Origin of the sequence: Mesorhizobium sp. M0410, from assembly GCF_040321435.1 — a bacterium.
Taxonomy (GTDB): Bacteria; Pseudomonadota; Alphaproteobacteria; order Rhizobiales; family Rhizobiaceae; genus Mesorhizobium.
The window spans coordinates 54412-169019 of record NZ_JAMYRN010000004.1; the positions used below are offsets into that span (position 1 = coordinate 54412).

General features: G+C 62.6%; 107 protein-coding genes, 2 tRNA genes and 2 pseudogenes (2 of these 111 only partly in view). 64 read left to right on the top strand and 47 right to left on the bottom strand.

Translation table 11 applies throughout. The features are described 5' to 3' along the window. Together aztB and aztA are read right to left on the bottom strand one after the other, a co-directional pair. Positions 1–636: the 5' portion of a zinc ABC transporter permease AztB gene (gene aztB, locus NKI63_RS06300; RefSeq protein ID WP_254817491.1), read on the bottom strand. It extends 240 nt beyond the left edge of the window; only the first 636 of its 876 coding nucleotides appear in the window; its start codon is at positions 634–636; its stop codon lies off the left edge, out of view. Further along, positions 636–1448, bottom strand: a complete 813-nt coding sequence (aztA, locus tag NKI63_RS06305) for a zinc ABC transporter ATP-binding protein AztA (RefSeq protein ID WP_352509901.1) — start codon at positions 1446–1448, stop codon at positions 636–638. The genes aztB and aztA overlap by 1 nt, the downstream gene beginning before the upstream one ends. A gap of 212 nt (positions 1449–1660) precedes the next feature. Between aztA and NKI63_RS06310 the strand changes: the two genes are divergently transcribed. Continuing rightward, complete coding sequence (locus NKI63_RS06310) at positions 1661–2005, top strand: RidA family protein (RefSeq protein WP_023674415.1); 345 nt, start codon at positions 1661–1663, stop codon at positions 2003–2005. A 176-nt stretch (positions 2006–2181) separates the two neighbouring features. Here NKI63_RS06310 and hutC read toward each other — a convergent pair whose 3' ends face one another. Then, on the bottom strand, positions 2182–2943 hold the full coding sequence (hutC, locus tag NKI63_RS06315) for a histidine utilization transcriptional repressor HutC (RefSeq protein WP_352506564.1): 762 nt from the start codon (positions 2941–2943) through the stop codon (positions 2182–2184). Next, complete coding sequence (locus NKI63_RS06320) at positions 2940–4292, bottom strand: formimidoylglutamate deiminase (protein ID WP_352689432.1); 1353 nt, start codon at positions 4290–4292, stop codon at positions 2940–2942. The genes hutC and NKI63_RS06320 overlap by 4 nt, the downstream gene beginning before the upstream one ends. A gap of 98 nt (positions 4293–4390) precedes the next feature. On the opposite strand from NKI63_RS06320, the gene hutI reads away from it, so the two are divergent. The 8 genes from hutI to NKI63_RS06360 all read left to right on the top strand — a co-directional run bounded on the left by hutI (position 4391) and on the right by NKI63_RS06360 (position 22688). Further along, positions 4391–5626, top strand: a complete 1236-nt coding sequence (hutI, locus tag NKI63_RS06325) for an imidazolonepropionase (protein WP_352820756.1) — start codon at positions 4391–4393, stop codon at positions 5624–5626. Next, a complete protein-coding gene (hutH, locus tag NKI63_RS06330) occupies positions 5623–7158 on the top strand; it encodes a histidine ammonia-lyase (protein ID WP_352689430.1) in 1536 nt (511 codons plus the stop codon). Before hutI ends, hutH begins: the two co-directional genes overlap by 4 nt. A gap of 421 nt (positions 7159–7579) precedes the next feature. Further along, a complete protein-coding gene (hutG, locus tag NKI63_RS06335; protein WP_352689429.1) occupies positions 7580–8398 on the top strand; it encodes an N-formylglutamate deformylase in 819 nt (272 codons plus the stop codon). A gap of 32 nt (positions 8399–8430) precedes the next feature. Beyond that, positions 8431–10101 (top strand): urocanate hydratase, encoded by a 1671-nt coding sequence (hutU, locus tag NKI63_RS06340; protein ID WP_352820758.1) that lies wholly within the window; start codon positions 8431–8433, stop codon positions 10099–10101. Between the two features lie 8 nt (positions 10102–10109). Further along, positions 10110–10697, top strand: coding sequence for a HutD/Ves family protein (locus tag NKI63_RS06345; RefSeq protein WP_352689427.1), 588 nt, complete (start codon positions 10110–10112; stop codon positions 10695–10697). Positions 10698–10964: 267 nt separating this feature from the next. Next, a complete protein-coding gene (locus NKI63_RS06350; RefSeq protein WP_352820760.1) occupies positions 10965–19535 on the top strand; it encodes a glycoside hydrolase family 94 protein in 8571 nt (2856 codons plus the stop codon). A 364-nt stretch (positions 19536–19899) separates the two neighbouring features. Then, a complete protein-coding gene (locus NKI63_RS06355) occupies positions 19900–21669 on the top strand; it encodes a glucan ABC transporter ATP-binding protein/ permease (RefSeq protein WP_254817502.1) in 1770 nt (589 codons plus the stop codon). A 263-nt stretch (positions 21670–21932) separates the two neighbouring features. Further along, positions 21933–22688 carry a heme ABC transporter permease gene (locus tag NKI63_RS06360; protein ID WP_254817503.1) on the top strand — a complete coding sequence of 252 codons (756 nt, stop codon included), beginning with the start codon at positions 21933–21935 and terminating at the stop codon, positions 22686–22688. A gap of 13 nt (positions 22689–22701) precedes the next feature. Here the strand turns inward: NKI63_RS06360 and NKI63_RS06365 are convergent, their stop codons facing one another. Continuing rightward, complete coding sequence (locus NKI63_RS06365; protein WP_352506556.1) at positions 22702–23760, bottom strand: D-TA family PLP-dependent enzyme; 1059 nt, start codon at positions 23758–23760, stop codon at positions 22702–22704. A 141-nt stretch (positions 23761–23901) separates the two neighbouring features. Between NKI63_RS06365 and NKI63_RS06370 the strand changes: the two genes are divergently transcribed. After that, the gene (locus NKI63_RS06370) at positions 23902–24588 is read left to right on the top strand and encodes a D-lyxose/D-mannose family sugar isomerase (protein ID WP_352506555.1); all 687 of its coding nucleotides are present in this window, start codon (positions 23902–23904) and stop codon (positions 24586–24588) included. Positions 24589–24628: 40 nt separating this feature from the next. Here NKI63_RS06370 and NKI63_RS06375 read toward each other — a convergent pair whose 3' ends face one another. The 7 genes from NKI63_RS06375 to NKI63_RS06405 are packed head-to-tail and all read right to left on the bottom strand — an operon-like array spanning position 24629 to position 30953. Next, the gene (locus NKI63_RS06375; RefSeq protein WP_352506554.1) at positions 24629–24979 is read right to left on the bottom strand and encodes a hypothetical protein; all 351 of its coding nucleotides are present in this window, start codon (positions 24977–24979) and stop codon (positions 24629–24631) included. Between the two features lie 17 nt (positions 24980–24996). Then, positions 24997–25863: an RDD family protein gene (locus NKI63_RS06380; RefSeq protein WP_352506553.1), complete on the bottom strand. Its 867-nt coding sequence runs from the start codon at positions 25861–25863 to the stop codon at positions 24997–24999. Beyond that, positions 25850–26881 carry a stage II sporulation protein M gene (locus NKI63_RS06385; protein WP_352820763.1) on the bottom strand — a complete coding sequence of 344 codons (1032 nt, stop codon included), beginning with the start codon at positions 26879–26881 and terminating at the stop codon, positions 25850–25852. Before NKI63_RS06385 ends, NKI63_RS06380 begins: the two co-directional genes overlap by 14 nt. Continuing rightward, positions 26878–28185 carry a DUF58 domain-containing protein gene (locus tag NKI63_RS06390; RefSeq protein ID WP_352820765.1) on the bottom strand — a complete coding sequence of 436 codons (1308 nt, stop codon included), beginning with the start codon at positions 28183–28185 and terminating at the stop codon, positions 26878–26880. Before NKI63_RS06390 ends, NKI63_RS06385 begins: the two co-directional genes overlap by 4 nt. After that, on the bottom strand, positions 28182–29138 hold the full coding sequence (locus NKI63_RS06395) for an AAA family ATPase (RefSeq protein WP_352506550.1): 957 nt from the start codon (positions 29136–29138) through the stop codon (positions 28182–28184). Before NKI63_RS06395 ends, NKI63_RS06390 begins: the two co-directional genes overlap by 4 nt. Next, the gene (locus NKI63_RS06400) at positions 29125–30324 is read right to left on the bottom strand and encodes a DUF4350 domain-containing protein (RefSeq protein WP_352820767.1); all 1200 of its coding nucleotides are present in this window, start codon (positions 30322–30324) and stop codon (positions 29125–29127) included. The genes NKI63_RS06395 and NKI63_RS06400 overlap by 14 nt, the downstream gene beginning before the upstream one ends. Beyond that, the gene (locus NKI63_RS06405) at positions 30321–30953 is read right to left on the bottom strand and encodes a DUF4129 domain-containing protein (RefSeq protein ID WP_352506548.1); all 633 of its coding nucleotides are present in this window, start codon (positions 30951–30953) and stop codon (positions 30321–30323) included. Before NKI63_RS06405 ends, NKI63_RS06400 begins: the two co-directional genes overlap by 4 nt. A 144-nt stretch (positions 30954–31097) precedes the next feature. Between NKI63_RS06405 and NKI63_RS06410 the strand changes: the two genes are divergently transcribed. Then, positions 31098–31880 carry a hypothetical protein gene (locus NKI63_RS06410; protein ID WP_352820769.1) on the top strand — a complete coding sequence of 261 codons (783 nt, stop codon included), beginning with the start codon at positions 31098–31100 and terminating at the stop codon, positions 31878–31880. Between the two features lie 201 nt (positions 31881–32081). Here the strand turns inward: NKI63_RS06410 and NKI63_RS06415 are convergent. Further along, a pseudogene (locus NKI63_RS06415) lies at positions 32082–32417 on the bottom strand (N-formylglutamate amidohydrolase); the annotation flags it as partial. Between the two features lie 23 nt (positions 32418–32440). Beyond that, positions 32441–32695: pseudogene (locus tag NKI63_RS06420) on the bottom strand (isochorismatase family protein); the annotation flags it as partial. Between the two features lie 152 nt (positions 32696–32847). On the opposite strand from NKI63_RS06420, the gene NKI63_RS06425 reads away from it, so the two are divergent. From NKI63_RS06425 to NKI63_RS06445, 5 genes are all read left to right on the top strand, one after another. Next, positions 32848–33570, top strand: a complete 723-nt coding sequence (locus NKI63_RS06425) for a LuxR family transcriptional regulator (protein ID WP_352506546.1) — start codon at positions 32848–32850, stop codon at positions 33568–33570. An 83-nt stretch (positions 33571–33653) separates the two neighbouring features. Further along, positions 33654–34313 carry an acyl-homoserine-lactone synthase gene (locus tag NKI63_RS06430; RefSeq protein ID WP_352689416.1) on the top strand — a complete coding sequence of 220 codons (660 nt, stop codon included), beginning with the start codon at positions 33654–33656 and terminating at the stop codon, positions 34311–34313. A gap of 37 nt (positions 34314–34350) precedes the next feature. Next, the gene (locus NKI63_RS06435; protein WP_352506544.1) at positions 34351–35385 is read left to right on the top strand and encodes a hypothetical protein; all 1035 of its coding nucleotides are present in this window, start codon (positions 34351–34353) and stop codon (positions 35383–35385) included. Positions 35386–35857: 472 nt separating this feature from the next. Next, positions 35858–36289, top strand: coding sequence for a YybH family protein (locus NKI63_RS06440; RefSeq protein ID WP_023674442.1), 432 nt, complete (start codon positions 35858–35860; stop codon positions 36287–36289). Positions 36290–36652: 363 nt separating this feature from the next. After that, positions 36653–37132 (top strand): YybH family protein, encoded by a 480-nt coding sequence (locus tag NKI63_RS06445; protein ID WP_352506543.1) that lies wholly within the window; start codon positions 36653–36655, stop codon positions 37130–37132. Between the two features lie 301 nt (positions 37133–37433). On the opposite strand, the gene NKI63_RS06450 is transcribed toward NKI63_RS06445, so the two are convergent. The 4 genes from NKI63_RS06450 to NKI63_RS06465 all read right to left on the bottom strand — a co-directional run bounded on the left by NKI63_RS06450 (position 37434) and on the right by NKI63_RS06465 (position 40345). Beyond that, a complete protein-coding gene (locus tag NKI63_RS06450; RefSeq protein ID WP_352506542.1) occupies positions 37434–38132 on the bottom strand; it encodes an NYN domain-containing protein in 699 nt (232 codons plus the stop codon). A gap of 456 nt (positions 38133–38588) precedes the next feature. Next, a complete protein-coding gene (locus NKI63_RS06455; protein ID WP_352820772.1) occupies positions 38589–39026 on the bottom strand; it encodes a hypothetical protein in 438 nt (145 codons plus the stop codon). Between the two features lie 193 nt (positions 39027–39219). Further along, a tRNA-Gln gene (locus tag NKI63_RS06460) sits at positions 39220–39293 on the bottom strand. A 119-nt stretch (positions 39294–39412) separates the two neighbouring features. Further along, on the bottom strand, positions 39413–40345 hold the full coding sequence (locus tag NKI63_RS06465) for a lysylphosphatidylglycerol synthase domain-containing protein (protein ID WP_352506572.1): 933 nt from the start codon (positions 40343–40345) through the stop codon (positions 39413–39415). A gap of 290 nt (positions 40346–40635) precedes the next feature. Here NKI63_RS06465 and NKI63_RS06470 point away from each other — a divergent pair, with 290 nt between their 5' ends. Next, entirely contained in the window at positions 40636–42066 is a 1431-nt protein-coding gene (locus NKI63_RS06470) for a Ppx/GppA phosphatase family protein (protein WP_352506540.1), read from the top strand. Positions 42067–42124: 58 nt separating this feature from the next. Then, positions 42125–42835, top strand: a complete 711-nt coding sequence (locus NKI63_RS06475) for an RlmE family RNA methyltransferase (protein WP_352506539.1) — start codon at positions 42125–42127, stop codon at positions 42833–42835. A gap of 212 nt (positions 42836–43047) precedes the next feature. Here the strand turns inward: NKI63_RS06475 and NKI63_RS06480 are convergent, their stop codons facing one another. Continuing rightward, on the bottom strand, positions 43048–44469 hold the full coding sequence (locus NKI63_RS06480) for an MFS transporter (protein ID WP_352506538.1): 1422 nt from the start codon (positions 44467–44469) through the stop codon (positions 43048–43050). 294 nt (positions 44470–44763) lie between these two features. On the opposite strand from NKI63_RS06480, the gene guaB reads away from it, so the two are divergent. The 3 genes from guaB to NKI63_RS06495 are packed head-to-tail and all read left to right on the top strand — an operon-like array spanning position 44764 to position 47285. After that, positions 44764–46266, top strand: coding sequence for an IMP dehydrogenase (gene guaB, locus NKI63_RS06485; RefSeq protein ID WP_352820775.1), 1503 nt, complete (start codon positions 44764–44766; stop codon positions 46264–46266). Between the two features lie 31 nt (positions 46267–46297). Next, positions 46298–46837 carry a hypothetical protein gene (locus tag NKI63_RS06490; protein ID WP_352506536.1) on the top strand — a complete coding sequence of 180 codons (540 nt, stop codon included), beginning with the start codon at positions 46298–46300 and terminating at the stop codon, positions 46835–46837. Positions 46838–46865: 28 nt separating this feature from the next. Continuing rightward, a complete protein-coding gene (locus NKI63_RS06495; RefSeq protein ID WP_352649936.1) occupies positions 46866–47285 on the top strand; it encodes an MAPEG family protein in 420 nt (139 codons plus the stop codon). Positions 47286–47297: 12 nt separating this feature from the next. Here NKI63_RS06495 and rnd read toward each other — a convergent pair whose 3' ends face one another. Then, on the bottom strand, positions 47298–48449 hold the full coding sequence (gene rnd, locus NKI63_RS06500; protein WP_254817521.1) for a ribonuclease D: 1152 nt from the start codon (positions 48447–48449) through the stop codon (positions 47298–47300). Positions 48450–48522: 73 nt separating this feature from the next. Next, positions 48523–49770 (bottom strand): MFS transporter, encoded by a 1248-nt coding sequence (locus tag NKI63_RS06505; RefSeq protein ID WP_352649937.1) that lies wholly within the window; start codon positions 49768–49770, stop codon positions 48523–48525. A 255-nt stretch (positions 49771–50025) separates the two neighbouring features. Between NKI63_RS06505 and NKI63_RS06510 the strand changes: the two genes are divergently transcribed. The 4 genes from NKI63_RS06510 to aspS all read left to right on the top strand — a co-directional run bounded on the left by NKI63_RS06510 (position 50026) and on the right by aspS (position 55084). Next, positions 50026–51294: an ABC transporter substrate-binding protein gene (locus NKI63_RS06510; RefSeq protein WP_352820777.1), complete on the top strand. Its 1269-nt coding sequence runs from the start codon at positions 50026–50028 to the stop codon at positions 51292–51294. Positions 51295–51362: 68 nt separating this feature from the next. Beyond that, on the top strand, positions 51363–52235 hold the full coding sequence (locus tag NKI63_RS06515; protein ID WP_352820969.1) for a carbohydrate ABC transporter permease: 873 nt from the start codon (positions 51363–51365) through the stop codon (positions 52233–52235). 19 nt (positions 52236–52254) lie between these two features. Further along, positions 52255–53079 (top strand): carbohydrate ABC transporter permease, encoded by an 825-nt coding sequence (locus NKI63_RS06520; protein ID WP_352820779.1) that lies wholly within the window; start codon positions 52255–52257, stop codon positions 53077–53079. 214 nt (positions 53080–53293) lie between these two features. Beyond that, entirely contained in the window at positions 53294–55084 is a 1791-nt protein-coding gene (gene aspS, locus NKI63_RS06525) for an aspartate--tRNA ligase (RefSeq protein ID WP_352820971.1), read from the top strand. 80 nt (positions 55085–55164) lie between these two features. Here the strand turns inward: aspS and NKI63_RS06530 are convergent, their stop codons facing one another. Beyond that, positions 55165–56358, bottom strand: coding sequence for an aq_1923 C-terminal domain (locus tag NKI63_RS06530; RefSeq protein ID WP_352820780.1), 1194 nt, complete (start codon positions 56356–56358; stop codon positions 55165–55167). 369 nt (positions 56359–56727) lie between these two features. Here NKI63_RS06530 and parC point away from each other — a divergent pair, with 369 nt between their 5' ends. Both parC and NKI63_RS06540 read left to right on the top strand, forming a co-directional pair. Beyond that, complete coding sequence (parC, locus tag NKI63_RS06535; protein ID WP_352506530.1) at positions 56728–58980, top strand: DNA topoisomerase IV subunit A; 2253 nt, start codon at positions 56728–56730, stop codon at positions 58978–58980. Between the two features lie 279 nt (positions 58981–59259). Further along, positions 59260–60480, top strand: a complete 1221-nt coding sequence (locus NKI63_RS06540) for an AI-2E family transporter (protein ID WP_352506529.1) — start codon at positions 59260–59262, stop codon at positions 60478–60480. On the opposite strand, the gene NKI63_RS06545 is transcribed toward NKI63_RS06540, so the two are convergent. The 3 genes from NKI63_RS06545 to NKI63_RS06555 form a co-directional block, all read right to left on the bottom strand. Further along, entirely contained in the window at positions 60468–61364 is an 897-nt protein-coding gene (locus tag NKI63_RS06545) for a DMT family transporter (protein WP_352506528.1), read from the bottom strand. The two genes, NKI63_RS06540 and NKI63_RS06545, sit on opposite strands and share 13 nt — an antisense overlap. 122 nt (positions 61365–61486) lie before the next feature. After that, positions 61487–62251, bottom strand: a complete 765-nt coding sequence (locus tag NKI63_RS06550; protein WP_023717252.1) for an arginyltransferase — start codon at positions 62249–62251, stop codon at positions 61487–61489. Positions 62252–62389: 138 nt separating this feature from the next. Then, positions 62390–62860, bottom strand: a complete 471-nt coding sequence (locus tag NKI63_RS06555) for an RDD family protein (RefSeq protein ID WP_352506527.1) — start codon at positions 62858–62860, stop codon at positions 62390–62392. 210 nt (positions 62861–63070) lie between these two features. Here NKI63_RS06555 and sthA point away from each other — a divergent pair, with 210 nt between their 5' ends. Continuing rightward, a complete protein-coding gene (gene sthA, locus NKI63_RS06560) occupies positions 63071–64459 on the top strand; it encodes a Si-specific NAD(P)(+) transhydrogenase (protein ID WP_352506526.1) in 1389 nt (462 codons plus the stop codon). Positions 64460–64468: 9 nt separating this feature from the next. Here sthA and NKI63_RS06565 read toward each other — a convergent pair whose 3' ends face one another. Further along, the gene (locus tag NKI63_RS06565; RefSeq protein ID WP_352689395.1) at positions 64469–65143 is read right to left on the bottom strand and encodes an alpha/beta hydrolase; all 675 of its coding nucleotides are present in this window, start codon (positions 65141–65143) and stop codon (positions 64469–64471) included. A 216-nt stretch (positions 65144–65359) separates the two neighbouring features. Here NKI63_RS06565 and NKI63_RS06570 point away from each other — a divergent pair, with 216 nt between their 5' ends. After that, entirely contained in the window at positions 65360–66535 is a 1176-nt protein-coding gene (locus NKI63_RS06570; RefSeq protein ID WP_352506524.1) for an OpgC family protein, read from the top strand. A 23-nt stretch (positions 66536–66558) separates the two neighbouring features. On the opposite strand, the gene NKI63_RS06575 is transcribed toward NKI63_RS06570, so the two are convergent. Continuing rightward, entirely contained in the window at positions 66559–67641 is a 1083-nt protein-coding gene (locus NKI63_RS06575) for a LacI family DNA-binding transcriptional regulator (RefSeq protein ID WP_352506523.1), read from the bottom strand. A 164-nt stretch (positions 67642–67805) separates the two neighbouring features. Between NKI63_RS06575 and NKI63_RS06580 the strand changes: the two genes are divergently transcribed. Both NKI63_RS06580 and NKI63_RS06585 read left to right on the top strand, forming a co-directional pair. Beyond that, entirely contained in the window at positions 67806–67949 is a 144-nt protein-coding gene (locus NKI63_RS06580; RefSeq protein WP_352506522.1) for a hypothetical protein, read from the top strand. A 63-nt stretch (positions 67950–68012) separates the two neighbouring features. Continuing rightward, positions 68013–68156: a hypothetical protein gene (locus tag NKI63_RS06585; RefSeq protein ID WP_352477145.1), complete on the top strand. Its 144-nt coding sequence runs from the start codon at positions 68013–68015 to the stop codon at positions 68154–68156. Positions 68157–68226: 70 nt separating this feature from the next. Here NKI63_RS06585 and NKI63_RS06590 read toward each other — a convergent pair whose 3' ends face one another. Together NKI63_RS06590 and NKI63_RS06595 are read right to left on the bottom strand one after the other, a co-directional pair. After that, positions 68227–68598, bottom strand: a complete 372-nt coding sequence (locus NKI63_RS06590) for a DUF423 domain-containing protein (RefSeq protein WP_352506521.1) — start codon at positions 68596–68598, stop codon at positions 68227–68229. 53 nt (positions 68599–68651) lie between these two features. Then, positions 68652–69911, bottom strand: a complete 1260-nt coding sequence (locus NKI63_RS06595) for a multidrug efflux MFS transporter (RefSeq protein WP_352506520.1) — start codon at positions 69909–69911, stop codon at positions 68652–68654. Positions 69912–70092: 181 nt separating this feature from the next. Here NKI63_RS06595 and NKI63_RS06600 point away from each other — a divergent pair, with 181 nt between their 5' ends. Together NKI63_RS06600 and NKI63_RS06605 are read left to right on the top strand one after the other, a co-directional pair. Continuing rightward, positions 70093–70755: a GntR family transcriptional regulator gene (locus NKI63_RS06600; RefSeq protein WP_352506519.1), complete on the top strand. Its 663-nt coding sequence runs from the start codon at positions 70093–70095 to the stop codon at positions 70753–70755. A 97-nt stretch (positions 70756–70852) separates the two neighbouring features. Continuing rightward, positions 70853–71110, top strand: a complete 258-nt coding sequence (locus NKI63_RS06605; RefSeq protein ID WP_023674477.1) for a DUF982 domain-containing protein — start codon at positions 70853–70855, stop codon at positions 71108–71110. A gap of 51 nt (positions 71111–71161) precedes the next feature. On the opposite strand, the gene NKI63_RS06610 is transcribed toward NKI63_RS06605, so the two are convergent. Next, positions 71162–71320, bottom strand: a complete 159-nt coding sequence (locus NKI63_RS06610) for a hypothetical protein (RefSeq protein ID WP_254817539.1) — start codon at positions 71318–71320, stop codon at positions 71162–71164. Between the two features lie 120 nt (positions 71321–71440). Then, entirely contained in the window at positions 71441–72484 is a 1044-nt protein-coding gene (locus NKI63_RS06615) for an aldo/keto reductase (RefSeq protein WP_352689393.1), read from the bottom strand. A gap of 279 nt (positions 72485–72763) precedes the next feature. Here NKI63_RS06615 and NKI63_RS06620 point away from each other — a divergent pair, with 279 nt between their 5' ends. After that, on the top strand, positions 72764–73237 hold the full coding sequence (locus NKI63_RS06620; protein ID WP_352506518.1) for a polyphosphate kinase 2 family protein: 474 nt from the start codon (positions 72764–72766) through the stop codon (positions 73235–73237). Between the two features lie 45 nt (positions 73238–73282). Here NKI63_RS06620 and NKI63_RS06625 read toward each other — a convergent pair whose 3' ends face one another. The 3 genes from NKI63_RS06625 to NKI63_RS06635 form a co-directional block, all read right to left on the bottom strand. Further along, positions 73283–73930, bottom strand: a complete 648-nt coding sequence (locus tag NKI63_RS06625; protein WP_352506517.1) for a dihydrofolate reductase family protein — start codon at positions 73928–73930, stop codon at positions 73283–73285. A 515-nt stretch (positions 73931–74445) separates the two neighbouring features. Next, on the bottom strand, positions 74446–75477 hold the full coding sequence (hemB, locus tag NKI63_RS06630; RefSeq protein ID WP_352506516.1) for a porphobilinogen synthase: 1032 nt from the start codon (positions 75475–75477) through the stop codon (positions 74446–74448). An 86-nt stretch (positions 75478–75563) separates the two neighbouring features. Beyond that, positions 75564–76388 (bottom strand): DUF8605 domain-containing protein, encoded by an 825-nt coding sequence (locus tag NKI63_RS06635; RefSeq protein WP_352820785.1) that lies wholly within the window; start codon positions 76386–76388, stop codon positions 75564–75566. A gap of 144 nt (positions 76389–76532) precedes the next feature. Between NKI63_RS06635 and NKI63_RS06640 the strand changes: the two genes are divergently transcribed. The 16 genes from NKI63_RS06640 to NKI63_RS06715 all read left to right on the top strand — a co-directional run bounded on the left by NKI63_RS06640 (position 76533) and on the right by NKI63_RS06715 (position 91485). Beyond that, positions 76533–77576: an enoyl-CoA hydratase/isomerase family protein gene (locus NKI63_RS06640; RefSeq protein ID WP_352506513.1), complete on the top strand. Its 1044-nt coding sequence runs from the start codon at positions 76533–76535 to the stop codon at positions 77574–77576. Then, on the top strand, positions 77573–77995 hold the full coding sequence (locus NKI63_RS06645; RefSeq protein ID WP_352506512.1) for a DUF6163 family protein: 423 nt from the start codon (positions 77573–77575) through the stop codon (positions 77993–77995). Before NKI63_RS06640 ends, NKI63_RS06645 begins: the two co-directional genes overlap by 4 nt. A gap of 203 nt (positions 77996–78198) precedes the next feature. Continuing rightward, positions 78199–78714 (top strand): transcriptional regulator LdtR, encoded by a 516-nt coding sequence (ldtR, locus tag NKI63_RS06650; RefSeq protein ID WP_023674486.1) that lies wholly within the window; start codon positions 78199–78201, stop codon positions 78712–78714. 352 nt (positions 78715–79066) lie between these two features. Beyond that, a complete protein-coding gene (locus NKI63_RS06655) occupies positions 79067–80320 on the top strand; it encodes a L,D-transpeptidase family protein (protein WP_352689388.1) in 1254 nt (417 codons plus the stop codon). Positions 80321–80758: 438 nt separating this feature from the next. Beyond that, complete coding sequence (gene glyA / locus NKI63_RS06660) at positions 80759–82072, top strand: serine hydroxymethyltransferase (protein ID WP_254817549.1); 1314 nt, start codon at positions 80759–80761, stop codon at positions 82070–82072. Positions 82073–82141: 69 nt separating this feature from the next. Further along, positions 82142–82720 (top strand): hypothetical protein, encoded by a 579-nt coding sequence (locus tag NKI63_RS06665; RefSeq protein WP_352506510.1) that lies wholly within the window; start codon positions 82142–82144, stop codon positions 82718–82720. 153 nt (positions 82721–82873) lie between these two features. Next, on the top strand, positions 82874–83383 hold the full coding sequence (gene nrdR / locus NKI63_RS06670) for a transcriptional regulator NrdR (RefSeq protein ID WP_352506509.1): 510 nt from the start codon (positions 82874–82876) through the stop codon (positions 83381–83383). A gap of 2 nt (positions 83384–83385) precedes the next feature. Then, positions 83386–84516 carry a bifunctional diaminohydroxyphosphoribosylaminopyrimidine deaminase/5-amino-6-(5-phosphoribosylamino)uracil reductase RibD gene (gene ribD, locus NKI63_RS06675; RefSeq protein WP_352506508.1) on the top strand — a complete coding sequence of 377 codons (1131 nt, stop codon included), beginning with the start codon at positions 83386–83388 and terminating at the stop codon, positions 84514–84516. Between the two features lie 30 nt (positions 84517–84546). Continuing rightward, positions 84547–85164, top strand: a complete 618-nt coding sequence (locus NKI63_RS06680) for a riboflavin synthase (protein ID WP_352820786.1) — start codon at positions 84547–84549, stop codon at positions 85162–85164. A gap of 130 nt (positions 85165–85294) precedes the next feature. Then, on the top strand, positions 85295–85789 hold the full coding sequence (gene ribH, locus NKI63_RS06685; RefSeq protein WP_352506506.1) for a 6,7-dimethyl-8-ribityllumazine synthase: 495 nt from the start codon (positions 85295–85297) through the stop codon (positions 85787–85789). Further along, positions 85786–86286, top strand: a complete 501-nt coding sequence (nusB, locus tag NKI63_RS06690; RefSeq protein ID WP_352506505.1) for a transcription antitermination factor NusB — start codon at positions 85786–85788, stop codon at positions 86284–86286. Before ribH ends, nusB begins: the two co-directional genes overlap by 4 nt. Beyond that, positions 86283–87500 (top strand): MFS transporter, encoded by a 1218-nt coding sequence (locus NKI63_RS06695; protein ID WP_352820788.1) that lies wholly within the window; start codon positions 86283–86285, stop codon positions 87498–87500. The genes nusB and NKI63_RS06695 overlap by 4 nt, the downstream gene beginning before the upstream one ends. Positions 87501–87659: 159 nt before the next feature. Further along, positions 87660–88571, top strand: a complete 912-nt coding sequence (gene osmF / locus NKI63_RS06700) for a glycine betaine ABC transporter substrate-binding protein OsmF (RefSeq protein ID WP_352506504.1) — start codon at positions 87660–87662, stop codon at positions 88569–88571. Between the two features lie 42 nt (positions 88572–88613). Beyond that, positions 88614–89789, top strand: a complete 1176-nt coding sequence (locus NKI63_RS06705) for an ABC transporter permease (RefSeq protein WP_352820790.1) — start codon at positions 88614–88616, stop codon at positions 89787–89789. After that, the gene (locus NKI63_RS06710; RefSeq protein ID WP_352703141.1) at positions 89786–90724 is read left to right on the top strand and encodes an ABC transporter ATP-binding protein; all 939 of its coding nucleotides are present in this window, start codon (positions 89786–89788) and stop codon (positions 90722–90724) included. Before NKI63_RS06705 ends, NKI63_RS06710 begins: the two co-directional genes overlap by 4 nt. Beyond that, entirely contained in the window at positions 90721–91485 is a 765-nt protein-coding gene (locus NKI63_RS06715) for an ABC transporter permease (protein ID WP_352820792.1), read from the top strand. The genes NKI63_RS06710 and NKI63_RS06715 overlap by 4 nt, the downstream gene beginning before the upstream one ends. 26 nt (positions 91486–91511) lie before the next feature. Here the strand turns inward: NKI63_RS06715 and NKI63_RS06720 are convergent, their stop codons facing one another. Continuing rightward, positions 91512–91745, bottom strand: a complete 234-nt coding sequence (locus NKI63_RS06720; protein ID WP_254817560.1) for a hypothetical protein — start codon at positions 91743–91745, stop codon at positions 91512–91514. A gap of 79 nt (positions 91746–91824) precedes the next feature. Between NKI63_RS06720 and NKI63_RS06725 the strand changes: the two genes are divergently transcribed. Together NKI63_RS06725 and NKI63_RS06730 are read left to right on the top strand one after the other, a co-directional pair. Beyond that, a complete protein-coding gene (locus tag NKI63_RS06725; RefSeq protein WP_352477170.1) occupies positions 91825–92325 on the top strand; it encodes a DUF2165 family protein in 501 nt (166 codons plus the stop codon). 252 nt (positions 92326–92577) lie between these two features. After that, positions 92578–94719: a sodium-translocating pyrophosphatase gene (locus NKI63_RS06730; protein ID WP_352820794.1), complete on the top strand. Its 2142-nt coding sequence runs from the start codon at positions 92578–92580 to the stop codon at positions 94717–94719. Positions 94720–94847: 128 nt separating this feature from the next. Here the strand turns inward: NKI63_RS06730 and NKI63_RS06735 are convergent, their stop codons facing one another. Continuing rightward, the gene (locus NKI63_RS06735; protein WP_352820796.1) at positions 94848–95378 is read right to left on the bottom strand and encodes an outer membrane protein assembly factor BamE; all 531 of its coding nucleotides are present in this window, start codon (positions 95376–95378) and stop codon (positions 94848–94850) included. Between the two features lie 114 nt (positions 95379–95492). Between NKI63_RS06735 and NKI63_RS06740 the strand changes: the two genes are divergently transcribed. The 7 genes from NKI63_RS06740 (at position 95493) to NKI63_RS06770 (ending at position 100427) form a co-directional block, all read left to right on the top strand. After that, complete coding sequence (locus tag NKI63_RS06740; RefSeq protein ID WP_254817564.1) at positions 95493–96032, top strand: ubiquinol-cytochrome C chaperone family protein; 540 nt, start codon at positions 95493–95495, stop codon at positions 96030–96032. Between the two features lie 41 nt (positions 96033–96073). Next, entirely contained in the window at positions 96074–96622 is a 549-nt protein-coding gene (locus NKI63_RS06745; protein ID WP_352477174.1) for a YceD family protein, read from the top strand. 123 nt (positions 96623–96745) lie between these two features. Further along, positions 96746–97816 carry a phosphate acyltransferase PlsX gene (plsX, locus tag NKI63_RS06750; protein WP_352477175.1) on the top strand — a complete coding sequence of 357 codons (1071 nt, stop codon included), beginning with the start codon at positions 96746–96748 and terminating at the stop codon, positions 97814–97816. A 9-nt stretch (positions 97817–97825) separates the two neighbouring features. After that, on the top strand, positions 97826–98797 hold the full coding sequence (locus NKI63_RS06755; RefSeq protein WP_254817567.1) for a beta-ketoacyl-ACP synthase III: 972 nt from the start codon (positions 97826–97828) through the stop codon (positions 98795–98797). A gap of 104 nt (positions 98798–98901) precedes the next feature. Continuing rightward, positions 98902–99225, top strand: a complete 324-nt coding sequence (locus tag NKI63_RS06760; RefSeq protein ID WP_023717292.1) for an integration host factor subunit alpha — start codon at positions 98902–98904, stop codon at positions 99223–99225. 243 nt (positions 99226–99468) lie between these two features. Next, positions 99469–100011, top strand: a complete 543-nt coding sequence (locus NKI63_RS06765) for a MerR family transcriptional regulator (protein ID WP_352820798.1) — start codon at positions 99469–99471, stop codon at positions 100009–100011. 74 nt (positions 100012–100085) lie between these two features. After that, positions 100086–100427, top strand: coding sequence for a hypothetical protein (locus NKI63_RS06770; RefSeq protein ID WP_254817569.1), 342 nt, complete (start codon positions 100086–100088; stop codon positions 100425–100427). Between the two features lie 126 nt (positions 100428–100553). Here the strand turns inward: NKI63_RS06770 and NKI63_RS06775 are convergent, their stop codons facing one another. Further along, complete coding sequence (locus NKI63_RS06775) at positions 100554–100745, bottom strand: hypothetical protein (RefSeq protein WP_023674514.1); 192 nt, start codon at positions 100743–100745, stop codon at positions 100554–100556. A gap of 316 nt (positions 100746–101061) precedes the next feature. Between NKI63_RS06775 and NKI63_RS06780 the strand changes: the two genes are divergently transcribed. Next, positions 101062–101340 (top strand): helix-turn-helix domain-containing protein, encoded by a 279-nt coding sequence (locus NKI63_RS06780; RefSeq protein WP_352820800.1) that lies wholly within the window; start codon positions 101062–101064, stop codon positions 101338–101340. Between the two features lie 119 nt (positions 101341–101459). Next, the gene (locus tag NKI63_RS06785) at positions 101460–101918 is read left to right on the top strand and encodes a YbaK/EbsC family protein (RefSeq protein ID WP_352820802.1); all 459 of its coding nucleotides are present in this window, start codon (positions 101460–101462) and stop codon (positions 101916–101918) included. A 38-nt stretch (positions 101919–101956) separates the two neighbouring features. Here NKI63_RS06785 and NKI63_RS06790 read toward each other — a convergent pair whose 3' ends face one another. The 7 genes from NKI63_RS06790 to NKI63_RS06820 form a co-directional block, all read right to left on the bottom strand. After that, positions 101957–102148 carry a hypothetical protein gene (locus tag NKI63_RS06790; protein WP_352506491.1) on the bottom strand — a complete coding sequence of 64 codons (192 nt, stop codon included), beginning with the start codon at positions 102146–102148 and terminating at the stop codon, positions 101957–101959. A gap of 121 nt (positions 102149–102269) precedes the next feature. Next, positions 102270–102503, bottom strand: coding sequence for a hypothetical protein (locus tag NKI63_RS06795; RefSeq protein WP_352820803.1), 234 nt, complete (start codon positions 102501–102503; stop codon positions 102270–102272). A 793-nt stretch (positions 102504–103296) separates the two neighbouring features. Continuing rightward, positions 103297–103373, bottom strand: a tRNA-Pro gene (locus NKI63_RS06800). A gap of 36 nt (positions 103374–103409) precedes the next feature. After that, a complete protein-coding gene (locus tag NKI63_RS06805) occupies positions 103410–104699 on the bottom strand; it encodes an O-antigen ligase family protein (protein WP_352703124.1) in 1290 nt (429 codons plus the stop codon). Then, on the bottom strand, positions 104696–106231 hold the full coding sequence (locus NKI63_RS06810; RefSeq protein WP_352703122.1) for an undecaprenyl-phosphate glucose phosphotransferase: 1536 nt from the start codon (positions 106229–106231) through the stop codon (positions 104696–104698). The genes NKI63_RS06805 and NKI63_RS06810 overlap by 4 nt, the downstream gene beginning before the upstream one ends. A gap of 115 nt (positions 106232–106346) precedes the next feature. Next, on the bottom strand, positions 106347–107471 hold the full coding sequence (locus tag NKI63_RS06815; protein WP_352650001.1) for a glycosyltransferase family 4 protein: 1125 nt from the start codon (positions 107469–107471) through the stop codon (positions 106347–106349). A gap of 12 nt (positions 107472–107483) precedes the next feature. After that, positions 107484–108047 carry a polysaccharide biosynthesis/export family protein gene (locus tag NKI63_RS06820; RefSeq protein ID WP_352689375.1) on the bottom strand — a complete coding sequence of 188 codons (564 nt, stop codon included), beginning with the start codon at positions 108045–108047 and terminating at the stop codon, positions 107484–107486. Between the two features lie 255 nt (positions 108048–108302). Between NKI63_RS06820 and NKI63_RS06825 the strand changes: the two genes are divergently transcribed. Then, positions 108303–110543, top strand: a complete 2241-nt coding sequence (locus NKI63_RS06825; protein WP_352689373.1) for a GumC family protein — start codon at positions 108303–108305, stop codon at positions 110541–110543. A gap of 21 nt (positions 110544–110564) precedes the next feature. On the opposite strand, the gene NKI63_RS06830 is transcribed toward NKI63_RS06825, so the two are convergent. Beyond that, positions 110565–111794 carry a GNAT family N-acetyltransferase gene (locus NKI63_RS06830; RefSeq protein WP_352777999.1) on the bottom strand — a complete coding sequence of 410 codons (1230 nt, stop codon included), beginning with the start codon at positions 111792–111794 and terminating at the stop codon, positions 110565–110567. Between the two features lie 89 nt (positions 111795–111883). On the opposite strand from NKI63_RS06830, the gene NKI63_RS06835 reads away from it, so the two are divergent. Continuing rightward, complete coding sequence (locus NKI63_RS06835) at positions 111884–112942, top strand: polysaccharide deacetylase family protein (protein ID WP_352689370.1); 1059 nt, start codon at positions 111884–111886, stop codon at positions 112940–112942. On the opposite strand, the gene NKI63_RS06840 is transcribed toward NKI63_RS06835, so the two are convergent. Further along, positions 112939–113166 (bottom strand): DUF2842 domain-containing protein, encoded by a 228-nt coding sequence (locus NKI63_RS06840; RefSeq protein WP_254817582.1) that lies wholly within the window; start codon positions 113164–113166, stop codon positions 112939–112941. The two genes, NKI63_RS06835 and NKI63_RS06840, sit on opposite strands and share 4 nt — an antisense overlap. Before the next feature lie 151 nt (positions 113167–113317). Here NKI63_RS06840 and NKI63_RS06845 point away from each other — a divergent pair, with 151 nt between their 5' ends. After that, positions 113318–114412, top strand: a complete 1095-nt coding sequence (locus tag NKI63_RS06845; protein ID WP_352689369.1) for a COX15/CtaA family protein — start codon at positions 113318–113320, stop codon at positions 114410–114412. Here the strand turns inward: NKI63_RS06845 and NKI63_RS06850 are convergent. Then, a protein-coding gene (locus NKI63_RS06850; protein ID WP_352506482.1) for an aminoglycoside phosphotransferase family protein crosses the window boundary here: on the bottom strand, positions 114402–114608 show its 3' end. It continues 633 nt past the right edge of the window; the window shows 207 of its 840 coding nt (coding positions 634–840); the start codon falls outside the window, past its right edge; the stop codon is at positions 114402–114404. The two genes, NKI63_RS06845 and NKI63_RS06850, sit on opposite strands and share 11 nt — an antisense overlap.

Sequence of the window (114608 nt, forward strand, 5' to 3'; positions counted from 1 at the left end):
CATCAGCCCGACCGACAGCAAGGTGCCGAGCGCCTGGAAACCACCCACGAGATTGAGCACGACGAGGCCGAGAAAGATGAAATGCACCGGGCTGCCCATCCGGCTGACCGAGCGCAGGAACAAAGGGTCGAGGCATTCGGCGACCAGCGCCCGCCAGAAGATGGCGAGGCTGGCCAGCGTCACCACGACGATGCCGCCGATCAGCGTCAGCGCCTCGTTGTTGAGCGCCAATACGGTGCCGAACAGCACATGCATGAGATCGACGCTGGAACCGCGGATCGACACCATAAGCACGCCGATGGCCAGCGAAATCAGATAGAAGGCCGCCATCGAGGCATCCTCGCGCTGGATGGTGAAGCGCGAGACGGCGCCGGCGCCGAGCGCCACGATGATGCCGGCGATCAGTCCGCCGATAGTCATCGGCAGGATTTCCAGGCCATAGAACAGGAAGCCTGCGGCAGCACCCGGCAGGATGGCATGCGCCATGGCGTCGCCGGACAGGCTCATGCGCCGCAGCATCAGGAAAACGCCGACCGGGCAGGCGCCGAGCGACAGCATCATCGAACCGGCGAGCGCCCGCTGCATGAAGGCGTAGTCGGCGAACGGAGCGACGAACAGACCGTAGAGCACGTCCATCACGCCGCCGTCGGCCCGGGGCCGTGATGATGGTCATGGTCATGGCCGTGTTCGTGGCCACTGTGCTGGTGATCATGCTCGCTGGGCTCACACCATGGCGCGTTATCCTCCCAGGCCTCGTGGAAGCGACGCGCACGCAACAAATTCTCCGGCCGCAGCGTCTCCCTGGTCTCTCCCCAAGCGATCGGCTGGCGCGCCAGCAGCAGTGTTTCGGGGAAATTCTGCCGCACCAGATCGAGATCGTGGACCACAACCATGATCGTGCGCTCCTCGCCGTGCCAGCGCTTGATCAGCGCGATCAGGTCACCGACCGTCTTGGCATCGACGGCGTTGAACGGCTCGTCGAGCAGGATGAGCTCGGCATCCTGCAACAGCACGCGGGCAAACAGCGTGCGCTGCAGCTGGCCGCCCGACAACGTGTCGATCGGGCGCTTCTCGAAACCGCCGAGGCCGACGGCCATCAGCGCCTCGCTGACCGAGTCGCGATCTTCCCTTGTATAACGGCCGAGCATGCCGCGCCGCGGCCATAGGCCAAGTGAAACCAGGTCGACGACACGGGCCGGAAAGGAACGGTCGAGCTCCGATTGCTGCGGCAGATAGGCGGCGCGCACGCCGGGCGCCCGGATCACCGCACCGGCCATCGGCTTCAGGACGCCGACAATGCCCTTCATCAGCGTCGACTTGCCGGAGCCGTTGGCGCCGACGACCGCCGTCAACGACCCCTTGCGGATCGTACCATCGAGGTGGTGGATCGCTGGGTGGCTGTTGTAGCCCAGCGTCAGGTCGCGGAAGGTCAGGCAGGTTTGGCTCATGTGACGATCCATGGGGCGACGATCGGTGGTGCAGGGGCGGATTCGATATGTGATGTTATTACATTAGTCAACAAGCCAATCGGGCGGAATTGCGGCCGGGCCGTCATGTTGTGTGCATTGGCTTGGCTCAAGAAGTTCCGCTCGAGCGGCCTTGCTCCCGGCGAACCCGGCCCCTAAACAGGCGCAGCTGACAAGAGGAGAAGGAATATCCAATGAGCATTCGTCGCATCGATGTAGGCCCACGCATGAGCCAGATCGTCATCCACGGCAACACCGTCTATCTGGCCGGTCAGGTCGGCAAGCCGGGCGGAAACGTCGGTGCCCAGACCAGGGACATTCTGGCGGCGATCGACGAATTGCTGGCCAAGGCCGGCACCGACAAAACCAAGATCCTGCAGGCGATCATCTGGCTGGCCGACATGAGCACCTTTGCCGAGATGAACGCGGAATGGGACAAATGGGTGCCGCAGGGCAACACGCCGGCCCGCGCCACGGGCGAAGCGAAACTTGCCGGACCGGAATATCTGGTCGAGATCATTGTTACCGCGGCGATTTGAGAATGCGGCTCTAACCCTCCCCCTCGAGGGGAGGGTCGGCGAGTAGTCGAAGCGAAGCGGAGACTGCGAGACGGGGTGGGGTCGGCGAGGTTGCTCCGACCCCACCCCGCGTCACAAAATGCCGCCGCGCGGCAATTTGCTCCGCGACCCTCCCCTCAAGGGGGAGGGTTAGGAGCTCACCCCTGCGATGGCGTGAACCTTGCCACGAGAGTGTGGTTCTCTGCCGCATAGGTGAACCGGACATGGGTGACGGGGTGCTCGGCGCTCCATGTCCGCCGCTCGATCACCAGGCAGGGCGCGCCGGTCTCGATGTCGAGCGCCGCCGCGATGTGCTTTTCGGCGGCAACCGCGCGAATGCGATGCTCGGCGGCACTCCACGGCACGCGCCCGATCAGCCACGGACCGGGAGCGGTCTCGAAAAACGCCTCTTCGGCGGCTTCCGGCACGGCAGCCAGGTTGATCAGCCGCTGCTCGTGGGCAAACGGCCGCTTGCCGGCGAAATGCAGGCATTCCAGCGCCAGCACCGGCCCGGCGACGTCGAGTTCCAGCAGGGCTCGGTCGTCGGCGCTGCTGCGCCTTCCGCTTCGCGCCATGCGCTCATAGCGGTAGGGCAAGCCAAGTGCCTCGACCTCGATCCGGATGTCGTGGATTTCGAGAACGGCCGCCTGCGATTGCGGCCGGCGGACAAAGCTGCCCGAACGACGCCGGCGCTCGATCAGCCCGGCCTTGGCCAGTTGCGACAGCGCCTTGTTCACTGTCATGCGCGAACAATTGTATTCGGCCGTCAGTTCATGCTCGAACGGAATGCGGTGGCCGGGCGCCCAGGCACCCGACAGGATCCGTTCGCTGATGTCCGACAGGATGCGCTGGTGCAGCGAAAGAACCTCGCCGCCGTCCGCGCTTCCAGAATCCGCGCTTATTGTCGCGATCATACTCATGCCGAAAGCGCCGTCATCACCTTGCGGAACCGCTCGGCGATAGCATCGCGCCTGGCATGCATGCCGCCGCTGACCAGTTTCTTGCCATGCACCCAGACGCAATCGATCTTGGTGCCGTTGGCAAAAATCCAGGCGTCAAGGATTGTATCGCCCGTCTTGCCGGCCAGCGATGGATGCTTGCCGTCGAGCGAGACGAAATCGGCCGGGGCACCTGCTGCGATCTGCGAGGGGCCGGCGCCCAACGCGGCACTGCCACCATCGAGCGCTGCATCGAACAAAGCACGGCCGGTCGAGCCACCGGCCACCGCCAGCACGTTGCGGGCGCGGTGGGCGAGGCGCTGCGAATATTCGAGCTGCCGCAACTCGTCCGGCAGGCCGATCAGGACGTTTGAATCCGAGCCGATGCCAAAGCGGCCGCCATGCTGCATGAACAAGGACGCGGCAAACGTGCCGTCGCCGAGATTGGCCTCGGTGATCGGACAAAGGCCGGCAACGGCGCCGCTTTTCGCCATTTGCACCGTCTCTGTGTCGGTCATGTGGGTGGCGTGGATGAGACACCAGCGCCGGTCGACCTTGGCATTGGCAAGCAGCCACTCGACCGGCCGCGCCCCGGACCAGGCAAGGCAGTCCTCGACCTCCTTCATCTGCTCGGCGACGTGGATGTGGATGGGCCCCTCCGGCGCCATCACCGTGATGTTTTCCAGTTCCTCCGGTGTCACGGCACGCAGGCTGTGCGGGGCGACGCCGACAACGCCTTGATTCAAGCTGCGAACGGATTCGCGGCATTTCTCAACAAGCCGCGAGAACTGGTTCACATTGTTGATGAACCGCCGCTGGCCTTCATTTGGCGCAGCGCCGCCGAAAGAGGAATGCGCGTAGAACACCGGCAACAGCGTCAGCCCGATGCCGGTCTCGGACGCTGCGGCAATGATGCGCTCCGCCATCTCGGCGATGTTGGCATAGGGCCGGCCGTCGCGGTCGTGGTGTAAATAGTGAAACTCGCCGACACGCGAGAACCCGGCCTCCAGCATCTCGACATAGAGCTGGGCCGCGACCGCCTCGACCTGGTCCGGCGTCATCGACAGCGCGAAACGGTACATCACCTCGCGCCAGCTCCAGAAACTGTCGGCGGAAGGCCCGCGCAATTCGGCAAGCCCGGCCATGCCGCGCTGGAAGGCGTGGCTGTGCAGGTTCGGCATGCCGGATAGAAGGATGGCCTGGCGCTCGTCGCCAGGCAGGAGCGAGGTATTCGCCTCGACCGTGGCGATCCTGCCGTCGGAGATGACGATCCGTACATTGCTGTGCCAGCCGTCGGGCAGAAGTGCCTGTTCCGCAAAGATTGCCGTCACGTTTTTCTCCAAATCCCGGCCTGCCATGCGATGATAGCGCTTGCAGTGCTTTTTGATATGTATATACATAATGACTCCCGATTGAAACGGAAAAGATGATGGCTGCAGAGAACAAAAGCCGGGCAGGGGAGGTTCGCCTCTGGCGCAATGCGCGCCTCGCGACCATGGCCGATAGCAGCGCCGGGTCAGGCGTCGTCGAGCACGGTGCAATCGCCGTGCGCAATGGCCGGATTGTCTATGCCGGGCCAGAAGCCGACATGCCGGCAGCGCTCCGCGAAAACGCCGAGGCGATCGACTGCGACGGTCGCTGGATAACGCCTGGCCTGATCGACTGCCACACTCATCTGGTCCATGCCGGCAACCGTGCCAATGAATTCGAGATGCGGCTGGCCGGCGCCACCTATGAGGAGGTTGCCAAGGCCGGCGGCGGCATCGTTTCCTCGGTTAAGGCACTGCGCGCGGCCAGCGAGGACGAGCTGGTCGCCCAGTCGCTGCCGCGCCTCGATGCGCTGATCGCCGAAGGCGTCACCACAGTCGAGATCAAATCCGGCTACGGTCTCGACCTCGAAAACGAGAAGAAGTCGTTGCGCGCCGCGCGACGGCTGGGCGGTGAGCGGCCGGTGACGGTCAGGACCACTTTCCTCGGCGCCCATGCGCTGCCGCCCGAAGCAAAAGGCGACAAGGATGCCTTTATCGATCTTGTCGCCAACGAGATTTTGCCGGCCATCGCTGCCGAGGGCCTGGCCGATGCCGTCGACGGTTTTTGCGAAGGCATTGCATTGTGGCCGGAGCAGATCGCCCGCGTGTTCGATGCCGCGAAGACGGCGGGCCTGCCGGTCAAGCTCCATGCGGACCAGCTATCCAATCTGCACGGCGCGGAACTTGCGGCGCGCTATGGTGCGCTGTCGGCCGACCACCTCGAATATACCGACGAGGCCGGTGCGGCGGCGATGGCGAAGGCAGGATCCGTGGCGACCATCCTGCCCGGCGCCTACTACTTCATCCGCGAGACCAAGAAGCCGCCGATCGTCCTGTTTCGCCAGCATGGCGTCAGGATGGCCGTTGCCACCGATAACAATCCCGGCACGTCGCCGCTGACCTCGCTGCTGCTGACCATGAACATGGCGGCGACGTTGTTCGGCCTGACGGTCGATGAATGCCTTGCCGGCGTCACGCGCGAGGCTGCCCGCGCGCTCGGGCTGCTTGGACAGACCGGTACGCTGGAGGCCGGAAAATCCGCCGATCTGGCGATCTGGGACGTCGAACGCCCGGCCGAACTCGTCTACCGCATGGGCTTCAACCCGCTGCATGCCCGCATCTGGAGGGGACAATGACCGAACTCAAGCTAAGGCCAGGCAATGCCACGCTGGCCGATTGGCGCGCCATCTATCGCGGCGCCGCACTGAGGCTCGACGATGCCTGCCGGCCGAAGATCAAGGCCAGCGCCGAGGCCGTCGCCAGGATCGTTGCCAAAGGCGAGCCGGTCTATGGCATCAACACCGGCTTCGGCAAGCTGGCCAGTGTTCGCATCCCCGCCGCCGACCTCGAGACGCTGCAGCGAAACATCGTATTGTCGCATGCCGCCGGCGTCGGCGAGCCGATGCCCATCGCAATTTGCCGGCTGATGATGGCGCTGAAGCTGGCCAGCCTGGCACAGGGCGCCTCCGGCGTGCGGCCGCGAACCATCGAACTGCTTGAGGCGATGCTGGCCAACGATGTTATTCCCGTGGTGCCGGCGCAAGGCTCGGTTGGCGCTTCCGGCGACCTTGCGCCGCTATCGCACATGACCGCGGTGATGATCGGCGTCGGCGAGTGCTTTACCCCGCATGGCCGCTTTCCCGCCAAGGTCGCCTTCGTTTCGCACGGCCTGGAGCCGGTGATACTGGGCGCCAAGGAAGGCCTGGCGCTGCTCAACGGCACCCAGTTCTCGACCGCGTATGCGCTTGCCGCTTTGTTCGAAGCGGAGGTGCTCTACCAGTCGGCACTGGTCGCCGGCGCGCTGTCGACCGATGCCGCCAAAGGCTCCGACGCTCCGTTCGATCCACGCATCCATCTGCTCCGGAAACATCGCGGCCAGATCGAGACGGCCGAGGCGTTGCGCAATTTGATGGCCGGCAGCGCCATCCGTGAATCGCACCGCGTCGGCGACGAGCGCGTGCAGGATCCGTATTGCCTGCGCTGCCAGCCGCAGGTGATGGGCGCAGCACTCGACGTGCTCCGCAAGGCCGCGGACACGCTCGCCACCGAGGCCAACGGCGTCACCGACAATCCGCTGATCTTTGCCGAGGACGACTCCGCACTTTCGGGTGGCAATTTCCACGCCGAGCCCGTGGCCTTCGCCGCCGACATGATCGCGCTCGCCGTCTGCGAAATCGGCTCGCTGTCGGAGCGGCGCATCGCCATGCTGGTCGACCCGGCGCTGTCGGGCATGCCGGCTTTTCTCACGCCCAAGCCGGGTTTGAATTCCGGTTTCATGATCCCTCAGGTCACCGCCGCGGCACTGGTTTCTGAAAACAAGCAAAAAGCCTATCCGGCCAGCGTCGATTCGATCCCGACCTCGGCCAATCAGGAAGACCATGTCTCGATGGCGGCGCATGGGGCGCGCCGGCTCATCGGCATGGTCGAGAATGCGACGGCCGTCATCGGCATCGAATTGCTGGCCGCCGCACAGGGCTGCGATTTCCATGCGCCTCTGGCCTCGAGCGCGGCACTGGAGGCGGTGCGCCGGCTGGTCAGGGCAGAGGTGCCGCATCTCGACAACGACCGCCATTTCCACCCGGACATGGAGAAGGCCATCGCCATGGTACGCAGCGGCGCGGCGGTGGAAGCGGCAAGCGCGGTGAAGCTGCCGGGCGTGACGTCGTGAAGCCGTCGTCGCTGCGTTACGCCGGCATGGGTCGTGTTCCGTCGCGCCCCCCTCTGTCCTGCCGGACATCTCCCCCTCCAGGGGGGAGATTGGCAGCTTCGGGGACTGCGCCCTTTCTGCACCCTACGAGATTGGCGAAAGTAGAGATGATAGCCAATCTCCCCCCTGGAGGGGGAGATGTCCGGCAGGACAGAGGGGGGCGCTGTCCCGCCAACCTCAGCCCGGCAACACCGAAACTTTCAAGGCCAGAAACAAAAAACCCGCCTCGAGGGCGGGTCGTCGGGCTGAATCAGCACCATAGGCAAATTAGTAGCATAGCTGCCGGCACAAAGCAAGAACAAAATACGTCGCAACCGACAAAAAGCGAGATCGGTGTTCAAAGACGGTCGCAAAGTTGCGTTCTGTCGCGTGGAGACTTCCGATGACTTCACCCTCCTGGCTCACGGTCACCCAAGGCACGGCACCCTTGCTGGTTTCGATCCCGCATACCGGCATCGATCTCGCCGGCCTCGACAGCCGGCTAATCTCGCCCTGGCTCGGCCGCCGTGACGCCGACTGGTGGATCGACAAGCTTTATGACTTCGCAGAAGACCTCGGCGCGACCGTTGTGCATACGGCGATTTCTCGCACCGTCATCGACGTCAACCGCGATCCGTCCGGCGCCTCGCTCTATCCCGGCCAGACGACGACTGGGCTCTGTCCGACCGAGACCTTTGACGGCGATCCACTCTACCGCAAAGGTGAAGAGCCGGGACCGTCTGAGATCGACGGTCGCCGCGAGAAGTTCTTCCTGCCCTATCATGCCGCGCTGCAGGCCGAGGTCGACAGGCTGCACGCTTTGCATGGGAAGATCGTCGTCTATGACTGCCATTCGATCCGTTCGGTGCTGCCGCGCCTATTCGAAGGCAAATTACCGGTCTTCAATCTCGGCACCAACGACGGCAAGAGCGCCGATCCGACGCTGCAGGAGAAAGTCAGGCAGATTCTGGGCGAAACCGGCGAGAGCTTCGTCGTCAATGGCCGCTTCAAGGGCGGCTGGATCACGCGCCATTTCGGCCAGCCGCAAAACGGCGTCCACGCGCTGCAGATGGAGCTGTCCAACCGCGGCTATCTGCGCGAGCCCGAAGGCAAGGGCATGCCCGGCAATTGGCCGGTGCCTTACGATGCCGAATTCGCGGCGCCAATCCGCGTCACGCTGAGAAAGATCCTGGAAACCGCGATCGCCTGGGCCGAGCGCTGACGCGCGGCGCGCTTCATTCGAAAGGGACAATCATGACCGATCCTCGCCACAACATCCGTGAAGTGCGCAGCCCGCGCGGCAGCGAGCTCAACGCCCGCACCTGGCTGACGGAAGCGCCGTTGCGCATGCTGATGAACAATCTCGACCCAGAGGTCGCCGAAAACCCCAACGAGTTGGTCGTCTATGGCGGCATCGGCCGGGCGGCGCGCACCTGGAACGATTTCGACCGCATCGTTGCCTCGCTGAAGACGCTCGGCGACGACGAGACGCTGTTGGTGCAATCCGGCAAGCCGGTCGGCGTGTTCCGCACTCATCCTGACGCCCCGCGCGTGCTGATCGCCAATTCCAACCTGGTGCCGCACTGGGCGACATGGGAGAAATTCAACGAGCTCGATAGAAAGGGCCTGATGATGTACGGCCAGATGACGGCCGGCTCGTGGATCTACATCGGCACGCAGGGCATCGTGCAGGGCACCTATGAGACCTTCGTCGAGGCCGGCCGCCAGCACTATGGCGGCAATCTCAGGGGCAAGTGGATACTGACCGGCGGCCTTGGCGGCATGGGCGGTGCCCAGCCGCTCGCCGCGGTCATGGCCGGCGCCTGCTGCCTGGCCGTCGAATGCGATCCCGACCGCATCGATTTCCGGCTGCGCACCCGTTACGTCGACGAACGCGCCGACACGCTCGACGAGGCTCTGGAAAAGATCGAGCGCTGGACCAAAGCCGGTGAGGCGAAATCGGTCGGCCTCGTCGGCAACACCGCCGACATCCTGCCGGAACTGGTGCGGCGCGGCGTGCGCCCCGACATCGTCACCGACCAGACCTCGGCGCATGACCCGCTCAACGGCTATCTGCCCAAGGGCTGGTCGCTGGCCGAGTGGCGCGAGAAGCGCAGCAGCGACCCGAAGGCCGTCGAAAGAGCTGCCCGCGCGTCGATGCGCGAGCACGTCGAGGCGATGGTGGCGTTCTGGAACGCCGGCGTGCCGACGCTCGATTACGGCAACAACATCCGCCAGGTGGCGAAGGAGGAGGGCTTCGAGAATGCTTTTGCCTTCCCAGGTTTCGTGCCGGCCTATATCCGTCCGCTGTTTTGCCGCGGCATCGGCCCGTTCCGCTGGGCAGCGCTTTCCGGCGACCCCGCGGATATCTACAAGACCGACGCCAAAGTGCGCGAACTCACGCCCGGCAACACCCATCTGCACAATTGGCTCGACATGGCGCGCGAGCGCATCGCCTTCCAGGGCCTGCCGGCGCGCATTTGCTGGGTTGGGCTCGGCGATCGCCATCGGCTCGGCCTCGCCTTCAACGAGATGGTCGCCAGGGGCGAACTGAAGGCACCGGTGGTCATCGGCCGCGATCACCTCGATTCCGGCTCGGTCGCCTCGCCGAACCGCGAGACGGAGGCAATGAAGGACGGCTCGGATGCCGTCTCCGACTGGCCGCTGCTCAACGCCCTGCTCAACACCGCGTCCGGCGCCACCTGGGTGTCGCTGCACCATGGCGGCGGCGTCGGCATGGGCTTTTCGCAGCATGCCGGCATGGTCATCGTCGCCGATGGCACGCCCGAGGCGGCGAAGCGCCTGGAGCGGGTTCTGTGGAACGACCCGGCGACCGGCGTGATGCGCCACGCCGATGCCGGCTATGACATCGCGATCGAGTGCGCCAGGGAGAACCAGCTCAACCTGCCCGGCATTTTGGACTGAGCCGCGCCTTGCGCATCCTTCGGGCAGCCGAATACCGGTCGATGCCGTGGAAGAACGGCGGCGGGGTGACGACGGAGATTGTCGTGTCGCCGCCAGGTGCCGGGCTCGACGATTTCGACTGGCGTGTCTCGATGGCGCTGGTCGAGGGCAGCGGCCCGTTCTCCGGCTTCGATGGCGTCGACCGGACCTTGGCCTTGCTGGAAGGCGAGGGCATGGTCCTCGATATCGCCGGCCGGCCGCCGGTCGAAATCACCAAGGCTTCCGCACCGCTTGCCTTTCCGGGCGACGTGCCGACGCAAGCTACGCTGATCGCCGGCCCGATCATCGACCTCAACGTCATGACCCGCCGCGCCTGGGCGACCCACACGGTCGAGCGCCTGCTGATTTCGGCTCCGACGGAGATCCAGGCCGAGGCCGATGAAACACTTATTCTGTGCGTCGACGGCGAACTCAGCGTGGCCGGCGCGGCGCCCATGCAACTTGGGCCGCTCGACGCGCTGTTGCTCGGGGCGCAAGCGCCGGAACTGCGCCTGGATGCGGTCCGGCCGGCGATGCTGTTCGTGATCCGCATCGACCGCACTGCCGGCAACGATTAACGTCTGTTTCCAAACATGATCGTGACGCCGGCCAAATATCGCGTAAGCTGGTCGCTGCATCACGAAAAAGCCTGAATCTTCCGCCGATCAGAAGCCGAAACGATGCTCATAGTGCTCGCCTGGAAGTTGTCGAGAGACGGCATCTTGTCGTGGTGCGGAAACAAACTTTCGGCCAAGTGTTGCGATGCAACCAATTGCATTTGGACCGGTTTTAGGGACATTGCCGTGGCGGTGACGCCGCACCGCGTCCCCAACACGGAACCTTAGATGAATATCCAGACCAATCTCGCACAGATCGAAAAGACGAGCGCCAGCTTCCCGGCTGTCACCGACGAGCCGATACGCTCCCATTTCCTGCCGGAAGATCGGCTCCGAGCGTTGGGCGCAGCCCTTGCCAATGGCGATGCCAAGGATTTGTTCGGTCTGACGCCTTTCGATTTTCAGGCGCGCATCCGCGACAGCGCCAGGAAGATTCTCGATGTCTACCGTTCCACCAACGCTGCCCAGGCGAGGGGCGAAACGATCACGCCCGCGGCGCAGTGGCTGCTCGACAACAACTACCTGGTCGAGGAGACCATTTTTCAGGTCAAGCGCGACCTGCCGCGCCGCTTCTATCGCCAGTTGCCGACGCTGAAACTGTCGGATGGATCCAGCGTGCCGCGCGCCCTGGCGGTCGCGTGGACCTATGTCGCGCATTCCGACAGTTCCGTCTCGTCGGCCATGTTCAAGGCGATCGTCGAAGGCTTCCAGTCCGTCGAGCCGCTGAAGATTGGCGAATTATGGGCGCTGCCGTCGCTGCTGCGCTTCGTCCTGATCGAGAACCTTCGCCGGATCGCGGTCCGCGTCAATCGCACGCGGGAACTGCGCCAGATCGCCAACGAGGTCGCCGACCGTGTGCTGGCGACGGACGACAGCGCCGACCGGCAGGCGATACTTTCCCACTACAGCGCCCATGCGCAGGACACCACCTTCGCCACCCAGTTGCTCTACCGGCTGCGTGACGGCTCGCAAAATGCCGGCAGGGCGCTGGAATGGCTGGAGGGTGAGCTGGAAAGGACCGGCTCCGACGCCGAGGAGATCATCCTCAGCGAGCACCACACGCTGTCCAGCGGCAACGTGACCACCGGCAACATCATCCGCGGCCTGCGCCTGATCAACGACGTCGACTGGACGGTGTGGTTCGAGGGCGTCAGCCGCATCGACACCTTGCTGCGCGAACGCACCGATTTCGCCGCGCTCGATTTCTTTTCGCGCGACCAATACCGGACTGCGATCGAGGAGTTGGCGCGCCGTTCCGATCTCTCCGAATTTCGCGTTGCCGAAAGGGCGATCGAGCTCGCCGGCCATGCTGCCGATGCACCGGGCTCCGAAAGCGGCCCGATCGCTCACACCGACGTCGGCTTCTTTCTGGTCGGCCCGCGCCGGCAGGAGCTCGAGCGGTCGATCGGCTACCGGCCGACCATCGGCAAGACGCTGAACCGGACGTTCCGCAAGACCGGATGGCTGGGCATCGTCGTGCCGGTGTTTGCGCTGACGGTCCTGCTTCTGGTCGTTTCCGGCAATGCGCTTGCCAATCTCGGCCTGTCGGTGCCGTCGATCGTCCTGATGCTGGCCCTGTTCGCGGTGCCGGCCAGCGAAGGCGCGCTCGCATTCTTCAACACCGTCGTCTCGCTGTTTTTGAAACCGACACGTCTCGTCGGCTATGATTTCAGGCACGGTGTGCCGCCCGAGGCGCGCACGCTGGTGGTGGTGCCGTCGCTGATCGGCTCGCGCGACGATGTCGAGGAGAACATCCGCAACATCGAGGTGCATCACCTCGCCAACACGGCGGGTGAGGTCTATTTCGCGCTGCTTTCCGACTGGCCGGACTCGAAGACCGAGATCGATACGGCGGATGTCGAAATCCTCGAATTCGCACGTGCCGAAATCGCCAGGCTGAACGCCCGCTATCCCTCGGAAGGCGCGCCGCGCTTTTATCTGCTGCATCGGCGCCGGCTCTACAACGCATCGCAAGGCGTCTGGATGGGCTGGGAGCGCAAGCGCGGCAAGCTGCACGAATTGAACCTTCTGCTGCGCGGCGACAGCGACACCACCTTCCTGCCGTTGGAAGTGCCATTGCCGGAGAGCGTCGTCCACGTCATGACGCTGGACGCCGACACCCGCACCACCCGCGACGCCGTCGCTGCGCTGGCCGGCAAGCTTTGCCACCCGCTCAACCGTCCGCATTTCGATGTCGCACGGCGCGAGGTTACTGCAGGTTATTCCATCCTGCAGCCGCGCATCACCGCGTCGCTGACCAGCGGCGACGAGGCATCGTTCTTTCAGCGTGTCTTTTCCGCCAATCGCGGGCTCGATCCATACGTCTTTGCGGTGTCGGACCTCTACCAGGACATCTTCGGCGACGGTTCCTTCACCGGCAAGGGTCTTTACCATGTCGACGCCTTCGAGGCGGCGCTGAAGGGCCGCATCGAGGAAAACACCATCCTCAGCCATGATCTGCTCGAAGGCGCCCTGGCGCGCTCGGCCTTGGTCACCGACGTCGAACTGGTCGAGGACTATCCGACCCGCTATTCGGTCGATGCGTCGCGCCACCATCGCTGGGCACGCGGCGACTGGCAGCTTCTGGGCTTCATCCTCGGCCCGCGCTCAAACGTGCCGGCGCTGTCGCGCTGGAAGATGGTGGACAATCTGCGCCGCTCGGTGACGCCGATCTTCTGGGTGATGGCCGCGATCGCCGGCTGGACGCTGCTCCCCTTCACGCAGGCGGCGCAATGGCAGGCGCTGCTGATCCTCACGCTGTTCATGGCGCCCACTTTCGACATCGTCAACGCCATCCTGCCGAAGAGCGGCGATCAGACGCCGCGCGGCCATTTCTCGGCACTGGCACGCGACGTTGCCTTCGGTACCGCCCTGGTGGCTCTGAAGATCGTCCTGATGGCGCACCTTGCGTGGATGATGGGCGACGCAATCATCCGCACGCTCTACCGCCTGTTCGTCAGCCGCCAGAACCTGCTCGAATGGCGCACCGCCTCGCAGGCGCACAAGGGCAGCGACAACGATCTCGGCTCCTACTACAGCATCATGTACGGCGCCGTGATCATCGGCGTCGTCGGCCTCGCCGTCCCGGTGCTGGCCGATTCCACCGGCGCCTTCGTCGCCTTCTTCTTTGCCTTGTTCTGGATCGGCTCGCCCGCCATCGCCTGCTGGATCAGCCGTTCGGCCGAAACCGAGGACCGCCTGCGCATATCGGCCGCCGACATCCACGCGCTGCGCACGGTGGCGCGGCGTACATGGCACTATTTCGAGACCTTCGTGACGGCCGAGCATCACCATCTGCCGCCGGATAATTTCCAGGAAAGCCCGGCCCCCGTGGTGGCGCCCCGCACCTCGCCGACCAATATCGGCGTCTACCTGCTGTCGGTGATTTCGGCACGCGATTTCGGCTGGATCAGCCTCTCCGACGCCGTCAACCGCATCGACGCGACCATGTCGACCATCGAGAGCATGCCGCGCGATCGCGGTCATCTCTTCAACTGGTACGACACCACGACGTTGAAGCCGCTCTATCCGCTTTACATTTCTGCAGTCGACAGCGGCAATCTCGCCGGCCATCTGGTGGCTGTGGCCGCAGCCTGCGCCGAATGGGCCGAAGCGCCGTCGGTGCATGTGCAGGGCGACTTCGAAGGCATACTCGACACCGTCACCATCCTCGACGAAAGCCTTGAGGAACTGCCCGACGACCGGCGTCAATTGCGGCCCTTGCGCCAGCGGCTCGCCGACCGTCTCGATGGCATGCGGCGGGCGGTCGAATTGATCAAGGCGCAGCCGGAGATGGCGTCGATCCGTACCATCAACCTGGCCGTCCTGGCCGGCGAGATACGCAAGCTCGCGACAGCCATCCACACCGAGGCAGCGTCGACCCAGAGCGACACCATCGCCGATTGGGCGGCCAGGCTCGAAGCCACCTGCGAGGCGCATGTGCACGACGCGCACAGCGACGAAAACGCCGTCGCGGCATTGCGGGCCAAGCTTCTGACGTTGCGCGAGCGCACGCGCCGTTTCGCCTTCGAGATGGATTTCTCCTTCCTGATGCGGCCCGAACGCAAGCTCCTGTCGATCGGTTACCGGGTCGAGGAGCATCAGCTCGACGAAAGCTGCTACGATCTTTTGGCCTCCGAGGCGCGGCTGACCAGCCTGTTCGCCATCGCCAAGGGCGATTTGCCGACCGAGCACTGGTTCCGGCTCGGCCGGCCGATCGTCGAGATCGGCTTCCAGGGCGCACTGATGTCCTGGTCCGGCTCGATGTTCGAATATCTGATGCCGCCCCTGGTGATGAAGGAGCCGCAAGGCAGCATTCTCAACCAGACCAGCAAGCTCATCATCAAGCGCCAGATCCAGTATGGCCGTTCGAAGAACGTACCCTGGGGGATTTCGGAAGCGGCCTACAACGCCCGCGACCGTGAACTGACCTATCAGTACACCAATTTCGGCGTGCCCGGGCTCGGCCTGAAGCGCGGCCTTGGCCAAAATACGGTAATTGCGCCTTACGCGACCGTGCTGGCAGCGCAGTTTACGCCGCATGAATCCGTGCAGAACCTGGCCAGGCTGAGGCGGTTGGGCGCGCTGGGCCGGCACGGTTTCTACGACGCGGTGGATTTCACGCCGCAACGCGTCCCCGAGGGCACCGACCACGCCGTCGTGCTCAACTACATGGCCCACCACTCCGGCATGTCGATTGCCGCAGTTGCCGATGCGATCTTCGAAGGGCGCCTGCGCGACCGCTTCCACAGCGATCCGGTGATCGAGTCGGCCGAATTGCTGCTGCAGGAAAGGGCGCCGCGCGACATCCCGACTGCGACCGTTAGGACCGAGGCCGACGAGCGCTCGAAGGACGAGACCGAGCTGGAAAGCCCGGACACCCGCATCGTGCTCGATCCGCTCAAGGCGCTGCGCTCGACCAGTGTCATGTCCAATGGCCGCTACTCGGTCATGGTCACCGCCACCGGCTCCGGCTACAGCCGCTGGGGTGACCTTGCCGTCACGCGCTGGCAGCCGGATCCGACCGAGGACCGCCTTGGTTCCTATATTTTCCTGCGCGACGCCAGCAACGGCGACTGGTGGTCGGCCACCGCCGAGCCGAAGCGTGCCGCCGGCGAGCGGGCGCAGACCCTGTTTTCCGACGACAAGGCGAGCTTCGTCAAATCGGTTGGATCGCTGCGTTCGGAAGTCGAGTGCATCGTCATCTCGGAAGGCAATGGTGAGGGCCGACGGGTGACGCTCCACAATGATGGCCCCGCCGACCGGCATATCGAAGTAACCTCGTTTGCCGAACTGGTGCTGGGCTCCGAGCCCTCCGATAATGCCCATCCGGCTTTTTCGAAGATGTTCGTGGAAACCGAGATCGCGCCGAACAACGGCGCGATCTTCGCCACCAGGCGCAAGCGCGAAAAGGACGAACCCGACGTCACCATGGTGCATTTCGTCACCGACCCGTCTGGATCGGCGCGCGACGCCGAGGCGGAAACCGACAGGCGCGCCTTCATCGGCCGTGGCCGCACTATCACCGAGGCGGTTGCCTTTGATCCCGGCGCCAAGCTTGGCGGCCATTCCGGCTTCACCCTGGATCCGATTGCATCGCTTCGCCGGCAGGTGCGCGTGCCGGCCAACAAGAAGATTTCGCTGACCTTCTGGACCGTCGTCGGTACCCATCGCGCCGAATTGGATGCCGCCATCGCCCGGCTCGACCATCCCGAAAGCTTCGCCCGCCAGGCGATGCTCGCCTGGACGCGCTCGCAGGTGCAGACCCGGCACCTTGGCCTCAGTCTGTCGGACGCCGCCAATGTGCAGAAGCTGGCGCGCTATCTGATCTATCCCGACCCGTTCCTGCGCCTTCCCGGCGAATCCATCGTCTCCGGGCTCGGCAGGCAGTCCAGCCTGTGGCCGACCAGCATATCCGGCGATTTTCCGATTTTCCTGGTCAGGATCGCCGATGTCGCCGATCTGGAGATCGTCGCCCAGGCGCTTCGCTTCCAGGAATACATGCGCGCCCGCGGCATGATGATCGATTTTGTCGTCGTCAACGAGCAGGCGTCATCCTACGTGCAGGACCTGCAGCGCGCGGTGGAGACGCTGTGCGAAAACAGCCGGTTGCGCGGCAAGGAACTCGGACCCCGCCAGCACATCTTCGCGGTGCGACGCGATCTGATGGAGGAAACGACCTACAGGACCTTGCTCGCCGTCGCTCGGGTGGTGCTGCATACGCGCAACGGCACCATCTTCGACCAGATCGAGCGCGCCGAGGCTGCGGCACTGCAGGCGCGGGACGCCGCCCTCCAGCCGGCAGACCTTGCAGCGCTTCGCGAGCCGTCCTTGCCGGTGCCGACGTCGCAAGCATCTGCCGCCCAGGCACTGATCGAGGGCCGCGTCGACGGCAGCGGGCTCGACCAATGGAACGGTTTCGGCGGCTTCGACGGCGACGGACGCCACTACGTCGTGCGTCTTGCCGGCCGGCGCACGACGCCGCAGCCGTGGATCAACGTGATCTCCAACCCATCGTTCGGGTTCCACATTTCGGCTGAAGGCGCTGCCTTCACCTGGAGCCGCAACAGCCGCGACTATCAGTTGACGCCATGGTCGAACGATCCGGTCACCAACCGGCCGGGCGAGGGCATCTATATCTACGATCATGCCAGTGGCAGGGCGTTCTCGCCGATGGCTGCCGTGGTGCGTGACCCGACAATGACCTACGAAACCTGGCACGGGCAGGGTTTTTCGACGTTCCGCTCACAACGCGGGCCGCTGACGATGGACCTGACCCATGTCGTCGATCCCGTCGATCCGGTGAAGATATCGCGGCTGCGCATCCAGAATTCGGGTTCGGTGCCGATGCGGCTGCGCGTCTACGCCTATGCGGAATGGGTTCTTGGCGGCCATCGCTCGCGCACCGCTGCAAGCATCGTTCCGTCGAGGGATGCCGCAACCGGCGCATTGCTGGCGCAAAATCCCTATGGACTCGATTTCGGCGAGCGAATCGCCTTTCTGGCCGCCGACGGTGCGGTGCATTCCGTCACCGCCGACCGCGGCGAATTCATCGGCAGGCAAGGCACGAGCGAGTTTCCGCATGCGGTGCTGAGCGGCGCCGACCTGTCGGGCCGCGTAGAGGCCGGCGACGATCCCTGCGCGGCCATCGCACGCGACATCGACATTGCTGCCGGTGGCGATGTCACGCTGCTCTGGCTGCTCGGCGACGCGGCCTCGCCCAACGAGGCCAGCGCGCTGGTGCAGACCCATCGCTCCAGGGATTTCGATCAGCGGCTGGCCGACAACGAGCGCACATGGCGCGGTTTTCTCGACACCATCCAGGTCGAGACGCCGGACAAAGCCCTCGACGCCATGGTCAATCACTGGCTGCCCTATCAGAGCCTGGCCTGCCGCATCCGTGCCCGCTCTGCGTTCTATCAGGCGAGCGGTGCCTTCGGCTTCCGCGATCAGTTGCAGGACACCTTGGCCTTGCTGGCGCACGACCCCAAGCTGGCGCGCGATCAGATCCTCAACGCGGCGCGGCGGCAATTTCCCGAAGGCGACGTGCAGCATTGGTGGCTGCCGCGCACCGAGGCCGGCGTCCGCACCATGATCTCTGACGACGTGGTCTGGCTGGCCCACGCTACCGCGCGCTACCTGCTGGTGACCGGTGACACCGCGATCCTGAAGGAGCAACTGCCCTTCATCGAGGGGCAGGCGCTGGGCGAAGGCGAGCACGATGCGTTCTTCATCCCGGAAATCTCGAAGAAGACAGCCTCGCTCTACGACCACTGCGCGCGGGCGCTCGATCTTGCTGTCAAGCGCAGCAGCCCGGCCGGGCTGCCGCTGATCCTCGGCGGCGACTGGAACGACGGCATGAACCGCGTCGGCGAGCACGGCAAGGGCGAGAGCGTATGGCTGGGCTGGTTCCTGCTGAAGACGCTGGGCGAATTTGCCGCTGTCGCCAAGGCAGAGCGCGATGCCAAGCGCGTGCAAGCCTGGACGAAGCACGCCGAGGTGCTGAAGCGGGCGCTGGAAAGCACCGCCTGGGATGGCGAGTGGTATCGGCGCGGCAGCTTCGACGACGGCACGCCGCTCGGCTCGCGCAAATCGGACGAGTGCAAGATCGACTCGATCGCCCAGTCCTGGAGCGTGCTTTCGGGCGAGGGCGACCCGGCGCGGTCGACCACGGCAATGGGGCAGGCGATGAAAGCGCTCGTCGACGACGAGCTCAAGATCGTAAAACTGTTCACTCCGCCCTTCTCGAAGACGGAAAAGGACCCGGGCTACATCAAGAGCTATCCGCCGGGGGTCCGTGAAAACGGGGGCCAATACACGCACGCCGCGACATGGTTCGTTATTGCGCTCGCCGAGATGGGTCGCACCGACGATGCCTACCGCTGCCTTTCGATGCTAAATCCGGTCAACCATGCGCGCGATGAAGCCGCGGCAGAGCGCTACCGCGTGGAACCTTATGTCGTCGCGGCCGATGTTTATTCCGGGCAAGACAAGGGCGGCCGCGGCGGCTGGACCTGGTATACCGGGTCGGCGGGCTGGCTTTATCGTGCTGCGGTCGAGAGCATTCTCGGCATAGAGCGCCGCGGACAGCGCATTCAATTCACGCCGAGACTTCCCAGCCATTGGGGCGGCTATTCGGCAACCCTGAAGATGCTGGGCGCCGAGATCAAGGTACGCGTCGTCCGCGACAAAAAGGCCCGGGCCATCTCACTTGAAGTGAATGGCACGAAGACCAAATCTTCGTCCTTCGAGCCAAAAGCCGGCGACAATGCCGAGGTGGTCGTTAGAATACCGACCTAGATTCAAGGACTTGGAGCGTCGCTCAGGGTTCCCCAGGGCACGCGCGGGCGCTCCAAGTGCCTCTACCGGTTATATTTGCGTTTGACCTTGCTGAATGCCTGCACACGACTTTAGACGTCGTGCCTGGGGTCTTGCTGATTAAAAATGTGGCAGTGCTTTCCAGTTGCCATGATTTTGCCGCAACGCTGACATTTCACCTTTTATCTCAAACTGTTAGACGATCACGGCAAATTTCGAAGCGTCGTCATCTTTTGTTCGCGGAATGGGAACGGAAGAGGTAGACGAGCATTGTTTTGCGACGCGTCAACCGATACGAGTCAAAAAATGACGCACTGCACCATAAATAATTGGCGGAGTAGCTGAAGTGTCACTTCTGCAAATCTACTGGCGAGCCCTTGGTTATCTCGCTGCCGACAGGAAACGCGTTGCGTTTATCTGCGGGGCGAATGTCGCGCTTGCCATTATCGCCATTCTCGAGCCGATTATGTTCGGCCGGGTGATCGATGCCATTTCGGACCGCGGCTCGGTATTCGCGACACTCGCAATGTGGGCCGGCCTCGGCGCGTTCAATATCATCGCCTTCGTTCTGGTAGCGCGCGGCGCCGACCGCTTTGCCCACCAGCGGCGCAGCGAGGTTCTCTGCCAGTCGTTCGAGCGCGTGATCACCATGCCGCTTGCCTGGCATCATCAGCGCGGCACCTCCAATTCCCTGCACACGCTCCTGCGCGCGGTCGAGACCCTGTTCAGCCTCTGGCTCGAATTCATGCGGCAGCATCTGTCGACCGCGGTTGCGCTGGTTCTGCTGGTGCCCACCGCGCTCAGCATGGATATCCGCATGTCGATGGTGCTGCTGGCGCTTGGCGCGCTCTATGTCGGCATCGGACGGCTGGTGATGCGGCGCACCAAGGAAGGCCAGGCGGCCGTAGAGCGGCACTACCACAAGGTGTTTGCGCATGTGACGGACTCGGTCAGCAACGTCGCCGTCCTGCAGAGCTACAACCGCATCGGCCATGAGACCGAGGCGCTGAAGCGCTACGTCAAGAACCTGCTCGACGCACAGAATCCGGTGCTCGACTGGTGGGCGATGGCCAACGCGCTGCACCGCCTGTCGTCGACGATTTCGATGATGGTGGTGCTCTTGATTGGCGCCTATCTGGTGACGCACGGCCAGTTGCGGATCGGCGACGTCATCGCCTTTACCGGCTTTGCCACGCTGCTGATTGCCCGGCTCGACCAGATGTCGGCGTTCGCCAACCAGATTTCCGAGGCGCGCGCCAAGCTCGAGGAATTCTATCATCTCGAGGACTCTGCATCCGACGCCGCCGAACCCGATGGGCTGCGCGAGCTCGTCAACGTCACGGGGCACGTCCGTTTCGAGAATGTCTGCTTCGAGTTCGGCAACTCCGGGCAGGGCGTCGACGACGCGTCGTTCGAGGTCCAGGCCGGCCAGACTGTCGCTATCGTCGGCCCCACGGGCGCCGGCAAGACAACGCTCATCAATCTTCTGCAGCGCGTCTTTACCCCGTCCAGCGGCCGTATCCTGATCGACGGCATCGACACCCGCACGGTGACCCGCAAGTCGCTGCGCCATTCGATCGCCACCGTGTTCCAGGATGCCGGCCTGCTCAACCGCTCGATCGAGGACAACATCCGCGTCGGCCGTGCGGAGGCGACCTATGACGAGGTCCATGCCGCGGCCAATGCCGCCGCCGCGCAGGATTTCATCCTGTCGAAGAGCGAGGGCTACGACACGGTCGTCGGCGAACGCGGCGGACAGCTGTCCGGTGGCGAGCGCCAGCGCATCGCGATCGCCCGCGCCGTGCTGAAGGACGCGCCCATCCTGGTTCTCGACGAGGCGACCAGCGCGCTCGACGTCGAGACGGAAGATCGCGTCAAGGACGCCATCGACGAGTTGCGGCGCGGCCGCACCACCTTCATCATCGCTCACCGCCTGACCACCGTTCGCGATGCCGATCTGGTCGTGTTCATGGACAAGGGCCGGGTGGTCGAGATGGGCGGGTTCACCGAACTGTCGCTGCGCAACGGTCGCTTCGCCAGCCTGCTGCGCGCCGGCGGCCTGCTCAACGACGAGGAGGTTCGCCGCCTCAGCCGCCCGGTGAACGAAGCCGCCTGAGCAGCGCGGCCTGCCTTCTCCCCTTGCTTGCGGGAGAAGGTGGCCTCGCGAAGCGAGGTCGGATGAGGGGATGCTCCGGCTTGGCTCAAATCTCATCCAAAATCCAGACTTCGGCGCACGGCGATCATTGGCGCCTTACTCGTCCAGCACCTCTCGTCCGGCTCGACGCTACGTGCCGATCCGCCTTCTCACGCAAGGGGAGAAGAGACGACGTACCGCCGCTGTGGTTGCCGCAACTCCGCCGGCGGTCTATGTAAGGCCGCATGAGCGACACGACTTCACGCCCCTCCGGCTGGATGGATATTGCCAACCCGACGCGGTTCGTCGGGCTTGCCGACAAGGTTGTGCCGTGGCTGGCGAGCGTCGCCGCCGTCGTCCTCGCTGTCGGTCTCTATATGAGCTTCACGGCGCCTGAGGACTTCCAGCAGGGCATCACCGTTCGCATCATGTATATCCACGTGCCTTTCGCCTGGCTTGCCATGATGTGCTACACGCTGATGGCGGTCTCGGCACTGGGCACGCTGGTCTGGCGCCATCCGCTGGCCGACGTGGCGCTGAAATCGGCGGCACCCATCGGCGCCGTCTTCACCGCCCTTGCGCTGATCACCGGGTCGATCTGGGGCAAGCCGATGTGGGGCACCTGGTGGGTGTGGGACGCGCGGCTGACCTCGGTTTTCATCCTGTTCCTGATGTATCTCGGCATCATCGCGCTGACCCGCGCGCTAGACGATGCCGGGCGCGCCGCCTGGGCAGCGGCCATCATAACCCTGGTAGGCTTCATTAACATCCCGATCATCAAATTTTCGGTCGACTGGTGGAACACGTTGCATCAGCCGGCGTCGGTGTTCCGTCTTGGTGGGCCGACGATAGATCCAAGCCTGTTGTGGCCCTTGCTGGTGATGGCACTCGGCTTCACCGTGCTTTTCTTCGCGCTGCACCTGACGGCGATGCGCACCGAGATCCGGCGCCGCCGGGTCATTTCGATGCGCCGGGTTGCCGCGAGGCAGGCTGAACGGTAACCAACCGATAGTATCAAGCCATACGCCCGCGTGCTGCCACCGGCAGCGTCTTGATCACCTTGTCCCCTTCGATCAGATGCACCTCGTCGAACAGGTTGGTGACGACGCAGCAATGGTCGGGTACGACGCGCACGCGCTCGCCGATGCGAAGCTTGGCGCCGCCTGACAGCGTGACGTTGCCGTGCTCTTCGCTGAGGCTGGTCACCCTTGCGCCTGAAATGCCCAGCAGCTCGCCGAAATCGGCGAGCCCCAGCGTATCGCTGGAGAGCGCCTTGCTGCCGGCGTCGAGGATGGCGCGTGTCGGCGTTGGGTGGCTGACCACCGTCGACAGCACCGTCAGTGCGCAATCGTCGAGGCTGCCGACGCCTTTGGCGACCTGGTAGCGGTCGAGATAGATGTAGGTGCCGGGCCGGTATTCGGTAACGACGCTATGCTCGCCGGAACGCCACATATCGGGTGTGCCGCCGCTGGAGATGCGCTCGCAAGCAAGGCCGGCTGCGGCAAGTGCTTGCTGCGCATCGGCGAGCCACGCCTCGGTTTCGGCGGCGCGGCCCGCCCCCGGGTAGGTCATCAGGCCGCTGAAGACGAGCCCCCGGACCTTGTCGATCTCGCTCGCCAGCGCGACTGCCTCGCCGGCCGACTGCACACCGCAGCGGCCCATGCCGGTGTCGCATTCGACCAGCACCGGCAGGCGGTGGCCGGGATCGGTAAAGGTGGCGGCAAGTCCCATCAGCGTGTCCATACTGTCCGTTGTCACCGACAGGGTTACGCGGCCGTGCAGCGCCTTGAGGCGTTCCAGCTTGGCCCGCCCGAGGATATTGTAGGGCAGAAAGATGTCGGTCAGTCCGGCATCGGCCATGATTTCGGCCTCGCCGATCTTCTGGCAGGTGATGCCGATGGCCCCGGCCGCGACCTGCTTTTTCGCCCAGTAGGGCAGCTTGTGGGTCTTGATGTGCGGCCGGAGCTTCAGCCCGTGCCGGTCGGCATGGGCCTGCGCCCGGGCGATGTTGGCTTCTGCGCGGCGGGCGTCGATCAGGATCGCCGGCGTATCGAGGTCGTCTATGCTGCGCATGGAATGTCACCTTTGGGAATTTGTCGGGACTTATGGCCCTGATCGTCGCCGATGTCATGAGGCCAGAATGCGGTTTACGTCGACACCGGATCGGTGTTCGGTTATGCGCTGTAGGTGCCGCCTGAAGAAGGGATCATGATCATGAAACGCTCCGCCATCAACGACATCATCCGCGACGCCGACGCCTTCATCCGTTCGTTCGGCTACATCATGCCGCCCTTCGCCTACTGGTCGCCGGAAGAGATGAAGGCGCACCGGCAGGATTCGTCGGCCATCTTCTCGTCGCGGCTTGGCTGGGACATCACCGATTACGGCCAGGGCAAGTTCGACGAGCTCGGCCTGTTCCTGTTCACCGTACGCAACGGCCGCTACGAGGACATGAAGAAGGGCATGGGCATGCTCTATGCCGAAAAGATCATGATCTCGCGCAAGGATCAGCTGTCGCCGATGCACCGCCACAATATCAAGGCCGAGGACATCATCAACCGTGGCGGCGGCAAGCTGGTGCTGGAGCTGTTCATGCATGACCGCGATGGCGGCATCGATCCGAAGGCCGAAGTATCGGTGCCTGTCGACGGAACCATCTACAGACTGCCTGCGGGTGGATTGCTGAAGCTCGACCCAGGCCAGAGCGTGACGCTGCTGCCGGGCGTCTGGCACGCCTTCTGGGCCGAGGGCAAGGACGTGCTGATCGGCGAGGTCTCGACCGTCAATGACGATCTCACCGACAACGTTTTTCGCGAGCCGATCGGCCGCTTCGCGGACATCGACGAGGACACAGCACCGCTGCACCTCTTGGTGTCCGATTACGAGAAGTGGGTGGGCTAGGGCAGGAGGTGGCGCTGGTCGGAAATGCCGAAACCGATAGCTAGGAGTCCCAATTCAGCTGCTGCAAAAATGTCCGAAAACCGATTGTGCTGTCACTGAATTCGCTCGTGCTATGCAGTGAAAAAACGATATCCACCGTGGGCGGCGCTTCTATTCTCACTATTATTAAACGCACTCCGTCATCCAGGATCTCAACGCCCGTTTCTCGTTTCCAATTTCCGCCCACTTGCTGAAGTCTGGGGGAGGAATCGTCGAATTGCTCTCGCATCGATTCGTCGTTTGGAAAGGGAGTGTCGGTGAGGCTGCTGAATTCTTCCCAGGACCCAGAGACCGCCGCCTGAATTGCGCGATCTATCCTGGATTCCTCAATCGCGCTAATTTTGACCTGCATCTCGTCCCTCCTCCGGTCTAACGCTGATGCTTGTCGGCCCTGCGGTTGCCCAGCAGGAGCTTGCGTTCGAGATGCGCCCGCAACTCCCCATAATACGCCGTCAGGAATGCGCGTGCGTCATGGGCTTGTGGTGCCGCGCCGATCTTGCGTCCGATCGTTTCGGCCACCGTCCGCAGGGCGAAATAGTCGTCGCGGCGCAGCACCTCCTCCAGCTTGTGGAGTTCGGCAATCCCGTAGGCATCGAGCTGGGTGTGGCTGAACCGGAACGCGCCGGCCGCCGGATCCTGTCGTGCCGACAGGTCTTCAAGCAAGGCGCGCTTCGGCGCCTCGACCACCCAGGTCCCTGCCAACAGGTCGCCAATCCGCATGCGGTCTCGATTGAACAGCGGGAACAAGGCAAACAGCAGCGTCCACACCAGTCCGAACACCGTCGTCAGCGTGTCGGCGAGGTCGGTCCCGCTGCGTCCGGCGATGATCGACAGCGGCAGGAACACCTCGATCTCGCGCATCAGGTTGCGGGCAATGACCTGGTCGATCGACAGGCCGTCGCCACTGCGCGACGCGACCCGGATGCCGACGATCCGCTTGCCGGGCGTAGACGCGCGCCGGCCTGCTTCGAAGGCGATGAAGTAGGCGTTGCGCAGAAAGAAGATCAGGATGATCCAGACGACGAAGAGCGGCTGAAACCCCTCGCTGCCAAGGCCTCCCACTCCGAACAGCGCGACGATCGTGATCACGATTGCAGCCACGGCGATGAACACGACGTCGAGAAGGAAGGCGGAGGCCCGCGTGCCGGCGTCGGCGAGCCTAATCCGGAGATCGACGCCTTCGGGCGTGATCAGCGGCCGTACGGCCGCGAAGGCGGCGCGCCTACCGAGCGCCATGCCGCACCGCCCGGAACAGGTAGAAATAGCCGAGCCACAGCGCCAGCATGCCACCGCCAATGGCGTAGCGCGTGACGTCGCTGGTGATGGTCTGCCTGCCAATTCCCTCGAGCAGCCCGGCAAACAGCAGCATGACCGAGACCCAGACCATGGCGTTCGCGGCAATGCGTCCGGCACGAGCCGCTGCCGCCATGCGTGTCAATTCGCCGGGAAAGGCGATGCTGGTGCCGATGCGCATGCCGGCCGCGCCGGCCAAAGCGATCGCGAACAATTCGGTGGTGCCGTGGATGGCCAGCCAACCGCCGAGCTCCATGCCAAGTCCCTTGGACCAGTAGACTTGGAACAACGCCCCGATCATGCAGCCGTTGAACAGCATCAGCAGCACTGTCGGCACCGCGAAGGCGAAGCCAAGGGCGAAGGCCAGGATTGAGACCTGGACGTTGTGCGTGAACAGATAGGCGGCAAAGCCTGAGAGAAAGCCATTGTCGCCATCATAAAGCATGTTGCGCAGCAGTTCGGCCGACGTGTCGGGGCCGCGGCCTCCTGCCAGTCCGGGTGGGATGATCGCGTCGAACCAGCTCTTGTCGGATGCCACCAGCCAGGCGCCTGCACCAATGCCGATCACCATCAGCGCGACCGACGCCAATGTCTCGCGCCACAGGTCGCGAATGGCCTCGGGCCAGTCGTGCAGGAAGAAATCGGCGAGGCGCTGCCGCAGCCCGCGACGCGCGCCGTAGAGATAGAAATAACCGCGCAGCGACAGCGCTTCGAGATAGCCGACCAGCGCATTGTCGAGCGAGGTTGCGCGCGCCACTGACAGGGAAGACAACGCCGATCGATAGAGCAGGGGCAGCGACAGCAGCTCCTCTTCGGAAAGCGTCCGCGGCGCACGCTTCTCGACACGCGCCAGCAGCGCCTCGAATGCCTTCCAGTCGGCCTCGCGCTCGCGGCGGAAGCTGGCCAGCGACTGGCGTACCGCGTCGCCACGTGCAGCATTGTCGACGACTGGCGCCGTCACAGCAAGTCCTCCTGCTTGAACTGCAGATAGCGCTCGACCAGCGCGGGACCCAGCCGATTGTGGTCGGCTTCAATCACATGCGCCCCGAGCAGGCGCAGCCGGCCGATGACGACCTGCCTTTCGCGCAAAAGCCCTCCGGCGACGACCGCGCGGGCAACGTCCTCGCCGGAGCGTGGCGGCATATCGGCCAGGCCCTCCAGTTCGGTGTCCTTCATCAGCATGAACAGCACGAGATGCCGTTCGGTGAGCCGGCCCACGGTGCGCAGCATCAATTCCGCGCTGATCGGATCGACGAAATCGGTGAAGATGATGACGAGCGAGCGGCGGTCGAGCCGCGCCGCGAGCGTCGTCAGCGCCAGCGTGAAATTGGTCTCCTCGCTGGAATAGTCGATCTCCGCCGCTCGTTTCTGGATCATCGCAAAGTTGGCGGGGCCGCGTACCGCGCCGCTCGAAACGCGCGGCCTTGCATCGAAGCCGAACAGGCTGACCATATCGCCGCCCTTCAGCGCGATGAACGCCGACAGCAAGGCGGCCGTCACAGCCCGGTCCACCTTAGGCATACCGTCGACCGGCTCGCACATCAGGCGTCCGCTATCGATGGCCAGCACGATGTTGTTGTTCTCCTCGATGCGGAACTCGCGCGCCAACAGCTTGCCGTGGCGGGCGCTGCGCTTCCAGTCGATCATCCGCCGGCCCATGCCCGGCTGGTAATCCTTGAGCGCGTCGAACTCGCGGCCTTGACCGGCGCGGCGCTGCGCATGGCCTTCGGCAAGCGCCGCATGTTGCAGCAGCGTGATCGCCTCGCCGCGAGCGCTGCTGACGTCGGGCAGCACCGCAATCTTGCTTTCCACCGGCAGGACGACCTGGTTCCAGACCAGCCCAAACGGCCCGCGCCAGCGCACCCAGAGACGGTCGAAGCTGGCGACGCCGCGCCGCAGCGCCTGGAAGCGGAGGTTGAGCGACCCGCTTCTGGCGGTCGGCTGCAAGGCCCCGCCGCTGCCGCTCACCGGCGCCAGACGCGCATCGTGGCCGACGCGAGCCTCGGCGGCGCGCGGCCCCGAGTGACGAGCGGTGATTTGCACGCCGAATTCCCCACCGACACCGACCTGCTGCGGCGCATCGATGCTGGCATTCAGCGATGCCCGTCCGCGTCCCGCCGCGGCATCCACCGCCAGGAAGGCAAGCAGCAGGCAACTCCACAGCAATCCCAGATACCAGAAGGACGGCAATGCCAGCGCGACCAGGAAGGCCGGCACCGCGCCGGCAGCAGTTGCCCACACCGCTCGGCCGCTGGGATAGATCAACGTGGTGCTTCCGTCTGGTCGACCAGGTCGGAGACGATCTGCTCGACCAGGCGGCCGTCGATCTGGGCGGCAGGCGAAAGGATGACGCGATGGCGCAGTGCCGGCACCGCCAGCGCCTTGACGTCGTCGGGGATCACATAGGCGCGTCCGTCCAGCGCCGCCCGGGCACGCGCCGCCCGCGCCAGCATGGCGCCGGCGCGCGGGCTGGCTCCGACTTCCAGATCGGCATTTTCGCGCGTAGCCCGAACCAGCGCCGCTATGTAGCCGACAACATCGTCGACAAGGGTGACGGAGCCGACGACTTCAAGGGCCTCCTGCAGCGTCTCGCGGTCTGTCTGCGCCTTGATGCCGTATTGCGCGATCTCGTGCGAGGCGGAGCCGCCGCCGTGATGGACGATGATGGCCCGTTCTTCTTCGGGGCCGGGATAGCTGACGCGGTGCTTGAACAGGAAGCGGTCGAGCTGCGCCTCCGGCAGCGGATAGACACCCTGGTGCTCGATTGGATTCTGGGTCGCGACGACCATGAAGTTGCGGCCGAGCGAATGCGTGGTGCCGTCGAAGGTGACCGCATGTTCCTGCATCGCCTCGAGCAGTGCGGCCTGCGTCTTGGGCGGCGTGCGGTTGATTTCGTCGGCAAGCAGGAGATCGCAGAAGATCGGGCCGCGCGTCAGCGTGAACTGCCCGGTCTGGAAGTTGTAGATGTTCGACCCGACGATATCGCCGGGCATCAGGTCCGGCGTGAACTGGATCCGCCCGTAGGCGATCCCAAGCGCCTGGGCGAAGCAGCGTGCGGTCATGGTCTTGGCCGTGCCGGGAGGACCTTCGAGCAGGATATGCCCGCCCGCAAACAAGGCGGTCAGCATCAGGTCGACTGTATCGTGCTGCCCGGTAATCGCCTTGGCAACTTCTTCCCTGATCCGTGTCGCCAGGGCCTTCACATCATCGACGTTCACCGAGCCTCCTTGCCGTCCAGTCGTGCAGCCGCTCTGCTGCCTGTTGCATCTGCGTCAGGTTCTTCGCCTCGCCGGCGGCTTGCGAACGCGTCGCAAAGCCGCCAGCTTGCCCCTTATCGCGAGAGTCGAGCCAGCGGTCGAGCGCTTTGCCTTGCAGTCCGTGCGGTGCCCCGAGCAGCGCGCCGGCGCGCACCCGCATCAAGGCCGCATAGCGGCCTCCCAGCTCGTCCAGCCGGCCGGCACGCCGCATGAGCATCGCCGTGGTATCGACCAGCGCACGCTTGCCGAAGGCAATCGCACGCTGGTCGGCGCGCGCCGGGCCGAACCGGCCAAGGCCATGCAGGAACGCCAGGGCCGCCGCGATCAGGATCGTCAGTGTCAGGGCCAGGAACGGCGGCTCGACCAGAAGCTTGGCCAGATCATACTTCCGCCCCCCGCCGTGCAGCGTCAGATCGAACATCACCGGACCGTCGTCGGGCTGGAGCAAGGCAATCAGCCCGAGCGCGGCTGCTGCCTTTTCGGGATCCTTGAGGGCGGCGTTGTTGATTAGGTCGGGGTCAGTCAGGATATAGAACGGCTTGTCGTCTAGTTCGGTAAGCACGGCCTTGTCATTGCCGGCTGCGATGAGAGGGTACTTGTCGGCCACCCACTGCAATTCTTCGGGTGCGGCAACCATGTTGCCTTCGATGTCGAGTTGCTTTGCCGTGCTCTGGCCGGCACCGATCTTCGCATCGGCGATGCGGCCAAGCCATTCGTTCACCACCGAACCGGGCAATCGCCCGAATTTCATGTTCCAGCCTTCATGCCCCTGCAGCGGCAGGATCTGCCATTTGGGCAGCACGAAGAGCGTGTTCTGGTCCTGGCGAAGATTGAGGATGCGGTCGAGCGCCTCCTGGTCGCTGTCGGGCGAGATGGTGACGATCAGCAGTATATCTCTGGCAAGATCATCTTCGGTCCGCGCCATCAAGGGCGCTTCACCGGTGAGCCGCAGCCATTCCACCAGACCGGCGTAGCCGACGCCGCTCTTCGACAGCGGCGTGGCGCCGCCATTGCGGGGTTGCCGGAAATCGGGAGCATAGGTGGACAGCAGGAAGAAACCGGCCGCCGCAAGCAGGCTGGCGAAAATCCCCCAAAACAGTGTCTTTCGATTGAACGGCTCCTGCGCCTCGACCGCCGGTGCGCTCACGTCCAGGCATCCCGGAACGCGAAACGTTCATAAGCGCCGCGTGCTTGCCGCCAGCCTTCCGCGCCAACCGGCCGGCGCGCGAACAGCGCCGCCTCGACGATGCGGGCGATCTCGGTAAACGCATGGCGTGCCCTTCCCGGCAGGGAAGGGGCATTGGCGATGTCGCGCGCGGTGAGCGACGGGCGCAGGAAGTCCGGCAGCCGGCCGGCAATATCGGCGACGCTGCGCCGAAGCAAAAGGTGAACCGCCTCGTCATAGTCGCCGCGTGCGGCCAACGCATCCGCTTGCAACAACAGGATCTGCGCGGCGCCCGCGTCTGGGCGCCAGGCTTCTTCGTCTTCGACTTCGGGCCGCGCGCGCTGCCACGGCAGCCGCCAGGCGATGCCTTTCACCTCGAGGAAGACCAAAAGCAGGATGATTGCGACGCTCGATATCACCGCCCCCCAGAACAGATAGATCATGTAGGGACCGAGCCACGACAAAAAATCCTGCAGCGGTTTCAGCCACTCGGGCGGCTTCGGCGGCACATATGCCGGCAGGTCGAACTGGATCGACTCATCGGCGATCAGCTGCTTGTGCAGATTGGTCAGCCGTTCGGCTTCCGCTGTGCCTGGCTGTGCCAACGCCACCCGCTCCCCTGCAACCTGTGGTTCCCAGCCGACACTGACAATGCAGCACAAGAATTGCAAGTGGGCTGGACGGCGACCGTCAATCTTGGCAGAATTACTGTTAGGGCGCCGTGATACTGTTACGGCGAAACACGGGGGGAAATCATGGCTTCAACGACACTGGAACGGCCTGAGAAATTCGAGATCGGCAGGGTGTTCAATAACAGCTTCGCCGTGATCGGCCGCAACATCGGCTTGTGCGTTGGGCTCGCGCTCCTGTTTTCAGGCTTGCCGGCGATTATTCTTCGGCTGTGGAGCCAACCGCAAATAGATGCGGTTCTGCATGGCGACCCCGGCGCCGCGGCCGATCCCTCAATGGTGTTTCAGAATTCATGGATTACGGTTATTACGGGATTGCTATCGTTCGTTTTCGCGCTGCTGCTCCAGTCGGCGCTGGTGCGGGCGACGATCGAGGACTTGAACGGCAAGCGGCCGACGTTTGGCGACTGCATTCAGATAGCCATCCGCAATTTACTGCCGACCCTTGGTATTGGCCTGCTCGTCGGCCTGGGTGCGGGCCTGGCGTCGATAGCCTTGCTGGTTCCCGGCATCATCTTGTGGCTCGGATGGTGCGTGGCAGTGCCGGTTCTGATTCAGGAGCGGCTTGGCGTGTTCGGTTCGATGTCGCGCAGCCGTGTGCTGACCAAGGGCAACCGCTGGCCGCTATTTGGCCTGTTCTTGATCCTGATGGTCATCGCGATGGTCATCCAGTGGGTAATGCTGGCAGTCATCGTCATGTTTGGCGGGATCATTGCAGATGTGTTGGCAGCCTTGGTGTCGACCGTACTGTCGATGGTGCTGTCGGTGGCCACGGCGGTCAGCTATGTCGAGCTGCGTCAGGTCAAGGAAGGCACCAGCGTCGAAGAACTGTCGCAAATCTTCTCGTAGCGATCGTTCGCTCCGGCTTTTCACCGACGGCTCGGCTCTCGCGTTGCGCTCGAGCAGCCGAGCTTGTTCACAAAGCCTTGTCTGCGCCGGTAACGCTGTGGCCAGCCGCTTCGCCCATTCCTCGATGCCGGAGCGGCCCGCCAGCAGGTCCTGCCTGATCTCGATCAGGACGGCGGGAATGCCGCGATCGTCGCCATGGACCGGTATGGCGTAGTCGCCGTCGCGGCTGATCACGTAGGGGTCGTTTGCCGCGACATTGAGCGCACCGTCGATGTTCAGGCCGGCAAGCACTGCCTGGCCGAACTCGATTGCCTGGTCGTAAAGGACGCCGGCGTGCCAGGGCCTGCCAACACCGAGGAAGACCCGGGTGAAGGAATGAATCGTCGCGATCCGCGTCGCTCTGCCCTGCTTTGCCCGGTTGTCGAGATGGGCGGCCACGCGGTCATGAAACGGCGCGAACATGATTTCGGCACGCCGGCTTCGTTCCTCCGGATCGAGGCCGACATTGCCGGGGATGTCCGTGTCCTCCGATTGCACCGGAATGCTGCCGCTGGAATCAAGCGGCCGTCCTCGGTCAGGCTTTGGATGATGGTGTGGACCACCTCGACGCCGTTGGTCCGCGCCGCCGCCAGCAGGCGCTCCTGGTTGGGGATCGTTTGCGACGCCGTCTGCCGGTAGAAATAGTGGTCGGGACCGCGCTCCGGATGCGCCGGATCGGCCCCGGGTTCCAGCCAGACGCGCTGCATGTCGACCAGCAGCAGCGCGGTTTCGCCGGCCCGGAACGGCTCGTTTCGTTTTGGCAGTGATGGCGTCATGCTTGGGGGTCCTGTGTTGCTGACTACAATCCGGCTGATTTAGCTGATTTTGGTCCACGCGTCCTGCGTGGCGGACACACTTATTGGGAGTATTCGAAGTCGCTAATTTGAGTTAAACTTTGTGTTTGGGCGTGGAGACGGGGGTCTCTGTCATGATCGATTCAGACGTGTTCGACTTTGTCGAACGCTGCAGGAAGCACACAGCTACCGGGCCGCTGCTAGGCGACCTGCTCGAAACCGTGCGAAATCTCGGCTTCGAGCACCTGATCCTGAGCGGTGTGCCGCTCGGGGGCCAGAAGCTTGCACCGATGGTTGAACTGAATGGCTGGCCGGCCGGCTGGTTCGAGCGCTATGTCGAGGCCGAGCATGCGGCGGTTGATGGTGTTTGCATCTACTCGGCAAAGACTTTGAAGCCGTTCCTGTGGTCCGAAGTCCCGGCAAAGTGGTCGGATACGGAGGGCTCGCGACGCGTCGCCGGCGAGGCGACGGAGTTCGGCATCTGTAGCGGCTTCGCCGTACCGATGCTCAGCGTTCACCATTGGCAATCCGTGCTGTCGTTTGCCTCTTCCGCGAAGGCCTGCACCCTGTCGCCGCGCCATCAAGTGCAACTGGTGACGATGGCGGTCTACGCGGGCATGTCGATCCAGGCCTTGGCCAATGACGATGACGACCATGAGGGCGTGCTGACCGACCGCGAAAAAGAAGTGCTCTTGTGGGCCGCGGCCGGCAAGACCTCGTCGGAAACCTCGCAGATCCTTGGCCTGACCGAGCGCACGGTCAAATGGCACTCGACACGGGCTCGCGAGGCTTTTGGCGTCGCAACGACCACGCAGGCGGTCGTCGAAGCGGTGCGCCGGCGCCTGATCCATCCCTAAGCGCGTCAACTGTCCCATCGGACAGGTGACGTATATTAGCGCGACTGCGAGTATCCCTTTGAGAACGATCGGGGGATCGCGCCATGATAACGGCCCACGTAGTCAATGCGCATAACAAGCATCTCTATGAAAACGAATTCGACGAGTTTCTGCGCCGCCGGCACGATTTCTTCGTGCACCAGAAACATTGGCGCCCTCCGAGCCCGGACGGTCGCGAGCTAGACCAATTCGATACCGACGCGGCGACTTACCTGCTGGGTATCGAAGATGGTCGCGTGGTGACTTCGGCTCGATTGATCCCAACGAGCGAGCCGCATATGGTCTCGGAGGTTTTTTCTCACATGTGCGAAAAATCGGGCGTCCCGAGGCGTCCCGATTGGGCCGAATGGACGCGCACATTCGTCGTTCCCGACAAGCGCATCGCAGGGCTGCGCGGCACGCTCACACAACTGTGCTGCGCGGTGATGGAATACGCTCTCGACGAGGGCCTCGGCGCCGTCGGCGGCATCCAGGAAACCTACTTCATGCCACACCATGGCGCGCTCAAATGGCGGGCCGAGCCGTTGGGCATGGCCAGGGAAGAAAACGGCGAGTGGTACATCGTCGCGTATATCGATGTGAACGAGGCGGCACTCGCGAGTGTGCGGAAGATCTTGGGGATTGGGCGTTCGTTGCTGGTTCGGCGTGGGAGGCAGGTGCCGTTTATCGATCACAAAAGAAGCCTGTGGCAGGCAGCTTCATGAGCAGGGTATTCTTGAGTTCCTCAAAAGGAGCATCAGCATGTTAAATCGCGCAACGTTTCTGAGTAGTGTTTTCCTTATGGTTACGCCTTATGCTCACGCGCAAAACCCGTCATATTGCAGCGTGGCCTTGACAGAAAAAGCCTACGATAAAATTTCGTCAAACATAAATTCCACGCTTGCGTTTTCTACAAGAGATGATTTGTGTAGCAGAGAATACAGCAATGTGGGAGAGGCGCAGTCTACAGCAAGAAATAGTGGTTTTAGCTTGGGATACAAGCTACTTTCAATTGATGCCTCGGACGCAAAACAGTCGTCAACTGGTCGTTGGAACATATCAGAGACTACGTTCTGCAAGTCTACAGCATCTGATCTAAAATCGGCATTTTCTGGGGACTATGAGTCAGTTGTAGCGAGCATTGCTGTTAAGTCTTGGCTCGAATGCGTGCGCCAGTCTTCTGAAAATGCGTTATATATTGAATACACTGTATCTAAGGATGGACAAGATTTTGCAGGAACGCTACGTGTGACAGCAAATACGGGTTCTTTGAATAGGCAAATTACCGGTATTTCGGTTGTCGGAAGAGCAAAAAATTCAGTTAAATGCAATATTGGTGGAATAGTTTATGAGCCTGGTGACCCTCCGTCGAACCCCATAAATGTTGAAACTGCCGGGACCGCTATAGCTTGCGAGAAAGCGGGCGACGAAGGTGTACGAATAGCGTTACAGACCTCTGGTGGCTCAACTCCCTTCATCACACTGCCAAGCGTCAGCGATCTGAAATTTAGTGAGTCGGAAAAACTGATGCAGGAAACGGTGAGAATCGGTGAAGCAGTAGTTAGAACTGAAATCCGAATTCAGTCACTAGAAGGATTTACAACAAGCTTGTCAAAGATACAGTTGTATAAGTGCCCGAAGGCGACAAATCATTATGCGCCTGGTGGTTGGGCGACATTTGGGTGTGTTGGTCAAATTAGTTCAGAGAATATTTGTACAAGCTACACTTATGTCAGCGGTAGAGGTCATGTTGCAGATGAAAAACCATGTGCTCCAATAACGTTGATGTCTCAGTAAAAATTTAGTGAGCGGTGCTATTGCAGTAAGCCTAGCCAAGCACTGCCTTTTTCGGATGGCTCTGAACCCTCCGTTGCAATCCCCTTCATCCGCATTCCGGTGACAGTGCACTATTTTCTTTCCGCTGCCTGCCTCGTTTTCCCGGTTTCACGGCTTTGCCGATTTGCCCGGCGATGCTCGGCCCACGGGTGCATCGAAAACCGCGACATCGGCGACGCGGCAATACTCGATGAGCAGTTCTTGTGGAACACATAGTCTTCGGACGTGAAAACACTTTGGCTCGCCCGGACGGTGCTGGGGGATGCGGCGGACCGGGAACGCGGGCAAGGTGCACCATGCGGCGGAGGCGACATGGTAAAAAGTGCACTCACCGTAATTCTGATCTATACTCCGGACACCAGCCCGAACGCCTACGGCAAGGCGGATGAAGCGCTTGATAGAGTTCTCTTTTTAGTCATGTGGCGATGTTAAGATGTTAGCCTCCGACCTGACGAAATTCATCGAGCAGGATCATCTGGCTCTGGATGCCTTCGTAAAGGGCGATCCTGAGCCCTTGAAAAACCTCTACTCGCGACAGGACGACGTCATTATTGCCAATCCCTTTGGCCCGCCGGCGAAGGGATGGAGAAAGGCCGCTGAGACCATGGAACGGGCCGCCACCAATTACCGGCACGGCAAGGCCATCGGATTTGAGCGCATCTCGGAGTATGCGACAGCCGACTTAGGATACATCATCGAGGTCGAGCGGTTCCAATCCAAGGTCGGTGGTGGCAACAAACTGGTGCCGATTGCGCTTCGAGTCACCACCATATTCCGGCGCGAGGAAGGCGCGTGGAGGATCGTCCTTCGTCATGCCGATCCGATAACCTCGGCACGCCCGCCGACGTCCATTGTCGGGGAGTAGAAGGGTTGCCGGAGAGGTTTTAGGAATTACGGTGACAGTCCGCTATTTTCTTTTCGCCGCGCGCCTCGTTCCGGGTTCTCACGGCTTTGCCGATTTGCCCGGCGATGCTCTCGGCCCACGGGTGCATCGAAAACCGCGACATCGGCGACGCGGCAATATTCGATGAGCAGTTCTTGTGGAACACATAGTCTTCGGACGTGAAAACACTTTGGTTCGCCGGTACGGTGCTGGGGGTGCGGCAGACCGGAAACGCCGGCAAGGTGCACCATGCGGCGGCGGCGGCATGGTAAAAAGTGCACTCACCGTAATTCTGATCTATACTCCGGATACCAGCGCGAACGCCTACGGCAAGGCGAAGGGCGGATGAAGCGCGTGATAGAGTTCTCTTTTCAGTCATGTGGCGATGTTAAGATGTTAGCCTCCGACCTGACGAAATTTATCGAGCAGGATCATCTGGCTCTGGATGCCTTCGTAAAGGGCGATCCTGAGCCCTTGAAAAATCTCTACTCGCGACAGGACGACGTCACTATTGCCAATCCCTTTGGCCCGCCGGCGAAGGGATGGAGAAAGGCCGCTGAGACCATGGAACGGGCCGCCACCAATTACCGGCACGGCAAGGCCATCGGCTTTGAGCGCATCTCGGAGTATGCGACTGCCGACTTGGGATACATCATCGAGGTCGAGCGGTTCCAATCCAAGGTCGGTGGTGGCAACAAACTGGTGCCGATTGCGCTTCGAGTCACCACCATATTCCGGCGCGAGGAAGGCGCGTGGAGGATCGTCCTTCGTCATGCCGATCCGATAACCTCGGCACGCCCGCCGACGTCCATTGTCGGGGAGTAGAAGGGTTGGCGGAGAGGTTTTAGGAATTACGGTGGCGGTGCACTAATTTCTTTTCGCCGCGTGCCTCGTTTTCCGGTCTCTCACGGCTTTGCCGATTTGCTCGGCGATGCTCTCGGCCCACGGGTGCATCGAAAACCGCGACATCGGCGACGCGGCAATGCTCGATGAGCAGTTCTTGTGGAACACCTCGGACGTGAAAACACTTTGGCTCGCCCGTACGGTGCCGGGGGATGCGACAGACCGGGAACGCGGGCAAGGTGCACCAGCAACTTTTGGCTGTGGTAGGTAAGGAGACAGGCGGCTAGACTTCGATCCAGTCCTCACCTGTGGCCGCAATACCCCAAGGATATATCAAATCGAACGCGGTTAGCGCTCTCGCCAAGCTGGCGCCAGGTGCCAAAAAATCCACGTAGGACCAACCTATTCCGGGACCGCTGCGCCAAACTCTCAGAGTGCCACCTTGCCAACGACCGGCGTACGCATGTTCACCCACGGTCACAATGTTATCCAATGCATCGTTCGCAGGCACCATCGAACCACCGCCAGATGCCCCAAATCGGAATGCCGACTGCTGACCATCAACGGTCATGCAATCGTGGCTAGCCTTGAAATCGAATAGGCGCGTGCTATCTGCCGCGCCCTTCAATTCAGCGTTCGCCTGCGGGGGATGCCAGAGAGTTACATGTAATCCCTCGCTGACCAGGGACTTGATGAGAGGAACAAAATCGGAATCGGCCGCAAACAGTGTTGCCTTCGATATGTTGCCTCGGAAAGCGTGGGTCATCATATCAACTGCTAGTCTAACATCGACGCCTTTTTGTCGCTTATCAGCCCCTACGATTTGCCCAAGTGCAAGGTGGACACGATCCAGCGCCTGAATTTTCGCAAGGCGATCGTAGTCTGGCTGCACACGAGCTTCATACGCGCCCTGGGCTTCTCCATGCGCCTTGCCCGGAACAGCATCGTAAAAGAAGATCTTGTCGTATGCCCCACTTGCCATCGCTGGGACATACGGTTGATAGGCGATCGCATCCCCAAATAAATCCTGACAAATCTTCCTGACGCTTGCTCGCAGGCAACCACCGTCGACAAAAAGGTATTCTCGCTCCTTGGTGCATGGCCCCCTCCAAAGATCATCGCACCTTCATCCCCTATGAGTTGCCAAATTCGACCTATCGCGCACGTGGTAGGAGTGCCGCCTTCTGTCCGCAATAGGTCGTGGGCTGAAATTCAAACTGAGGCACCCCGATCCGGTAGTGTCTCAGTTGGATTTTTGAGAAGGCGGGCTAAACCACAAGCGCAAACATGTGAATGCGCAGGCCCCCGCAATCGCGCCAGCGTTACTGCCCGCATGCTCCTTGGTGAGCGCGAATCCGATGAGCGAACCAATGATCGATAGTGAAACGATGCCCATGACCCAGATTATCAAAACACGCATCTCGCCCTCTTCCCTTGTCTATTTGGCTGTCATCAACCGACAAGCAAGCTCGCGCTCATGCCACCGCGTGGCGAACGTGTCCGACACTTCGAACCAACTTCCATCGTTGCCCGCGCCATGGTTGACCCCCATGCATGAGCATTCGCACTCATGGCCGGTAGCATTCATGCAGGCCGGCGCGCATTTTTCTTGTTCGCGGTAGGGCTGGATCGCGTAGAGGCTTTTGTAGCGCACGAGTGCTTGATTAACGAAGTTGTTGAACCATGACTTTGGCAATTCCCAATACGATCCGCCGTGCATCCACACGGCGTAAGACTTCCCAAGGCTGTTGATCCACTTCCGGTTGTCACCGGCCTTTGGCAACCTTACCCTCAGTTTTTCGTGCCAGCCATCCCTACGCAAGATGACTGGAATTGCCTGCTGGTTCCAAATTTCATCTAGTCTTCCGGCATTCATTGTAGTCGCCTCCCTGCCTTCGCTAATTTGGTTTAAGCAGCGCTAAGGTGCAATGCAGGCGTGCATCAAAACCATGCATCCAGCATCGCGCGAGGGAAGAGTAGCTAATGATCCGGTTATGCGCCGGAAAACTGGTCCGGTTGCGATTTCCGAACTTCTGCTAAGCAGCTATTTTTATTTAATAAAAGAAGACTGGCTGGGGAACCTGGATTCGAACCAGGACTAACGGAGTCAGAGTCCGTGGGTCTACCGTTAACCTATTCCCCAGCAGGCGCGGCTGTTGAAAACCGCGCGGCAGGGCGACGATGTCGCCGCGCGGCCCTTGTAGCCGCCGCCGGAAAAGAGTCAACCCTGTGTCTGGGTTCAATCGTCGTCTTCCCGCGCCTTCAATTCTCGCTGCGGCTGTATTGCGAGTGCTCGAAATACAGCACCACGCCGAGCGCGATCAGCAGCGGGATGATCAGGTAGAACAGCCGGAACACCAGGAGCGCCGCCAGTACGCCGACCTGGTCCATATGTGACAAGCCCGCAAGGAACACCACCTCGAACACGCCGAGCCCGCCCGGCGCATGCGAGATCTGCGCGATCGAGAACGACACCAGGAAGACGCCGAGCACGACGAAATAGCCGGGATTGCCGGTGGCGGGCAGGGCGAAGAAGATGATCGCCGCCGCCGCCAGCAGCTCGATCGGGCCGACCAGCAATTGCCGCGCCACAATCGGCAGCGCCGGGTAGTGCAACTGGAAGCTGCCGATCCTGAGTGGTCTCAGATGCAGCCAGCTGCCGAAGACATAGGCCGCCACCACCAGCAGCATGGCAAGGCCGGCCGCCTGCGCCAGCCGGTGATGCGGCGTGCCGGAAAACCGGTCGATCACCTCAGGCTCGAGCAGCAGGACGATGCTTGAGACGAACAGTGTCGACAGCACGAAGGTGATCCAGCAGATCGCCACCAGAACGCCGACATCCTGGCCGGTCAGGCCCTTGGTGCCGTAGGCGCGGTAACGGATCACCGCGCCGGAAAACACCGATCCGCCGATATTGTGCGACAGCGCGTAGGTGGTGAACGAGCAGAAGGTGACGAAGAGCCACGACACTTTTTTGCCGATGTGCAGAAGCGCGATGTGGTCGTAGCCGGCGAGCGAGGCATAGGCGACGACCGAGCTCAGCGCCGCGAGCACCCAGCCGCGCGCCGGGATGGCGACGATGCCGTCCCAGACATCGTCGAGCGAGATGCCGCGCAATTCGTGCAGCAACAGCCACAGCGAGAACACCACCGCGGCGATCCCGATGACGGGCCAGAAATAGCGGCTCCAGTTCATTACCTGACGATCATGCGTTGCAGCCCGTACCCGTTTTCCGGTTCGCAGCAGGAAAACCGCCGGCGGTCCCGAATGGTTCATTTCAGAAATGCCTCATTGAAGCCGGCTATTCAACCGGGAACGCTCGTCATCATCGGGCCGAGGGCAGGGCGAGACAACGCCGTCGGCAAAATTCGGCCCTTGCACTCTTGGTGATCCGGCCCGGCGCTGATAGTCTGGCCGCAACTTGAACATGTAAAAGCGCCTGCTGCGTCCGGTCTCCGGTTCGCGCGGCGCCGGAAGGAACGACAGTGGAAGACCACGAAGCCGGCGCTGGTGCGCCGGAAGTGGGCGTGTCCAGGGGTTCGCCGCCGCCATCCGGCCAGGCAAACCCAGCCGCCGGACGCTACGGCCGTCAGATGCAGCCCCGGTCCGGCAATGGACAGGCTGGCGACACGTCCCACGATCACAAGGGTCAGAACGGCCCGCATCAGAACGGCAAACCCAAGAAGCGGCGCAAGCGGCGGCGCGGGCGCAAGGTTTTCGCACGCGACGAGGCTCGTCCGGTGATAACAGGCACTTCGGTGCCCGCCGCCGGCGGGGCCCCGGCCGCTCGCCAGCCCCAGCCAGCGGCTTCGATCGCGCCCCAGTCCTCGATCGCGCAATCGGCTTCAATCGCGCAATTGCCTCCAGCCTTGCCAAGGCCGGGGCAAGGTGCCCGCACGCCGCCACCGCTGCAGGAATTGCCGGTGTTTGCCGCGCTCGACCTCGGCACCAACAATTGCCGCCTGCTGGTCGCGGTGCCGACGCGTCATGGCCAGTTCCGCGTCATCGACGCTTTCTCGCGCATCGTCAGGCTGGGTGAGGGGCTCACCGCCAATGGCCGGCTCGGCGAGGCTGCAATGGATCGCGCGGTCGAAGCGCTGAAGATCTGCGGCGACAAATTGCGCAATCGCAAGGTCAGGAAGGCCAGGCTGATCGCTACCGAGGCCTGCCGCACCGCCGCCAACGGCGTCGAGTTCCTCGAACGCGTCGAGCGCGAGGCCGGCCTGAAGCTCGAGATCATCGACCGCCAGACCGAGGCGCGGCTGGCGGTGTCGGGCTGCGGCTCGCTGGTCGAGCGCGACACGCAAGGCGTCGTGCTGTTCGACATCGGCGGCGGCTCGTCCGAAATCGCGCTGATCGACCTTACCGGCCAGCGCTCGCCAAGGCTCGCCAACCATATCGTCTCGTGGACGTCGCTGCCGGTCGGCGTCGTCTCGCTGGCCGAGCGTTTTGGCGGCCGCACGGTGACGCGCGAGATCTTTGGCGCCATGGTCGACGATGTCGCAATGCGGCTGCGCGCCTTCGACGGGCGCGACCGGCTGAGCCACCTCCTGTCCAGCCCGAAATTCCATCTGCTCGGCACCTCGGGCACAGTGACGACGCTGGCCGGCGTCCACCTCGATCTCGAACGTTACGACCGCCGCCGCGTCGACGGGTTGTGGATGGATCGCGACAGCGTCGACCGCATGGTCGAAAAGCTGGTCGGCTGGGATTTCCAGCAGCGCGTCGCCAACCCTTGCATCGGCGCCGACCGCGCCGACCTGGTTCTGGCCGGCTGCGCCATATTGGAGGCGATCCGCGCCGTCTGGCCGTCCGAACGGCTGCGTGTCGCCGACCGCGGCCTGCGCGAGGGCATACTGAGCGAGTTGATGGCCGATGACGGCGTCTGGCGCAACAGCGGGCGAGGCAGAGCATGATCCCGAAAAGTGGCTGCCGGTTTTCGGACAAGATCATGCTCAAACAAGTAATCAAGCAATGACCAAAAAACCGGAAAGACCGAGCTCCGCCGGCATTCGCGTGCTGAAGACGAAGATCAAGAAGAAAAGCGGCTTGAAGGAATCGTCGCGCCGTTGGTTGCAGCGCCACATCAACGATCCCTATGTCCAGCGCTCGAAGGCCGACGGCTATCGCTCGCGCGCCGCCTACAAGCTGATCGAGATCGACGACAAGCACCATTTGCTCAAGCCCGGCATGAAGGTGATCGACCTTGGTGCGGCACCCGGCGGCTGGTGCCAGGTCGCCGCCGCACGTACCAAATCTACCGCGGAACACCCGAACGTCGTCGGCATCGATTACCTGGAGATGGACGCGGTGCCGGGCGCGCCGGTGCTGCTGATGGATTTCCTCGATCCGCAGGCGCCGGAGAAGCTGGCCCAGACGTTGGGCGGCCAGCCCGACATCGTGCTCTCCGACATGGCCGCACCGACCACCGGCCACAAACGGACCGACCACATCCGCACCATGCATCTTTGCGAGGTGGCGGCCGATTTCGCGCTGTCGGTATTGAAGCCTGGCGGACATTTCCTCGCCAAGACGTTTCAGGGCGGCGCCGAGAACGAATTGCTGGCGAGACTCAAGCGGAATTTCCGCTCGGTCCATCACGTCAAGCCGCCGGCCTCACGCGACGAATCGGTGGAGCTGTATTTGCTGGCGAAGGATTTTAAGGGCGGAAACGGCACAGCGTAAAAGTCGCTCTGTAGCGATCCTTCGCACCCCCCTCTGTCCTGCCGGACATCTCCCCCTCAAGGGGGGAGATCGGATGTCATCGCGGCCTTCGCAAACCTTCGACCGTGAAGAGTGAGTGCAGTGCCGAAGCTGCCAATCTCCCTCCTTGAGGGGGAGATGGCCGGCAGGCCAGAGGGGGGTGCCGTCCCGCCGGCGGTGGAGGGCGCCACTCCTCAACTCCCCGGCGGGCTCACCGGCTCCAGCGTCTTCGGCGGCGTCAACCGGCCATGTCCAGACACGGCATTGCCGGCGTCCGGCGCCAGCCGCATGAACGACAGCGAGGCTGCCGCCGACACCGCCGCTACGATGAAGAAGGCGGTGTGGAAGTCGCTCAGCGTCAGCGGGCCGCCATGGATATTGGTCGACACTTCCAGGATGCCGCCGGCCAGCGCCACGCCGAGTGCGATCGCCAACTGCTGGAACACCGCCGTGATCGGGGTGGCCTTGCTGGTGTCGGCGGCCGAAATCTCGGCGTAGGCAAGCGCATTGATGCCGGTGAAGAACATCGACCGGATGAAGCCCCCGGCGAGCAGCATGGCGAGGATCAGCCCATAGGGCGTGTCGGGTGTGAACAGGCCGTTGATGGCGATGGACGCGGCTGCGATGAGCGAGCCTGAAATCAGCACCCGGCGGAAGCCGGCGACCCTGAAGATCAGGGCAGTGACGAATTTCATGCCTATCGCGCCGATCGCCGAGACGAAGGTGATCATGCCGGACTGGAACGGCGTCAGCCCGAAACCGATCTGGAACATCAGCGGCAACAGGAAAGGTACGGCACCAATGCCGATGCGGAACAGTCCGCCGCCGAGCACCGACGAGCGGAACACCCGATTGCGAAACAGCTCGAGCGCCAGCAGCGGATTCTTGGCGCGGCGCGCGTGCAGCAGGTAAAGCACCGCCGATGTCAGCCCGACGGCAACGGTGATAAAGCCGGCAACGGGCGGCAGAGCCGGCAGGCTGACCACCGACAGGCCGAACACAATGCCCGATGCCGCCAGCCCGCTCAGCACGAAACCGATGAGATCGAGCGGCGGCGTCTGCGCGGCGTCGGTCTTCGGCAGGAAACGCGTGGCCAACCAGATGCCGATCAGCCCGATCGGCACATTGATCAGAAAAATCCAGTGCCAGGAGAAATAGGTCGTGATGAAGCCGCCGACCGGCGGGCCGACCAGCGGGCCGACCAGAGCCGGGACAGTCAGCCACGACATGGCGGCGACGAGCTCGCTTTTCGGCGTCGCGCGTACCAGCACCAGGCGTCCGACCGGCGTCATCATGGCGCCGCCAATGCCTTGCAGGAAACGTGACACCACGAAAGCCGGCAGCGAATTGGAAATGGCGCACGCGACCGAACCGACGATGAACACGGCGATCGCGGCACGGAAGACATTCTTGGCGCCGAAGCGGTCGGCCATCCAGCCGCTGATCGGAATGAAAATCGCCAGCGATACAAGATAGGCGGTCAGCGCCAGCTTGAGTGCGATCGGGCTGGTGTGGATGTCGATGGCGATCGCCGGCAACGATGTCGCAATGACGGTCGAATCCATGTTTTCCATGAATAGAGCGACCGCCAGGATAAGCGGAATGGTGCGGTTCACGATGGATCCGGCCTTGAAATGTGCGTCGCGATTGCTTGCTGGCCCTGGGGGCCAAACCGACAGGTAGGGCGGTTATCATGGCTTGGCCCGGATGTCGCATTAATTTGCTGTCACGTTTGTGCGACCGCAAGTCCCGCAGCCCCTGAGGCAAAATGCAGCTTCGCCACTACACAACCATCGGCTTTTCAACGGCCACGGGACGTGTTACGAGCCAGCGCCAATCCTGAAAGGGAAGAAGACGAGTCGGCGCTGTCCATCAGGGCGAGCGCCTTTCCTGCATTCCGAGGGCTGGCCATGGCAAAAATCATCGAGACGTCCACCGGCGCATTGGCGCTGACCTTTGACGACGTGCTGCTGCAGCCGGGTCATTCCGAGATCATGCCCGGCGAGACCGACATCCGCACCCGCATCGCCAGCGACATCGACCTCAACGTGCCGATCCTGTCGGCCGCCATGGACACGGTCACCGAGGCGCGACTCGCCATCGCCATGGCCCAGGCCGGCGGCATAGGCGTCATCCACCGCAATTTCTCGCCGGCCGAACAGGCCGAGCAGGTGCGGCAGGTGAAGAAATTCGAATCCGGCATGGTGGTCAACCCTGTCACCATCGGTCCCGAGGCGACGCTTGCCGATGCGCTGGGTCTGATGCGCACCTACAGCATTTCGGGCATTCCGGTGGTCGAGAACGGCGGCACCGGCGGCCACACGGTCGACCGGCTCGTCGGCATCCTGACCAACCGCGACGTCCGCTTCGCGTCCGATCCGGCGCAAAAGGTCTATGAGCTGATGACCCGCGAGAACCTGATCACGGTCAAGGAGAACGTCGATCAGGACGAGGCCAAGCGGCTGCTCCATCAGCACCGCATCGAGAAGCTGGTTGTGGTCGATCGGGACGGCAATTGCGTCGGGCTGATCACGGTCAAGGACATCGAGAAGTCGCAGCTCAACCCGCACGCCACCAAGGATGCGCAGGGGCGCTTGCGCGCCGCCGCCGCCACCAGTGTCGGCGATGACGGTTTCGAGCGGGCCGAGCGCCTCATCGACGCCGGCGTCGACCTTCTGGTGATCGACACCGCGCACGGTCATTCGCAGCGCGTTCTGGATGCCGTGACGCGGGCCAAGAAGCTGTCCAACTCGGTTCGCATCCTGGCCGGCAACGTCGCCACCGCGGAAGGCACCTTGGCGCTGATCGATGCCGGCGCCGACGCGGTCAAGGTCGGCATCGGACCAGGCTCCATCTGCACCACCCGCATCGTCGCCGGCGTCGGCGTGCCGCAGCTCTCGGCAATCATGTCGGCAGTCGAGACGGCGCAGAAATCGGGCGTTTCGGTCATTGCCGATGGCGGCATCAAATATTCGGGCGATCTCGCCAAGGCGCTGGCCGCCGGGGCCAGCGCGGCGATGATTGGCTCGCTGCTGGCCGGCACCGACGAGAGCCCCGGCGAGGTCTATCTGCATCAGGGCCGCTCCTTCAAAGCCTATCGCGGCATGGGTTCGGTCGGCGCGATGGCGCGCGGCTCCGCCGATCGGTATTTCCAGGCCGAGGTGCGCGACACGCTGAAACTGGTCCCCGAAGGCATCGAAGGGCAGGTGCCGTACAAAGGACCTGTGTCTGGCGTGCTGCACCAGCTTGCAGGCGGCCTGAAAGCCGCTATGGGTTATGTCGGTGGCCGCGACCTTGCCGATTTCCGCGAGCGCGCCACTTTTGTGCGGATATCCAATGCCGGACTTCGTGAAAGCCACGCCCATGACGTCACGATTACCCGCGAAAGCCCGAATTATCCTGGCGGAGCCTGATCGCCATGCGTCTTGGCGCAATCTGGCGGCAATGATCCTGCGGCTGTCGCGCCACGCGGCCGCACTCAGTGTCGCCACAGTGGCGGTTTTCATCATCATGACGGCGATGGAGTTCCTCTATTTTCGCCGATTGAGCGGCGGTCTGCCGTCGCTCGACATGCGCTATGCCGGTTTCACCCCGGATGAGGGCATGGCCTGGCTAACGGCTCTCGGCCGGCGCGGCAGCGAGATTATCCTCGTCTGGCATTACCTGACCTTCGACCTGCTGTTTCCGGCGCTGCTGTCGCTGACGATGGTCAGCCTGATCCTGGCCACGGGCCGGCGGCTGAAGAATTTCCATGCACTGCCTGCGCAAACGCAGGCGGCATTTGCAGCTGTGCTGGTGCTGCCGTACACGCTTGCCGACTATGCCCAGAACATCGCCGTGGCTCGTCTTTTGTCCGATTTTCTGTCGGCCAATCCGGATTCGCTATCCTTCGCCTCGGCGCTGATCGTCACCAAATTCGCCCTGCTGGCGATACCAGTGACCGTCATTGCGGCTTTCATTCTGATGGCTCAGAAACGGCCTTGAAGGCTGGGTGACAACGACAGGGGGCGTCTTGAACCAGACCGCGATCTTCTGGCCGATGCTGGCGCAGGTGCTGCTGGTCTATATCGTCTATGTCGTAATGGGCCGGCGCCGCCATGGCGCGGTCAGATCGGGCGAAGCCAAGACCGGCCAGTTCAAGACGCGCTCGACGGAGCCTGGGTCCAGTATCACCGTCGCCAACAATCTGAGCAACCAGTTCGAACTGCCGGTGCTTTTCTACGTCTTATGCTTGACGCTGCACGTGACCAATGGCGTCAATTATCTGACTTTGACACTGATGTGGATCTTTGTCGTCTCCCGCTATCTTCACGCATCGGTCCACTTGACCAGCAATCGGCTAATCCTGCGCAGCAGGGCATTCTACCTGGGCGCGGTCGTTCTCGCACTTGGCTGGATATGGCTGGCGCTGCATCTGCTCGGCTTAGTCTGAGCAAGCTCAAGGCTACAAATCGAACACCGCGATCTTGCGCTTGTCGAACCTGATGGCGAGTTCGCCGCGCACCAGCTTGAGCGCGGCCTCGCCGAAAACGGCACGCCGCCAGCCTTGCAATGCCGGCACGTCGGCTTCCTCGCCCTCGGCAGCGATGCGGTCGATGTCGTCACTGGAGGCGAGTACCTTCGAGGCGACGCCTTCCCTTTCGGCAACGATCCGCAGCAGCACCTTCAGCAACTCCGCCGCGGCGCTCGACCCCTCCGGCGGCTGGAAGCTCTTCGGCAGCTTCGGCATTTCTTCCCTGGGCAGGGCAAGGGCAGCGTTGACTGCGCCAAGCAATGCCGTCGCCGTCGAAGAGCGTTCCCAGCCCTTCGGCGTGGTACGCAGCTTGCTCAGCGCCGCAGCGTCGCGCGGCGCCTGCTGCGCCACTTCGTAGATCGCATCGTCCTTGAGCACCCGGCCGCGCGGCACGTCGCGCTCGCGCGCTTCGCGTTCGCGCCAGGCGGCCACCGCCTGCACGATCGCCAGTTCCTGCGGCTTGCGCAGCCGCATTTTGAGCCGCTTCCAGGCATCCTCGGGATGCGGATCGTAGGTCTCGCGCGAGGTCAGCACGTCCATCTCCTCGTTCAGCCAGTGGGCGCGGTTTTCCCGCACCAGCTCGGCGCTGAGATGCTTGTAGACCTCGATCAGGTGGGTGACGTCGGCGAGCGCGTAGTCGAGCTGCTTTTCGGACAGCGGACGGTGGCGCCAGTCGGTGAAGCGCGAGGACTTGTCGAGCCGCGCGCCGGTGATGCGCTGCACCAGCTGGTCGTAGGAAACGCTGTCGCCGAAGCCGCAGACCATCGCCGCGACCTGGGTGTCGAACACCGGATGCGGCACCAGATCGCCGAGATGTACGATGATTTCGATGTCCTGCCGCGCCGCATGAAAGACTTTGACGATCGCCTCGTTAGCCATCAGCCTGAAGAACGGTTTCAGGTCGATGTCGGGCGACAGCGGATCGATCAGCGCCGTCACCCCGGGCGCTGCCATCTGGATCAGGCACAGGATCGGCCAGAAGGTCGTTTCGCGAATGAATTCGGTATCGACGGTGACGAATTCCGCCTTTTCGAAAGCGGCAATAGCGGTCTCGAGTTCTTTCTGGGTGGTGATGACGTGCATCAAATCGCTTTTGGCAAGGGATAGGGTCTCTTTCAATTTCAGCCGCGCGCGCTTTCGTCAAGCGCAAGCACCTCTATCCAGGCTTTGCGGGTTCATCGGGATCGGCATTCCGCTTCGCCAACCGGGCAAAAACCGTCGACGTGCGCAACAGCGCCGTAAAACGGCTGCGATGGGTGGCCGGCACGGCAGAGCGCGCCTGCATCCGGTAAAGGATGACGGCCACGAAGATCGCATAGACGGTGGCGCTGAACACGAACAGCGCGCTCGGCCCGAAAAATTGCATCACCGTCGACGCGGCGAACGGGCCGCCGATGGCGCCGAAGGAATAAAACAGCATCAAGGCAGCGTTGATCAGCACGAACTCGCCCTTGTCGGCGCGGTCGTTGGAATGCGCCGCCGACAGCGAATATAGCGGCATGGCGAAGCAGCCGAAGATGAAGACGAGCAGGAAGTTGAGGAACGGGCTGCCGCCTGCTACGAACGCCAGGGCCAGTGCCGCCACCATCGCACAGCACGTCGTCATCAGCAGCACCGAACGCCGGTCCCAGCGGTCGGAGAGATAGCCGAGCGGGTATTGGATGATAGCGCCGCCGAAAATGCCGACGCTGACGAAGGTGACGACGTCGGCGACAGACATGCCGATCTGCTCGGCATAGACCGGCGACAGGGTTCGGAAGGCGCTGTTTGTGACGCCGACGGCGATACAGCCGAAGCAGCCGAGCGGCGAGATCCGCCAGACGCGCGCCAAATCGAGCTTGACCTCTTCGGGCGGGGCAGGATTGGAACGGTCGCCGAGCGACACCGGCACCAGCGAGAGCGTGATCATGATCGACATGATGGCGAAGATGGCAAAGCCGCCGGCGCCGAAGATCGGGATCAGGAACTGGGCGCCCGTCACCGAGCCGATGTCGACCATCCGGTAGATGGCAAGCACCCGCGCCCGGTCGGTGTTGGTGACGCCGGAATTCAGCCAGGCTTCCATGATTGTGAACAAGCCGGCAAAGCAGAACCCGCCGGCAAAGCGCACGGCGCACCACATCACCGGATCGATGACCAGCACCAGAAGCAGCGTCCCCGCCGAGGCGATCGCCGCCAGTGCCGAAAAGGCGCGCACATGGCCGACGGACTTCATGATGCGGGTAACGGCAAGGCAGCCAAGCAAAAAGCCGGCGAAATAGAACGTGCCCATCAGGCCAATCGACGAAGCGGGAAAACCCTCCTGCGCACCACGCAGCGCAATCAACGTGCTCTGCAGGCCGTTGCCGCCGAGCAGGATGCCGGCGGCGATCAGGAGGGGGATCAGCGGGCGGATGGAAGACATGAAGGAAAGCCTGTCGTTGACCCCTTCTTGAACCATCGCCTTCGCCAATGCCAGCGGCAATTCCCGGCGGCGTTGGGGCCAGCCGGGGGCTGCCGCGTGGCGCGGACCCTCCGTGTTGGAACCAAGGCGTATCTTTGTAGTTCAGTGCTGGTGGGCGAATACGCGTCTTGTGAGCTGCCGGTGTGCGGAGACGGTGTTGGGCATCGATGTGGTTTCTGCTGCCCGGCCTGAAGCTCCAAAGGGAGGTCCGCCATCATGAAATTTCATTCCGCATTTGCGGCATTTGCCGTGGCCGCAGTTCTGGCGGCGGGGCCGGCGCGGGCTGTCGACCTCGCCATGGTGTCCGGAGATACCGGCAACGGCCAGAGAATCCTTCGCGAGATCCTCGATCAATACGAGAAGAAGACTGGCAACAAGGTTAGCGTCGTTCCGCTGCCTCCCTCGGCGACGGACCAGTTTGGCCAATACCGGCTCTGGCTTGCCGCCGGAAGCAGCGACGTCGACGTCTATCAAACGGACATCATCTGGGCCCCCCAGCTTGCAAGGCAGTTCATCGACCTGACCGAAGCGACCAAGGATGTCGTTGGCGCCCATTTCCCATCGATCATCAAATCGCAGACCGTGGACGGTAAGCTCGTCGCCTTGCCGATATTCACCGACGCTCCGGCGCTCTACTACCGCAAGGATCTTCTCGACAAATACGGCGCCAGGGTCCCGGCCAGCTGGGCCGAGCTTGCCGACACCGCCAAGCTTGTCATGGACAAGGAGCGCGACGCCGGCAACAAGGACATGTGGGGCTTCGTTTTCCAGGGCAACGCCTATGAGGGGCTGACCTGCGATGCACTCGAATGGGTGAAGTCGAACGGCGGCGGCCAGATTATCGAGCCGGATGGCACGATCTCCATCAACAATCCGCAAGCAGTTGCGGCGCTGGAAATGGCGAGGAGCTGGGTGGGAACCATCTCGCCCCCCGGCGTTCTGGCCTATCAGGAAGAAGAGTCGCGCGGAGTCTGGCAGACCGGCAACGCCGTCTTCATGCGCAACTGGCCCTACGCCTACGCGCTGGGCAACAGCGAAAGCTCCCCCATCAAAGGCAAGTTCGAGGTGACCACGCTGCCGCCGGGGTCGGGCGAGGGCGCCCGCCCGTCAGCAACGCTTGGCGGCTGGAATCTCGCGGTTTCCAAATATTCGAAGAACCCGGATGCAGCGATCGGGCTGGTCAAATGGATCGCCTCGCCTCAGATGCAGAAGTACCGCGCCTTGAAGGGGGCATATCTGCCGACCATCCAGGCACTCTATGACGATGCCGACATCGCCAGCGCCCAGCCGGTGATTCCGCGCTGGAAGGAAGTCGTCCTCAACGCGGTGCCGCGTCCCTCGGCCCAAGCCAAGAGCAGGTACAATGAGGCATCGAGCGAGTTCTGGACCGCCGTCCACAACACCATTTCCGGCGAGGGCACAGCCGCCGACAACCTTGCCGATCTGGAGTTCTCCTTGACCAGGCTCAAAGGCACCGCCTGGTGATCTCGCCGCGTTCAGGCTCGCTGCTGGCGCGTCAGCGTACGCGCTCAGCATGGCTGCTGCTTGCCCCGATGCTCATCGTGCTCGCCGCCGTTGCCGGCTGGCCGTTGATGCGCACGATCTATTTCGGCTTCACCGATGCCTCGCTCGCCGACCTCGAAGCCCGCCGCTGGGTTGGCTTCGCCAACTATTTCTCCGTCGTGCAAATGCCGAGCGGCCGCGTCATCTACGACGGGCTGCTCGCCGATCCGGTCTGGTGGCGCGCCGTCTGGAACACCGTGCGCTTCGCGGTGATTTCGGTGACCTGCGAGACGGTGCTCGGCATGATCGTCGCGCTGGTGCTCAACACCAGGTTTCGCGGCCGCGGCATCGTGCGCGCCGCGATTCTAATCCCTTGGGCCATCCCGACGATTGTGTCGGCTAAGATGTGGCAGTGGATGCTCAACGACCAGTTCGGCATCATCAACGACGTCCTGCTCAAGCTCGGCCTGATCAGCACAAAAATCGCCTGGACGGCCAGCGCCGACACGGCGATGGTCGCCGTCCTCGTTGTCGATATCTGGAAAGCGACCCCCTTCATGGCGCTTCTCATTCTCGCCGGCCTCCAGATGCTTCCACAAGAAATCTACGAGGTCGCCAAGCTCGACGGCGTCGGCGCGTGGAGAGTTTTCTGGAGGATCACCTTGCCGCTCATCCGACCGGCGTTGATGGTGGCCATGATCTTTCGCGGTCTCGATGCCCTGCGCATCTTCGATCTGATCTACGTGCTTACGCCAAACAACATACACACCAAGTCGATGTCGGTGTTTGCCCGCGAGAGCCTGTTTGAGTTCGACAAGTTTGCCTACGGTTCCGCCGCCTCGACGTTGCTCTTCCTTATCCTCGCTCTGCTGACCATGCTCGTTCTTTGGCTCGGCCGGATAAGACTGGACAAGGACTATTGATCATGGGGGACCACTGACCATGTGGATCGTCAAGCGCACGGCTTTCTACCTCCTCGTCGCCGTTATCGTCGTCGTCGCGGTGTTCCCGTTCTACTATGCCATCATTACCAGCCTGAAATCGGGGACGGCGCTCTTCCAGATCGACTATTGGCCGACGGCGATTACCTTTAGCAACTACAGGACCGTGTTCACCGAGGGGACCTTTTTGCGCAATCTCGTGAACTCGCTGTTCATCTCGAGCGCCGTCGTCTTCATTTCGCTGTTCCTCGGCATCACCGCTGCCTATGCGCTGGCGCGCATCCGCTTCAGAGGCCGTTCGGCGCTGCTCCTCATCATCCTGTCCGTCTCGATGTTCCCGCAATTGGCGGTGCTTGCCGGGCTTTTCGAGCTAATCCGCATCTTCGGCCTCTACAATTCGCCGTTCGCGCTGATCTTGTCCTACATGATCTTCACCTTGCCGTTCACCGTCTGGGTGCTCACCGCCTTCGTTCGCGACCTGCCGATCGAACTGGAGGAAGCGGCGATCCTCGATGGCGCCACGCCCTGGATCATCATCAGCCGCGTCTTCCTGCCGCTGATGTGGCCGGCGCTGGCGACCACCGGGCTCCTCGCCTTCATCGGCGCTTGGAACGAGTTCCTGTTCGCCCTGACGTTTACCTCCAGCAACGAGCAGCGAACCGTGCCGGTGGCGATAGCGCTGCTCTCCGGCAGCTCGCAGTTCGAGATCCCGTGGGGCAACATCATGGCCGCATCGGTGATCGTCACCGTGCCGCTCGTCATCCTTGTCCTGATCTTCCAGCGCAAGATCATCTCCGGCCTCACGGCGGGCGGGGTGAAGGGGTGAGTGCATAGTTGAACTGCCGGCACAGAGCAGCGAACTCAGATTGACGCCTCTGGCATAAATTGATGCCGGTGGGATAGGGGCGGGAAGAACGCGAACTCGACCCAGCCGCCGCTTGCCTTGACAAATGCACCCTCTCATGTGCTTTTCGCGCAAATTTTCAGGCTGGGCCATCATGCCTCGGCCGCAACCCAACATCCGGACTTTAAGAATGACAATGCATCGTTACCGCAGCCATACCTGTGCCCAGTTGAGGAAGGTCGATGTCGGCTCGACCGTTCGCCTGTCGGGTTGGGTGCATCGCGTGCGCGACCATGGCGGACTGCTGTTCATCGATTTGCGCGACCATTACGGTCTGACCCAGATCGTTGCCGATCCGGATTCGCCTGCCTTCAAGATCGCGGAGACCTTGCGTGGCGAATGGGTCGTCCGCGTCGACGGCGAGGTCAAGGCGCGCCTCGCCGACACCGTGAACCCCAATTTGCCGACCGGCGAGATCGAGATTTTCGCGCGCGAGATCGAAGTGCTGTCGGCGGCCAGGGAATTGCCGCTGCCGGTCTTCGGCGAGCCGGACTATCCGGAGGACATCCGCCTCAAATACCGCTTCCTCGACCTGCGCCGCGACACGCTGCACAAGAACATCGTGGCGCGGACGAAAATCATCGCCGAGATGCGCAAGCTGATGGGCCAGGTCGGCTTCACGGAATTCTCGACGCCGATCCTGACCGCCTCGTCGCCGGAAGGGGCGCGCGACTTTCTGGTGCCGTCGCGCATCCACCCCGGCACTTTTTATGCGCTGCCGCAGGCACCGCAGATATATAAGCAGCTGATCATGGTGTCCGGCTTCGACCGCTACTTCCAGATTGCGCCCTGCTTCCGCGACGAGGACCCGCGCGCCGACCGTCTGCCGGGTGAATTCTACCAGCTCGACGTGGAGATGAGCTTCGTCGAGCAGGAGGATGTGTTCACCACCATGGAGCCGGTGATGCGGGGGGTGTTCGAGACCTTTGCCGCCGGCAAGCCAGTGACGGAGAAGTTTCCGCGCATCGCCTATGATGTCGCCATGCGCAAATACGGCACCGACAAGCCGGACCTGCGCAACCCGATCGAGATGCAGGCCGTCTCGGGTCATTTTCGCGACTCTGGCTTCAAGGTATTTGCCAACATCCTTGCCAACGATCCGAAGGCCGAGGTCTGGGCCATTCCGGCCAAGACCGGCGGGTCTCGCGCCTTCTGCGACCGCATGAACTCATGGGCGCAAGGCGAGGGCCAGCCCGGCCTCGGCTACATCTTCTGGCGCAAGGAGGGCGAGAAGCTTGAAGGCGCCGGGCCGCTGGCCAAGAACATCGGCGAGGAGCGCACCGACGCGATCCGACAACAACTCGGCCTTGCCGATGGCGATGCCGCCTTCTTCGTCGCCGGCGATCCGAAGAAGTTCGTCTCCTTCGCGGGAGCGGCGCGCACCCGCGCCGGCGAGGAGCTCAATCTTGTCGACCGCGACCGCTTCGAATTGTGCTGGATCGTCGACTTCCCGTTCTTCGAATGGAACGAGGAGGAGAAGAAGATCGATTTCGCGCACAATCCTTTCTCGATGCCGCAAGGCGGCATCGATGCGCTTAACGGCGAGGATCTGCTCGGCATCAAGGCGTTCCAGTACGACATGGTCTGTAACGGTTTCGAGATCGCCTCCGGCGGCATCCGCAACCATCTGCCCGAAACCATGGTCAAGGCGTTCGAAACCGTCGGGCTGGACCGCGCGACAGTCGAGGAGCGCTTCGGCGGCCTTTATCGCGCCTTCCAGTATGGCGCGCCGCCGCATGGCGGCATGGCGGCCGGCATCGACCGCGTCGTCATGCTTCTGGTCGGCGCGAGGAACCTGCGCGAAGTGACCATGTTCCCGATGAACCAGCAGGCCTACGACCTGTTGATGAGCGCGCCGTCGGAAGCCAGCCCGCAGCAGCTTCGCGAATTGTCGCTGCGCGTGGTGGCGACGAAGAAAGAGGTTTAGAAAACGCTCCGAACCGGTGCTGTTGATTCATAAAAAAGCCCGGCAGCGCTGCCGGGCTTTTTGCTTGAAGCCTGTCTCGGTCAGTCTTGGTTTGCCGTAACCGTCACGCCGAGCGTTTTCGGCAGGTCGAGCGGGTTGGACATGGCGCCCGCCATGATCAGCGCGAACGGCACCGCTGCCGGCGGCTCGGCCGAGACCTCGATGCTTTGCGGATCGTCGAGGAACTTGTTGACCGCGGCCGAAACCTGCGCGGTCAGTTCCGGATTGTTGAGCTGCGCCATGCCGAAGGGCACGATCGCCTTGGCCTGGTTGGCAATGTCCTTGCCGGACATGCCTTGCTGCTTGCCGGCATAATCGAGCACCTTTTTGGTCAGCGAATCATCATCGAAGCGGATCGAGGCGCTGTTGAACGAAAGCTGCTGCAGCAGCCCGAGCATGGCCATGCCTTGCGCCGAATTGTCGGCGCCTTCGGGCTGCGCCGCCATCTTCTTCTGCATCTCCTGCAGTGATTTGATGACGTCCAGCGTGTAGCCGCCGAGATCGAAGGTCATGCCGAGCGTGCCGGCATTGTCGACCGATATTTCGTATTTCGACAAGTCCATCCTGCCGTCGGTAGGCTGCCAGGTGCCTTCCATCTCAAGATTGCCCGATATGTTCTGGTAGCCGAGCGCGTTGATGACTTCCTTGGACTTCGGATCTTCGACCAGTGTCAGGTCGGCAGTGAATTTTTCCGTGGTGCCGGAAAACGCCAAGGCCTTGCCGTCGGCCGGCGGCGTGATTGCGATGGCAAGCCCGTCCATCGAGAAAGCGGTCTTGTCGGCCACCTTGACGGTCATGTTGTCGAGCTCGGCCGATTTGTAAATCATCAGCGAGCCCAGCGGGCCGCTTGCGCCTTCGGCCGGAACCGTCATGTCGTGGATGACGAAGGGGCTGAGATTGAGCGTGACGCCATCCTCGCTATGTTCGAACGGCGACGTCGACACGGTCGCGATTTGATAGCCACCATTGGCTTCGGTCACCCCTTCGAGCTTGACGTCGCCGATCTTGAGCGCCTCCTTTTCGGCCGCCGGTTTGACCGCCACGCCTTGCAGAACCATGCTGGAGGTGTCGCCGGTTACTCCGGTCCAGGAGAGGTCGACACCCTGGGCGGCGAGGGCAGCCTTCAGCCGGTCGGCGACCGCGGTATCCTGCGCGAATGCCGCATTCAGCGGCAGCGTCAGCAAAAAGGTCGAAAAAGCCAGTCTTTTAATAAGTGTCGAGTGCCTGATCGTCATCGAGAGCTCCCCTGAGAGTGTCCTGAAATTCTTTTCAAATCGTCGCGTCGTCACCATTCGGCGACGAACTGGACCGGAAAAAGGCGGGCCTCGGCACAATGATCGAAAATCGCGGCTAAAGGCAAACCCGATCCATCAGGCTTGCGATAGAAGCAGGATGTAACGGGTTGATGTTGGCCGGCGTCGCGACGCTCCCAATTCCCGTTGCATAATGGATGTCGCGCAAAGTGTGCAGCGGTTTTGCGATGACGACATGCATCAAAACAAGGACCTAAAGCGTCGCATGAGGCCGGTCGAACGCGACGCGCTTTAGGAGGAGGCATACTGGTGCCTCTTGCCGCGAATCACCCGCTCGGCTAGTGCCAGCCCATGGGAAAAAGGCTTTTGCCGCCCGAGAGTGGCGGCGGCGACAATATCGAGCCGGTCGATCTGAAGAAGGCGCTGGAAGAGCGCTATCTCGCCTACGCGCTGTCGACCATCATGCATCGGGCGCTGCCGGACGTGCGCGACGGATTGAAGCCGGTGCATCGTCGCATCATGCATGCTATGCGCTTGTTGCGGCTCAACCCCGACCAGGGTTTTGCCAAATGCGCCCGCATCGTCGGCGAGGTGATGGGCAAATTCCATCCGCATGGCGACCAGTCGATCTACGACGCGTTGGTGCGGTTGGCGCAGGATTTTTCGATGCGCTACCCGCTGGTCGACGGGCAGGGTAATTTTGGCAATATCGACGGCGATAACGCCGCCGCCATGCGCTACACCGAAGCGCGCATGACCGAAGTGTCGACGCTGCTTTTGGAAGGCATCACCGAGGATGCGGTCGATTTCCGCCCGACCTACAACGAGGAAGACGAGGAGCCGGCGGTGCTGCCCGGCGCCTTCCCGAATCTGCTTGCCAACGGCTCGTCCGGCATTGCCGTCGGTATGGCGACCTCGATTCCGCCGCACAATGCGGCCGAGCTTTGCGACGCCGCGCTTCACCTGATCGATCATCCGGATGCGCCCGTCACCAAGCTGATGGACTTCGTCCAGGGGCCGGATTTCCCGACCGGCGGCATCATCGTCGACAGTCGAGCCTCGATCCTCGAAGCCTACGAAACGGGTCGCGGTGGCTTTCGCGTCAGGGCGAAATGGAGCCAGGAGGATCAGGGCAGGGGCACCTGGAACATTGTCGTCACCGAAATTCCCTATGGCGTCCAGAAGGCCAGGCTGATCGAAAAGATCGCCGAGCTCTTGATGGCACGCAAGCTGCCGCTGCTCGAGGATATCCGCGACGAGAGCGCCGAGGACATCCGCGTCGTGCTGGTGCCGAAGAGCCGCTCGGTCGATCCCGGCATCATGATGGAATCGCTGTTCAAGCTGACCGAGCTCGAAAGCCGCTTTCCGCTCAACATGAACGTGTTGTCGCGCGGCAAGGTGCCGAACGTGCTGTCGCTGAAAGGTGTGCTCAAGGAATGGCTGGAGCACCGCCGCGACGTCTTGATCCGCCGCTCCAAGCACCGCCTCGGCGAGATCGAGAGGCGGCTGGAGATCCTCGCCGGCTATTTGATTGCCTACCTCAACATCGACGAGGTGATCAGGATCATCCGCGAGGAGGACGAGCCCAAGCAAGTGATGATGGCCCGCTGGTCACTCACCGACACCCAGGCTGAAGCCATCCTCAACATGCGTCTGAGGGCGCTGCGCAAGCTCGAGGAATTCGAAATCCGCGAGGAATTCAATGGTCTGACCGGCGAGAAGAAGCAGATCGAGGCACTGCTTGCGTCCGACGCCAAGCAGTGGGCGACGATCAAGTGGGAAGTCGCCAATGTTCGCCAGAAATACGGGCCCGAGACCGACATCGGCAAACGCCGCACCGAGTTCGCCGACGCACCCGAGCATGACCTGACCGATATCGCCCATGCCATGATCGAGCGCGAGCCGGTCACTGTGGTCGTTTCGGAAAAGGGCTGGCTGAGGGCCATGAAAGGTCATCTGACCGACCATTCGGCCCTGACCTTCAAGGAAGGCGACAGCCTCAAGCTCGCCTTCCATGCCCAGACCACCGACAAGGTGCTGGTCTTCACCACCGGCGGCAAGTTCTACACGATCGGCGCCGACCGGCTGCCCGGCGGGCGTGGCCATGGTGAGCCGATCCGCATCATCGTCGACATGGACAACGACCAGGATATCGTCACCGCCTTCGTCCATGATCCCAAGCGCAAGCTGCTGCTGGTGTCGCATGACGGCAACGGTTTCATCGTGCCGGAAGAAGAAGTCGTCGCCAACACCCGCAAGGGCAAGCAGGTGATGAACGTCAAGGCGCCAGACGAAGCCCAGCGCTGCGTGAGCGTCGCGGGCGACCATCTCGCCATCGTCGGCGAGAACCGCAAGATGCTGGTGTTCCCGCTGGCCGAGATCCCGGAGATGGGGCGCGGCAAGGGCGTGCGCCTGCAGAAGTACAAGGACGGCGGCGTCCTCGACCTCAAGACCTTCACGCTCGCAAGCGGCCTGTCCTGGCAGGATTCGGCAGACCGCACCTTTACCAAATCGCGTGACGAGCTTGCCGAATGGATTGGCGCCCGCGCCTCGGCCGGCCGCATGGTGCCGAAGGGGTTCCCGCGCACGGGGAAGTTCGGGTGAAGCGGTATCTCCCCCCTTGAGGGGGAGATGTCGCCGAAGGCGACAGAGGGGGTCGGAACGTCCAGACACGACCCTTATCGCAGACGGAGGGGACTGGCGCCTCACGTATCGCAGACAGAGGAGGCTGGCGTCTCACGCTCGGCGACCCCCCTGGCCTGCCGGCCATCTCCTCCTCAAGCGGGGAGATTAGCAGCTCTACCCAAACATTTGGAATGTCGTCACGATTGCTGCACTATATCAGTGCATAAGCGACGCTATGGGCCAGGGAGAATTGGGCGCTTGAAGGAAGTCAGGATACAGAAGCCGGAGCGGCAGCAGCGCCTGTTTGGCCTGTCGACGCCGCTCAGGGCCGCTGTCATTCCGCCGCTGTCGGCGGCGCGCTGGCTCCTGGTGCTGATCGTTGCCGCTGGCGTTTACTTCTTCCACGGCTTCCTGTTTCCGGTCCTTGCCGCCCTGGTGATCGCCTTCGCCAGCTGGCCGCTCTACCGACGGCTGCTCGCCGGCGTCGGCGGCAACCGCACCATCGCGGCGACGCTTGCGATCTTGTTCATCCTGACCTTCCTGGTGGTGCCGATCGCGCTTGCCGGCACCTACGCCATCAATGAGGTGCGCGAATGGGTCAACTGGTCGATCGAGACCAACCGCTACGGTGCGCCGACGCCGCACTGGATTGCCACCATGCCGGTGGTGGGCGAATGGCTCAATGAACAATGGACGGTCAACGTTGGCCACCCTGGCGGTATCGGCGAACTGATCCAGCTGATCAGCGGCGCCAATATCGGCAGCATCTACCGCGGCGTGCTTGCCGCGGGCGGCAGCGCCTTCGGCCTTTTGCTGACGCTGCTGTTCATGATGATCGCGCTGTTCTTCGCCTATCGTGACGGCGAGCATTTCGCCGGACAGGTCGATCGCCTCGGCGAACGCATCCTGCCGGCCAGATGGGAACGGATCTCACGCGTGGTGCCGGCGACGATCTCCTCGACGGTGACCGGCATGACCGTTATCGCCATCGGCGAAGGGCTGGTGCTGGGCATCGCTTACTGGTTGGCCGGCGTGCCTTCGCCGGTGACGCTCGGCGCGCTGACCGGCATCATGGCGCTGATCCCCGGCGGCGCGCCCCTGTCCTTCACGCTGGTCTCGATCTATCTCGCCGCCAGCGGCTCGCCGATGGCTGGGCTGGCACTGTTCGTCTGGGGCGCGGTCGAACTCTTCGTCGTCGACAAGACATTGCGCCCAAAGCTGGTCGGCGGGCCGATAAAGCTGCCCTTCCTGCCAACCTTTTTCGGCCTGATCGGCGGCGTCAAGACGATGGGTTTTCTCGGCCTGTTCATAGGCCCGGTGCTGATGGCCCTGCTGGTCGCAATCTGGCGCGAATGGCTGCGCGAAGTGGAACTGACCGATGAACTCGCTGCCGCCGAACCGGCGGAGCACGATGACGCGCCGCCGCAGATCGAAATTGTCGCCGAACGTGCCGCCGCGAAAAAGAATCAGGCCGGGTGACTGACGGCGAACGTGGCGCGGCGCTTGCGCCCCTCGTGCAACTGCCAGAGCGAATGGCCGATCAAGGTCATGATGAGGATTGCGCCGCCGATCAGGCTGTAGCGCGACGGCGCTTCGGCGAAGATCATCCACACCCAGACCGGCGCCAGCACGGTTTCTAACAGGTAGAACATCGCCACTTCCGGCCCGGAGATGTATTTCGGGCCGTTGGCGAGGCAGAAGAAAGAGATCGGCATGATGACGGCACCGTTGAAGACGATCCACCATGGCGCGTTGACGTGAAAACCCACCTTGGAAACCATCAGGGCGGCGACGGCCAGCGGCAGGACCACTCCGATCAGCGCCGTGAAACCCATATCCTTGCCGCTTGCGCGCGAGATAGTGATGGCCGCTGCGATCATGAAAGCCGAGCATAGCGCCATCAGGTCGCCGAAGAGATGTCCGGTTCCAACGGAATCGCCGACAATGATCGTCACGCCGACGATCATCAGTGCCAGCGCTGCAAGCGTCAGGGGCCGTGGCCTCTCCTTCAGGAACAGCCATGACAAAAGGGCCGCGAACATGGTTGTGAACGCCAGGATGAAAACGAGGTTGGCGGTCGAGGTGCTGTAGACGCCGGTGATGAAGGCGATCGAGCCGAGCCCGTAGAGGGCGGCAACGATGAGCCCTGACCAGCCCGGGATAAGCTGCGGCGCCTTTGCGCTCAGCGAGCGCCAGACGGCCCAGATGATGAGCGTGGCGACGAAGGTCGTACCGGTGCGCAACAGCAGGATCGTCCATGCCTCGCCATCGGCGAGCCGGATCAGCGGAATGTCGACCGTCAGCGTCAGCCCGCCGATGGCGGTGATCAGAAGGCCTCTCTGGTGCTCGTTGTGGGAAGACATGCGGCAATTCTCGCGTAGGCTTGGAGGCGCAAAATTGACCTGCCCGGTTTCCAGCCGATCGGCCGGAAGCCCAGCGGGCATCTTCCTCGAAACAATTTAAGACTGAATACCGAAAGCGAAGATCAGCGCGAAACCGCTTCGTGATTGTAGCGTTCCCAACCTTTCGGGCCGAGATGCTCCTGCGGCTGGAAGCGCATCTTATAATTCATCTTGCGCGAGCCGTTGACCCAGTAACCCAGGTAGACATGGGGCAGGCCCATCGCCCTGGCGCGGGCGATGTGGTCGAGGATCATGAAGGTGCCGAGCGAGCGGTCCTCGAAGTCCGGGTTGAAGTAGGAATAGACCATCGACAGGCCATCGGCCATCTTGTCGGTGAGCGCCACGGCGATCAGCTCGCCCTGGCCCTTGCCGGTGATGAAGCTGTCGGGTCCGCGGCGACGGTATTCGATGACCTTGGTGTCGACATGGGTATCCTCTACCATCATGGCGTAGTCGAGCACGGTCATATCGGACATGCCGCCACGGCGATGGCGGGCGTCGAGATAGCTGCGGAACAGCGAATACTGCTCGGTGGAGGGCTCGGCGTCGTGCATGGCGCCGACCAGATCCGAATTATGCTGTATGACCCGTTTCATGTTGCGGCTGGCGGTGAATTCCTGCGCCAGGATGCGCACCGACACACAGGCGCGGCAGGTCTCGCAAGCCGGCCTGTAGGCGATGTTCTGCGACCGCCTGAATCCACCCTGCGTCAACAGATCGTTCATTTCCGGGGCCTTGTCGCCGACCAGGTGTGTGAACACCTTGCGCTCGAACTGGCCCTCGAGATAGGGACATGGCGAGGGCGCGGTCAGAAAGAACTGCGGCGACTGGGTCGGGTGCTGCGTCATCGAGCCTTGGAAACACTCCTGCGAATCGCTCTACCTTTGGCGCGGAAGCCGAAAAATTCAACAGGATTGTGAAAGCCTGGTTGATTGGACGTCTTCACATTTGTGCGCAAAGGCTGCGGCCGCGCTTCAAAAGTCTGCTCAGCGGCCGCTGCGGCTGACGACAGTGCCGAGCAGCAGGTCGTGCAGCGTGCGCTTGCGATCGGAAAACAGGCTCACCAGCAGGACCAGCGGCGAAAGGATGACATTGCCGGCCCAAAACAGCACCGAATGCACGACGGCGGTCAGCCCGTCGATGGGGCTGCCGTCGAGTCGGTCGAGCCGGATGCCCATTATCTTCATGCCGGTGGTGGCCTGGTCTTTACTGCCGAGCGTGTTCCAGATGTAGAGGATGGCGACGGCTGGCACGAGAATGGAAAACAGCATCCAGCCGAGGCCGAGCGTCAACAGCCCGAACAAGAACACCAGGATCGCGAATGGAATGGTGAGCAGCGCCACGATGAAATAATCGATGAAGAAGGCGAGAATGCGCCGCGTGCGTACGCCCTCATAGGCGCTGATATCTTCGAGCCTGCTGGTGATGATTTCGCCGTCGAGAACGCGAGCGTTCATGTCATTTCCTCGTAATCGAACCCGGGTTAATGCACGGGGCCGCTTGTGGATGAAATGGTGAAGGTTCGCGGCGGAATCAAGATCGAGCCGTCCACCATGTAGATGGTGACGGAGCACTTGGCGCCGTCTGTGACTTGTTGAATTTGTGGCGCGGATAGCGTTAGCTTGCTGCGGCGCAACAAAAGCGCCAAGCCGAGGGGACGGGGCGACATGGACTACGACATGCTGGTCATCGGCAGCGGCCCATCCGGGCGCCGCGCCGCGGTGCAGTCGGCCAAGCTCGGCAAGTCGGTGCTGGTGGTCGACAGAGGCCGGCGCCTCGGCGGCGTGTCGGTGCATACCGGCACCATCCCGTCGAAGACGTTGCGCGAGACGGTGCTCAACCTCTCAGGCTGGCGCGAGCGCGGCTTTTACGGTCGCGGCTACCGGGTCAAGCAGGACATTTCGGTTGGCGATCTGGTCGAGCGCCTGCATAAGACGCTCGACCATGAGGTCGAGGTGCTGCAGCACCAGTTCATGCGCAACACGGTCAAGAGCGCACGTGCCGCGGCAAAATTCCTCGGCCCCAACAAGGTCAGCCTGACCACCGACACCGGCGACTACAGCGAGGTTGGCTTCGCCCATGCGCTGATCGCGGTCGGCACCCGGCCGCACCGGCCGCGCGACGTGCCGTTCGACAAGACACGGATCTTCGACAGCGACGAGATGCTGGAGCTCGACCGCCTGCCGCGCACTCTGACGGTGATCGGCGCCGGCGTCATCGGCGTCGAATATGCAACGATCTTTTCGGCGCTCGACGTGTCGGTGACGCTGGTCGAGCCGCGCAATACCATGTTGGATTTCGTCGACCGCGAGATCGTCGACGACTTCATCCATCAGATGCGCGACCGCGGCATGACCATCCGCTTGGGCAGCGCCGTCAAGGAGATCGCCTCGAAACCCGATCATGCCGAGGTGATGCTGGCCGACGGCCGCACCATACGTTCCGAGATGGTGCTTTATGCTGCAGGGCGTACCGGCAATGTCGGCAGCCTGGGCTTGGAAGCGGTCGGCATTGAGGCCGATCCCAGGGGCCGCATCAAGGTCGATCCGCAGACGTTCCAGACAAGCGCGCCCAACATCTATGCCGCCGGCGACGTCATTGGTTTTCCGAGCCTGGCCTCGACTTCGATGGAGCAGGGCAGGGTGGCCGCCTGCCACGCGTTCGGCGTGCCGTTGCCGCCGCCGCCCGAAACCTTTCCCTATGGCATATATGCCGTGCCGGAAATCTCCACTGTCGGCCAGTCCGAGGAGCAGGTGCGCGAGAGTGGTGCAGCCTATGAGGTCGGCGTGGCGCGGTTTCGCGAGACCTCGCGCGGCCACATCATGGGCGTCAACACCGGCTTTCTGAAGCTTCTGTTTTCGATCGAAACACGCCGTCTGCTCGGCGCCCATATTGTCGGCGAGGGCGCGACCGAACTCATCCACATTGGCCAGGCGGTCATCAATCTCGGTGGCACTGTCGACTTCTTCGTCAACAACACCTTCAACTATCCGACGCTGGCCGAAGCCTACAAGATCGCCGGGCTGGACGCCTGGAACCGCATGGGGCGAGGCTAGCTTCGAGGCTTATCGATCTGACGTTGCAACGGCGGCTGCAGGATCTGCCAGCCACCGCCTGACGATCGCGGCGTCCGGATTGCCGATTTCATGGCCGGAGGCGACGGTGTGGGCCTCGACTTTGGCGCCATGCCGGCTGAGCAGTCCGACCAGCGCGAGTGCGAAGGGCCGGTAAATCAGGTCGTCGGCGCCGGATAAGATTACCACCCGTGCGTTGCTGAGATCCGCCGGCGGCACCTCGTCCAGAACCGGCATCGGGCGCAGCAAAGCCGCTTGGACGATCAGCCGCGGATGAAGCAGCATCACGCTTGAAACCAGGTTGGCGCCGTTGGAGTAGCCGATAAAGGAGGCTCGGGCGAGATCGAGGTCGTGGCGTTTCGCGGCCTTGGGGATGAAGTCAGCGAAAGCGTCCGCCTCTTTGCGGATGCTGTCCTGCTCGAATCGTATCGGCGAAATCCGCCTGAACCAGCGGAAACCGTCTTCCTGGGCGATGCGGCCACGCACCGCCACCAAGGTGGCGTGCGGCGAGACTTGGCGCCCCAGCGGCACCAGAGTCGTCTCGTCGACACCCGATCCATGCAGCAGAAAGAGGCACTCTCCGGTTGGTGCTGCGGGCCTGTAAACGCGATAAAAAAATGGCAGGTCGCGCCGCAAAAAGTCATCTTCCGGAGGTTTTTCGGACATAGTTGCATCCTTTTGTTTTCACGATGTTTCATTCATTTGCCGGCTTCAAAACGGAATATTTTCAAGCTCCGCGAAAGTTGATTGAACCGGGCGCATTTCAGTCCGTTTCTTTGCCGATATAATCCCCGCGGGAGGGATTCGAAGCAGTGTGCGCCGGGTGGTCGCCCGGGTGGTCGCATACCGCGCATGAACAACCAGCTTTAAGGCCTTTTATCGATGACCATGCCAGTTTCGCCGGAACGCGATACGCGTATTGACGTGTTCCGGGCACTCGCCCTCCTGACCATATTCATCGACCACGTGCCGGGCACAGTTTTCGAAACCCTGACCTACAAGAATTTCGGGTTTTCGGATGCGGCCGAGGCCTTCGTGCTGATCTCCGGCATGTCCGTCGCTCTTGCCTACGGCACCAGATTCCAGCCGGGAAACCGGTTGGTCGCAACGCTGAAGATGTGGCGCCGCGCCGGCGTGCTCTATGTCACCCACATCGTCACGACGATGGTGGTCATGGCCATCTTCTGCGCAGCGGCGGTGTTTGCGAAACGGCCGGACCTTCTGACGCTGATCAACATCGAGCCGCTCGTCAGGAATCCGCCGCAAGTCCTGGTCGGTGTCGTCACGCTCGGCCATCAGCTCGGTTACAACAACATACTGCCGGTCTATGCGGTGCTGCTGTTGATGGCGCCGGCCTTCCTGCTGTTCATCAGCTACAGGCCACTGGCCGCGCTTGCCGTGTCCGCAGCCCTTTGGCTGGTTGCCGGAATCTACCAGATCGCGCCGCCGAACTACCCGGAGCCCGGGTTCTGGTTCCTCAATCCGCTGTCATGGCAATTGCTGTTCAATATCGGCATGGCCAGCGTGTTGCATGTGCGGCGCGGCGGCACCATCCCGGTCAATCGATGGCTGGTCGGCGCGGCGGCCGCCTATGTGCTGACGGCGCTCGTCTGGGTGCATAGCCCGCTGTGGGGGCATGTGTCATGGCTCGACCTGCCGGTGGTGCTGACCGGTTTCGACAAGACGTTCCTGTCGTTGCCGCGGCTGCTGCACATCCTGGCGATGAGCTATCTGGTCGTCGCCTTGCCTTTCGTCTCGAACCTGTTCCGCACCGGCCGCGACAATCCGCTCGCCATATTGGGCAAACGCTCGCTGCCGGTTTTCATTGCCGGCACGGTGATTGCCATGGCGGCGCAGGTGATGAAGCTGATCAACCCGGGCGGCATTGCCTATGACAGTCTGCTGCTCGCCGCCGGCATCGCCATGCAGTTCGCGCTCGCCTTTTATCTGGAGTGGCTGTCCGCAATCGGCTGGTCCGGCAAGGGCAAGCCGGTCCGCAACGAGGCGCTGCCTGTTCGTCCATCCTTTGGCATCGGTCCCATGGCGGCCAATAGATAAGATTTGGAGCCGATCTGCCCCAGTCAGCCTGTACTTGGCGGTGGTCCGGACGATGCCCTGACGACAAGTTCGACGTCGAGCGTTTCTCGCCGCACCGTGCCGTCGAAGTCGAGGATTCTTCGCGCTGCCCGGCGGCCGATCTCGGCGATCGGCTGGGCGATGGTGGTGAGCGGAGGCTCGCAAGTTGCGGCTTCAGGCACGCCGTCGAAGCCGACGACGGAAACATCGCGGGGAACCGCGATGCCCCGTGCGTTGAGCCATTCCAATGCCACCATTGCGATCCGGTCCGACATCGCCAGGATGGCGGTCGGCGGTTCCGCCGAGGCGAAGATGGTTTCAAGGCCAGCCCTTGTGCTCGCCTTATCGTTTTCGGTCTCGTAGACCGGCACTTTGGTGGTGTCGACACCAAACCGGGAAAGCTCTTCGAAATAGCCGAGGAGGCGATCACGGGTTCCGGTATAGGACGCCGTCCGGACCTGCTCGGGCGAGACAAGACCGGTGCTGTCGTCGGCGAAGGCCAGCGACAACACGGCGAAGCGGCGATGTCCAAGTTCCGCCAGATGGCGCGCCGCGAGCCGGCCGCCGGCAACATTGTCGATACTGATCGCGGAGACCGTGTCGTCCTGCGAGCCGAGCTCGAGCGCGACGAAGGGGAGCTTTCGTTCGCGCGTCAGCTCAACGAGACGCGGACCGCCCTCGATGCAGAACAGGATGAAGCCGTCCACGAGGGCGCTCTGGATATTCCAGGCAAGTTTTTCCTCGTTGCCAGCCGACACGAGGGCTATTCCCGCGCCGGTGGCGTCGCAGGCCTCCGAGATGCCGGCCATCATCACGCGGGCAAACGGGTCGTCGAAGAAATAAGACAGCGGCTCGGTTGTGGCGACGCCGATTGCATTGACCTTGCCGGCGCGCAGCAGGCGGCCCTTGGGATCCGGGCCGGCGTAGCCCAGCGCGTCGGCCGCCGCCTTGACCCGCTCGCGGACCTCCTCGCGCACGATTTCGGGACGGCTGAAGACATTGGAGGCAGTGCCGTGCGATACGCCCGCGGCCTTGGCGATGTCCGCCAGCCGGATGGGCCTCCTGCCGCCTTCGGTGAGTGATGCCATTTGTTTGTCTCCAGGACTCCTGTCCAACAGTATCGCCGATTACCTAACATCTTCCTTGGATCGATTCAAATTTCTGCTTGACATTTATAATGTGACGCGTATTCTTGAATCGATCCAAGAGCGGTTTTTATCCGCAGATTGGATCGATACAAGAGGAGAGCGCCATGCACCCCGTCAATTATCTGTTCGAGGACATTTACCGGAACGACTGGAGCATCCGCTCGGGCGCGGATGTCCGTAAGGGGCGCGACAGGACCGGTCCGTGGATTCGCGACCTGCGTTTCCTCGTAGGGCGCAAGCGGAGCTGATCGGCGGCCTATTATTTGTGCCCGCGCATTGGATCGATTCAAAAAGCTAGAGGACATTAAGCCATGCATCCGATCAAGCATCTGTTCGAAGACATCTATCGCAATTATTGGGGCATCTCGCCGGCCACCGAACGGCTGGAGCGACGGCGTATAGTCAAGACGCCCAAGCGCGACGGCCAAGTCCGGCCCGAACGTCCGCAAGACTGAGCTGGCAAGACAGAGCTCGTGGATCGAGCGCGGCTGGCGAAAAGAGCAGCGGCCGCCATTGGTTGCCGCATCAATGGCGGCGCGGGTGTACCAGCGCCGAGGCGGCCATCACGAGCCAGCCGCCGATGAGCAACGTGCCGCCGATCGGCGCCGACATCGGGAACAGCCGCGAGCCAAGGAAGTCGCGGGCCAAAAGATCTCCCGAGAAAAGCAGAAGCCCGACGAGAAGGATGAGGCTTCCGGTTCGCAGGATTCTATTGCCACCGAGCAGCCCGACGGTAAGGAAGACCGGCGCATGCATGAGCAGGAAGGATGCGGCCGTACCGACGAAAGCGCCGCCGAGATGTGCCGCCGCCGCCGAAAGAGCCACGCCGGTTGCGCCGCATAGGCTGCCGGCAAAAATCAGAATGCGACTGCCCGCCGTCTGTTCAGCCATGCTCATTTCCACGCCTCCGCGATTCCTGGCGACCGCCTGAGATAGTGCGGCGAACCGTGTCAGGATTTGCCGGCTTCCGCCAGCATGGCGCGTTCGCGGCGCGACTGGACCAGCCAGTTATAGGCCGCTCCGCCCGCCATCAGCACCGATGTGCCGAGAAACACCGAGCGCATACCGAAATGGCCGCCGACGAAGCCGCCGAGCAACGGTCCGGCGACCTGCCCGACATATTGCGCCGAGATCGACAAGCCCAGCACATTGCCGCCGACGCCGTCTGGCACATTGTGGCGGATGACGCTGGTGATGCAGGGCACGAGACCGCCAAGCGCCAGGCCCATCAAGAAACGCAGGCCGACGAGTTGCCAGCCCTGCGTAACGAAGGCCTGCGGGATCAGGAGCAGCGCCGAGACGGCGAGTGCGGCAACGATTACGTTCCAATGGCCGATACGGTCGGCGAGCTTGCCGAGCCGCGACGCTGACAGGATGGCGCCGAGCGCTGCCGCGGACATGACGATGCCGGAGATCAGCGTGACCTGGCTCTGATCTTCGATGAGCTGTTGGACATAGACGGTGATGATCGGCTCGATCGACATGGTGGCAAAACTCAACAGCATGCCGGTCGCCAGCATGGCGACGACGGGGCGCTTGTCGGGAATCTGCGACCAGCCGCCTCTCGCTTTTTCTTGTGACGCCGCCTTGACGGCAACCGGGCGAGGGGCCTCCCTGATCAGCAAGGTGGTTGCCAGAAACGCCAGGAAAATGACGCCGCCGGCGAGCAGGAAGGTGGCGCGGATTCCAATCAGCGGCGGCAGCGCGCCGCCGAGCAGCGGACCGACCAGAGCACCGGCGGTTATGCCGGCCGACAGCACGCCCAGCGCCCAGCCAGAGCGATCCTTCGGCGTCTGCATGGCAACCAGGATGGTCGAGCCCGAAGAATAGCCGCCGGCAAAGCCGATCAGCAGGCGCAGGAGCACCAATTGCCAGACGGTCTGCACCATGCCGGTCAGCGACATGCACAGCGCCATGCCGAAACTGGCACGCACCAGCATCAGTTTGCGGCCGTAGCGGTCGCCTAGCCGCCCCCACAAGGGCGCAACCAGCGCGGCAGCAAGGAAGGTGGCGCCGTAGGCAATGCCCGACCACTGGACGATCGCCGCGTGACCCTCGGCGCCCAACTGCTCGACGTACAGCGGCAGGAAGGGCAACAGCAGCGTCATCGCTACAAGCGTGCTGAACGAGCCGGCAAAACACACGGCGAGATTGCGACGCCAGTGGACGTTGTGCGTGCCTTGCGTGGCGAGGGTGGCGTCTTGCGGCATGTCCTGTCCTGTCCCGCCGGCTTGGATGAAAACTTGTTGTGGATCCCATTTTGGTATACCAGATTGGTATCCATCATGGACGCAAGGCTGGTCGCTGTCAATGCGGCCCCTGCAAAGGGATCGGCAACAAATGGCCGGTGAACAGAGAGCCAATGAACCGGCTCCAACAAAAGGAACGCCAATGTCGCAGATGCAAAACGTCGAAAAGCAGCTTCGCGAGATGATCCTCGGGCTCGAGATCGGTCCCGGCGAGCGGCTGACGGAGCGCTGGGTCGAAAGCCGTTTCGGCGCCTCGCGCACGCCGGTCAGGGCGGCATTGCTGCGGCTCGAGACCGAAGGCCTGATCTGCCGCGACGGCCGCGGCTGGACGGTCTCGCCTATTAATCTCGCCGAACTCGAGCAGATCGCCGTCTATCGCGAGGCGGTCGAGGTCGCGGCGCTCAGAATAACTTGCACCTTGCAGGACCGGAGTGCCGTCGAAATCATTGAGGGGATGCTCGATTCTTGCGACGACAAGACGCCGCGCGAGGAATGGCATCGCGTCGGCATGGACTTTCATATCGAGTTGGCGCGTCTGTCCGGCAACGAGTTTCTGTTCAGAGCGGTTCGCGACGCGATGACACGCCTGTCGCGCGCCCGCTGGCTCGAGGTTCGCGACGAGGCAGCACTTGGCCGTGCCTGGGCCGAACACCATGCCATTCTGTCGGCGGTACGGGCCGGCGATGCCGATAGCGCTGCCCGCCTGCTTTCAACCCATATCATCGGCAGCCGCGACCGGCTGGTGACCTCGCTGCGCAACGACCGGCGCGGCCTGCGCGCCCGGGGATTTGCCGTCGTCGCTTGAGTGAGGATCCGCGGCCATTGATGACGAAAAAGGGCAGATGAGCGAAGAATGCTACTTTCGGTCTCGCTTCGCAAATGCCGATGGCGTAAGAGCGGCGATGGAAAACAACCGATTTGACACACCCGTGACCGTCAAGGGCGCGGCAGGAAGCAATCAGCTCTTGCGTACGGCCCGCGAGGCTTCCGACTACCTCCTCAACAATTGGCCCGGCAAGCGCAGCCCCAAGCACCGCGAAGCGCTGCAGGCCTGTCATGATGCGCTGGCCGGCGACAAGCCGGCCATGAACGCAAGACGGGCCTTCATTGCCGCCGCTCGTGAAGTGAACGTCTTCGTCAGCGACAAGGCGCCCGCCTGAGGCATAGCGGGATTTGACCGAGGCCCGGACCGCCTGACAGGCCGGGCGTCATCACTCGGCCGTTTCGGTTTTGGTTTGGGACTCGCTCTCGCCCTCGGGCTTCGATCGCTCCTTGGCTGCGACCTTGGCAGCCTGCTTTTCCGCCTTCTTGGCAGCCTTCTGCCGGTCGCGTTCCTTGCGTTCCTGACCGTAGTTCGGTGCTCGTGCCATATCGGTTCCTTTCATTGTGCTTGGCCTTTGCCTAGGAGCATTGGGCCGCAAACACAACACCGCAAGGCACGATCGGCTCCATATCTCGGCGCAGTCCGGGAACCTGGCTTCAGGCTGTTTTCAGGCGCCGTCGCGGTCGAGGACGAGATCGGCCGGACCGAACCGGTCCTTTGCCGTGAATTGCTGGTGCCAGTAAGGATAGAGCACGGGCGGCCTGCTGACCGCGTCGAGGCGTGTGCGCTCCTCATCGCCAAGCACAAGGCTTGCAGCGGCGATATTGTCTTTGAAATGCGCTTCGGTTCGTCCGCCGATCACCAGCGAGCTGACGGCGGGCCGACCGAGCAGCCAGGCAAGCGCAACCTGCGCCGCCGACACACCGTGGTTGTTGCCGATGTCGATCAGCGCGTCGACGATCCGCCACAGCCGGTCCTCGTCGCGGATCGGCGGTTCCGACCAGCCGCTGAGCTGGCGGGCGGTCGGCTGGTCACGGTGGTATTTACCGGACAGCAACCCGCCGGCAAGCGGGCTCCAGACCAGCACGCCGAGCCCTTGGTCGACCGAGATCGGCAACAATTCATACTCGGCCTCGCGCGCTTCCAACGTGTAATGGATCTGCTGGGTGACGAAGCGCGGCTGGTGATGACGGTCACTGATCCCCAGCCCCTTCATCACTTGCCAGCCGGAATAATTGGAGCAGCCGACATAACGGACCTTGCCCTGCGCGACCAGCGTGTCGAGCGCGGCGATGGTTTCCTCTAGCGGTGTCAGGCCATCCCACTCGTGCAGGAAATAGATGTCGATGACATCGGTCCTGAGGCGCTTCAGGCTCCTCTCGCATTCGCGGATCAGATGGTAGCGCGACAAGCCTTCATCGTTGGGGCCTTTGCCGATCCGCATGCGTGCCTTGGAGGCGATCAGCACGTCGCCCTTGCGCTTGCCTCCGAGCGCCTCGCCGATGATCTCTTCCGACACGCCGTTCGAATAGACGTTGGCGGTGTCGATAACATTGACGCCGGCATCGATGCAAAGGTCGATCATCCGACGCGCCTCGTCGAGGTCGGTCTTGCCGACCGCCGAAAACGCGCCGCCGCCGCCGAATGTCATTGTCCCCATGGTCAGCGTCGAAACCTTCAGCCCGGAACGGCCGAGAGTGCGGTATTCCATGTCGTATCCTCACGATTTATCGGGAAAGGGCGTTGCAAACGACAGCCCTCAATGAACCGGGCATTTGTAGGATAATTCGTTCCGCTTGTCGCCAGTTCCGCAGGGCAAGCTCGATCACATCTTTCGGATTGAACGCACAGCCAGCGCAGCAGTGGCTGCAATAAAACCGTCATTGCCGGCCTATACTAACATCGGTTCAGCGCTTCGATTTCCGGCCGCCGGGCCGGGCGGCGGAGCGCCTGACAGCGGCCGGCAAGGACTGTAAGCGGAGCAGCGCAAATGATCGAGATAAAACAGAATTCCCCGGCCGGGGACTGGCTGGAAGCGGAACTCGCCGACACGCTCGACGAAGATTATAAGCTGGAAATCTCGGAGCCGGCGCTGTCGATGGAGATCGCCAAGATCTACAAGAATGCGCATCCGCCATCGATCGACCGCCTGCAGTATTTTCGCGATCTCATCATGCTGCAATCCGAATTGATCAAGCTGCAGTCCTGGGTCGCCTATCACAAGAAGAAGCTCGTCGTGGTCTTCGAGGGCCGCGACTCGGCGGGCAAGGGTGGCGCCCCGTGGTTCATCGTCGAGGGCAACGACAAGAAACGGGCACGGCTGAACTGCATCGACCAACTCCTCAAGCAGATGCCTTATGAGGAGGTGCCGCACGAAGAGATCATACTGCCGGAGCGCGTCTTCAATCCCGAATACGAGCGCCAGGTACTGCCGCGCGAACTGTATGTGCCGGAGAAGTACTGACTAAAGCGGCGAGGAGGGCGCTGCTCTGTGGCGCCCTGCGACAAGCTAGGCACGTTCGATGATGACGTGCGTGGCTTTCGGCGTCGCGACCTGCTCGCTGCAGCGATAGCCGAGCTTGGGCATGTCGATGCCGGCAAAAAGGTTCTCGCCGGCGCCGAGCAGGACCGGTGAGATCGCCAGATGCAATTCGTCGATGAGCTTTTCCTGGAGATATTGCCGGATCGTGGCGACGCCGCCGCCGAGCCTTATGTCCTTGCCGTCAGCCGCTGCTTTCGCCTTTTGTAGCGCTGAGTGGATGCCATCGGTCACGAAATAGAAGGTCGTGCCGCCCTCCATTACAATCGGATCACGCGGATGATGCGTGAGCACGAAGACCGGCACATGGTAGGGCGGGTTGTCACCCCACCAGCCTTTCCAGCTGTCATCCGGCCATTCGCCGCGGATTGGCCCAAACATGTTGCGGCCGAGGATCCATGCGCCGACGTTTTCGAAGCTGCGTGCGGCGAACGCCTCGTCAGTGTCCGTGGTCCCGCCATCCTTGCCGAGGACCATCTTGCGGAAAGTGCGGGTGCCGAACATCCATCCGTGCAGGGCTTCCCCGCCAACACCCAGCGGGTTCTTCAGGTCTTGGTCGGGACCGGCGCCGAAGCCGTCGATCGACAGGGTGAAAGCGCTGACGCGAAGTTTGGACATGAGAGCCTCCTCGATAACCAATTGTGACATGCAAGCAGTTATCGGGTTAGCTTAACTGATTGCATTTTGCAAGCGGTGTTTTTGGATCGCCGGCTAGCGATGAACGGCTGGGCCACAACCGCCAATCTCCCAACGCTGGCGATTGGCCATAACCAACCATCCCGTCGTCATCCTGGAGCGAAGCAAGGAGCGAAGCGACGCGGCGCAGACCCTAGGATCCATGCCGTGACATCGGCCGAAGAATACAGCGGCCCAGAACGACGAACCACGCGAATGGAGATCAAGAAGACCAATCCGGAATGGGCCGAACTTTTTCGGAGAACCGGATGGGTGCGTTCGTTTTCGATCCGCCGGAGCGCTGCCGCCAGGTCACGGCATGGATCCTAGGGTCTGCGCCGCGTCGCTTCGCTCCTGCTCCGCCCCAGGATGACGAGGGGGAGGGAGGATTCGGCCAATCCCGAAGGTTTACGACAGGCCCCATCCCATGCACCAAAGTCCCAAAACGATGCGATCACCTATCCCTTCAGCATCGCCGCTACTTCGGGCGCAAAGTAGGTGAGAATCCCGTCGCAGCCGGCGCGCTTGAACGCGAGCAGCGATTCCAGCATCGCCTTGTCGCCGTCGATCCAGCCATTGGCGGCGGCGGCCTTGATCATCGAATATTCGCCCGAGACCTGATAGGCGAAGGTCGGCATTTGCAACTCGTCCTTCAGCCGGCGGATGATGTCGAGATAGGGCAGGCCGGGCTTGACCATCAGCATGTCGGCGCCTTCGGCTAGATCCTGCTCGGCCTCGCGCACCGCTTCGTCGGAATTGGCGTGGTCGATGTAATAGGTCTTCTTGTCGCCCTTGAGCAGGCCGGCGGTGCCGACCGCCTCACGATAGGGGCCGTAAAAGGCGGATGCGAACTTGGTCGCATAGGACATGATCGCTACATCCTGAAATCCATTGGCGTCGAGCGCATCGCGGATGGCACCGATCCGGCCGTCCATCATGTCCGAGGGGGCAATGATGTCGGCCCCCGCCGCCGCCTGAATGACGGCCGCCGCCGACACCTGCTCCACCGTTTCATCATTGACGATAATGCCCTCGCGCAAGATGCCGTCATGGCCATGCGAGGTGAACGGATCCAGCGCCGCGTCGGTGATGATGCCGATCTCCGGCACCGCCCGCTTGATGGCGCGGGTGGCGCGGTTGATGATGTTTTCGGGATCGAGGATGTGCGAACCGGTCTGATCGCGCAGGCCGAGCTCCACATTGGGGAAAGTGGCGATCGCCGGAATGCCAAGCTTGGCCGCGCGCTCAGCCTCCTTGACGGCGAGGTCGAGCGACAGGCGGAACACGCCGGGCATGGCGGCGATCGGTTCGCGCACTTGTCTGCCGTCGACGACGAAGATCGGCCAGATCAGATCGTCGACCGAGAGCCGGTTCTCCTGGACAAGGCGGCGCGACCAATCGGCCTTGCGCATGCGCCGCAGCCGCCGGCTGCCGGTGATCTCGTCGACGCTGCGCGCGCCGGCAGGCTTTGCAGGTGTGAATTTGTTCATCGCCAAAACTCCGGACGGGCGGCTTTTACCACGAGCCTTCGCTGCTGACCAATGCGACACGATTGTGCCAGCGGTCCTGTTGGGCGTTATTCTGGTTGACCATTGCCCGACAGGATCTGCGCAGCACCCCGCATGGCGACGCGGAATGCCTCGTCGAAGCTGACACCGCGCACTTGCCACTTATAAGCCTTGCCGTTCATGGCAAGCCGCCAATCGGCGATCCAGCCCAACTCTTTGTCGCTCCAGATCAGGCTGCCGGCGAGCGCCTGATCGGCACCGGCCTTTCGGGCAAGCTGGTCCAGCGTCGCCATATCGGCATGGCGCAGGGCCCGGTCGTCAAGCTTCGAGGCCGACAGCATCGACGCTTCGGGAAACAAAATCCGCATGACCAGCGGACCGGTGGCATTGACGAAGGATTCGCGCATCGCCGCCCCGCGCTGGTCGTCGGCAGTCAGCGCGAAATGCCTTGTGCCTTGCTCCGCCGCCAGAAAAATCGCCAGGCGTGGCCGCTCGGCAAGCCATGGCTTGCTGCCAAGCGCGGCAAGCACCGGATCGATGACGTCGGGCCTGTATAGGCAGGTGAGATCATGCGGCCGGTCGTGCGTGCCTTGTTCGTCATGGACCGGAATGCCTTCAAGGCGGTCGTGGTAGCGGAATTCGGCAACGAAGCTGCCGGCCTTGTCGCGCAGCGCCGCCACCTCAGGTTTTTTCGCCAGCCGCTGATCACCGGAGACACGGACCAGCACCGCATCCAAACATGTCTTGAAACCGATCTCGCGATTGACCTCGCCCTGGCCGGTGACGATGGTCTGCGACTGGTAGAGACTATCCACGGTTTCGGCCGATATGGGAGGAGTGTTCGCAGCGATTAGGCCGACCACCACAACAGCAAGGCGTGGCAACCAAGGCATGGCCCAACCTTCCAGTTCAAAGCGCCAGCATTAGCACCGGCTGCGGCCACGGGCCAGCAGGCGGGATTGGCGCTGCCATTGACGTGGCTATGCGCCACGCATTAGCACTTCACTCCCGGCGGGCGCGGGAGGGATTCTCTGGCGATGGATTTTGGCGGAGGCGACGAGATTCGCTTCGAAAGGTTGGGCAGGGCCGGCGTCGTCACGCTGACGCGGCCGCAGGCGCTCAATGCCGTAACCCACCGCATGGTCAAGGCGCTGGACAAGGCGCTGCGCAGCTGGGAACGCGACGATGGTGTCGACGTCGTCGTCGTCAAGGCCGAGGGCAGGGCATTTTCGGCGGGCGGCGACATCCTCCACATCTACGAAGCCGGCCGGGCTGGAAAACCGCCGGTCGAGTTCTTCGCCGACGAGTACCGGCTGAACGCCCGCATCGCCCGTTTCAAGAAACCCTATGTCGCCCTGATCGACGGCATCGTCATGGGCGGCGGCGTCGGCATCTCCTTCCATGGCTCGCAGCGGGTGCTGACCGAGAACGCGCAATTTGCCATGCCAGAGGTCGGCATCGGCTTTTTCCCGGATGTCGGCGCCAGCCATCTGTTGCCGGATCTCGGCGGCAGCTTCGGCATGTATCTGGCGCTGACCGGCAACCGCATCCGCTATGGCGATGCTTTGTGGTCGGGCCTCGCCACCCATACGATCAAGGCGGAGGACCAGCCCGGCTTTCTCGACCGGCTGGCGGCAAGCGGCGACCCGGAATCGGTGCTGCGCGGCTGCTTCGTCCCGGCCAAACGCGAGACAGACAGGCCGACGCTGGAAGCCATCGCTCGGCATTTCGCGCAGCCGTCACTGGCCGATATGGTCGCCAGCCTGGAGCGGGCAGCCATCGCCGACGAGTTCGCGGCAAAGACGCTGGCCACCATCCGCACACGTTCACCGACCAGCCTGCATGTCGCGTGGCGCCAGATCAGCGCCGGGCAGACGTTGTCGATGGACGAGTGCATGAAAATGGAGTTCCGTATCCTCAACCGTATGCTTGTCGGGCACGACTTCTATGAAGGTATCCGCGCCGCCATCATCGATAAAGGCTCGACGCCGCAATGGCGGCCGGCAGGCATCGATGACGTCAGCGCCGCCGACGTCGATGCCTATTTCGCATCGCTCGGCGAACGGGAACTGAAGCTGTGAGCGAGGCCACCTCGAGACGCGTGGTGCTGCAGCCCTCGACGATCGAGGTCATCTTCGCCTGGTTCCAGCGCGTTATCGCCGGCTATTGTCTGCTGTTCGGCATCTTGTACTGGATCCGGCTGATCGGCGTTTACCCCGGCCAGTTGTGGCGCTTCGATCTGATGCCGGTGCACTGGCAGGTGGCGGCGGTGGTGCTGGCGGTGTTTTTTCCATTCGCTGCCGCCGGCCTGTGGATGCTGGCGTCCTGGGGGCCGGTGATCTGGTTCATCTGCGCGGTGACCGAGTGCGTCATGTATGCTGGCTTCCCCGACTTGTTCGGCCGCCGGCCGCTGATCGTCGCCTCGCACCTTGCGGTGGCGCTGCTCTACATAGTGTTCCGCGTGGTGATCTGGATCCAGAAGCGGCAAGCCCGGCGATAGCAATTCCGGCCAGGATCGTTGGCTAAATCTTTAGGTTAATCATCCTTGCTCGGGTGACCGTCCGTTAAGCCTCTTTCGAAACCCCTTACCGGTAAGCTCTTGTTAGCCTTGGCGTTTAAGTCGAATTTTATGAGTATTCGATAGTGTCGCGATCAAGGTGAAGAACAAAAAAATCACCTGGCGACAAACGAGAGGCAAAGACAATGATCAATTCGCGTCCGGCGGCGAAGACCGCCAACGTATCCGATGACCGCCGCGAGGCGATCCGTTCGCTGTACATGGAATCGCTGCAGCTGGTCGAGCGGCTGCATCGCCGTCTGCTTGATGTGATCAAGGACGAATTCGACCGCAACGGTCGCTCCGACATCAACGCCATCCAGGCGCTGCTGCTGTTCAACATCGGCAATTCGGAGCTGACCGCTGGCGAACTGCGCTCGCGCGGCTATTATCTCGGCTCGAATGTCTCCTACAATCTAAAGAAGCTGGTCGATCTCGGCTTCATCAACCACCAGCGCTCGCGCATCGACCGCCGTTCGGTCCGTGTCTCGCTGACGCCGAAGGGCAACGAGGTGGCGGAAGTCGTCGCCGGCCTTTACGAACGCCATGTCGGCTCGATCGAGCAGGTCGGCGGCATCAACACGGAAGAGTTCAAGCAGATGAACCGCGCCCTGCAGCGGCTGGATCGGTTCTGGAACGATACCATCGCCTATCGGATGTAATCGCACCCGCCGCAGCAAGATCTGAAGCTGGACCACGGAAGTGCTGCCGCGGAGCAGACCAAAGACCGGTGCCGAAAAGCACCGGTCTTGCCGTTTCGTCAGGCCGGCCGATCCAAATTCGAGCAACAGCCACGTTGCCGCCATATTCGAATGGAACCGAAGATGCGGGTGATGCTGGGCCAAAGCCGTGCATTTGTCCTGTGCTCAAGTCACTTCCATGTGTTTTTACACCCATGTGTTTTTACACCGAAGTGATGCGGGCCATGGTTGGCTAATTGTTAAGAAGCCAACTCTAGAGTGCGGGCGAGACCGCCCGGTGGGTTGAATTGTAGCAAGAATGTCTGGACCATCCATGAGAACCAGCCGCCGTTTCTTCCTTTCAGGAGCCTCCGCGCTCGCAGCCGCAATGGTCGCCGGCCGCGCCAGTGCACAGGATGTGATCGGGGATATCCTGAAATCCTCGGCGCGTGGCAATTGGGACGACCAATTCGATGCGCGTGCCAGCGAAGGCGGCAAGGTTGCCTCGACGCTGCCGATCTTCAGCCTGCAGACGGTGTCCTTCACCGAGCAGGCGATCATGCAGTATCAGAATATCGTCGCGCAAGGCGGCTGGGAGCAGGTTCCAGACACCAAGAAGCTGCAGCTTGGCGTCGAGGATCCCGATGTGGTGCCGCTGCGCAGGCGCTTGATGATATCGGGCGATCTGGCGCAGAGCGCCGGGCTCTCGGAAGCGTTCGATTCTTACGTCGACTCGGCGCTCAAGCGCTTCCAGTTGCGTCACGGCTTGCCGGCCGACGGGACCACCGGCAAATATACTTTCGCGGCAATGAACGTGTCGGCGCCGGTTCGGCTTGGTCAGCTGCAGACCAATCTGCAACGGCTGCGTGAGCGGGCCGGCACGCTTGGCAACCGCTATGTGCTGGTCGACATCCCGGCGGCGCAGATCGAGGCTGTCGAGAACGACCGCGTTGTGCTGCGCCACACCGCGATCGTCGGCAAGATCGATCGCCAGACGCCGATCGTCAATTCCAAGATCAACGAAATCATCGTCAATCCGTACTGGAACGCGCCGGTCTCGATCGTGCGCAAGGACATCATTCCGCTGATGCGGAAGGACCCCAACTATCTCAAGGATAGCCATATCCGCCTGTTCGCGCCGGACGGCAGCGAGGTCGACCCAATGACGGTCGACTGGTCGACCGACGATGCCGAAAAATATCGCTTCCGCCAGGATCCCGGTTCCGGCAACGCGATGGCCTCGGTCAAGATCAATTTCCCCAGCCCGGACGGCGTCTACATGCACGACACGCCGCAGCAGAGCCTTTTCGGCAAGCTGATGCGCTTCGATTCCTCTGGCTGCGTGCGCGTTCAGAACGTGCGCGACCTCGTCACCTGGATTCTGCGCGACACACCGGGCTGGGATCGCCAGCATTTCGAGGCGGCGATCAAGACCGGGGAGAACACGCCGGTGCAGGTCACCAATCCGGTGCCGGTCTATTTTCTCTACGTCTCGGCCTGGTCAACAGGGCCGGGCGTGGTCCAGTTCCGTGACGACATTTACGGCCTCGACGGAGCCAACGAGCTGCAGATCACATCCGCGCTCTAAGCAGCTGAGTTCATTTGCAAAAGGCCGCCGGAAGGGCGGCCTTTTTCGTTGCCGGGTCTTTCGCGACAAGCTTCGCTGGGCCGATCGCCGGATGGGGCTGCGCTTCCTGGGGGTCTGGGTCGGCGACATCGCGACGCGCGTCTCGGCGCGATTACACAAGCGCAAGGCCGAGCCGTTCGGGCTGCGCGTCCGGATCGCCGGCTCTGTTGCCGGCGTGCGCGGCGCCATCACGCCGGCCAGATCAACGACCATACGATGCAGGCGCTGTTCACCGAGATCACGCTCACCGAAGCCTGCCGGCCCTTCAGCAGGGCAAGGGAATAGGCCGCCAGTCTCTCTGGCGCAATCCGGCCAGCAAATTTCGCGCTCCAAACGTGGCGGGCCGAAAGCAACTGTGTTAATGGCGCGACAGACCCCGAACCTTGAGGAGTTCAGCCCATGGCAACAGCAGCGGCAGTGTCGAACAAATTCGAATCCTTCTTCGAAACCACGCTTGCCGATGCCGATCCCGAGATTTTCGGCGCCATCCGCAACGAACTCGGTCGCCAGCGCCATGAGATCGAGCTGATTGCCTCGGAAAACATCGTCTCGCGCGCCGTGCTCGAGGCGCAGGGGTCGATCATGACCAACAAATATGCCGAGGGCTATCCAGGCAAACGCTACTATGGCGGCTGCCAGTTTGTCGATGTCGCCGAGGAACTCGCCATCGAACGCGCGAAAAAGCTGTTCGGCTGCAACTTCGCCAACGTCCAGCCGAATTCCGGCAGCCAGATGAACCAGGCGGTGTTCCTGGCGCTGCTGCAGCCCGGCGACACCTTCATGGGTCTCGACCTCAATTCCGGCGGGCACCTGACGCATGGCTCGCCGGTCAATATGAGCGGCAAATGGTTCAAGGTCGTCTCCTATGGCGTGCGCCGGGACGATCATCTGCTCGATATGGACGCGATCGAGAAGACCGCCCATGAGACCAGGCCGAAGCTGATCCTGGCCGGCGGCACAGCCTATTCACGTGTCTGGGACTGGAAGCGTTTTCGCGAGATCGCCGATTCGATCGGCGCCTATCTGATGGTCGATATGGCTCATATCGCCGGACTGGTCGCCGGTGGCATGCATCCGTCGCCGCTGCCGCATGCCCATGTGGTCACCACCACGACGCACAAGTCGCTGCGCGGCCCGCGTGGCGGCATGATCCTGTGCAATGACGAGGACATTGCCAAGAAGATGAATTCGGCCGTCTTCCCCGGCCTGCAGGGCGGACCGCTGATGCATGTCATCGCCGCCAAGGCGGTGGCCCTGGGCGAGGCGCTGAAGCCGAGCTTCAAGGTCTATGCGGAGAGCGTCGTTGCCAATGCCAAGGCACTGGCCTCCAGCCTGCAGGAAACCGGTCTCGACATCGTCTCCGGCGGCACTGACAACCATCTGATGTTGGTCGACCTGCGCCCCAAGAACGCCACCGGGAAGCGCGCCGAGGCTGCCCTTGGCCGCGCCAACATCACCTGCAACAAGAACGGCATCCCCTTCGACCCGGAAAAGCCTTTCGTCACCTCGGGCGTTCGGCTTGGCACGCCGGCTGGCACCACGCGCGGCTTCGGCCAGGCTGAGTTCCGCGAGATTGGCAAGCTGATCGCCGAGGTGCTGGATGGACTGAAAGTCGCCAATTCCGACGATGGCAATGCGGCCGTCGAGGCAGTTGTGAAGACCAAGGTGGCGGCATTGACGGATCGTTTTCCGCTTTACCCGTATCTTGGTTGACCGACGCCGAGTGTCCTCCATGTGCGCGACAATCCCGGTGCGACAGCAAGGCACCTGCGGAGAAGCTCAATGATGCAAACTTTCCGTGTCGCCGGCTTTGGTGCCTTGCTGGCATCGGCCATTTTGCAGCTGTCCGGCCTCGCCTTGGCGCAGACCGAGCCGACGCCGGCAGCGCCAAGGACAGAGACCTTCGGCAGGTGGTCCACCACGATGGACGAGGTCAACACCGGTGAGGATGTGCGCAAGACCTGCGCCGCTTCGACGGTCTTTTTCGACGCTAACGGGACCACCGGTACCCTTACGCTGGCCATCTCGAACGGCGACGTACTGCCACCCGGAGGCTATCCGAGCCTCATCATCGCCGTGAGAAACAGTGACTTGCCCAAAGGTGACAACGTCCCGGCGGTGTTTCGCGACGTTAACGACAAGATCAAGGCTGGTTTTCATCTTATCGCCGACGGACAGTGGATGATGGACAACAAACCCGAGACCACGCTTGCCATACTGCGTGCCATGCGCCGTACGAGCGCCCTTGATGTCAGCTTCGCCGACAAGCCGGTCGCGACCATATCGATGGACGGCTTCACCAAGGCCTATCGCTATCTCGGCACGTCCTGCGGCTTCCCGACCGGCGACGTCGCTCCCTGATTGGCGTATTGCCGTTCAACTGCTTGCCACTCTCGCAATTTTCCTCGTGCCTCGCTATCTCTGAGGCGCGATCGGTCATCGGCCATACTTTGCCATCGTGGCAAAAACCTCTAAGCCTTTCGCTCCACGAGAATCGCGAACCGAAGGCTCTCCATGCGCTGCCCTTATTGCCAGTCCGAAGATACCCAGGTGAAGGATTCGCGCCCTGCCGAAGACGGAGCGGCGATCCGCAGGCGGCGCGTCTGCCCGGATTGCGGCGGCCGCTTCACCACTTTCGAGCGCGTCCAATTGCGCGATCTCGTCGTCGTGAAGAAGTCTGGACGCAAGGTGCCGTTCGACCGCGACAAGTTGCTGCGCTCTGTCGAGATCGCGGTACGCAAGCGCAATGTCGACCCGGAACGTATCGACCGGGCGGTGACCGGCATCGTGCGCCAGCTCGAAAGCTCGGGCGAGACCGAAGTGGCTTCGGGCGAAGTCGGCCGGCTGGTCATGGAGGCGCTTAAGTCGCTCGATGATGTCGCCTATGTGCGCTTTGCCTCCGTCTACCGCAATTTCCGCGAGGCCAAGGATTTCCACGACGTGTTGGGTGAACTCAAAGGCGACGAGCTCAAAACCGACGAGCCCAGGGGCGAAGAGCGGAAGAGCGAAGAGGATGCCAGTTGAGCATGGCAGGGTCCGAACCCAGCACGGCTGAGCAAGAGCTCCTCGATCGCCGCTATATGGCGGCAGCCCTCAGGCTGTCGCGCAAGAATGCCGGCCGGACCTCGACCAATCCTTCCGTCGGCACGCTGATCGTGCGTGATGACGGCAACGGGCCGATGATCGTCGGCAGCGGCGTCACCGCCGTCGGCGGCCGGCCGCATGCCGAGACCGAGGCTTTGGCAGAGGCCGGCGAACTGGCGCGCGGCGCCACCGCCTATGTAACGCTGGAGCCCTGCGCCCATCACGGCCGCACGCCGCCTTGCGCCAATGCGCTGGTCAGTGCCGGCGTGGCGCGTGTGGTCGGCGCTGCCAGCGATCCGGACCCGCGTGTTTCCGGCAAGGGCTATGCAATCTTGCGTGCCGCTGGGGTCGAGGTGGTGGAAAAAGTGCTGGCGGCCGACGCCGCGGAGCAGATGGCCGGCTATTTGATTCGATCTCTGAAAAAACGCCCGGAAGTGATTCTGAAGCTTGCGCTTTCAAGCGACAACAAGATCGGCGTGAGAGGCGAGGGACAAGTCTCCATCACCGGCGATATCGCCCGGCGCGAAGTCTATCTGATGCGGGGCGAAGCCGATGGCATATTGATCGGCATCGGCACGGCACTGGAGGACGATCCGGCGCTGACGGTTAGGCTTCCGGGACTGGAGAGCCGTTCGCCGGCGCGCATCATGCTCGACCGTCAGATCAGGCTAGCCGAGACTTCGAAACTGGTCGCCGGCGTCGACCGTGTGCCGCTCTATATCGCTGCCTGCGCCGAGGCCGATCCGCACCGGCGCGCCGCGCTCGAACGCGTCGGCGTTCGCTTCATCGGCACTGAGACGTATGAAGGCGATATTGCGCTGCCGGAACTGCTCGAGGATCTGGCGGCGCTCGGCATGGCCAGCCTCTTGGTCGAGGGCGGCGCCAGGGTGGCCAAGGCGTTCCTCGACGAACAACTGGTCGATCGTATCGTGCTGTTTCAGGGGCCGGACGCGATCGGCGAGGGCGGCATTGTATCGCCAATCGATGCCAACAATATCCCGCCGGGATTTCGCAAATTGCGCAACATGCGTTTCGGCGAAGACACATATGCGGAATGGATAAGAGACATCTAGGACCGAACTGATGTTCACGGGGCCAAACTAATGTTCACTGGAATCGTCACCGATGTCGGCACCGTCGCTGCCGTGAAGCCGCTCAGGGAAGGCGTCGGTTTGCGTATCGACACCGCCTACGATCCGCAGACCATTGCCATCGGCGCCTCGATTTCCTGTGGCGGCGTCTGTCTGACGGTAACGGGACTGCCGGAAGACGGCGCCAACGCACGGTGGTTCGAGGTCGAGGCCTGGGAAGAAGCACTCAGACTGACGACAGCTATGGCCTGGAAATCCGGCACGAGGATCAATCTGGAGCGGGCGCTGAAGATCGGCGACGAACTCGGTGGCCACATTGTATCAGGCCATGTCGACGGCATGGCCGAGATCGTGGCCCGCAAGGAGGAGGGTGACGCCGTGCGCTTTACCCTGGAAGCACCGCGCGAGCTTGCCAAGTTCATCGCCCCCAAGGGTTCCGTCGCACTCGACGGCACTTCGCTCACCGTCAACAAGGTCGAAGGCACCCGCTTCGACGTGCTGTTGATCCATCATTCGCTGACCGTCACCACCTGGGGCGAACGCCAGGTCGGCGACTGGGTCAATCTCGAGATCGACACCATGGCCCGCTACGCCGCGCGGCTGATGGAGGCGGCGAAGGAGGGGCTTTGAGGCGCTCGTCCATAAAGCCCATTCCCTGATGCGATCGCCGCCGAGTTGGCCTTGAAAGTTCCTTCGGCAATCTTCCGCTTGCGATCAAACCGGCTTCGGCCTAAGTCACCGGCGATCCCCGGAGACATCTATGGCAGGCACATCCCAACACGGCAAAGCGTTCACCCGTCCGAAGAAGAAGGCGCACCTTCTTGTCATCGAGGCGCGCTTTCACGACGACCTTGCCGACGCGCTGCTCGAAGGCGCGACCAGCGCGCTCGACCAAGCGGGCGCGACATACGATGTCGTCACCGTTCCTGGTTCGCTCGAAATCCCCGCCGTGATTTCCTTCGCGCTCGACGGTGCCTCCGAAGGCGGGACGAACTATGACGGTTTCGTCGCCCTCGGCACAGTCATCCGCGGCGACACCTATCATTTCGAGATTGTCGCCAATGAATCCAGCCGTGCCCTGATGGACCTGTCCGTGCAGGATTCGGTCTGTATCGGCAACGGCATCCTGACCACCGAAAACGACGAACAGGCGTGGACACGGGCCAGGCGTTCGGAAGGCGACAAGGGCGGCTTTGCGGCGCGCGCGGCGCTGACCATGATCGCTCTAAAGGAACAGCTGGGAGAGCGAACGTGAGCGAACCCGCTTCGCCCGGCCAGCCTGCGGTTCGCCATGCCAACAAGCGCGGTGCAGCCCGTCTGGCCGCTGTACAGGCGCTCTATCAGATGGACGTCGCCGGCAGCGGCGTGTTTGAGATCACCGCCGAATACGAGGCGTTCAGGCTCGGAAAGGAAGTCGACGGCGCGCTCTATCGCGAAGCCGATGCGCAATGGTTTCGCGCCATTCTTGCAGGCGTCGTCGAGCACCAGAAGACCATCGATCCGATCATCCGACAGGCACTGACCGAGGACTGGCCTCTATCCAGGCTCGATTCCACATTGCGCGCCATATTGCGCGCCGGCGTCTACGAGCTGATGCAGCGCGAGGACGTGCCGGTGGCGGTCATCGTCTCCGAGTATGTCGACATCGCCAAGGCATTTTACGAGGACGACGAGCCGAAACTGGTCAATGCCGTGCTTGATCGCGTGTCGCGCCGGGTGCGCGGCGAGGGCCGCGGTAAGGACGCCTCATGACCGCCGTCGTCGCCGTTGAGGCGGGCAAGGAAGCGCGTCGCACCGCCTTCATCCTCGCAGCCTCGCAGGCGATCATCGGCTCGGCCGCACCCATCGCCATTTCCATGGGCGGATTGGCCGGGCAGTATCTGCTCGACGCTGACAAGTCGCTGGCAACCGCGCCGATCACCGGCTTCAATGTCGGCGTGGCACTCGGTTCCCTGCCGGCCGCGGCGGTCATCCGCCGGCTCGGCCAGCGCGACGGCTTCATGACCGGAACGGCGGTGACAGCGCTTGGCGGCCTGATCGCCACGCTGGCGCTGTTTCATCCCAGCTTCTGGCTGTTCGCTTTCGGCTTGGCCGTGATCGGCATCGGGGGCGCCTTCGTCCAGCAATTCCGCTTTGCCGCCGCCGACAATGCTCCGCCTGAATTCAAGGCGCGTGCCATCTCCTTCGTGCTGGCCGGCGGCATCGTCACCGCCATACTCGGGCCGCAGATCGTCATCTTCACCGGCGATCTGTTCTCGCCGGTGAAGTTTGCCGGCTCGTTTGCGTCCATCCTGGTACTGGCGGCGGTCGGCGCCGCCATTCTCTCTTTGTTGCGTATCCCAGCCATGGCAACCGAGAAGGTTGAAATTTCCGACGGCGACGCCAGGCCGCTCTCAGAAATCGTCACCAGGCCACGCTTCGTCGCGGCGTTGTTTTGCGCCATCGGCAGCTACGCACTGATGAGCTTCGTGATGACCGGCGCGCCGCTGGCCATGGTCGGCTGCGGCCTTTCGACCGACGACGCCACGCTCGGCATTTCCTGGCACGTCATGGCGATGTTCGCGCCGAGCTTCTTCACGGGGTCGCTGATCCATCGTTTTGGCGCTGAACGGATCGTGGCTATCGGCCTGGTACTGCTCATTGGCTGCGGCATAGTCGCGCTGTCGGGGTTGGCACTGTGGCAGTTCTGGACGACGCTGATCCTGCTCGGCCTTGGCTGGAACTTCAGCTTCATCGGTGCCACTGCCATGGTGGCCGACAGCTACCAGCCATCCGAAAAAGGCAAGGTCCAGGGGTTCCACGATTTCGTCCTGTTCGGCTCCGTCGCCTTCGCCTCGCTGATGTCGGGCGCGGTCTACAATGCCTGGGGCTGGGAGATGCTGAACTGGATGATTTTCCCGGTCGTCGCGCTGTGCTTCGTGGCACTGGGCGTGTTGAAGATGACGGGCTTGCGGGCGGCCAACTGACGTCACGCTGTCGGGGCGTCGCGGCAGCGGATTCACTCACATCCGAACAAAATTATTGCGCCCATCCCCCCTCTTATGAAACCGTGTACCCCGACGGGGCATCGAAGCCATGCTCATATGCGGCAGCCGTATTCCGGTTCACAGCAAGGGATTTGTGAGATGTTTTCAATCAAGGTTCTGGCCGGCGCTGTACTAGCGCTCGGAATTACGTTTGCCTCGGCGAGTGCCCAGGTGGTGGTGTCGTCGAAGATCGACACCGAGGGCGGCGTGCTCGGCAATATCATCCAACTGGTGCTGAATGCCAATAATATCCAGACCACCGACCGTATCCAGCTCGGCGGCACGCCCGTGGTCCGCAAGGCGATTACAGCCGGCGAGATCGACATCTATCCGGAATACACTGGCAACGCCGCCTTTTTCTTCGAGAAGGCCGACGATCCGGTGTGGAAAGACGCCGCCAAGGCCTACGAGACTGCCAAGAAGCTCGACTACGACGCCAACAAGATCGTCTGGCTGTCACCGTCACCGGCCAACAACACCTGGGCGATCGCCCTGCGCAAGGAGGTCGCCGATACCAATAAGCTCGTCACCCTTTCTGACTTCGGCAAATATGTCTCGGGCGGCGGCAAGGTGGTGCTGGCGGCCTCCGCCGAGTTCGTCAATTCGGCGGCCGCGCTGCCCGCGTTCCAGAAGACCTATGGCTTCACGCTGAAGCCGGACCAGTTGATCACGCTGTCGGGCGGCGATACGGCGGCGACCATTGCCGCTGCGGCCAACCAGACCAACGGCGCCAACGCCGCCATGGTCTACGGCACCGACGGCGGCATCGCGCCCTCCGGCCTAGTCGTGCTTGAAGACGACAAGGTTGTGCAGCCGGTCTATCAGCCGGCGCCGATCATTCGCGAGGCGGTGCTGAAGGAGCATCCCGAAATCGAGACGCTGCTGAAGCCGGTCTTCGCCAAGCTCGATCTCGTCACGCTGCAGGAGTTGAATGGCCGCGTGCAGGTTGGCGGCGAGCCAGTCAAGGGCGTCGCTGAGGACTTTTTGAAAAAGAACGGCTTCCTGAAGTAAGGCGATTCCGGCGCTCCGCTTCAAGGTGCGCCGGATCGGCCGATGGGGGAGGGCGTGCGCATCCGGTTCGACAAGCTTGGCGTGGTCATCGCGGCGATATCGGCCTATGCGGCTTTCGCGGCGCCATTCGCCACCTTCCGTGCCAATCGCATCGTACCCGGCGAGGCGCGCTCGATCCTCGAATCTTTGCCCGCGGCGGTCGGTCCGCTATTGATGGCGATTGTTGTCGCAGCGGCGCTCATTGCGCTGCTGAAAACGCCGCTTGCTCTGCGCCTCGCCGCCAGTGTGGTTGCACTTGCGGCGCTGGCGCTGCTGATCGGCGTTGCCGGCAGCTTCCTGACGCCCGCCGGCAACACCTTCGCGCGTATCTCGCCGGCTTCGGGATTCTGGCTGCTTATCTTCGCCTTCACCCTTCTGCTCGCCGACGTGCTTACAAGGCTGAATCTGTCGCCGCAGGCACGGGTCGGCGTGCTTGTTGTCGCCGCAGCGGCAATCGGCCTGCTGCTCGTCTCGGGAAGCTGGAACAGCCTGTCGATTCTCAAGGAATATTTCAATCGCTCCGATAGTTTTTGGGCGGAAGGCTCCAAGCACGTTACGTTGGCGCTGGGTTCGCTGGCGGCTGCGGTGATTATCGGCCTGCCGCTCGGCATCCTCTGCCATCGCGTCGAGAAATTGCGGGCCGGCGTGCTCAACGTGCTGAACATCATCCAGACCATTCCTTCGATCGCGCTGTTCGGCCTCTTGATCGCGCCGCTGGGCTGGGTCGCTTCGCAGGTGCCGGGTGCTGCCGCGCTCGGCATTCGCGGTATCGGCACAGCGCCGGCTTTCGTCGCCTTGTTCCTCTATTCGCTGCTGCCGGTGGTGGCTAATACCGTGGTCGGCCTTGCCGGTGTGCCGCGTGCCGCCAACGACGCAGCGCGCGGCATGGGCATGACCGACCGCCAGCGGCTGTTCGGCGTCGAGTTTCCGCTCGCCTTCCCGGTGATCCTCACCGGCATCCGCATCGTGCTGGTGCAGAATATCGGCCTCGCCACGATTGCCGCGTTGATCGGCGGCGGCGGCTTTGGCGTGTTCGTGTTCCAGGGCGTCGGTCAGACGGCGATGGACCTGGTGCTGCTCGGCGCCGTGCCGACGGTGGCGCTGGCCTTCGCCGCCGCCATCATCCTCGATGCAGTGATCGAAATGAGCGCCAGCAAGCGCAGGGTTGAAACGGCATGATCGAGATCGAAGGGATCACCAAGCGCTACGGCGAGACGACAGTCGTCAACGACGTGTCGATGGTAATCGAGCCGCGCAGCATCGCCGTCATCGTCGGCACCTCCGGCTCCGGCAAGACGACGCTGCTTCGCATGATCAACCGGCTGGTCGAGCCGACATCGGGCGTGATCAAGCTCGACGGCGTCGACAACCGCTCGGTGCCGGATTATGAGCTGCGCCGCAGCATAGGCTATGCCATCCAGGGCCACGGCCTGTTTCCGCATCGCACGGTGGCGCAGAACATCGCCACTGTGCCGGTATTGCTCGGCTGGGACGCCAACCGCATCAAGGCCCGCGTCGACGAGCTGATGACGCTATACCAGCTCGACCCGCAAGACTACGGGCCACGATATCCGCACGAGCTTTCCGGCGGGCAGCAGCAGCGCGTCGGCGTCGCTCGGGCGCTTGCCGCGGAACCCAACGTGCTGTTGATGGATGAGCCGTTCGGGGCGCTCGATCCGATTATCCGCAACAAGGCGCAGGAGGATCTGCTGGCGATCCAGAAGCGCTTCGGCACCACCATCATCCTAGTCACCCATGACATGGAAGAGGCCGTTCACATGGGTGACAAGATCGCCGTGATGGACGGCGGCAAAGTGGTGCAATATGCCGAGCCGGCCGAGATACTGGCGAAACCGGCCAGCGCGTTTGTCGAAACCCTGGTAGGCGCCAGTGAAAAACCGTTCCGGCTGTTGTCGCTTGGCCGGGTCCGCGACGCGGTGGAAAACGGCACCGCCGAAGGCGAGGCGATCCCCGGTGACGCCAGCCAGCGCGACGCGCTCGCCGAACTCCTGTGGTCGGGCCGCCCTGCGCTGCCGGTGACAGATACCGACGGCAAGCCGCTTGGCCGCGTCACGGTGGACGGACTAGTTAAGCGCGCGGCGAGACCGGCATGAGAGAGGCTGGCTTAAAGGCTTGGCTTCCATCACTGCTCAGGCTTGCCCTGGTGGTGGTGCTTATCGCCTTCGTCACCAATCCCGGCTGGTTCGAACCGCTGCTGAAGCCGCTGACAGAGAACAACGCGCCGGTAATCTACAATCAGGGCAGCCTGTTGACGCTGACGCTGCTGCATCTGCGGACCGTGCTGATCGCGACGGTTGCCGCGACGATCGTTGCGGTCGCGCTCGCCATTTTGGTCACCAGGCCAGCCGGCGCCGAATTCCTGCCGCTGTCGCGCAGCCTGGTCAATATAGGCCAGACCTTTCCACCGGTGGCGGTGCTGGCGCTTGCCGTGCCGGCGGTCGGCTTCGGCGAAAAGCCGACGCTGATTGCGCTGTTTCTCTATGGCCTGCTGCCGATCTTCGAGAACGCGCTGACCGGCCTGACGACGCTGCCGGCCAACGTCGTCGAGGCGGCGCGTGGCGCCGGCATGACTGGCTGGCAAAGGCTGGTCAAAGTCGAGCTGCCGCTCAGCGCGCCGATCATTCTCGGCGGTATCCGGCTGTCGGTGGTGATCAGCCTTGCCACCGCGACCATCGGCTCGACAGTTGCGGCGAGGACATTGGGCGAGGTGATCATCGCCGGCCTACTGTCGAACAACCTCGCCTTCATCCTGCAGGGCGGCCTGATCGTCGCCGCCCTTGCCGTACTGATCTATGACGGGCTGTCGGCGATCGAGCGCCGCACAGCGCGGCGCATGGGACGCGAGGCGGAGTAAGCCTCTCCGAGCGAGCTTCGTTCCTTTCAGCGGCCGATCGAACGCGCCGGATGATCAAGCGTCAGTTCGAGCGCCATACCCGTCCCGCTGGCGATCCAGCGGCGGCGGATGACGGCGAAATCGTGCTGTGTCCCGGCTCCAACCACAGAGACCAAGTCTCCCACAGCGCAATCGCTATCGAGATCGAGGGCTTCGACAGTCTCGGCAATGTCTTGCTTGCCGGCATAATGTCTCGCAATGGCTGTGAGCACGATGATCACTGGGCCACCCGTTGCGCGATCTTCGGGACTCGGCGATTGATGAGTGCGATGCCCCGATCTTTCAGCAGGAGTTCTTGCCATGACCGCGCGTTTCTCCAAGATCGTCATGTGTTTGTGTCTGGCGGCTTTCGCCTTCCTCGTCGCCTTTGGCAACATCACCGATTACGGCTCAAACTTCGCCTTTGTCCAGCATGTGCTGAGCATGGACACGACCTTTCCCGGCAACGCACTGATGTACCGCTCGATCACCAACCCGGCCTTGTGGACGGCAGGCTACTGGCTGATCATCCTTGGCGAGGCGCTGACCTGCCTGCTCTACCTGATCGCCGCCTGGCAACTCTGGCAGGCGCGCAACGCCAGCGGACAGGCTTTCAACGATGCCAAGAAGTTCGCCATCATTGCCGCCACAATGGGCTTCCTCGTTTGGTATTTCGGCTTCATGGTCGTTGGCGGCGAGTGGTTTGCCATGTGGCAGTCTTCGACATGGAATGGTCAGGAGGCGGCGTTCAAATTCTACATGACCATGCTGGTGGTGCTGGTCTTCGTCGTCCAGCCGGACGGCGACCCGCGCAAAGCTTGACGGCCGTTCGCCGATTTCAGTCGATCTAACCGGATGGCGGTGTCGACAGGCGTACTGCCGTCCAGCCTTTTGGACGAAACCCGGGATCTTTTGGGCGAAAGCCGGACAAGAACCGAACAATATCTTGACGTTCAGAGCCCTGTTTCGCATAAGCCGCTGCGAAGGGACGGATTCCGGTTGCGGAAATTCGTCCCCTGTCTCAACGGCCCGGGGAGGGGTTCTTTTGGGCCACCAATCGAGGAAAATTCGGCAATGACCATAATTTCAGCTGTCATCGCCTGCGGTCTGCTTTCAGTCCTTTACGCCATCTGGGCGACACGTTCGGTTCTCGCGGCCGATCAGGGCAATGCACGCATGCAGGAAATTTCCGCGGCCATCCGCGAAGGCGCGCAGGCTTATCTGGCGCGCCAGTACACCACCATCGCCATCGTCGGTGTCGTGGTCCTGCTTCTCGCCTGGTGGATGCTTTCGATTACCGCCGCCATCGGCTTCCTGATCGGCGCCGTTCTGTCGGGTGCCGCTGGCTTCATCGGCATGCACGTCTCGGTGCGGGCCAATGTGCGCACCGCGCAGGCGGCTTCCAACAGCCTCGCTGCCGGCCTCGAGATCGCCTTCAAGTCGGGCGCCATCACTGGCATGCTGGTTGCTGGCCTGGCCCTTCTCGGCGTCTCCATCTACTACCTGATCCTGACCCAGTTCATGGGTCTGCAGCCAAACGATCGCGTCGTCATCGACTCGCTTGTTTCGCTCGGCTTCGGCGCCTCGCTGATCTCGATCTTCGCCCGTCTCGGCGGCGGCATCTTCACCAAGGGAGCCGACGTTGGCGGGGATCTCGTCGGCAAGGTTGAAGCCGGCATTCCCGAAGACGATCCACGCAATCCGGCCACCATTGCCGACAATGTCGGCGACAATGTCGGCGATTGCGCCGGCATGGCGGCCGACCTGTTCGAGACCTATGCAGTGACTGTGGTCGCCACGATGGTCCTGGCCGCCATCTTCTTCGGTGGCACCGCCGTTCTCGGCGCGGCCATGCTCTATCCGCTGGCCATCTGCGGCGCCTGCATCCTCACCTCAATCGTCGGCACCTTCTTCGTCAAGCTTGGTTCCAGCGGCTCGATCATGGGCGCGCTCTACAAGGGCCTGATCGTCACCGGGCTGCTGTCGATTGTCGGCCTTGCCGTAGCCACTTCGGCATGTATCGGCTGGGGGGAGATCGGCACCGTCGCCGGCATGGCTATTACCGGCACGAACCTGTTCATCTGCGGTCTTGTCGGCCTTGCGGTGACCGGCCTCATCGTGGTGATCACCGAATATTATACCGGCACCAACAAGCGTCCGGTGAACTCCATCGCCCAGGCCTCGGTCACCGGTCACGGCACCAACGTCATCCAGGGCCTCGCGGTCTCGCTGGAAGCGACGGCGTTGCCGGCGATCGTCATCGTCGGCGGCATCATCTCGACATACCAGCTTGCCGGCCTCTACGGCACGGCGATCGCGGTGACGACGATGCTCGGCCTCGCCGGCATGATCGTCGCGCTCGATGCCTTCGGCCCGGTTACGGACAATGCCGGTGGCATTGCCGAAATGGCCGGCCTGCCCAAGGAAGTGCGCCAGTCAACCGACGCGCTTGACGCTGTCGGCAACACCACCAAGGCGGTAACCAAGGGCTACGCCATCGGCTCGGCCGGCCTCGGCGCGCTGGTGCTGTTCGCGGCCTATTCTAACGACCTGAAGTTCTTTGCCGCCAATGGCGACAAATACCCGTACTTCCAGGGCATGGGCGACGTCTCCTTCGACCTCTCCAATCCTTACGTCGTCGCCGGCCTGATCTTCGGCGGCCTGATCCCGTATCTGTTCGGCGGCATCGCCATGACCGCCGTCGGCCGCGCCGCGGGTGCTATCGTCCAGGAGGTGCGCAAGCAGTTCCGCGAGGATCCGGGCATCATGGCCGGCACCTCGAAGCCGAACTATGCGCGCGCCGTCGACCTTCTGACCAAGGCAGCGATCCGGGAGATGATCGTTCCGTCATTGTTGCCGGTGCTGGCGCCGCTGGTCGTCTATTTCGGCGTCCTCCTGATCTCCGGTTCGAAGGCATCCGCCTTTGCCGCCCTCGGCGCCTCGCTGCTCGGCGTCATCGTCAACGGCCTTTTCGTCGCCATCTCGATGACCTCCGGCGGCGGTGCCTGGGACAACGCCAAGAAGTCGTTCGAAGATGGTTTCGTCGACAAGGACGGCGTCAAGCATATGAAGGGCTCCGAAGCGCACAAGGCTTCGGTGACCGGCGATACGGTCGGCGACCCCTACAAGGATACTGCCGGCCCGGCGGTCAACCCGGCGATCAAGATCACCAACATCGTCGCGCTGCTGTTGCTGGCCGTTCTCGCGCACGGCTAAGCTCGGTCGCTACGACCTTAAGACAAAAACCCGCGGGATCGCTCCCGCGGGTTTTCCATTGCCTGAGATGTGCCGCTTCCGGGGAGGGAAGTAAAAGGAAAGAAGGAGCCGACCTCCGCCCGAATGGATCAGGTGCCGCCGAGCGTGCCGCCGCCGCCGCCGGGAATACCGGGCGCCAGCTTGCTGGCGCCATTTATGATCTGGCTGAGGAAGTTCTGGTCCTTGCCGCCGGTCGGCGTGGTGCGCGAGATGAAGTCGAACACTTTGCCGTCCTTCAACCCGTAATTGGCTATCTGCGTGACGCGCCCATCATCGCCAAAATAGACGGCCAGTACATGCTGGTCGACCAGCCGCGGCTTGTCGAAGGCGACGTAGCGCTTGCGCGTCTGCGAAATGTAATAAAAGGCCTCGTTGTCGAAGGTCGCTTTCGTCGAGGGAGTGCCGAGCGCCAGCAGCACCTGTTCGCGGCTTGAGCCGACCGGCACCAGGTCGATCGCCTGCTGGTCGATGACGTAGCCTTGCGTCAGCGTCTCGCTCGGATTGAGATCGCCGATCATCTTGGTCGAATTGCAGGCGGAAAGCGCCGCAGCGATCACCAGCAGCGAAACCGCACCGGCGGGCCTGGGCAGGAAAGTCGACTTGAATTTCAGCGCGCGCAACTACAACTCCATAAGCTGGCCGCAACTTGCGCTGGGCCGCAAAACCGGTAAACCAGCTTGCTTGCCGATGCAACAAGGCCACTTCAACAAACGGTCCCGGGAGACCACCCTCAAATGTTCCAGCGCCTCTTTGGCCGCGAACGACATGCCAACCGCGCCATCACCGAGGCGCTTTACGCACAAATCGTGGCGGCGGCGCGGCAAACGGTGTTTTATTCCGCCTGGAACGTGCCGGACACGCCGCTCGGCCGCTTCGAGATGCTGTCGTTGCACATGTTCCTGTTCCAGCACCGGTTGCGCGGCGAGGGTGGTGCGGCGGCAGAGGTTGCGCAGGTGCTGATCGACGAGTTCTTCATGGATGTCGAACATTCGTTGCGGGAATTGGGCATTGGCGACGTCGGCGTGCCGAAGCGCATGCGGAAACTGGCGAAGATGTTCTACGGCCGCACCGCCGCCTATGACGATGCACTGCAACGAAATGACCATGATGCGCTTGCCGCCGCCCTTGCCCGCAACGTCAGGCCCGATGCCGGCGCCTGGCCGCAAGCGTCGCAACTGGCACTCTATGCCGCCGATGCATCCAGGCAACTCACGGAACAGCCGACCGAATCGATCGTTTCCGGCACGGTGGTATTTCCCGTGGCCAACGCTTGAGCGGCGGCAGGCCGAATGAAGATGGCGAAGTGGAGGCGAAGATGAAACGTCCTGATATCCACAGCCCAGTGTCATTCCGGGCAAATGTCGCTCGGCTGCCGCAAAAGGGGCTGCCGGTGGTGATCGATGCCGACGCCGGGCAGCGCGCCCTGCTGGCCGCCGAGCACGAGCTGCTTTCGGTCGAAAACTATCGCGCCGAACTCCTGGTCGAGCCCTGGAAGCGCAACGGGGTGAAAGTCAGCGGCCATGTCGAGGCCGATGTAACGCAGGCCTGCATCGTCACCCTCGACCCGGTCAAGGCGCATATCGACGAGCCGGTCGAAGCGCTGTTCCTGCCGGAGCAATCCAAGCTCGGGCGGCAAGGTTTCGACGGCGGCGGTGAGATCCTGCTCGACGCCGAAGGGCCGGACAGCCCGGAGACCTTTTCCGGCGACGCCATCGACGTCGGGGCGCTTGCCGAACAGTTCTTTGGCTTGGCGATCGATCCCTATCCGCGCAAGCCCGGTGTGTCGCTGGAGGCCGCCGGCGATGCCGAGCCTGTGGAGAATGAATTCCAGCAAAAGCTCAGATCACTATTGGGAAAATCCTGATAGCTGATCCAATTTGAGAAAAGTTGGTTGTGCGGCAGCCCAAAACCGTTATTTTCGCCGAACCTTCGCGAGCCCCGTACCTTGGCAAGCCCGCTGGCCAAGCAACCGTGAGATGAACACCGCGTGATCAGGATTTCCATCGATGCCATGGGCGGCGATCACGGGCCAAGCGTGGTCATCCCGGCGCTCATGACTGTCGCCACCCGCCGTCCGGATATACGCTTCGTCATTTATGGGCGCGAAGAAGTGGTACGGCCCGAACTCGCCAAATTCCCCAAGCTGGCGGACGTGAGCGAGTTCATCCACTGCGAGATCGCAGTCCGGATGGACGACAAGCCGAGCCAGGCGCTGCGCCATGGTCGCTGGAAATCATCGATGTGGAAGGCTGTCGAGGCGGTCAAGGCAGGCACTGCCGACGCCTGCATCTCAGCCGGCAATACCGGCGCGCTGATGGCAATGTCCAGGTTCTGCCTTCGCACCATGGCGACCATCGATCGCCCGGCAATCGCGGCGCTCTGGCCGACATTGCGCGGCGAAAGCGTGGTGCTGGACGTCGGCGCCACTATCGGCGCCGATGCGCATCAACTGGTTGATTTTGCCATTCTGGGCACCGGCATGGCGCGCTCGGTTTTCGGCATTGAACGGCCTAGCGTCGGCCTGCTCAATGTCGGCGTCGAGGAGATCAAGGGTCAGGAGGAGGTCAAGGAGGCGGGCCGCATGCTTCGCGAGGCCAACATGGCCTCGATGAACTACCATGGCTTTGTCGAGGGTGACGACATCGGCAAGGGCAGTGTCGACGTCGTCGTTACCGAAGGATTTGCCGGCAACATCGCGCTGAAGACGGCGGAAGGCACGGTCAGGCAGATCGCCGGCTACCTGCGCGCGGCGATGAACCGGACGCTGATGGCCAGGATCGGCTATATCTTCGCGAAGACCGCCTTCAATCGCCTGCGCGAGAAGATGGATGTCGGCCGCTCCAATGGCGGCGTCTTCCTCGGGTTGAACGGCATCGTGGTGAAAAGCCATGGCGGGGCTGATTCGGATGGCTTTGCGGCGGCGATCGAGCTTGGCTACGACATGGTACGCAACAATCTGCTTGACCGCATCGAAGCCGATCTCGACCTGTTCCATGCCCGCAATCCGAATGCCCAGACAATCCGGAAATCCGACGTCGTCATCGACGCAAAGGAATAGGAAAGAGCATTGATCAGATCAGTCGTGCGCGGCACGGGCGCCGCGCTGCCCCGCCGCATTATGAAGAATGCCGATTTCGAAGGCATGGTCGAGACGTCGGACGAGTGGATCGTCCAGCGCACCGGTATTCGCCAGCGCCACATCGCGGCCGACGACGAGACGACGGCCTCGCTGGGCGAGGCTGCGGCGCGCGCAGCCCTCGACAGCGCCGGCCTGATGGCGGACGACATCGACCTGATCGTGCTGGCGACCTCGACGCCCAACAACACCTTTCCCGCGACCGCGGTCGAGATCCAGAACAAGCTCGGCATGCACCACGGTTTTGCCTTCGACCTGCAGGCGGTTTGCTCCGGCTTCGTCTATGCAGTGACGACCGCCGACCTCTATATCCGCGGCGGCTTGGCCAGACGGGTGCTGGTGATCGGCTCGGAAACATTTTCGCGCATTCTCGACTGGAACGACCGCTCGACCTGCGTTTTGTTCGGCGACGGCGCCGGCGCGATGGTGCTGGAAGCAGGCACGGGAGCAGGCGGCATCGCCGACCGAGGCGTTCTGGCGGCCAGCCTGCGCTCCGACGGCATCCACAAGGACAAGCTTTTCGTCGACGGTGGGCCGTCGACCACCGGAACGGTCGGGCACCTCAGGATGGAAGGCCGCGAAGTGTTCAAGCATGCGGTCGGCATGATCACCGACGTTATCGAGGCGACGTTCGCACAGGCCGGCATCAGCGCCGCCGATCTCGACTGGTTCGTGCCGCATCAAGCCAATAAACGAATTATTGACGCTTCGGCCAAAAAGCTCGGGATAGAGGAGCGGAAGGTGGTCGTGACCGTCGATCTGCACGGTAATACCTCCGCTGCTTCCGTGCCGCTGGCACTGTCCGCGGCCGTCGCCGACGGTCGCATCAAAAAGGGTGACCTGGTGCTGCTTGAGGCGATGGGCGGCGGCTTCACCTGGGGCGCCGTCCTGCTCCGCTGGTAAGTGCCGAACTATCGGGTTCGGGTCCTTGACCTTGACGGATCAATTACTTAGGTTCTGCCGTTGCTTGTATCGATTTATGTTTTTGAGCTGATGGGACGGTTCGTATGGGGGGAAAGACACTTACGCGCGCCGACCTCGCCGAAGCCGTTTACCGCAAGGTTGGGCTGTCGCGTACTGAATCGGCCGAGCTTGTCGAGGCGGTGCTGAATGAGATCTGCGAGGCGATCGTTCGCGGCGAGACGGTGAAGCTGTCGTCCTTCGCGACCTTCCACGTCCGCTCCAAAAACGAGCGCATCGGGCGCAATCCCAAGACCGGTGAGGAAGTGCCGATCCTGCCGCGTCGGGTGATGACCTTCAAGTCGTCGAACGTGCTGAAGAACCGTATCTTGCGCTCCCATCAAAACAGCAAAGCCAAGGGCAGCAAGTAGACGCCCGATCCACTTTGCCGAGAATCATGCCCCAGGCTTCGGTTGAAAAACGAGCCCTGCTTTTGCGCTGGGCTTGAATATTGTTTCATAAACCGCTGAAATAAGATGCGATTCGGTAGGCCGGATCGGTATTTGGGTGTGATCCGCTCCGGCGGGACGGAAAGCTGCTCTCTTTGTTAAGCGCAATGTCCCCCGAACCCGGTTCCCGCCTTCGCGATCATGCTCTAGCGTGAGGATTCGTCCATGGACAAGAGCCCTGATGCTTTCCGCACCATCAGCGAGGTCGCGGAGGATCTGGATTTGCCGCAGCACGTGCTGCGCTTCTGGGAGACGCGTTTCAACCAGATCAAGCCGATGAAGCGCGGCGGCGGCCGCCGCTACTACCGCCCGCAAGATGTCGAATTGATCAAGGGTATTCGCCATATGCTCTACGATCAGGGCTATACGATCAAGGGCGTGCAGAAGCTGTTGCGCGAGAACGGCAACCAGTTTCTGATCGCCGTCGGCAGTGGCGACATGGCGGCGGTCGAGGCGATCTCGCAGCGCCGACAGGCCGACACGGTACCGCTGACGCAAGCGGCGCAGCCGCGCGCCCCGGACGACGAAATGCTGGTCGGCCAGCCGAGGGTGAAACCCAGCCGTCGTTTTTTCGGCATCGGCAAGACCGACGAGGAAGGTCCGGTTCCGCCGGACACGTCAAAGCTTTCCCGTGACAATCGCGCATTGCTGCAGGAGGCGCTGTTCGACCTCCTGGAATGCAAGCGCCTGCTCGATCAGGTTCGCTAGAGCCCGCCGGGCTGACCGGAACGGTCTTCAGGGTCATGCGTTAGGCTTCCTTCTACATATGAAGGAAGCACGTCATGCCATCGCTTTCGAGCATCTCCGACACCGATCTGAACAAGCAGGTCGCGGCCCTGACCAGGGAACTGGCCACCTTGAAGAAAGCCGTGTTAAAGCGGGGCGGCGCCTTTTACGAAGACGGGCGCGATACCGCATCGGATTATTATTCGGATATCACTGAGCGCCTCGGCGACGCCTTGCCGGCAATCAGAAGGCAAGGCCGGGCGATCGAGAAGACCGCCCGAGATCACCCGGCGACGGCGGCCGCTGTCGGACTGGTTGTGGTCGGGCTCGTCGCCAGTCTGTTCCTCGGCGGCCGGCAGCAACAAGCACCGCGGGCGCGTTCAAGGTCGGCACGTTGAGATAAGCAAATGGTGGTGGTCGCCGGACCGCCGCCATTTTTCGCCGACACGGCAAACCCGGCAAGCGCGCCGCCCTTGATCAAGGACCAGAACGCCTGCTTGCCGGTTGTTCGCCCGAGGGTGTTTTCAGTACTTCTTCGCCACAACCTTCTTGTGGTGGTGGCGGTAGTGGTGGACGCGGTGATGGTAGTGATGGCGGTGATGCTTCTTGACGGTGGTGTGCATCGTCGTTGCATTCGCGCTGCTTGCGCCGATGATCGGCATCGAGAGGGCAAGTGCGATTGCAAGTCCAAGGGCGGAGAGAAGAGGCTTCTTCATGACATCGTTTCCTTTTTGCGCAGGCGGAATTTGAGCGTCACTGATTCAGGTCGGTGACTCGAGCGCTGCAGTTGGGACTATCGCCTTGGAGTTTTTCGGCAGTTTTTCCGGCCTGTAGAATTTTGTTTCCGAACTGTGTCTGCCGACGATCCGGCCAGATGTCAGCTCGCCGGCATCCGGCTTCGTTCCGGCGTCGGTTCACGATACCGTGACGCTATCTTTGATGCTTGGCAAATCACCGGCGAGCGGGCATTCTCCCGATCGTCTCAGGCAACAACATGATTTGATCTAACTCTTTCATCCCACGGAGTTGCCAATGCCCCAAATAGCAAAACGCGAACCTTACTCCGAACTGGCGGCAAGCGCGGTTACGCCTGAACGCGGTGCCGTCCGAACCGCCCGGGAAGCCCGTGGATACAGCATCGAAGAGCTGTCCCTGGCGTGCGGGCTGGCAGCCTATGAGATTGCCGACATCGAAAGCGGCAAGGATGCCGATCCTTCGAAGCGTCGGCGTATTGCCTCCGCGCTTCAACTTCCGGAAAGCGCTCTGTTTGACGAAGCCGTGTTGCCTGCCAAAAGGCGAACCGTGTCGTAGCGACGTGTCATGCTTTTATTCCACGAGCTCGCCATGGGTCGCCCTGGCGGGCTTCGTTTTTTCGGCCACTTAGTGGACTTGCCGGCCGCTACGGCGACGCCAGACGGAAATTGTCGGAGATGAGCCTCGAATCCGTTCGCGCCTTTTTCGCCGCACACGCGCCCGACATCGACGTTATCGTCACGGAAGCCAGCTCGGCGACAGTGCCTCTGGCCGCCGAAGCGCATGGCGTAGCGCCGGCGCAGATCGCCAAGACGATCTGCTTGCGCGTCGGCGACCAGACGATGCTGATCGTGGCCAGCGGGATCTCCAGGCTGGACAATCGCAAATTCAAGGACCGGTTCGGCGGCAAGGCGCGAATGCTGGATGCCGAACAGGTGCTCGCCGCAACCGGTCATCCCGTCGGCGGAGTGTGCCCGTTCGGCCTACCGGCGCCGCTCCCGGTTTACTGCGATATCTCGCTGCGCGCCTTTGACGAGGTCGTCCTGGCGGCAGGCGCGACGAATGCCGCCGTACGGCTCAGCCCGCAACGCCTGGCCGAACTCGTCGACGCCGAGTGGGTGGATGTGTGCCAGTAGCCGTTTATCCGGGTCGTGGGATCCGCTGAGCGTTACCGCTACTCGGTCTTCTGTGGCTCTTCTTTCTTGATCGTCTGAGCGTCCGTGGCAGTCGACATATCGGCCTTCTCGACGCTCGCTGTCGTCTGCGTGTCGACCGATGCCTGGACCTTTGAATGCGCGGGGCAATCCGCAGAGGCAACTGATATGGACATGGTCAGTGCCGCGGCTATTGCGAGGAATGTCTTCATGATCATTCTCCTCGTTCGTTCGATGGACAAAGTTAGCCCGTCTGGCACCGACGGCCAAATCACATTTATTCACACGCTGGCCCAGTAATTCAAATGGCTGCGCGGATAGCCGCTTGCCGTATCAAAGCCTACTGGCTCCGGCCGGAGGATTTTTGGCGTTAAAGATCTCGCCGCTCAGAGCCAGTCTCAGGTCTTCGGCGCTGAGCTGACCACTTTCGAACAAATCCATCACCCTGCGGCCGAGCACTTCTCTGCCTGGATCGCCGTCAGCGAGGCCTAGTTCACGGCATCGGGCATCAAGTGCCTTGGTCAACATGGTCAGCTCGGCAGGACAGGCAACCCCTTGAAGCGACATTGCATCTCTCCCCTAAGGGCGAAAGCGCGTGGCATCTTCGTAGCGTCCGCTCGCCCTTACAACTGCGGACGACGGCAATTCAAATAAAGCCAACCTTTTTCGAACTCAACATTCAAACGTACCAAAACGCCGCGCGCTCCAATGCCAGGATCCTGCTACAATACGGTATGGCCGTCCGAATAGCGGTTATCCTCGCGCTTCTCTTCGCCTTCGCCTACGGTTTCGCAAAACTCGCGGAACATTATGGCAGAGTTGGCCACAGGCCCTCTCCGTGTGAAGAATTGCCCTATCCTGATTGTCCTGATCAAAAAGCTCTTCCCCGGGAAGAGACTGAGCCTTGAGCGCGCCTGTTCAGGCCAGGCCAGGCCAGCCATCGGGATTGAATTAGTTCTTTCCAACCGACGGTTGGTGGACGCATTGCAGCTGATGGGCCTAGGGTTCACTACGATCCGCGCGCACCGGGCATGCCCAAACCCCCGAGTCACCCCTGCCTGATGCAAGGCGCCTGATCGAGTCCCGCCGTTCTGGCATGTGCGGCGGGACCTTTTCTTATTGAAGCTGGAATACGGGCTCACGATAAAGGTTGGCGTACGCAGCAAACGTCGCCTAGCCACTGTCGCGCGGTTTCTCGGTGGGCTTCTGGCTAGCCGCCAGCCTCCGTGCCTCGCGCACGAGTGATCGTGATCGATTCTTCGATGAGATCACGCGCCTGCGTACGTTGCGCTGGCTGCAGTGCGGCTATTGTCTGTACAGCCCAGTTTGGGGGAAAACTGGCTAAGCCTTTGGATTTTAATGGTCGGAGTGGCCGGATTCGAACCGACGACCCCTTGACCCCCAGTCAAGTGCGCTACCGGGCTGCGCTACACTCCGGACCGGTCGCGATGTATCGTGATAGACTGGGTCCGGTCAACCGAATTCGGTTGCTGTCCTGCCTGAAGCGACAGCAACGGGCATTGCCGGTCGCTGCGCCGCCCGCAGCTGCCACTGGTGGCGGTATTCGAGCGCGATGGCACCCCAGATCAAGCCAAGCAGCAGGTAGACATGGCGCCAGTGGTCGATGTCGATGAAGGTGCCGAGCCCGATATTACCGATGAAGGCGACGTAGGCGCATAGAAGATAAGGCTGCCACGGCCGGTCGCGCAGCAGAATGCGGAAGCCGGCGGCGATCGTCCAGCACGTCAGCGTCAGGAACGACACGAAGCCGAGCCAGCCGTAATCCATCAGCATCTTCAGCCAGATGTCGTGCGTGTCCTCGCCGAACATCTTGCCGAAGACGAGCGGGCCGATGCCGAAGGGATGCTCCAGTGCCATCTGAAAGCCGATCGTGTAGCGGGCGAAGCGGCCGAGGCGGGCGGTGTCGTAGCTTTGTTCAAGCTGTGCGCGGTTCGAGAACATCTCGGCGACGCCCGGCAGTTGCAGGATGACGATCATTGCGATGACCAGCAGTCCGACGGCGGCGATGGTCATGACGACGACGCGCAGCCGGAACTTGCCGCTGGCGCTCTGCAGGAACAAGGCACCGGTCAGCAGGACCGCCGAAACGGCGAACATGCCCCAGGCGCCGCGCGAAAAGGAAAAGAAGATGCCGGCGGTGATGATCAGCAGCGGCACCGCCAATACAGGCATGCGCGCGACCGAGCCGGTAAGCAGCAGATAGAGCACGTAGACGCCCGGCAGCACCAGGAAAGGCCCGAACACGTTCGGGTCCTGGAACGCGCCGGCGGCGCGGTCGTATTTGGTGAAGATCTCGGCTCCCGGAAAGGCATGGAAATAGCCGGCTATGCCGACCAGCGAAGTCAGCACCGCCGACACCACATAGGCGACGAAGATCACCCGATAGAGACTGGGCCGGACCGCCGTTACCGAAGCGAAGAAAACCGCGGTTAAGGCCAGGAACAGCGAGACGGCGAGATAGAGCGGCGTGCCGGCGAGGTCCGACATCTGCGTCATCGAGATCATGCCGCCGATGTTCATGATCAACAGCAGCACCAGAAGCGGTACCCCCGCGCGCTGTATGCGCATTCCGAACAAGGGCCACACCACGATCAGCCCGATCATATAGACGTCGTACGGTGCCGGCTCGGCAATGACGAAGCCGGACAGGAAGACGCCGAGGAAAACCGCCCCTGACGCAATCAGTGCGATCAGCTTGGCGTTGACCGCCGCCGCCGGCAATTCATAGGCCGTCGCGCTCAATATGCGTTTTCCGTGTTGAGCAGGCGGATCGGCGTCAGGAACAGGATTTTGAGGTCGAACAGGAGCGACCAGTTCTCGATGTAATACAGGTCGTATTCCGTCCGCATGCGAATCTTCTCGTTGGTGTCCATCTCGCCGCGCCAGCCATTGATCTGCGCCCAGCCGGTCACACCGGGCTTGACCTTGTGACGGGCGAAATAGCCGTCGACCACCTCATTGTAGAGGAGGTTGTGCGACTGCGCGGCAATGGCGTGCGGGCGCGGACCCACCAGCGACAGCGACCCGAACAGCGAATTGAAGAACTGTGGCAATTCGTCGATCGAGGTCTTGCGGATGAAGCGGCCGACGCGGGTGACCCGCGGATCGTTCTTTGTCACGGTCTGCTTCGCCGTCGGGTCCGCCTTGTCGGTGTACATCGACCGGAACTTATAGACCTCGATGATCTCGTTGTTGAAGCCGTGCCGCTTCTGGTGGAAAAGCACCGGCCCCTTGCTGTCGAGTTTGATCGCGATCGCGGTCGCCAGCATCACCGGCGAGAACACGATGATGCCGATGATCGAAAAGACGATGTCGAAGGCGCGCTTGGCGACCGAATCCCAGTCGTTGATCGGCTTGTCGAAGATATCGAGCATCGGCACCGAGCCGATGTAGGAATAGGCGCGCGGCCTGAACTGCAGCGCGTTCGAATGCGCCGACAGCCGGATGTCGACCGGCAGCACCCATAGCTTCTTCAATAACTGCAGCACGCGCGATTCTGCGATCAGCGGCAGTGATACGATCAGCATGTCGATGCGCGCGATGCGGGCAAATTCGATGAGTTCGGAAATTGTGCCGAGCTTGGGATAACCGGCGACAACCGGCGGCGACCGCTTGTCGCCGCGGTCGTCGAAGATGCCGCAGATGCGGATGTCGTTGTAGGGCTGCCTTTCGACCGAGCGGATCAGTACCTCCGCCGCCTTGCCGCCACCGACGATGACGGCGCGGCGCTCCATCCGCCCATCGCGCGCCCAGCGCCGGATCAGCTTCGACATCACCAGGCGGAGACCCAGGATCAGCACGAAGCCAACAACAAACCACGTGCCGAAGAGCAGGCGCGAATAGTCTTCCGACATTTTCATGGTGAAGGCGGTGAGCGCCATCAAGGCGAACGTTCCGGCCCAGACCAGCAGGAGCCGGCCAAAATTGGCGATCGGCCGCATTAGCGCGACGATCTGGTAGCAGTCGGTGACGTCGAGCAGAACGACGGCGAGGAACGAGGTGGCGGCGATCGTCAGGGAGTATTGCCAGGCAAGATAGTTGAAAAAGCCGACGTAGTAGAAATAGACGGCAAGACCTGACACCAACAGCAGCGCGAATTCCGCCATGCGCAGGACGCCGCTCACCATGATCGGCGACATCGTATCGCGCCGGTATTGCGAGGCGACCTGGCGGGCGACGTCGTTCATGCCGCCGGCCGTGTTGTTCTCGGCAGGGGCGTTGAATTTGCGCACCGCGTCTAGCGAAAAACGGCGCGCGGGGTCGATTTCGTTCATGGGGCGTCCGCAGGTTTCCCTCAGGTGAATAGCAAAAGAGAGCTAAGAAACCCTTGAAACAACAGATGGCTTTGGAGACGCTTTCACCAGGTGCAGCCCGGTGGAACCCGTTGCCCTATTTTTTTTGCGCGGCGAAATAAGCCTTTTCGATTTCAGCGGCCATTACATCGGCGCCGAATCGTGCCTTGAGGTCGGCGATGCCGGGCATCAGGCCCTTGTAGGCGTCGAGATCGGCCAATGCGGCGCTTATCTTGTCGCCAAGTTCGCGCGGGTCGGGCCGGATCAGGGCAGGCGAGCTGGTGTCGAAGATTTCCGGTATGCCGCCGACCGACGTCGCGATGATCGGCTTGCCGGCGGCGAGCGCTTCCAGAACGATATAGGGCATGGCTTCCGCGCGCGATGGAACGACGACCAGCTTGGCCAGCGTGAAGGCCAGCCTGGCCGGCATCGGCGCCAGGAAGCCGACGTCCAGGCCGCGCTGACTCACCTGGGCGCGATAGCGCGGCAGGTCGTCGCCGTCGCCGACCATCAGCGCCTTCAATGGGTGGCCGAGCCGTGTTGCGGCAAGCCCCAGCGCATCGATGAAGATGTCGGGGCCTTTGAGGTCTCGCATCATGCCGATGTAGAGGAGGTCAACCGCATTGTGCTCGGTCCGCACCGGCTCGAACTCTGCGGCGCGCAGGCCGTTGTGGACGAGAGCGTTCGGAATAGGCGGCTCGCCGACCTTCCTGCGATAAGTCCGTCGCTCATAATCGGAAACAAACAGCAGGCAATCGGTGAAGCGAGCCATGAAGCGCTCGAGCGCGAAGAACAGCTTCCCCATGGCGGTCGTCTCGTCATAGTGAAGCGAGCCGCCATGCGGCGAATAAAGGCGGGCTACGCGAGACCTGGATACCCGCAACAATGAGCCGAACAGACGGGCATAGGCGCCACCTTTGGCGCCATGCCCGTGCAGCACGTCCGGCCGCAATTCTTTTATGATCCTATAGGTGCGCCGGGCCGAGGCGAGATCGCCTGGCCCGACATGCCGCTGCATCGGCGTGCGGTGAATGCCGAGCGCCAGGCTGCCCTTCATCTGTTCGAACAGCCGTTCCTCGAAATCGCCGCCCGTCGTCGAATCGCAGACGATGCCGACGGCATGGCCGGCGGCGACCTGAGCCTCGGTCAGGTCGCGCACATGCCGGAAGATGCCTCCGACCGGTGAGCGAAAGCAGTGGACGATCCTGAGTGTGTCCGCCACTTGGTCAGCACATCAAAACAGGCGTTCGCGAACATAGACTGTATCGCCGGGCAGTAGCGGGTCGGAGGTCACCACGCGTCCGGTTATCACCTTGCCGTTGATGTCGCGGGTAATGTCGACGCTCTCCTGGTTGGCGCGTGGCGTGAACCCGCCGGCGATGGCGACGGCCTTCTGCACGGTCAGGCCCGGAACATAGGAATACTGGCCCGCCGCACCCACTTCACCCATGACGAAGATCGGTCGGTAGCGATCGATTTCGACAGAAACGTCAGGATCCCGCAAATAGCCCTGGCGCAGTTTCTCGGCGATCTCGCCCTCGAGCTGCTGGGCGGTGTGGCCGCGCGCCGGCACGTTGCCGACGAGCGGCAGCGAGAGATAGCCGGATTGGTCGACACTGTAGGTGTTGGTCAATCCTTCCTGCTCGAACACTGTGACGCGGACGCGGTCGCCGGCGCCGAGGCGATAGGGCTGGTCGAGAACTTCATGGAATGCGGCCGGCGTCGGCCGGTAGCTGGAGCAGCCCGAAAGCATCGATACGGCAAGCAGCGCGCGGAAAAGGGGAGCAATGCTTTTCATGAGCGGACACGTACCTTTGAATAGCCGGCGACTCTGCGGCAAACCTTAACGATCGAGCTCGGTTATCGTCCTGTTAGGGTTAATGGCCGGTAAAGGCGCGCGGCCGGTACGGGCCGGATCGACAAATGCAGATCGTTTTCAGCCTCTTGTTTGCGGCTTGTTAGTAGAGCCTAACAGGTTCTTACCGCGATATTAACGGCTGAGTTACCATAGTTGTTTACGGTGCATGCTGACTCAGTACCGGAGCAGGGATGCATGTCCGTTCAATCCGCGGCCGCAGATGTCGACATCGATCTCAGGCAGCTTTTCGCCAGCCTGGCGCGAAACTGGTTGCGCATCCTTGTCGTCGCGCTGGTTGTAACCGGCCTGGCCTTTGCGCTCGCCTGGCTTGCAACGCCCGAATACAAGGCGGCAGCCAAGCTGGAGATCGGGCCTCGAGAATCGGAGTTCACGCGGCCAGCCGGGGCCAACGGCAACGAGCGGTCGATTCCCGACGAAGAGGCTGTGGCCACCGAGGTCCAGATCATCTCGTCCCCCGACATCCTCAAACAGGTAGCGGCGAAGCTCAACCTGGCGAAATTGCCCGAATTCGACGAGGCGCTGAAGATGTCGGCGCTGAGCCGCGCCCTTGTCCTCGTTGGCTTGAAAAGCGATCCCTTCGAGATCCCGCTGGAAGAGCGCGTGCTGGACGCAATGCATGAGAAGCTCAACGTCTATGGCGTCGAAAAAACCCGTGCGATCGCAATCGAGTTCTCGTCAGAGGATCCACAGCTTGCCGCCGCGATCCCGAACGCGATTGCAAACGCCTATATCGCCTCCAAGGGCAACGCCAAGCTCGAATCGAATTCCGCCGCCACCGACTTTCTGGCGCCGGAAATCGCGGATCTGCAGAATCGGGTGAAGGAGGCGGAAGCCAAGGTTGCCGCATTCCGTGCCCAGTCCGATCTTTTGATGGGCGGCAACAATTCGGTGCTTGCCACCCAGCAGCTGTCCGAATTGTCGAGCGAATTGTCACGGGTGCGCGCCAACCGCGCTTCAGCGGAAGCGACCGCCGACAGCGTGCGCAGGGCATTGCGCAGTGGCGGCTCACTGGATGCCGTTCCGGAGGTGTTGTCGTCCGAACTGATCCAGCGCCTGCGCGAGCGCCAAGTCGAACTCAAGAACAACATCGCCGACCTTTCCACCACCTTGCTCGACAACCATCCGCGCATCCGGGCGCTGAGGTCGCAACTCGCCGATCTCGACCGCCAGATCCGCAACGAAGCGGAAAAGATCATGAAGGGTCTGATGGCGCAGGCCGAGACGGCAAAGGCGCGCGAGGCTCAACTCGTGGCCGACGTCAACACGCTGAAGGCGGCGTCCGCCCGCGCCGGCGAAGAGCAGGTGGAACTCGATGCGCTGCAGCGCGATGCCGCGACCAAGCGCCAGCAACTCGATCTCTACTCGTCCAGCTATCTCCAGGCGGCCGCACGCAAGGATCGCAACTACCTACCTGTTGACGCTCGCCTATTTTCGGAGGCCCGGGCGCCGACCGAACCCTATTTCCCCAAGATTGGTCCGATTGTCGGCGCGGCCTTTGTCGGCTCGTTGCTCATCATGGCGATCGTCACGTTGCTGCAGGAACTGTTTTCCGGCCGTGCCATGCGTCCGGCCGCCGGTGCCCATTTCGAACACATCGAGCAGGTTGCGATGCCGGCTGTCCAGGCCGAACGCGCATCGGCCGAGCCCGACCCGCCGGTTGCGCGGTCCGAACCGGCAGTCGCCGAGATCGACGACGACAGCATCATTGAAACCAAAGTGGAGCCGGAACCCGTCGCGGTGGCGGAAGCGGCTGCCGAGAAAATCGAACCGGAGTACTCTGAAATGGCTGCTGGAGACATTGAACCGGCACGTTCTATCCTCGGCGAGATCGACATCGACAAGGCCGCGGAAAAACTGATCGCCACCGGTGCAGCCCGGGCCATATTCGTGTCACCGGAAGGCGACGAGGCGGCTGCCTCGGCGGTGCTGGTGGCGCGCGCAGTCTCCGACGCCGGGCTACGCGTGCTGCTGCTTGATCTCACCGCTTCGGGTGCTGCCTCGCGGCCGATGCTGGACAGCGGGCTGTTTCCGGGCATCACCGATCTGCTCGCCTCGCAAGCGCAGTTCAGCGATGTGATCCACCCCGATCTTTATTCGGATTGCCACGTGATTCCCGTCGGCACAGCCGATCCGGTCCGTGCCATGCGCGCCGCCGACCGGCTGCCGATCATCATGCAGTCGCTAACCACGGCCTATGATCTGGTTGTGGTCGAATGCGGGCCGGCCGACGCGCAAGGCATCAGCCGCCTGGTGGGCGAGGGCACCGAGGTGCTGCTCTCCATGCTTGAGCCGGACGACCAGGTGACGCAAGCCGCAGTCGCGCTCATCGAGAGCGGTTATCCCGACCTAACGCTGGTCACGCCAATCGGCCATGTGGCGCCGGGGCCAATGCCGGGACGGCGCTCGGCGGCCTGAGGCATTTTTCTCAAATTGAAATCAGCTGTCGTCTTCGCCTGCGGCCGGTGCTGTCTGGCCCACGGCCTTGCGGCGCAGCAGCTTGGTCAGCTTCCAGACCATTGGGCTGTGCTTGATGAATGCTTTCAGGCTTGCGCCGTGCCTGAGCGCAAGCGCCAGCGCGCGACCTTTCAGCGTCAGCGGAACCAGCGCCTCGAAATGTTGCGTTTCGACATCGCACCACAATCGCTTGTAGGGTTCGTCACCGACCGAGAAATCATAGATTTCAAAACCTGCCTCGCAGGCTTCCTGGATGTTCTCGAAGAACAGGAAGTCGCCGGGGCTGGTGTGTGCGAGTTCGTCCTCGGCGATCGCCCCGAATTCGCAGATCAGCCGCTTGCCCGAGCGGCTCGATCCGGTGACCGCACGAAGCTTGCCGGCGACTTCCAGCCCATGCAGCACGAAGGACGGATCTTCCTCTTGGAGCGCGTCGGTAAACAGCGAGCGAAAAAAAGCGCGCACCTCCGCCTCACCGAAAACATTGGCGATGCCCATCTTGCGGAAGCGGAATTCCTTCATCTCGAAAAAGGCATCGAGCAGCCTGTTCACCTCGTCCGCAGTCCTCGCCTCGATGCGGCAATGGCTGCCGACGGCCCCGAATTTGCGCGCCTGCGAGCGATGCTTCTTGCGCCTGCGCTTGCCGCTCACGCGGATGAGCAATGAATCAAACCCTCCTGCTAGGCCGGCGGCCAGAGACAGATTGGGGCTCGAAAAATGCGGCAAGGCGGAGAGCGGGTTGGCAACGCCGTCGAGATCGGGCAGCAGCCGCTCTAGCGCGACAAGATCGATATCACGCCGCGCCTTGCCAATCGCAGCCAGCATAGCGCGGATCGCCGCGCTATCGGCACTCGCCAGCCATTGCGGGTCGGCGGCGGCAAAATTGCCGTTGGCATGGCGGCCGCCCATGAACCGGGCGACGCGGAACGCTCCACTGCGAGTGACCTCCAGCGCTAACGAGAAAACCGGCCTGTTGTCGGCGCGCAGCGTCGCAACGACGACGTCGGCGCCGGTATGTGCGGCCCAGTTCAGGATCCAGCCTGCGCTCTGCGCCGGGGCAAAAAGCGCCGAACGGCAGAATTCGGCGTACGCCGCCAGCGCCGCACTATCGGCAACCGAGATCGATAAGCCGGCTTTGCCGGCCGGCAAGGCATACGGCGACGCCTCGTTGCTTGCCAGCTGATTGCCGTCAAATGACGCGGTGGCGTCAACCATACCTCAATCCTTAGGGCGTATTCGTCGCGATTGGGGGTCCGCGCAGGCGCATTCCATGCTTGATGAGCTTAGGCGCAAAAGGTGAATGAATGATCGACGGGGGCGAGGCAATTCGCAAACTGGCGCTCAATCTCGCCCGCTATTCCGGTCTCGCGCCGCTGGCCAAGCCGTTTATCGGCGGCGTTGGCGTCATCCTGATGCTCCATCGGGTCACCGCGACGCCGGAAAAGCCGAATGGCGTCAACCGACACTTGAACATCGCGCCTGGGTTCCTCGATATCGTGATCGCCGACATGAAGGCGAACGGCTACAGGTTCGTCACGCTGGACGAGGCGATCGAGCGCATCAAGGCCGGCGACAAGGACGGCCAGTTCGCGACGATCACCGCCGACGACGCCTATCGAGACAACATGACCGAGGCGCTGCCGGTGCTGGAGAAGCACGGCGCGCCGATCACCATCTACGTCGCGCCGGGACTGATCGACGGCGCTGCCGATCTGTGGTGGGACGTGGTTGAGGATATCGTCAATGCGCGCGATCGCCTGACGCTGGCGACGCCGGACGGCCCGGTGACGATCGACTGCTCGAATCGGGGAAAAAAAGTCCAGGCCAATGCGCGCCTGCACGCCTATCTGACGCTGAAGGTGCACGAGCAGGACCAGCGTGCGGTGTTGCGCGATCTGGCGCGCTCGAACGGCATCGAGTTGGGCGGTCCGCGCCCGAGCACGCTGATGAACTGGGACGAGATCCGCACCATGGCCGGACACCCGCTGGTGACGATCGGCGCGCATAGCGTCAATCATTGCAATCTGAAGCGGCTTTCCGAGAGCGACGCGCGGCATGAGATCGGCGACGTCAAGCGCATATTGCAGGCCAAACTCGGCGAGGAGCCGCGCCATTTCGCCTATCCCTACGGTCATGCCAGCGCAGTCGGCCGCCGCGAAGTGGGCCTTGTCCGCGATGCCGGCTATGCGTCGGCGGTGACGACCCGCCACGGCGTACTGCGCGCCGAGCATGCCGGGTTCCTGCATGCCCTGCCGCGCATTTCAGTCAACGGCCGCTATCAGAGCATCGCCCACATCCGAACCATGTTGTCGGGCGTGACGACGCCGCTGGCCAATGCTGGCAAGACGGTGGTGACGATTTAACTGTTGCCTCGGCCCTTCGGCCGCGGCTCGAGGATCAGCCACTTGATGATGCCCATCGCCGGCAGCACCCACAAAAGCCCGCTCAGCAGGAAGAAGATGAAGTGCGCCAGCGGCCCGGACTGCGACAGTTGGGCGACCGCGACGATCGAGGCGACCAGCGCATAGACGACGACCAGCACTACCAGCAGGAAGCTTCCGATCAGCTTTTTCAGGCGAATGGGCATGGCGCGATCTCGTTGATCGCTATCGCTTAGGCCGAACGGCGAATGCGCGCAACCCGCCAGAAACGGCGCGACGGCGTGCCGCGTCGCCCGGCCTTGCAAGCCGGGTTGCGATGGTTCACCAATCCGCGACTTCAACTGCCGGGACAAACCCATGGCTGCTGCCATATCCGACGACGCGCCCTTCGCCGCCCGCGATCGAGACGTTCGCAATCGTGCACTGGTGCGCGGTTGGCTCTATGTCGTGCTGCTCGTGCTGTTTGCGCTGGTGGTGGTCGGCGGCGCTACGAGGCTCACCGATTCCGGCCTGTCGATCACCGAATGGGAGCCGATTCACGGCGTCATCCCGCCGCTCAACGATTCCGAGTGGCAGGAGGAGTTCCTGCGCTACCAGCAGATCCCGCAATATGCCGAACTCAACAAGGGCATGAGCATCGTGGCGTTCAAGTCGATCTTCTGGTGGGAATGGGTGCATCGTATCCTGGCACGTAGTGTCGGCGCGGTCTTCGCCCTGCCGCTGCTGTTCTTCTGGGTGACGCGCCGCATTGAGCGGGGCCTCGGCACGAGATTGTCGGGCATCCTCCTGCTCGGCGGGCTGCAGGGCGCGATAGGCTGGTGGATGGTGGCATCCGGCCTGGTTGACCGGGTTTCGGTCAGCCAATACCGGCTGGCGACGCATCTGACGCTGGCGGCGCTGATCTTCACGGCGACCATGGTTGTCGCGCGTGGGCTGGCGCCGCACTCGGAACCTGCCGCCGACCGCTCGACGCAACGTCTGGCCGGCATTCTGGTACTGCTGGCGCTGGTCCAGATCTATCTCGGCGGGCTGGTCGCGGGGCTTGACGCCGGCTTGAGCTACAACACCTGGCCGCTGATGGACGGCAAGCTGGTCCCTGGCGACCTGCTGCTGCTCGAGCCGGCGTGGCGCAATTTCTTCGAAAATCCGAAGACAGTGCAGTTCGTCCACCGGATCGGCGCCTACACGATCTTCGCGGTCGCGCTCTGGCATATGATCGCGACACGCCGGCGTCTGCCCGGCACGACGCATGCCCGACGCGCGACGCTGCTGTTCCTGATTGTCGTGGTGCAGGCGTCGATCGGCATCGGCACCCTGTTGATGCAGGTGCCGCTGCACATGGCCCTGACGCATCAGGCATTCGCGCTGGTTCTGCTGGGCTTCGCCGCTGCGCATTGGCGCGGTACCAAGGGCGCTTACCCGCTGCCCCACGAGATCGCTCTCAGAGGCTGAGCCGCACCCGCCAGATTGCTGCGGCAATCGCCAGCTCGCGGTTTTCGTCGACCGCATTGCGATCTTCATGGTGCCATGCAGCCGACAGGCAGCCATAGGCAACGGCGTGGTCCAGTACGGCAGGCCCCGTCTGGCCGAGCGTGGCGCCAAAGACTTGCGCCATATGGGCGATCCGCCTCGGATCGAGGCAAAGATC

Coding starts and splice junctions, on each gene's coding strand:
- NKI63_RS06450 (WP_352506542.1), bottom strand. CDS start 38,132: ATGGCAAGTGGGGCATACGACAAGATCTTCTTTTACGATGCTGTTCCG.
- NKI63_RS06515 (WP_352820969.1), top strand. CDS start 51,363: ATGCTCATCGTGCTCGCCGCCGTTGCCGGCTGGCCGTTGATGCGCACG.
- NKI63_RS06775 (WP_023674514.1), bottom strand. CDS start 100,745: ATGAAGAAGCCTCTTCTCTCCGCCCTTGGACTTGCAATCGCACTTGCC.
- NKI63_RS06375 (WP_352506554.1), bottom strand. CDS start 24,979: ATGCAGGTCAAAATTAGCGCGATTGAGGAATCCAGGATAGATCGCGCA.
- NKI63_RS06555 (WP_352506527.1), bottom strand. CDS start 62,860: ATGAACGCTCGCGTTCTCGACGGCGAAATCATCACCAGCAGGCTCGAA.
- rnd (WP_254817521.1), bottom strand. CDS start 48,449: ATGCACGTCATCACCACCCAGAAAGAACTCGAGACCGCTATTGCCGCT.
- NKI63_RS06610 (WP_254817539.1), bottom strand. CDS start 71,320: ATGGCACGAGCACCGAACTACGGTCAGGAACGCAAGGAACGCGACCGG.
- NKI63_RS06820 (WP_352689375.1), bottom strand. CDS start 108,047: ATGAAAAGCATTGCTCCCCTTTTCCGCGCGCTGCTTGCCGTATCGATG.
- NKI63_RS06520 (WP_352820779.1), top strand. CDS start 52,255: ATGTGGATCGTCAAGCGCACGGCTTTCTACCTCCTCGTCGCCGTTATC.
- NKI63_RS06565 (WP_352689395.1), bottom strand. CDS start 65,143: ATGTCCGAAAAACCTCCGGAAGATGACTTTTTGCGGCGCGACCTGCCA.
- NKI63_RS06745 (WP_352477174.1), top strand. CDS start 96,074: ATGAAACGTCCTGATATCCACAGCCCAGTGTCATTCCGGGCAAATGTC.
- NKI63_RS06810 (WP_352703122.1), bottom strand. CDS start 106,231: ATGAACGAAATCGACCCCGCGCGCCGTTTTTCGCTAGACGCGGTGCGC.
- hutC (WP_352506564.1), bottom strand. CDS start 2,943: ATGAGTATGATCGCGACAATAAGCGCGGATTCTGGAAGCGCGGACGGC.
- NKI63_RS06770 (WP_254817569.1), top strand. CDS start 100,086: ATGCCATCGCTTTCGAGCATCTCCGACACCGATCTGAACAAGCAGGTC.
- NKI63_RS06505 (WP_352649937.1), bottom strand. CDS start 49,770: ATGTCTTCCATCCGCCCGCTGATCCCCCTCCTGATCGCCGCCGGCATC.
- NKI63_RS06840 (WP_254817582.1), bottom strand. CDS start 113,166: ATGCCCATTCGCCTGAAAAAGCTGATCGGAAGCTTCCTGCTGGTAGTG.
- NKI63_RS06680 (WP_352820786.1), top strand. CDS start 84,547: ATGTTCACTGGAATCGTCACCGATGTCGGCACCGTCGCTGCCGTGAAG.
- NKI63_RS06545 (WP_352506528.1), bottom strand. CDS start 61,364: ATGTCTTCCCACAACGAGCACCAGAGAGGCCTTCTGATCACCGCCATC.
- NKI63_RS06580 (WP_352506522.1), top strand. CDS start 67,806: ATGCACCCCGTCAATTATCTGTTCGAGGACATTTACCGGAACGACTGG.
- sthA (WP_352506526.1), top strand. CDS start 63,071: ATGGACTACGACATGCTGGTCATCGGCAGCGGCCCATCCGGGCGCCGC.
- NKI63_RS06625 (WP_352506517.1), bottom strand. CDS start 73,930: ATGTCCAAACTTCGCGTCAGCGCTTTCACCCTGTCGATCGACGGCTTC.
- NKI63_RS06710 (WP_352703141.1), top strand. CDS start 89,786: ATGATCGAGATCGAAGGGATCACCAAGCGCTACGGCGAGACGACAGTC.
- NKI63_RS06465 (WP_352506572.1), bottom strand. CDS start 40,345: ATGAACTGGAGCCGCTATTTCTGGCCCGTCATCGGGATCGCCGCGGTG.
- hutH (WP_352689430.1), top strand. CDS start 5,623: ATGACCGAACTCAAGCTAAGGCCAGGCAATGCCACGCTGGCCGATTGG.
- ribD (WP_352506508.1), top strand. CDS start 83,386: ATGGCAGGGTCCGAACCCAGCACGGCTGAGCAAGAGCTCCTCGATCGC.
- nrdR (WP_352506509.1), top strand. CDS start 82,874: ATGCGCTGCCCTTATTGCCAGTCCGAAGATACCCAGGTGAAGGATTCG.
- NKI63_RS06440 (WP_023674442.1), top strand. CDS start 35,858: ATGTTAGCCTCCGACCTGACGAAATTCATCGAGCAGGATCATCTGGCT.
- NKI63_RS06570 (WP_352506524.1), top strand. CDS start 65,360: ATGACCATGCCAGTTTCGCCGGAACGCGATACGCGTATTGACGTGTTC.
- osmF (WP_352506504.1), top strand. CDS start 87,660: ATGTTTTCAATCAAGGTTCTGGCCGGCGCTGTACTAGCGCTCGGAATT.
- hutG (WP_352689429.1), top strand. CDS start 7,580: ATGACTTCACCCTCCTGGCTCACGGTCACCCAAGGCACGGCACCCTTG.
- NKI63_RS06585 (WP_352477145.1), top strand. CDS start 68,013: ATGCATCCGATCAAGCATCTGTTCGAAGACATCTATCGCAATTATTGG.
- NKI63_RS06635 (WP_352820785.1), bottom strand. CDS start 76,388: ATGCCTTGGTTGCCACGCCTTGCTGTTGTGGTGGTCGGCCTAATCGCT.
- NKI63_RS06370 (WP_352506555.1), top strand. CDS start 23,902: ATGAAACGCTCCGCCATCAACGACATCATCCGCGACGCCGACGCCTTC.
- NKI63_RS06640 (WP_352506513.1), top strand. CDS start 76,533: ATGGATTTTGGCGGAGGCGACGAGATTCGCTTCGAAAGGTTGGGCAGG.
- NKI63_RS06550 (WP_023717252.1), bottom strand. CDS start 62,251: ATGACGCAGCACCCGACCCAGTCGCCGCAGTTCTTTCTGACCGCGCCC.
- NKI63_RS06350 (WP_352820760.1), top strand. CDS start 10,965: ATGAATATCCAGACCAATCTCGCACAGATCGAAAAGACGAGCGCCAGC.
- NKI63_RS06705 (WP_352820790.1), top strand. CDS start 88,614: ATGGGGGAGGGCGTGCGCATCCGGTTCGACAAGCTTGGCGTGGTCATC.
- NKI63_RS06455 (WP_352820772.1), bottom strand. CDS start 39,026: ATGAATGCCGGAAGACTAGATGAAATTTGGAACCAGCAGGCAATTCCA.
- guaB (WP_352820775.1), top strand. CDS start 44,764: ATGGCAAAAATCATCGAGACGTCCACCGGCGCATTGGCGCTGACCTTT.
- NKI63_RS06530 (WP_352820780.1), bottom strand. CDS start 56,358: ATGACGATCAGGCACTCGACACTTATTAAAAGACTGGCTTTTTCGACC.
- parC (WP_352506530.1), top strand. CDS start 56,728: ATGGGAAAAAGGCTTTTGCCGCCCGAGAGTGGCGGCGGCGACAATATC.
- NKI63_RS06595 (WP_352506520.1), bottom strand. CDS start 69,911: ATGCCGCAAGACGCCACCCTCGCCACGCAAGGCACGCACAACGTCCAC.
- NKI63_RS06830 (WP_352777999.1), bottom strand. CDS start 111,794: ATGGTTGACGCCACCGCGTCATTTGACGGCAATCAGCTGGCAAGCAAC.
- NKI63_RS06410 (WP_352820769.1), top strand. CDS start 31,098: ATGGCTTCAACGACACTGGAACGGCCTGAGAAATTCGAGATCGGCAGG.
- NKI63_RS06445 (WP_352506543.1), top strand. CDS start 36,653: ATGAAGCGCGTGATAGAGTTCTCTTTTCAGTCATGTGGCGATGTTAAG.
- NKI63_RS06760 (WP_023717292.1), top strand. CDS start 98,902: ATGGGGGGAAAGACACTTACGCGCGCCGACCTCGCCGAAGCCGTTTAC.
- NKI63_RS06740 (WP_254817564.1), top strand. CDS start 95,493: ATGTTCCAGCGCCTCTTTGGCCGCGAACGACATGCCAACCGCGCCATC.
- NKI63_RS06835 (WP_352689370.1), top strand. CDS start 111,884: ATGATCGACGGGGGCGAGGCAATTCGCAAACTGGCGCTCAATCTCGCC.
- NKI63_RS06605 (WP_023674477.1), top strand. CDS start 70,853: ATGGAAAACAACCGATTTGACACACCCGTGACCGTCAAGGGCGCGGCA.
- NKI63_RS06780 (WP_352820800.1), top strand. CDS start 101,062: ATGCCCCAAATAGCAAAACGCGAACCTTACTCCGAACTGGCGGCAAGC.
- NKI63_RS06575 (WP_352506523.1), bottom strand. CDS start 67,641: ATGGCATCACTCACCGAAGGCGGCAGGAGGCCCATCCGGCTGGCGGAC.
- NKI63_RS06310 (WP_023674415.1), top strand. CDS start 1,661: ATGAGCATTCGTCGCATCGATGTAGGCCCACGCATGAGCCAGATCGTC.
- NKI63_RS06845 (WP_352689369.1), top strand. CDS start 113,318: ATGGCTGCTGCCATATCCGACGACGCGCCCTTCGCCGCCCGCGATCGA.
- NKI63_RS06430 (WP_352689416.1), top strand. CDS start 33,654: ATGATAACGGCCCACGTAGTCAATGCGCATAACAAGCATCTCTATGAA.
- NKI63_RS06715 (WP_352820792.1), top strand. CDS start 90,721: ATGAGAGAGGCTGGCTTAAAGGCTTGGCTTCCATCACTGCTCAGGCTT.
- NKI63_RS06435 (WP_352506544.1), top strand. CDS start 34,351: ATGTTAAATCGCGCAACGTTTCTGAGTAGTGTTTTCCTTATGGTTACG.
- NKI63_RS06765 (WP_352820798.1), top strand. CDS start 99,469: ATGGACAAGAGCCCTGATGCTTTCCGCACCATCAGCGAGGTCGCGGAG.
- aspS (WP_352820971.1), top strand. CDS start 53,294: ATGCATCGTTACCGCAGCCATACCTGTGCCCAGTTGAGGAAGGTCGAT.
- NKI63_RS06825 (WP_352689373.1), top strand. CDS start 108,303: ATGTCCGTTCAATCCGCGGCCGCAGATGTCGACATCGATCTCAGGCAG.
- hutU (WP_352820758.1), top strand. CDS start 8,431: ATGACCGATCCTCGCCACAACATCCGTGAAGTGCGCAGCCCGCGCGGC.
- NKI63_RS06615 (WP_352689393.1), bottom strand. CDS start 72,484: ATGGAATACCGCACTCTCGGCCGTTCCGGGCTGAAGGTTTCGACGCTG.
- NKI63_RS06475 (WP_352506539.1), top strand. CDS start 42,125: ATGACCAAAAAACCGGAAAGACCGAGCTCCGCCGGCATTCGCGTGCTG.
- NKI63_RS06620 (WP_352506518.1), top strand. CDS start 72,764: ATGATCGAGATAAAACAGAATTCCCCGGCCGGGGACTGGCTGGAAGCG.
- NKI63_RS06725 (WP_352477170.1), top strand. CDS start 91,825: ATGACCGCGCGTTTCTCCAAGATCGTCATGTGTTTGTGTCTGGCGGCT.
- NKI63_RS06365 (WP_352506556.1), bottom strand. CDS start 23,760: ATGCGCAGCATAGACGACCTCGATACGCCGGCGATCCTGATCGACGCC.
- NKI63_RS06730 (WP_352820794.1), top strand. CDS start 92,578: ATGACCATAATTTCAGCTGTCATCGCCTGCGGTCTGCTTTCAGTCCTT.
- NKI63_RS06795 (WP_352820803.1), bottom strand. CDS start 102,503: ATGTCGCTTCAAGGGGTTGCCTGTCCTGCCGAGCTGACCATGTTGACC.
- ribH (WP_352506506.1), top strand. CDS start 85,295: ATGGCAGGCACATCCCAACACGGCAAAGCGTTCACCCGTCCGAAGAAG.
- NKI63_RS06600 (WP_352506519.1), top strand. CDS start 70,093: ATGTCGCAGATGCAAAACGTCGAAAAGCAGCTTCGCGAGATGATCCTC.
- hemB (WP_352506516.1), bottom strand. CDS start 75,477: ATGAACAAATTCACACCTGCAAAGCCTGCCGGCGCGCGCAGCGTCGAC.
- NKI63_RS06380 (WP_352506553.1), bottom strand. CDS start 25,863: ATGGCGCTCGGTAGGCGCGCCGCCTTCGCGGCCGTACGGCCGCTGATC.
- NKI63_RS06785 (WP_352820802.1), top strand. CDS start 101,460: ATGAGCCTCGAATCCGTTCGCGCCTTTTTCGCCGCACACGCGCCCGAC.
- NKI63_RS06490 (WP_352506536.1), top strand. CDS start 46,298: ATGATCCTGCGGCTGTCGCGCCACGCGGCCGCACTCAGTGTCGCCACA.
- NKI63_RS06425 (WP_352506546.1), top strand. CDS start 32,848: ATGATCGATTCAGACGTGTTCGACTTTGTCGAACGCTGCAGGAAGCAC.
- NKI63_RS06695 (WP_352820788.1), top strand. CDS start 86,283: ATGACCGCCGTCGTCGCCGTTGAGGCGGGCAAGGAAGCGCGTCGCACC.
- NKI63_RS06790 (WP_352506491.1), bottom strand. CDS start 102,148: ATGAAGACATTCCTCGCAATAGCCGCGGCACTGACCATGTCCATATCA.
- ldtR (WP_023674486.1), top strand. CDS start 78,199: ATGATCAATTCGCGTCCGGCGGCGAAGACCGCCAACGTATCCGATGAC.
- NKI63_RS06665 (WP_352506510.1), top strand. CDS start 82,142: ATGATGCAAACTTTCCGTGTCGCCGGCTTTGGTGCCTTGCTGGCATCG.
- aztA (WP_352509901.1), bottom strand. CDS start 1,448: ATGAGCCAAACCTGCCTGACCTTCCGCGACCTGACGCTGGGCTACAAC.
- NKI63_RS06655 (WP_352689388.1), top strand. CDS start 79,067: ATGAGAACCAGCCGCCGTTTCTTCCTTTCAGGAGCCTCCGCGCTCGCA.
- glyA (WP_254817549.1), top strand. CDS start 80,759: ATGGCAACAGCAGCGGCAGTGTCGAACAAATTCGAATCCTTCTTCGAA.
- NKI63_RS06510 (WP_352820777.1), top strand. CDS start 50,026: ATGAAATTTCATTCCGCATTTGCGGCATTTGCCGTGGCCGCAGTTCTG.
- NKI63_RS06360 (WP_254817503.1), top strand. CDS start 21,933: ATGAGCGACACGACTTCACGCCCCTCCGGCTGGATGGATATTGCCAAC.
- hutI (WP_352820756.1), top strand. CDS start 4,391: ATGGCTGCAGAGAACAAAAGCCGGGCAGGGGAGGTTCGCCTCTGGCGC.
- NKI63_RS06590 (WP_352506521.1), bottom strand. CDS start 68,598: ATGAGCATGGCTGAACAGACGGCGGGCAGTCGCATTCTGATTTTTGCC.